Origin of the sequence: Paraburkholderia sp. J69-1 (assembly GCF_905220255.1) — a bacterium.
Taxonomy (GTDB): domain Bacteria; phylum Pseudomonadota; class Gammaproteobacteria; order Burkholderiales; family Burkholderiaceae; genus Paraburkholderia.
In genome coordinates, this window is the sequence record NZ_CAJMZG010000012.1 from 115344 (window position 1) to 230686 (window position 115343).

General features: G+C 65.1%; 101 protein-coding genes, 1 tRNA gene and 1 riboswitch (2 of these 103 cut by a window edge). Of the genes, 55 read left to right on the top strand and 47 right to left on the bottom strand.

Translation table 11 applies throughout. From position 1 onward, the window contains the following. The 4 genes from U5A67_RS22495 to rsmA all read left to right on the top strand — a co-directional run. On the top strand, positions 1-930 hold the 3' end of the coding sequence (locus tag U5A67_RS22495; protein ID WP_205983370.1) for an LPS-assembly protein LptD. It extends 1458 nt beyond the left edge of the window; 930 of the gene's 2388 nt are visible here — the last part of the coding sequence; its start codon lies off the left edge, out of view; it ends in the stop codon at positions 928-930. A gap of 110 nt (positions 931-1040) precedes the next feature. Beyond that, the gene (locus U5A67_RS22500; protein WP_321816223.1) at positions 1041-2411 is read left to right on the top strand and encodes a peptidylprolyl isomerase; all 1371 of its coding nucleotides are present in this window, start codon (positions 1041-1043) and stop codon (positions 2409-2411) included. A 22-nt stretch (positions 2412-2433) separates the two neighbouring features. Further along, positions 2434-3456 carry a 4-hydroxythreonine-4-phosphate dehydrogenase PdxA gene (gene pdxA, locus U5A67_RS22505; protein WP_205983368.1) on the top strand — a complete coding sequence of 341 codons (1023 nt, stop codon included), beginning with the start codon at positions 2434-2436 and terminating at the stop codon, positions 3454-3456. Between the two features lie 14 nt (positions 3457-3470). After that, positions 3471-4304: a 16S rRNA (adenine(1518)-N(6)/adenine(1519)-N(6))-dimethyltransferase RsmA gene (rsmA, locus tag U5A67_RS22510; RefSeq protein WP_321816224.1), complete on the top strand. Its 834-nt coding sequence runs from the start codon at positions 3471-3473 to the stop codon at positions 4302-4304. A gap of 22 nt (positions 4305-4326) precedes the next feature. Here the strand turns inward: rsmA and panE are convergent, their stop codons facing one another. After that, positions 4327-5271, bottom strand: a complete 945-nt coding sequence (gene panE, locus U5A67_RS22515) for a 2-dehydropantoate 2-reductase (RefSeq protein WP_321816225.1) — start codon at positions 5269-5271, stop codon at positions 4327-4329. 216 nt (positions 5272-5487) lie between these two features. Between panE and gloA the strand changes: the two genes are divergently transcribed. From gloA to U5A67_RS22535, 4 genes are all read left to right on the top strand, one after another. Beyond that, positions 5488-5871, top strand: coding sequence for a lactoylglutathione lyase (gloA, locus tag U5A67_RS22520; RefSeq protein ID WP_103707888.1), 384 nt, complete (start codon positions 5488-5490; stop codon positions 5869-5871). Between the two features lie 758 nt (positions 5872-6629). Further along, on the top strand, positions 6630-7988 hold the full coding sequence (locus tag U5A67_RS22525; RefSeq protein WP_321816226.1) for an undecaprenyl-phosphate glucose phosphotransferase: 1359 nt from the start codon (positions 6630-6632) through the stop codon (positions 7986-7988). A 157-nt stretch (positions 7989-8145) separates the two neighbouring features. Beyond that, positions 8146-8349: a hypothetical protein gene (locus tag U5A67_RS22530; protein WP_321959742.1), complete on the top strand. Its 204-nt coding sequence runs from the start codon at positions 8146-8148 to the stop codon at positions 8347-8349. Beyond that, complete coding sequence (locus U5A67_RS22535; protein WP_415767902.1) at positions 8346-8984, top strand: polysaccharide pyruvyl transferase family protein; 639 nt, start codon at positions 8346-8348, stop codon at positions 8982-8984. The genes U5A67_RS22530 and U5A67_RS22535 overlap by 4 nt, the downstream gene beginning before the upstream one ends. An 86-nt stretch (positions 8985-9070) precedes the next feature. On the opposite strand, the gene U5A67_RS22540 is transcribed toward U5A67_RS22535, so the two are convergent. From U5A67_RS22540 to U5A67_RS22595, 12 genes are all read right to left on the bottom strand, one after another. Next, positions 9071-10000 (bottom strand): SprT family zinc-dependent metalloprotease, encoded by a 930-nt coding sequence (locus U5A67_RS22540; protein WP_321816227.1) that lies wholly within the window; start codon positions 9998-10000, stop codon positions 9071-9073. 118 nt (positions 10001-10118) lie between these two features. Beyond that, positions 10119-10880, bottom strand: coding sequence for a lysophospholipid acyltransferase family protein (locus U5A67_RS22545; protein ID WP_205983357.1), 762 nt, complete (start codon positions 10878-10880; stop codon positions 10119-10121). 61 nt (positions 10881-10941) lie between these two features. Then, complete coding sequence (gmhB, locus tag U5A67_RS22550; RefSeq protein ID WP_205983356.1) at positions 10942-11505, bottom strand: D-glycero-beta-D-manno-heptose 1,7-bisphosphate 7-phosphatase; 564 nt, start codon at positions 11503-11505, stop codon at positions 10942-10944. A gap of 35 nt (positions 11506-11540) precedes the next feature. Beyond that, a complete protein-coding gene (gene glyS / locus U5A67_RS22555; protein WP_205983355.1) occupies positions 11541-13640 on the bottom strand; it encodes a glycine--tRNA ligase subunit beta in 2100 nt (699 codons plus the stop codon). 17 nt (positions 13641-13657) lie between these two features. Further along, entirely contained in the window at positions 13658-14665 is a 1008-nt protein-coding gene (gene glyQ / locus U5A67_RS22560) for a glycine--tRNA ligase subunit alpha (RefSeq protein WP_321816228.1), read from the bottom strand. A gap of 254 nt (positions 14666-14919) precedes the next feature. Next, a complete protein-coding gene (lnt, locus tag U5A67_RS22565; protein WP_321816229.1) occupies positions 14920-16560 on the bottom strand; it encodes an apolipoprotein N-acyltransferase in 1641 nt (546 codons plus the stop codon). 217 nt (positions 16561-16777) lie between these two features. Further along, the gene (locus U5A67_RS22570) at positions 16778-17671 is read right to left on the bottom strand and encodes an HlyC/CorC family transporter (protein ID WP_205983353.1); all 894 of its coding nucleotides are present in this window, start codon (positions 17669-17671) and stop codon (positions 16778-16780) included. 196 nt (positions 17672-17867) lie between these two features. Beyond that, positions 17868-18560 (bottom strand): gamma-glutamylcyclotransferase, encoded by a 693-nt coding sequence (locus U5A67_RS22575; protein ID WP_415767903.1) that lies wholly within the window; start codon positions 18558-18560, stop codon positions 17868-17870. A 68-nt stretch (positions 18561-18628) separates the two neighbouring features. Continuing rightward, complete coding sequence (ybeY, locus tag U5A67_RS22580; protein ID WP_205983351.1) at positions 18629-19090, bottom strand: rRNA maturation RNase YbeY; 462 nt, start codon at positions 19088-19090, stop codon at positions 18629-18631. 25 nt (positions 19091-19115) lie between these two features. Then, positions 19116-20213, bottom strand: a complete 1098-nt coding sequence (locus tag U5A67_RS22585) for a PhoH family protein (RefSeq protein WP_321816231.1) — start codon at positions 20211-20213, stop codon at positions 19116-19118. A 48-nt stretch (positions 20214-20261) separates the two neighbouring features. Continuing rightward, a complete protein-coding gene (gene miaB / locus U5A67_RS22590; RefSeq protein WP_321816232.1) occupies positions 20262-21635 on the bottom strand; it encodes a tRNA (N6-isopentenyl adenosine(37)-C2)-methylthiotransferase MiaB in 1374 nt (457 codons plus the stop codon). Between the two features lie 237 nt (positions 21636-21872). After that, positions 21873-22871 carry a LysR family transcriptional regulator gene (locus tag U5A67_RS22595; protein ID WP_321816233.1) on the bottom strand — a complete coding sequence of 333 codons (999 nt, stop codon included), beginning with the start codon at positions 22869-22871 and terminating at the stop codon, positions 21873-21875. Positions 22872-22993: 122 nt separating this feature from the next. Between U5A67_RS22595 and U5A67_RS22600 the strand changes: the two genes are divergently transcribed. From U5A67_RS22600 to ribB, 4 genes are all read left to right on the top strand, one after another. Beyond that, positions 22994-23371, top strand: coding sequence for a VOC family protein (locus U5A67_RS22600; RefSeq protein WP_321816234.1), 378 nt, complete (start codon positions 22994-22996; stop codon positions 23369-23371). Positions 23372-23415: 44 nt separating this feature from the next. Further along, a complete protein-coding gene (locus tag U5A67_RS22605; RefSeq protein ID WP_321816235.1) occupies positions 23416-24621 on the top strand; it encodes an MFS transporter in 1206 nt (401 codons plus the stop codon). A gap of 161 nt (positions 24622-24782) precedes the next feature. Next, complete coding sequence (locus U5A67_RS22610) at positions 24783-25619, top strand: XRE family transcriptional regulator (protein WP_321816236.1); 837 nt, start codon at positions 24783-24785, stop codon at positions 25617-25619. Positions 25620-25771: 152 nt separating this feature from the next. Continuing rightward, positions 25772-25936: riboswitch (FMN riboswitch) on the top strand. Positions 25937-26129: 193 nt separating this feature from the next. Then, the gene (gene ribB / locus U5A67_RS22615) at positions 26130-26849 is read left to right on the top strand and encodes a 3,4-dihydroxy-2-butanone-4-phosphate synthase (RefSeq protein ID WP_205983345.1); all 720 of its coding nucleotides are present in this window, start codon (positions 26130-26132) and stop codon (positions 26847-26849) included. 89 nt (positions 26850-26938) lie between these two features. On the opposite strand, the gene U5A67_RS22620 is transcribed toward ribB, so the two are convergent. Further along, entirely contained in the window at positions 26939-27625 is a 687-nt protein-coding gene (locus tag U5A67_RS22620; RefSeq protein WP_205983344.1) for an HAD family hydrolase, read from the bottom strand. 187 nt (positions 27626-27812) lie between these two features. Here U5A67_RS22620 and U5A67_RS22625 point away from each other — a divergent pair, with 187 nt between their 5' ends. Continuing rightward, on the top strand, positions 27813-28193 hold the full coding sequence (locus U5A67_RS22625; protein ID WP_321816237.1) for a hypothetical protein: 381 nt from the start codon (positions 27813-27815) through the stop codon (positions 28191-28193). Between the two features lie 295 nt (positions 28194-28488). Here the strand turns inward: U5A67_RS22625 and U5A67_RS22630 are convergent, their stop codons facing one another. Further along, positions 28489-28686: a hypothetical protein gene (locus U5A67_RS22630; protein ID WP_028217863.1), complete on the bottom strand. Its 198-nt coding sequence runs from the start codon at positions 28684-28686 to the stop codon at positions 28489-28491. An 887-nt stretch (positions 28687-29573) separates the two neighbouring features. Here U5A67_RS22630 and U5A67_RS22635 point away from each other — a divergent pair. Beyond that, a complete protein-coding gene (locus U5A67_RS22635) occupies positions 29574-30407 on the top strand; it encodes a ferritin-like domain-containing protein (RefSeq protein ID WP_205983342.1) in 834 nt (277 codons plus the stop codon). A gap of 68 nt (positions 30408-30475) precedes the next feature. Here the strand turns inward: U5A67_RS22635 and U5A67_RS22640 are convergent, their stop codons facing one another. The 5 genes from U5A67_RS22640 to U5A67_RS22660 all read right to left on the bottom strand — a co-directional run bounded on the left by U5A67_RS22640 (position 30476) and on the right by U5A67_RS22660 (position 35904). Further along, entirely contained in the window at positions 30476-32140 is a 1665-nt protein-coding gene (locus U5A67_RS22640) for a DEAD/DEAH box helicase (RefSeq protein WP_321816238.1), read from the bottom strand. A gap of 264 nt (positions 32141-32404) precedes the next feature. Beyond that, a complete protein-coding gene (trhA, locus tag U5A67_RS22645; RefSeq protein ID WP_205983340.1) occupies positions 32405-33025 on the bottom strand; it encodes a PAQR family membrane homeostasis protein TrhA in 621 nt (206 codons plus the stop codon). Positions 33026-33350: 325 nt separating this feature from the next. Then, positions 33351-34646 (bottom strand): c-type cytochrome, encoded by a 1296-nt coding sequence (locus U5A67_RS22650; protein ID WP_205983339.1) that lies wholly within the window; start codon positions 34644-34646, stop codon positions 33351-33353. 21 nt (positions 34647-34667) lie between these two features. Further along, complete coding sequence (locus U5A67_RS22655) at positions 34668-35423, bottom strand: c-type cytochrome (protein WP_205983338.1); 756 nt, start codon at positions 35421-35423, stop codon at positions 34668-34670. 229 nt (positions 35424-35652) lie between these two features. Continuing rightward, positions 35653-35904, bottom strand: coding sequence for a hypothetical protein (locus U5A67_RS22660; RefSeq protein WP_321816239.1), 252 nt, complete (start codon positions 35902-35904; stop codon positions 35653-35655). A 72-nt stretch (positions 35905-35976) separates the two neighbouring features. Between U5A67_RS22660 and U5A67_RS22665 the strand changes: the two genes are divergently transcribed. Then, positions 35977-36903 carry a CopD family protein gene (locus U5A67_RS22665; RefSeq protein ID WP_321816240.1) on the top strand — a complete coding sequence of 309 codons (927 nt, stop codon included), beginning with the start codon at positions 35977-35979 and terminating at the stop codon, positions 36901-36903. Positions 36904-36933: 30 nt separating this feature from the next. Here U5A67_RS22665 and U5A67_RS22670 read toward each other — a convergent pair whose 3' ends face one another. Both U5A67_RS22670 and dgoD read right to left on the bottom strand, forming a co-directional pair. Further along, entirely contained in the window at positions 36934-37233 is a 300-nt protein-coding gene (locus tag U5A67_RS22670) for a hypothetical protein (protein WP_205983335.1), read from the bottom strand. A 310-nt stretch (positions 37234-37543) separates the two neighbouring features. Continuing rightward, positions 37544-38692 carry a galactonate dehydratase gene (gene dgoD, locus U5A67_RS22675; protein ID WP_321816241.1) on the bottom strand — a complete coding sequence of 383 codons (1149 nt, stop codon included), beginning with the start codon at positions 38690-38692 and terminating at the stop codon, positions 37544-37546. 184 nt (positions 38693-38876) lie between these two features. On the opposite strand from dgoD, the gene U5A67_RS22680 reads away from it, so the two are divergent. Together U5A67_RS22680 and U5A67_RS22685 are read left to right on the top strand one after the other, a co-directional pair. After that, the gene (locus U5A67_RS22680) at positions 38877-39530 is read left to right on the top strand and encodes a FadR/GntR family transcriptional regulator (protein ID WP_321816242.1); all 654 of its coding nucleotides are present in this window, start codon (positions 38877-38879) and stop codon (positions 39528-39530) included. A gap of 135 nt (positions 39531-39665) precedes the next feature. Beyond that, positions 39666-40682, top strand: coding sequence for a sensor domain-containing diguanylate cyclase (locus U5A67_RS22685; protein ID WP_241023447.1), 1017 nt, complete (start codon positions 39666-39668; stop codon positions 40680-40682). 105 nt (positions 40683-40787) lie between these two features. Here U5A67_RS22685 and U5A67_RS22690 read toward each other — a convergent pair. The 4 genes from U5A67_RS22690 to U5A67_RS22705 all read right to left on the bottom strand — a co-directional run bounded on the left by U5A67_RS22690 (position 40788) and on the right by U5A67_RS22705 (position 45275). Further along, positions 40788-40864, bottom strand: a tRNA-Met gene (locus U5A67_RS22690). Positions 40865-40959: 95 nt separating this feature from the next. Then, the gene (locus U5A67_RS22695; RefSeq protein ID WP_205983330.1) at positions 40960-42618 is read right to left on the bottom strand and encodes an MFS transporter; all 1659 of its coding nucleotides are present in this window, start codon (positions 42616-42618) and stop codon (positions 40960-40962) included. A 293-nt stretch (positions 42619-42911) separates the two neighbouring features. Beyond that, positions 42912-44495, bottom strand: coding sequence for a sensor histidine kinase (locus tag U5A67_RS22700; protein WP_321816243.1), 1584 nt, complete (start codon positions 44493-44495; stop codon positions 42912-42914). A gap of 12 nt (positions 44496-44507) precedes the next feature. Beyond that, the gene (locus U5A67_RS22705; RefSeq protein ID WP_321816244.1) at positions 44508-45275 is read right to left on the bottom strand and encodes a response regulator transcription factor; all 768 of its coding nucleotides are present in this window, start codon (positions 45273-45275) and stop codon (positions 44508-44510) included. Positions 45276-45556: 281 nt separating this feature from the next. Here U5A67_RS22705 and recA point away from each other — a divergent pair, with 281 nt between their 5' ends. The 8 genes from recA (at position 45557) to U5A67_RS22745 (ending at position 54488) form a co-directional block, all read left to right on the top strand. Further along, entirely contained in the window at positions 45557-46633 is a 1077-nt protein-coding gene (recA, locus tag U5A67_RS22710) for a recombinase RecA (RefSeq protein ID WP_205983327.1), read from the top strand. Between the two features lie 310 nt (positions 46634-46943). Further along, the gene (gene recX / locus U5A67_RS22715) at positions 46944-47732 is read left to right on the top strand and encodes a recombination regulator RecX (RefSeq protein WP_415767908.1); all 789 of its coding nucleotides are present in this window, start codon (positions 46944-46946) and stop codon (positions 47730-47732) included. A gap of 129 nt (positions 47733-47861) precedes the next feature. Beyond that, positions 47862-48557, top strand: coding sequence for a DUF2889 domain-containing protein (locus U5A67_RS22720; protein WP_205983325.1), 696 nt, complete (start codon positions 47862-47864; stop codon positions 48555-48557). Positions 48558-48608: 51 nt separating this feature from the next. After that, positions 48609-49775 carry an ADP-forming succinate--CoA ligase subunit beta gene (gene sucC, locus U5A67_RS22725; RefSeq protein WP_205983324.1) on the top strand — a complete coding sequence of 389 codons (1167 nt, stop codon included), beginning with the start codon at positions 48609-48611 and terminating at the stop codon, positions 49773-49775. Between the two features lie 105 nt (positions 49776-49880). Then, positions 49881-50762 carry a succinate--CoA ligase subunit alpha gene (gene sucD, locus U5A67_RS22730; RefSeq protein ID WP_321816246.1) on the top strand — a complete coding sequence of 294 codons (882 nt, stop codon included), beginning with the start codon at positions 49881-49883 and terminating at the stop codon, positions 50760-50762. Positions 50763-50952: 190 nt separating this feature from the next. Continuing rightward, on the top strand, positions 50953-51663 hold the full coding sequence (locus U5A67_RS22735) for a TerC family protein (RefSeq protein WP_321816247.1): 711 nt from the start codon (positions 50953-50955) through the stop codon (positions 51661-51663). A 135-nt stretch (positions 51664-51798) separates the two neighbouring features. Beyond that, complete coding sequence (locus tag U5A67_RS22740) at positions 51799-52455, top strand: pilin (RefSeq protein WP_321959740.1); 657 nt, start codon at positions 51799-51801, stop codon at positions 52453-52455. A 215-nt stretch (positions 52456-52670) separates the two neighbouring features. After that, positions 52671-54488 (top strand): PglL family O-oligosaccharyltransferase, encoded by a 1818-nt coding sequence (locus tag U5A67_RS22745; RefSeq protein ID WP_321816249.1) that lies wholly within the window; start codon positions 52671-52673, stop codon positions 54486-54488. Positions 54489-54593: 105 nt separating this feature from the next. On the opposite strand, the gene moaC is transcribed toward U5A67_RS22745, so the two are convergent. Then, positions 54594-55070: a cyclic pyranopterin monophosphate synthase MoaC gene (gene moaC, locus U5A67_RS22750; RefSeq protein ID WP_205983321.1), complete on the bottom strand. Its 477-nt coding sequence runs from the start codon at positions 55068-55070 to the stop codon at positions 54594-54596. 161 nt (positions 55071-55231) lie between these two features. On the opposite strand from moaC, the gene U5A67_RS22755 reads away from it, so the two are divergent. Next, positions 55232-57013 (top strand): M48 family metalloprotease, encoded by a 1782-nt coding sequence (locus U5A67_RS22755; protein WP_321816250.1) that lies wholly within the window; start codon positions 55232-55234, stop codon positions 57011-57013. Positions 57014-57049: 36 nt separating this feature from the next. On the opposite strand, the gene U5A67_RS22760 is transcribed toward U5A67_RS22755, so the two are convergent. The 6 genes from U5A67_RS22760 to U5A67_RS22785 form a co-directional block, all read right to left on the bottom strand. Next, positions 57050-57631 carry a DUF2946 family protein gene (locus U5A67_RS22760; RefSeq protein WP_321816251.1) on the bottom strand — a complete coding sequence of 194 codons (582 nt, stop codon included), beginning with the start codon at positions 57629-57631 and terminating at the stop codon, positions 57050-57052. Continuing rightward, the gene (locus U5A67_RS22765) at positions 57624-58703 is read right to left on the bottom strand and encodes a hydrolase (protein WP_321816252.1); all 1080 of its coding nucleotides are present in this window, start codon (positions 58701-58703) and stop codon (positions 57624-57626) included. Before U5A67_RS22765 ends, U5A67_RS22760 begins: the two co-directional genes overlap by 8 nt. A 112-nt stretch (positions 58704-58815) precedes the next feature. Beyond that, on the bottom strand, positions 58816-59262 hold the full coding sequence (locus tag U5A67_RS22770; protein ID WP_205983317.1) for a nuclear transport factor 2 family protein: 447 nt from the start codon (positions 59260-59262) through the stop codon (positions 58816-58818). Between the two features lie 325 nt (positions 59263-59587). Beyond that, positions 59588-60613: a lipopolysaccharide heptosyltransferase II gene (gene waaF, locus U5A67_RS22775; RefSeq protein WP_205983316.1), complete on the bottom strand. Its 1026-nt coding sequence runs from the start codon at positions 60611-60613 to the stop codon at positions 59588-59590. Positions 60614-60904: 291 nt separating this feature from the next. Continuing rightward, complete coding sequence (locus tag U5A67_RS22780; protein ID WP_065059306.1) at positions 60905-61099, bottom strand: zinc-finger domain-containing protein; 195 nt, start codon at positions 61097-61099, stop codon at positions 60905-60907. Between the two features lie 48 nt (positions 61100-61147). Beyond that, positions 61148-62068 (bottom strand): branched-chain amino acid transaminase, encoded by a 921-nt coding sequence (locus U5A67_RS22785; protein ID WP_205983315.1) that lies wholly within the window; start codon positions 62066-62068, stop codon positions 61148-61150. A gap of 691 nt (positions 62069-62759) precedes the next feature. Here U5A67_RS22785 and U5A67_RS22790 point away from each other — a divergent pair. The 7 genes from U5A67_RS22790 to U5A67_RS22820 all read left to right on the top strand — a co-directional run bounded on the left by U5A67_RS22790 (position 62760) and on the right by U5A67_RS22820 (position 71457). Then, positions 62760-63959 carry a phosphoglycerate kinase gene (locus U5A67_RS22790; protein ID WP_321816253.1) on the top strand — a complete coding sequence of 400 codons (1200 nt, stop codon included), beginning with the start codon at positions 62760-62762 and terminating at the stop codon, positions 63957-63959. A 504-nt stretch (positions 63960-64463) separates the two neighbouring features. Further along, entirely contained in the window at positions 64464-65900 is a 1437-nt protein-coding gene (gene pyk, locus U5A67_RS22795; protein ID WP_205983313.1) for a pyruvate kinase, read from the top strand. Positions 65901-66300: 400 nt separating this feature from the next. Beyond that, the gene (gene fba, locus U5A67_RS22800; RefSeq protein WP_027817856.1) at positions 66301-67365 is read left to right on the top strand and encodes a class II fructose-bisphosphate aldolase; all 1065 of its coding nucleotides are present in this window, start codon (positions 66301-66303) and stop codon (positions 67363-67365) included. Between the two features lie 223 nt (positions 67366-67588). After that, complete coding sequence (locus U5A67_RS22805) at positions 67589-68479, top strand: phosphoribosylaminoimidazolesuccinocarboxamide synthase (protein WP_205983312.1); 891 nt, start codon at positions 67589-67591, stop codon at positions 68477-68479. A 27-nt stretch (positions 68480-68506) separates the two neighbouring features. Beyond that, positions 68507-69025 (top strand): 5-(carboxyamino)imidazole ribonucleotide mutase, encoded by a 519-nt coding sequence (purE, locus tag U5A67_RS22810; RefSeq protein ID WP_321816254.1) that lies wholly within the window; start codon positions 68507-68509, stop codon positions 69023-69025. Positions 69026-69185: 160 nt separating this feature from the next. Then, positions 69186-70403: a 5-(carboxyamino)imidazole ribonucleotide synthase gene (locus U5A67_RS22815; protein ID WP_205983311.1), complete on the top strand. Its 1218-nt coding sequence runs from the start codon at positions 69186-69188 to the stop codon at positions 70401-70403. A 13-nt stretch (positions 70404-70416) separates the two neighbouring features. Further along, positions 70417-71457, top strand: coding sequence for an L-threonylcarbamoyladenylate synthase (locus tag U5A67_RS22820; protein ID WP_321816255.1), 1041 nt, complete (start codon positions 70417-70419; stop codon positions 71455-71457). 99 nt (positions 71458-71556) lie between these two features. Here U5A67_RS22820 and U5A67_RS22825 read toward each other — a convergent pair whose 3' ends face one another. From U5A67_RS22825 to dacB, 3 genes are all read right to left on the bottom strand, one after another. Continuing rightward, positions 71557-72939, bottom strand: coding sequence for an SGNH/GDSL hydrolase family protein (locus U5A67_RS22825; RefSeq protein ID WP_205983309.1), 1383 nt, complete (start codon positions 72937-72939; stop codon positions 71557-71559). A gap of 193 nt (positions 72940-73132) precedes the next feature. After that, positions 73133-74101, bottom strand: a complete 969-nt coding sequence (locus U5A67_RS22830; protein WP_321816256.1) for a sterol desaturase family protein — start codon at positions 74099-74101, stop codon at positions 73133-73135. Positions 74102-74447: 346 nt separating this feature from the next. Beyond that, positions 74448-76178, bottom strand: coding sequence for a D-alanyl-D-alanine carboxypeptidase/D-alanyl-D-alanine-endopeptidase (dacB, locus tag U5A67_RS22835; RefSeq protein ID WP_321816257.1), 1731 nt, complete (start codon positions 76176-76178; stop codon positions 74448-74450). A 532-nt stretch (positions 76179-76710) separates the two neighbouring features. Here dacB and U5A67_RS22840 point away from each other — a divergent pair. The 6 genes from U5A67_RS22840 (at position 76711) to U5A67_RS22865 (ending at position 82779) form a co-directional block, all read left to right on the top strand. Further along, entirely contained in the window at positions 76711-77373 is a 663-nt protein-coding gene (locus tag U5A67_RS22840) for a response regulator (RefSeq protein WP_205983459.1), read from the top strand. A 27-nt stretch (positions 77374-77400) separates the two neighbouring features. After that, complete coding sequence (locus U5A67_RS22845) at positions 77401-78702, top strand: ATP-binding protein (RefSeq protein ID WP_321816258.1); 1302 nt, start codon at positions 77401-77403, stop codon at positions 78700-78702. Between the two features lie 251 nt (positions 78703-78953). After that, complete coding sequence (locus tag U5A67_RS22850; protein ID WP_205983305.1) at positions 78954-80462, top strand: DegQ family serine endoprotease; 1509 nt, start codon at positions 78954-78956, stop codon at positions 80460-80462. A 263-nt stretch (positions 80463-80725) separates the two neighbouring features. After that, positions 80726-81286, top strand: coding sequence for a carboxypeptidase regulatory-like domain-containing protein (locus U5A67_RS22855; protein WP_205983304.1), 561 nt, complete (start codon positions 80726-80728; stop codon positions 81284-81286). Between the two features lie 310 nt (positions 81287-81596). After that, the gene (locus tag U5A67_RS22860; protein WP_205983303.1) at positions 81597-81962 is read left to right on the top strand and encodes a DUF427 domain-containing protein; all 366 of its coding nucleotides are present in this window, start codon (positions 81597-81599) and stop codon (positions 81960-81962) included. 76 nt (positions 81963-82038) lie between these two features. Continuing rightward, positions 82039-82779, top strand: a complete 741-nt coding sequence (locus tag U5A67_RS22865) for a CoxG family protein (RefSeq protein WP_205983302.1) — start codon at positions 82039-82041, stop codon at positions 82777-82779. 14 nt (positions 82780-82793) lie between these two features. Here U5A67_RS22865 and U5A67_RS22870 read toward each other — a convergent pair whose 3' ends face one another. Then, a complete protein-coding gene (locus U5A67_RS22870) occupies positions 82794-83474 on the bottom strand; it encodes a TetR family transcriptional regulator (protein WP_205983301.1) in 681 nt (226 codons plus the stop codon). 441 nt (positions 83475-83915) lie between these two features. Here U5A67_RS22870 and U5A67_RS22875 point away from each other — a divergent pair, with 441 nt between their 5' ends. From U5A67_RS22875 to U5A67_RS22885, 3 genes are read left to right on the top strand one after another with little or no spacing between them, the layout of a single operon-like run. Then, on the top strand, positions 83916-85172 hold the full coding sequence (locus U5A67_RS22875) for an efflux RND transporter periplasmic adaptor subunit (protein WP_205983300.1): 1257 nt from the start codon (positions 83916-83918) through the stop codon (positions 85170-85172). A 15-nt stretch (positions 85173-85187) separates the two neighbouring features. Beyond that, the gene (locus tag U5A67_RS22880; protein WP_205983299.1) at positions 85188-88424 is read left to right on the top strand and encodes an efflux RND transporter permease subunit; all 3237 of its coding nucleotides are present in this window, start codon (positions 85188-85190) and stop codon (positions 88422-88424) included. Position 88425: 1 nt separating this feature from the next. Then, on the top strand, positions 88426-89958 hold the full coding sequence (locus tag U5A67_RS22885) for an efflux transporter outer membrane subunit (RefSeq protein ID WP_321816259.1): 1533 nt from the start codon (positions 88426-88428) through the stop codon (positions 89956-89958). Between the two features lie 212 nt (positions 89959-90170). Here U5A67_RS22885 and U5A67_RS22890 read toward each other — a convergent pair whose 3' ends face one another. After that, positions 90171-91628 carry a nucleobase:cation symporter-2 family protein gene (locus U5A67_RS22890; protein WP_205983296.1) on the bottom strand — a complete coding sequence of 486 codons (1458 nt, stop codon included), beginning with the start codon at positions 91626-91628 and terminating at the stop codon, positions 90171-90173. 129 nt (positions 91629-91757) lie between these two features. After that, positions 91758-91973 (bottom strand): hypothetical protein, encoded by a 216-nt coding sequence (locus U5A67_RS22895; RefSeq protein ID WP_321959741.1) that lies wholly within the window; start codon positions 91971-91973, stop codon positions 91758-91760. 286 nt (positions 91974-92259) lie between these two features. Between U5A67_RS22895 and U5A67_RS22900 the strand changes: the two genes are divergently transcribed. The 5 genes from U5A67_RS22900 (at position 92260) to U5A67_RS22920 (ending at position 96709) form a co-directional block, all read left to right on the top strand. Next, positions 92260-93786, top strand: a complete 1527-nt coding sequence (locus U5A67_RS22900; RefSeq protein WP_321816260.1) for a xylulokinase — start codon at positions 92260-92262, stop codon at positions 93784-93786. A 41-nt stretch (positions 93787-93827) separates the two neighbouring features. Beyond that, positions 93828-94673, top strand: coding sequence for an S-formylglutathione hydrolase (gene fghA, locus U5A67_RS22905; RefSeq protein WP_321816261.1), 846 nt, complete (start codon positions 93828-93830; stop codon positions 94671-94673). Positions 94674-94793: 120 nt separating this feature from the next. Then, complete coding sequence (locus U5A67_RS22910) at positions 94794-95177, top strand: hypothetical protein (RefSeq protein ID WP_205983293.1); 384 nt, start codon at positions 94794-94796, stop codon at positions 95175-95177. A 100-nt stretch (positions 95178-95277) separates the two neighbouring features. Then, positions 95278-95721: a hypothetical protein gene (locus U5A67_RS22915; RefSeq protein ID WP_321816262.1), complete on the top strand. Its 444-nt coding sequence runs from the start codon at positions 95278-95280 to the stop codon at positions 95719-95721. 4 nt (positions 95722-95725) lie between these two features. Beyond that, the gene (locus tag U5A67_RS22920; RefSeq protein ID WP_321816263.1) at positions 95726-96709 is read left to right on the top strand and encodes a CBASS cGAMP-activated phospholipase; all 984 of its coding nucleotides are present in this window, start codon (positions 95726-95728) and stop codon (positions 96707-96709) included. Between the two features lie 78 nt (positions 96710-96787). Here U5A67_RS22920 and U5A67_RS22925 read toward each other — a convergent pair whose 3' ends face one another. Genes U5A67_RS22925 through U5A67_RS22935 form a run of 3 tightly spaced genes read right to left on the bottom strand, consistent with a single transcriptional unit; the run spans position 96788 to position 99539 of the window. Further along, entirely contained in the window at positions 96788-97570 is a 783-nt protein-coding gene (locus U5A67_RS22925) for a metal ABC transporter permease (protein WP_205983290.1), read from the bottom strand. Beyond that, positions 97563-98525, bottom strand: a complete 963-nt coding sequence (locus U5A67_RS22930; protein WP_205983289.1) for an ABC transporter ATP-binding protein — start codon at positions 98523-98525, stop codon at positions 97563-97565. The genes U5A67_RS22925 and U5A67_RS22930 overlap by 8 nt, the downstream gene beginning before the upstream one ends. Positions 98526-98573: 48 nt before the next feature. Continuing rightward, positions 98574-99539 (bottom strand): metal ABC transporter solute-binding protein, encoded by a 966-nt coding sequence (locus U5A67_RS22935; RefSeq protein ID WP_415767905.1) that lies wholly within the window; start codon positions 99537-99539, stop codon positions 98574-98576. Between the two features lie 401 nt (positions 99540-99940). On the opposite strand from U5A67_RS22935, the gene U5A67_RS22940 reads away from it, so the two are divergent. The 7 genes from U5A67_RS22940 (at position 99941) to U5A67_RS22970 (ending at position 106862) form a co-directional block, all read left to right on the top strand. Continuing rightward, positions 99941-100744 (top strand): L-iditol 2-dehydrogenase, encoded by an 804-nt coding sequence (locus U5A67_RS22940; protein WP_321816264.1) that lies wholly within the window; start codon positions 99941-99943, stop codon positions 100742-100744. 108 nt (positions 100745-100852) lie between these two features. Further along, positions 100853-102175, top strand: coding sequence for a sugar ABC transporter substrate-binding protein (locus tag U5A67_RS22945; protein ID WP_321816265.1), 1323 nt, complete (start codon positions 100853-100855; stop codon positions 102173-102175). 146 nt (positions 102176-102321) lie between these two features. Then, positions 102322-103269, top strand: coding sequence for a sugar ABC transporter permease (locus U5A67_RS22950; RefSeq protein WP_321816266.1), 948 nt, complete (start codon positions 102322-102324; stop codon positions 103267-103269). Continuing rightward, positions 103266-104138, top strand: coding sequence for a carbohydrate ABC transporter permease (locus tag U5A67_RS22955; RefSeq protein ID WP_205983285.1), 873 nt, complete (start codon positions 103266-103268; stop codon positions 104136-104138). The genes U5A67_RS22950 and U5A67_RS22955 overlap by 4 nt, the downstream gene beginning before the upstream one ends. Then, positions 104138-104833: an HAD family phosphatase gene (locus U5A67_RS22960; protein WP_321816267.1), complete on the top strand. Its 696-nt coding sequence runs from the start codon at positions 104138-104140 to the stop codon at positions 104831-104833. Before U5A67_RS22955 ends, U5A67_RS22960 begins: the two co-directional genes overlap by 1 nt. 108 nt (positions 104834-104941) lie before the next feature. Further along, the gene (locus U5A67_RS22965; RefSeq protein ID WP_205983283.1) at positions 104942-106051 is read left to right on the top strand and encodes an ABC transporter ATP-binding protein; all 1110 of its coding nucleotides are present in this window, start codon (positions 104942-104944) and stop codon (positions 106049-106051) included. Positions 106052-106190: 139 nt separating this feature from the next. Continuing rightward, positions 106191-106862 (top strand): hypothetical protein, encoded by a 672-nt coding sequence (locus tag U5A67_RS22970; protein WP_321816268.1) that lies wholly within the window; start codon positions 106191-106193, stop codon positions 106860-106862. 6 nt (positions 106863-106868) lie between these two features. On the opposite strand, the gene U5A67_RS22975 is transcribed toward U5A67_RS22970, so the two are convergent. From U5A67_RS22975 to mutL, 5 genes are all read right to left on the bottom strand, one after another. Further along, entirely contained in the window at positions 106869-107822 is a 954-nt protein-coding gene (locus U5A67_RS22975; protein WP_205983281.1) for a sugar-binding transcriptional regulator, read from the bottom strand. A 60-nt stretch (positions 107823-107882) separates the two neighbouring features. Beyond that, positions 107883-109364 carry a xylulokinase gene (gene xylB, locus U5A67_RS22980; RefSeq protein ID WP_321816269.1) on the bottom strand — a complete coding sequence of 494 codons (1482 nt, stop codon included), beginning with the start codon at positions 109362-109364 and terminating at the stop codon, positions 107883-107885. A gap of 130 nt (positions 109365-109494) precedes the next feature. Then, positions 109495-110913 carry a D-arabinitol 4-dehydrogenase gene (gene dalD / locus U5A67_RS22985; RefSeq protein WP_321816270.1) on the bottom strand — a complete coding sequence of 473 codons (1419 nt, stop codon included), beginning with the start codon at positions 110911-110913 and terminating at the stop codon, positions 109495-109497. A 366-nt stretch (positions 110914-111279) separates the two neighbouring features. Next, positions 111280-112257, bottom strand: a complete 978-nt coding sequence (gene miaA, locus U5A67_RS22990; RefSeq protein WP_321816271.1) for a tRNA (adenosine(37)-N6)-dimethylallyltransferase MiaA — start codon at positions 112255-112257, stop codon at positions 111280-111282. Between the two features lie 10 nt (positions 112258-112267). Then, positions 112268-114424 carry a DNA mismatch repair endonuclease MutL gene (gene mutL, locus U5A67_RS22995; protein WP_321816280.1) on the bottom strand — a complete coding sequence of 719 codons (2157 nt, stop codon included), beginning with the start codon at positions 114422-114424 and terminating at the stop codon, positions 112268-112270. 374 nt (positions 114425-114798) lie between these two features. On the opposite strand from mutL, the gene U5A67_RS23000 reads away from it, so the two are divergent. Then, positions 114799-115343, top strand: the 5' portion of a protein-coding gene (locus tag U5A67_RS23000; RefSeq protein WP_205983276.1) for a DedA family protein. It continues 142 nt past the right edge of the window; 545 of the gene's 687 nt are visible here — the first part of the coding sequence; its start codon is at positions 114799-114801; its stop codon lies beyond the right edge, outside the window.

A 115343-nucleotide genomic window follows, 5' to 3' on the forward strand; every position in this document is an offset into this window, starting at 1 on the left:
CCGAAGAATTTCACCGAGTCGATTCCGACCTTCAGCTTCGACACGGGCCTCGTGTTCGACCGCTCGGTCCATATCTTCGGTACGGATTACATCCAGACGCTGGAGCCGCGCCTGTACTACGTGTACACGCCGTATCGCAACCAGACGGATGTGCCGCTGTTCGACACCGCGGAATCGGACTTCGGGCTCGCGGAGATCTTCACGCCGAACACCTTCGTGGGCGACGACCGCATCGCCGATGCGAACCGCCTGACGGCGGCGCTGACCACGCGCTTTATCGACGCAGCTTCCGGCGAAGAGCGCGCGCGTTTCGTGCTGGCGCAGCAGTACTACTTCACCGATCAGCGCGTCACGCTGACGGGCGATCCGTCGACCACAGGCGCCGCGCATTCGGACCTGATCGCCGGCATGTCGCTGAAGCTCGGGCGCGGTTTCGCGTCGGAAACTGCGTTCCAATATAATTCGGACGAGAATCGTCTGGAGAAGGCGAGCGTGGGTTTCGGTTACAGCCCGGGAACGAGCAAGGTGCTGAACATCGCGTACCGTTACACGCGCGAGAACAGCAGCACGCTCGACAACCAGCCGATCAACCAGATCCTGCTGTCGGCGCAATGGCCGTTCTCGCATCGGGTGTTCGCCGTGGGTCGTTTCAATTACGATCTGAACGGCCACCGGATCGTCGACGGTCTGCTCGGCATGCAGTACGACGCCGACTGCTGGGCGCTCGGGATCGGTATCCAGCGTTACGCAAACGGGATCACCTCGACGGGCGGCAACAATTCGTCCACGCGTTTCCTCGCTCAGCTCACCCTCAAGGGTCTGTCGAACGTGGATAACGGCCTGGTGGCGGCGTTCCGTGCCGGCGTACCGGGTTACACGCAACTGCCCGGCCAGCCGCCGGTGCCGTCGCGATTCACGGATTATCAATAACGCGTGATCCGGCAGGCGCGGCCTTCGAGCGTTTCGATTGGCCGTGCTCCGGTGCAGCGCGGGTCGGTGCTTAGAGACGGGCGACGCTGCCCGCCAACTTTGGAGTATCTGTGGGAATCATGAAAAAGCTTCGCCTGGCAGCGTACGCTGCGAGCCTCTTCGCCGTCGCAGGCCTGATGCCGGCAGCCCCGGCCTATGCGCAGCAGCTTTCGCCCGGCGGCAGCGGCAAGACGGTCGATCTGATCGCCGCGGTCGTCAATGACGGCGTGATCACGCAGCGCGAGCTCGACGACCGCGTCACGCTCATTTCGCGCCGCCTGACCCAGCAGAACGCGCCGATCCCGCCGACGGACCAGCTGCGCGCCCAGGTGCTCAACCAGATGGTGCTCGAACGCATCCAGCTGCAGAAGGCCAAGGAAGACGGCATTGCCGTCGACGACGCATCGGTGAACCGTACGCTCGAGCGCCTCGCGCAGGCAAACGGCATGGATCTGGCCACGTACCGCTCGCGCATCGAAGCGGCTGGCGTGCCCTGGGCGACCTTCACGAAGGACGCGCGCACGGAACTCACGCTTTCGAAGCTGCGCGAGAAGGAAGTCGACAGCAAGATTTCGGTGACGGACGCCGAAGTCGCGAACTACATCGCCAGCCAGCGCGGCCCGAACGCCGGCCAGCAAAGCGATCTGCACTTCGAGCACATCTTCATCAAGGCGCCGCTGAACGCGTCGGAAACCGACATCGAAGCCGCGCAGAAGAAGGCCAATGCGCTGCTCAAGGAAGCGCAGTCGGGCAGCAAGTTCTCGAGCCTCGCGAAGTCGAACTCGCAGGCCGCCGATGCCAGCAAGGGCGGCGACATGGGCTTCCTCGCACCGTCGAAGCTGCCGCCCGAATGGGTGACGGCGGCGTCCACGATGCGTCCGGGCGAAGTGAATCCTTCGGTGATCCGCACCAACGACGGCTTTGAAATCGTCCGTCTGGTCGAGCGCCGTCAGGGCCAGGGCACGAGCGCGGCCGCACCGCAACTGGTGCAGACGCACGTGCGCCACATCCTGCTGCGCGTGGGCGACGGCATGTCGGAACCGCAGGCGCGCCAGAAGCTGCTGGAAATCCGCCGTGAAGTGGCGGCGGGCGGCGATTTCGCCAAGTTCGCACGCACCTACTCGCAGGACGGTTCGGCGTCGCAGGGCGGCGATCTCGGCTGGATCAGCCCGGGTGAAACGGTGCCGGAATTCGAGCGTGCGATGAACACGCTGCAGGACGGCCAGCTGAGCGAGCCGGTGCGTACCGAATACGGCTACCACCTGATCCAGGTGCTGGGCCGCCGCGAAGCCGAAGGCTCGGTTGCGCAGCAGATGGATCTCGCGCGTCAGGCGATCGGCCAGCGCAAGGCCGAACAGGCATACGCCGACTGGCTGCGCCAGCTGCGCGACACGGCCTACGTCGACTACAAGATCAGCGGCATGACGCCGCCGCAGCACTAATCTGCCTGAAAGGAATCGCGCCGTGAACGTCCCCGCTTCTTCGTCTTCAGCGCCGCGGGGGCCGCGGCCGATCCGCATCGCCATCACCACCGGCGAGCCGGCCGGTGTCGGCCCCGAGCTGACGGCGGCGGCGCTCGCGGGCGCCTCGGCGCACTGGCCGGATGCCGAATTCGTCGTACTCGGCGACCAGGCGCTGCTCGAAGCGCGGGCGGCAGCCACCAGCGTCGACTGGACCGCGATGCTGGCGGGGCAGAAGGTGAGCGTCGAGCACATCCCGCTCGCCACGCCCGCCAAAGCCGGCAAGCTGGACGCCGCCAACGGCCCGTACGTGCTTGCGCTGCTCGATCGCGCGATCGACGGCGCGGTTGCGCAGGAATTCGACGCCATCGTCACCGCGCCGCTGCAAAAGAGCACGATCAACGACGCCGGCGTGCCGTTCACCGGCCACACCGAATACCTTGCCGAACGCACTCACACGCCGCGCGTGGTGATGATGCTCGCGGGCACCGGCGCGCGGCCGTTGCGCGTGGCGCTGGCGACCACGCATCTGCCGCTCAAGGACGTGCCGGCGGCACTGACCATCGAAGGCCTGCTGGAGACGCTGCGCATCGTCAATCATGACCTGCGCCGCCACTTCGGCGTGCCCACGCCGCGCATCCTCGTGACCGGCCTGAACCCGCATGCGGGTGAGAACGGCTATCTGGGCCGCGAGGAAATCGACACGATTTCGCCGGCGCTCGCGCAAGCAGCTGCCGAAGGCATCGACGCGCGCGGCCCGTATCCCGCCGACACGCTGTTCCAGCCGCGTTATCTCAACGAGGCCGACTGCGTGCTGGCAATGTTCCACGATCAGGGCCTGCCGGTCCTGAAATACGCGACGTTCGGCGCGGGCATCAACGTGACGTTGGGCCTGCCGATCGTGCGCACCTCGGTCGATCATGGCACCGCGCTCGACCTCGCCGGCACTGGCCGCGCGGAAGCGGGCAGCCTGATCGCCGCCATCGATACCGCCGTTTCGATGGCGCGCCATCGGCGCGTCGTCTGACAGAACTGACCAAGATGTCCAAGAGCAGCAGTAACAACAAGCACCAGGGCCACCTCGCGCGCAAGCGCTTCGGCCAGAACTTCCTCGTCGATACGGGCGTGATCGACTCGATCGTCGACATCATTCGCCCGCAGCGCGGCGAACGCATGGTCGAAATCGGGCCGGGCCTCGGCGCGCTCACCGGGCCGGTGATCGAGCGCCTCGCGACGCCCGAAGCGCCGCTGCATGCGGTCGAACTCGACCGCGACCTGATCGGCCGCCTCAACAAGAAGTTCGGGGCGCTGCTCGAACTGCACGCAGGCGACGCGCTGGCGTTCGACTTCGGCACGCTGGCCGTGCCGGGTGAGAAGCCGTCGCTGCGTATCATCGGCAATCTGCCGTACAACATTTCCAGCCCGCTGCTGTTCCATCTCGCGGATTTCGCGCATCAGGTCGTCGATCAGCACTTCATGCTGCAGAACGAAGTGGTCGAGCGCATGGTGGCCGAGCCGGGCACCAAGGCGTTCAGCCGCCTGACGGTGATGCTGCAGTACCGCTACGTGATGGATAAGGTGCTGGACGTGCCGCCGGAGTCGTTCCAGCCGCCGCCCAAGGTGGATTCGGCGATCGTGCGGATGATTCCGTATGCGCCGCACGAACTGCCGAAGGTCGACGCGAAGCTGATGGGCGAACTGGTGACGGCGGCGTTCTCGCAGCGTCGCAAGATGCTGCGAAATACGCTGGCCGATTACCGCGAGCGCGTGGATTTCGAAGCGCTCGGCTTCGATCTGCAGCGCCGCGCGGAAGACGTGCCGGTGGACGAGTACGTGCGCGTGGCGCAGGCGCTGGGCGAAGCGGCGCCGCAATAAGCGCCGCTGCCCCGCAGCCGGCTCAGGCGCGCTGCGCCTCGTAGGCCTTGAGCTGGCTGTAGACGATGCGCAGCACCGACAACTCGCTCGACGCGCGCTGCGCGGCGCCGCCACGGCGGATCAGATCGCCGAGGATGTGATCGGCTTCGATACGCGAGCCGTTCTGCACATCGCGCAGCATCGATGCGGTGAGGGACGAACCCGTCGCGAACAGCATCGAGCGCGAACGTTCGAGGAAACTGTCGCGCACCGCATGGCCGTGTTCCGCGGCCACGGCGCGGCATTCCGCGAACAGACGCTCGACGGTCGCCGCGCCATCCGGCGTCGCGACGATCACGCCCACCGGCGCGCGGAACAGGCACGTGCTGCCCGCGAGCGACGCAAGAAACACCCACTTTTCCCACATTTCCTGCAGGATGCGCTCGCTCGCCTTCAGGTTGAAACCGGCATTGCTGAACGCTGCCGCGATGGCGTCCACACGCGCCGACGCGCCGCCGCCGAGTTCGCCGAAGGTGATCGCATGGGCGTCGTTCAGATGGACGATCTCGCGCTGCTCATTGAGCGTGGAAGCGATCAGGCACACGCCGCCGAGCACCGCTTGGGTGCCGAAGCGCGCCTGCAGCACTTCGAGATGGCGCATACCGTTGAGCAGCGGCAGGATCACCGTTTCGGGGCCGACGGCACCCGCGAACGAGTCGATCGCGTCGTCCAGATCGTAGGCCTTGCAGCTTAGCAGCACGAGATCGTAAGGCCTGGCGCCAGGCGCGCAGAGCGCTTCGCGCGTGGCCGTCTGCGGATCGCGCAGCGTCAGATCGCCGCCATGCGGACTGCGGATCACGAGTCCATCCGCACGCAATTGCGCCGCTCGCGCTTCGCGCACCAGAAACGTCACATCGCGCCCGGCGGCGGCGAGCCGTCCACCGAAATAGCCGCCCGTCGCGCCTGCACCCACCACCAGAATCCGCATGTCTGCTCCTCGCTTGTCTGTTGTTGCTCGCAAAACCGGCCGCCCGCGCTGCCTTGGCTTTTACGCACGGACGGTCATTTCAGGATGGCGATCATCCTAGTGCAAATCGAGATGGTTTGCCGGGCGAGGCTCAGACGGGGACGTATCCCGCCGTCGGCAGGGCGCGCAGGATTTTGGTAGAGTCCCGGTTTTGACGATGGCAAAACGGAGTACACGATGCGCCTGCTGCACACGATGATCCGGGTCGGCGACCTGGACCGCTCGATCAAGTTCTACACCGAATTGCTCGGCATGAAGCTGCTGCGCCGCGAAGACTATCCCGACGGCAAGTTCACGCTGGCCTTCGTCGGTTACACCGACGAGCGCGATGGCACCGTGATCGAACTCACGCACAACTGGGATACGCCGTCGTACGACCTCGGCACGGGCTTCGGTCACCTGGCGGTTGAAGTGGCCGACGCCTACGCGGCCTGCGCGAAGATCAAGGAGCAGGGCGGCACGGTGGTGCGCGAAGCCGGCCCGATGAAGCACGGCACGACCGTGATCGCGTTTGTGACCGACCCGGACGGGTACAAGATCGAGTTTATTCAGAAGAAGTAAGCGGGTTTTGTGCGGGCGACATGGGAGGATTCCTGTGTCGCTCGCAAGAATCGTCATCGAGACGACGAATGAACGTAGATCGCCCGCCAATAGAATAAGAATATCGGCGCGTTTTATCGAAATTTAATGCTTACATTAAGAAGTTTAAATTTCGATTTGTATATCTCGTTACTTATATTGCGATTGATGCGTGAATTCAGGGCGATCGTTTCCTGATTCTGCGCGGTAATTTTTTCATCTTCGAAAAATAATTCGTCATCCTTATTTTTTGACGATGGAGCGGGTCACTGTTGACGCTGGATATGACTCGCCGCATAAATCGAGATAGAAATGGCGAAATTTAATGGGCATTCAGGCGGCAATTCGGAGTCGTCCTATATACGCTAAATAGACGCTCGATCAGAATTCGTCGCTCAGCATGTGAGTGGCGAGGCATCAAAGGGATGCCATCGCAGCTTCTGCCGTCGTGCTGATAACGGGCGCCTACTGCGCGCCTTTATGAGCTGTCGTCTGATCCGCGTTCGCCGCATTTGCGGTCGGACGCCAAGAACAGAGACTTCGCCTTCCCTGGCTGGCTATATGTCCACGCACCATGAGAAGCATGGTGCTGGAGCTTGAGGTTATGCATCGGACTGCATGATCGCTCGTGCCCGGGTGTGCGATATCGATGGATATGCCGCGACATTATCTCTCAGCGAAAAAAGCGTATGCATTTGGCAACCCCCAGTAATGCTTCGGTTTTCCTCCGGAACGGCGGCATGCTTGCGCGCCTGTCGGACGTCATGGCGATTGCGGGCGGCGCATTCATTGCGACGCATACGCACAGTTTCGACGGCGGCGCCGGATACGACAGCGCGCTGGTTGCGTTCGCCATGTTGCTGGCACTCATGATCTGCCCTTCGCTGGGCATGTATGAAATCAATCGCCGCCAACTCTTCTGGCGCTGCGTGTGTCTGCCGATACTGGTATGGCTGTCTGTGCTGGCTGGGGCTTGCGCACTGGTCGTCGTGCTTCACCGTTCGTATCAACTCGACTGGAAGTGGATTGGCGAGTGGGCGTGCCTGTCTGCTGCGGGTGTAGTCGGGGGCAGGCTCGCGGCGCATGCGTTTTGTCTGCGCATTGCGGGCCTGGATGTGGAAACGCGTGCTGTCGCTATGGTTGGGACTGCAGATTATTGTAAAGGTCTGATTCGCAAGGTCGATGCGACGTCGGAATCGGTCTACAGAGTGTCGGCTGTTTTCGATACAGGGCCTGATGCCGACGCGCCGGGCATCGGCGTGCCGACGTTTCGCGACCGCATCGCATTTGCTTCGTATATCCGCAATCTTCATATCGCCGAGCTTTGGTTGGCGCTGCCGCTTTCCGAAGAACAAACGATGCTCGATTTCATCGAGCTGTTTCGCAACGACCTGATCAATATCCGCTTCATTCCAGACGTCAGTGCGCTGGTGCCATTTGATTCCAGCATGGCGGATCTCGACGGGACATCGGCGATCAATCTGGTGGCGTCGCCTATCGCTGCGCATTCCTTGCTGGGCAAGGAAATATTCGACCGGCTTTTTGCGCTGTGTGCGGTGTGTGCACTTTCTCCTGTTTTGATGCTGATTGCGCTGGTTGTGAAGCTGACTTCGCGCGGTCCGGTGTTCTTCAAGCAGCGGCGTAAAGGCGCGAACGGGAAGATCTTTCATATCTACAAATTTCGGAGCATGCGCGTGCATGCCGAGGCCGCTGGCGTCGTCAAACAGGCAACGCGCAATGACCCACGCGTGACACGCGTGGGGGCATTCTTGCGCCGCACGAGCCTGGATGAGCTGCCGCAGTTTCTGAATGTGCTGCGTGGCGAGATGTCGGTGGTCGGGCCGCGTCCGCATGCCATCGAGCACGACAAGTTGTATCAGGACATCGTCGATGGGTATATCCATCGTTATCGCATCAAGCCTGGCATTACCGGCTGGGCGCAGGTGAATGGCTTTCGCGGTGAGACCGATCGCATCGAGAAGATGCAAGGGCGTGTTGCGCACGATTTGTATTACCTCAGTAACTGGTCGTTCTGGCTTGATATGCGCATTGTTGTGGCGACGATATTCAAGGGACTCAGGCATAGCAATGCGTATTGATCGCTGAAATGTGGAAGTGGTGAAACGAATGAAATGGCTGTTTTCTCAGACGATAAGCGACACAAAACGAACTGGTGTGCCACGAATCTTTGATCGAGGTATATCTATCGTGCTGTGCTCGATGTTAGGCGCGTGCTCTGTCGCACCAGGGATGCGCATGTCAACCTCTGCCCGAGCGGATTTCGCGACTGTTGCTTCCGCGGATGTCGTCGGCGCACCGGTCACGACGCATGTGGTCGACGCAACCGAATCCACACCCGAAGTGCCTATCACCGAACTGGACATCGAACTGGTGCGACAGATGTCATCAGGCGGCTTTCCTGTATTGCCGTTCGTGATGATTCATCCGTCGAAGCGGTGAGTGAACTCGGCGGCCAACTGACATCGAATCTCGGTGACCTTGCATTTTCTCTGCCTGGGCTTTACGCACCAGAGTTGAAACGAGAAAGCGCGCGCACGTTACTGGTATCCATTCATTTGGAGGAATATGCCGACGCTGTGTTGGAAATGCTGGGCGCGATTGATCGTCTGGGGCTTGTCGATGAGGTGTTGTTCATCTCTCTCGATGAGGAAAGCGTGGCAATAACAGGAGACATCGCGAGGCTCTTCAAACCGGAGCAAGTGCGTGTCAGTCGCTACCGGTACGACGGGTCAATTACGGAAGTTATCGATCTTCTTGCTAACGCCTCGTGTGTGGTGACGTCGAAACTACACGGGGCAATTACGAGCTATGTCTACAACGTTCCGGCACTGCTCTTTTGTTACCAACGCAAGTGCGTCGAATTTTTGAACGATCGTGGTTTGCCGGGGCCGAGGGAGCCATTGCCCAGTGCGACCGCTTGTGTGGCGACAGTGACAAACATGCTGACAGGACAATGCGAGATGCCTCGATTCACGAGCGCAGCGGATCATATCGAGGCATTCGGGCGCTTCCTCGATGCCTTGAAAAGCGGTTCAGTTGGTGATGGCGAGCGAGTCGGGACGGTCTTTCGGTGAAATACCACTGGATCAGACAGGAAATCCATCGATTGCAGTTTTTCAGCACGGTCCTGACGCAGTAGGGCATTGTCGCTCTACTGTGATCACATCCCCGGCACCATCTCCGGCGGATGCTGTTTCAACTGCTTCCTGGCCTCGCGGAATTCCGGAAAGATCGACTCCACGGTCTGCCAGAACCGCGGGCTGTGATTCATCTCCCGCAGATGGGCAAGCTCATGCGCGACCACATAATCCAAAATCGAAAGTGGAAAATGGATCAGCCGCCAGTTCAACCGGATCCGTCCTTCGCTTGAACAGCTTCCCCAGCGCGTCATCGCCGAAGAAAGCGCATACGACCGAAACGTCACCCCAAGCCGGGCGGCATAAACCGTCAGCCGTTCGCCGAAGATCCGCGTCGCTTCACCCTGCAACCACCCGGTAACCCGATCCTTGATCTGCTGCGCATCCGCATGCGGTGGCAGCGGCAACGAAAGCACCCGCGTCGCCTCATCAAAAACCAGCGAGCCCGTCCCCAGCGTCACCCGCATCGGCTTGCCGAGATAAGGCAGTTCCGCCCCATCGCGCCATTCCACCTTCGGCAGCGCACGTTGCTCGACTCGCGTTTGCCATTCGATCAGCTTGGAAAAAATCCACCTTTGCTTCTCGGCGATAGCGTTCTCGATATCCGCAATCGTCACCCAGCGTGGCGCTGTAATCGTGAGCCCAGTCGAATCGATCGCGAACCCAATCGACTTGCGCGACGACCGCTTAAGCCGATACTGCAGCGTCCGCGCGCCGAGTTCGAGCGTACGCAGCCGCGAGCCGTCAGGCGCAAGCGGCGACCTGCCGGTTTTTCCCGGCGATAGCGGAGCAACAGGAGACCCAGCATGGGACACGACAGGTGCGGAACCCGGCGAGCCCGACGAAACCGGCAAAGGAGCGGGAGTGGCGCTAGCCGGCTCAGCAAAGAGCGGCAAATCGAGTTGCTGATGATCGAGCGCCGCGGCATGGCGCGGCGTGGGGGACTTCTGCATCGTCAGGCCTGGAGCGGGGTGGGCGTGTGCGGCCCGCGCGGCGGATGAATGACCAGTCCGGCGACCAGACCGGCGGCAAAACCCGCCGTTAAAGCCAGCTCATCGAGCCCGGCAGTCGTCAGATTTTCGCGGTATTGGCCGACGTGCCATCCGTTTTGCGGTACGCGTCCGGATCGATACGGCGCATTTCGGTCTCGATCCAGTTTTCCACGCGCGTATTCACTTCGTCGGGCGTAAGCCCCTTGGTATCGATGGGCTTGCCGATCGACACCGTGACTATACCCGCATATTTCATAAACGAGTTACGGGGCCAGACGTGGCCCGCATTGTGGGCGATCGGCACCACGGGCGCGCCCGTTTCGATGGCGAAGCGCGGACCGCCGGTCTTGTACTTGCCCGTCTTGCCCACCGGAATGCGCGTGCCTTCCGGGAACATGATCACCCATGCGCCTTCGGCCATGCGCAGCTTGCCCTGGCGGATCACCGAAGCGAACGCGTTCTTGCCTTCCTTGCGGTTGATGTGAACCATCTTCAGCATGCCCAGCGCCCAGCCGAAGAACGGCACGAACATCAGTTCGCGCTTGAAGACGTAGCACAGCGGGCGCGGCATCAACGCGGGAAACGCCAGCGTTTCCCATGCCGACTGGTGCTTGGACAGCAGCACGGCCGGGCCGTTGGGCAGGTTCTCCATGCCCTCGATGCGGTACTTGATGCCCACCAGCCAGCGCGACACGAACAGTGTCGAGCGGCACCAGCCCACCGCCATCCAGTAGCGCCGCGTGGCGTTCAAGAACGGGAACGCGATGAAGCACGCCGTGGCGTACGGCATCGTGTAGACGATCAGGTAAATGAACAGCAGCAGGGAGCGGATAAAGCGCATTGGGTAGACCGGTGGACCGTTCGGGAAAGCAGGGCAGCGAAAGCGCGCTACAGCGCGCGCTTCAGGCCGGTTCGTTGGAGAGGAAGTCCAGCGCGAAGGCGCGCAGGTCGTCGTGGATCTGCGTGCCTTCGGGCAGGCCGCCCGCGGCGAGCGTTTTCTGGCCCTTGCCGGTCAGTACCAGATGCGTGCGGAAGCCGAGCGCGGCGCCCGCTTCCAGATCGCGCAGCGAATCGCCCACCACGGGCGTGTCGGCGGGCTCGATCTCGAAGCGGTCGGCGATCATCTTCAGCATGCCGGGCTTGGGCTTGCGACAGTCGCAGTGATCCTGCGAGGTGTGTGGGCAGAAAAACACCGCGTCGATGCGCGCGCCCACGGCCGCAGCCTGGCGGTGCATCTTCGCGTGCATCTCATTGAGCGCCGTCGTGTCGAACAGGCCACGGCCGATGCCGGACTGGTTCGTCGCGATGGCGACGCGATAACCCGCCTGGTTCAGGCGGGCGATCGCTTCGAGGCTGCCCGGCAGTGCGACCCATTCGTCCGGCGACTTGATGAAGGCGTCGGAATCGACGTTGATCACGCCGTCGCGGTCGAGGATCACGATTTTGCGGCTGGAGCTGGTCGGCATGGTGTCGCGTCAGTGTTGGAGTGTCACGACGGCCGTTACGCCGCGAGTCGCGAAATGTCGGCCACGCTGTTCATCTGGCGATGCAGTGCCTTGAGCAGCGCGAGGCGGTTGGCCCGCAGCGCCGGATCTTCGGCATTGACCATCACGTCGTTGAAGAACGTGTCGACGGTTTCGCGCAGTGCCGCGAGCGCCGTCAGCGCGCCCGTGTACTCGCGCGCCGCCAGTTGCGATTCCACGCGCGGGGCGACCTGTTCGAGCTGTGCGTAGAGCGCCTTTTCGGCGTTTTCCACGAGCAGCGCGATCTGCACGCCGGCGTCTTCCGTACCCTCGGACTTCTTGAGGATGTTCGAAATACGCTTGTTGGCCGCAGCGAGCGCCGCCGCTTCGTTGAGCGCCGCGAATTCGCGCACGGCGTCCAGACGCGCGATCACGTCGTCGAAGCGCGTGGGGTTCAGCGCCAGCACGGCGTCCACTTCCTGCGCCGCGTAGCCGCGTTCGCGCAGCTGGCCGCGCAGACGGTCCATACAGAATTCGTAGATCGCCTGCGTCGATTCGGCCACGGCCGCGTTGCCCGCGAATTGCGCGTAGGTCGTGCGCAGCAGTTCGACGAGGTCGAGCGGCAACTGCTTTTCGACGAGGATACGCAGCACGCCCAGCGAATGGCGGCGCAGCGCGAACGGGTCTTTCTCGCCGGTGGGCGCAAGGCCGATGCCCCAGATGCCGACCAGCGTTTCGAGCTTGTCCGCGAGCGCGACGATGGTGCCCGTGGGCGTGCCCGGCAGTTCGTCGCCGGAGAAGCGCGGCTGGTAGTGCTCGGAGCAGGCGATCGCCACTTCTTCCGCTTCGCCGTCGTGGCGCGCGTAGTAGGTGCCCATCGTGCCTTGCAGCTCGGGGAATTCGCCGACCATGTCGGTCAACAGATCGGCCTTCGCCAGACGGGCGCCGCGCTTGGCGAGCGTGACGTCCGCGCCGCACATGGCGGCGATCGCGCCGGCCAGCGCTTCGAGGCGTTCCACGCGTTGCAGCGTCGAGCCGAGCTTGTTGTGATAGACGACGTTCGCGAGCAGCGGCACGCGGTCGGCCAGCGTCTTCTTCTTGTCCTGCTCGAAGAAGAACTTGGCGTCGGCCAGACGCGGGCGCACGACGCGCTCGTTGCCTTCGACGATCTCGACCGGCGTCGCCGTTTCGATGTTCGAGACGATCAGGAAGCGCGAGCGCAGGCGGCCTTGATCGTCGGTCAGCGCGAAGTACTTCTGGTTCGTCTGCATCGTGAGGATCAGGCATTCCTGCGGCACTTGCAGGAATTCGTCCTCGAACTTGCAGGCGTAGACGACCGGCCATTCGACCAGCGAATTCACTTCGTCGAGCAGCGATTCGGGCATCACGACCTTGTCGTCGCCCGCCTGTTCGGTCAGCTGTGCCTGGATGGCGTCGCGGCGTTCGCTGTAGCTCGCGATCACGCGGCCCTTGTGCTGCAGCGTGTGCGCGTAGTCATCGGCGTGCTGGATGGCGATCAGGCCTTCCGAGAGGAAGCGATGGCCGCGCGTGGTGTCGCCGGCATCGACGCCGAATGCGCTCACCGGCACGATCTGTTCGCCGTGCAGCACCGTCAGGCGATGCACCGGGCGCACGAACTGCACGTCGCTGCCGTCCGGGCGCTGGTACTTCATGACCTTGGGGATAGGCAGCTTGGCGAGCGCTTCGTCGAGCACCGCCTGCAGGCCGTCGGCGAGCGTCGCGCCCGGCGCCGAGTAGCGCAGGAAGAACGCTTCGTTCTTGCCGTCCACGGCGCGTTCGAGATCGGCCACCGGGAAGTCGGGGAAGCCGAGCGCCGCGAGCTTCTTCGCGAGCGGGGCGGTGGGCTGGCCGTTGGCGTCGAGCGCGACCGAAACCGGCAGCACCTTTTCGCGCACCTGCTTTTCAGGCGCGACGTTGCGCACGTTCTTGATCGTCACCGCCAGGCGGCGCGGCGTGGCGAAGCGTTCGAACGACAGATCGCCTTCGATCAGGTCGCGCGCGGCGAGGCGCTGCGCAATGCCTTCGGCGAAAGCGTCGCCCAGGCGCGCGAGGGCCTTCGGCGGCAGTTCCTCGGTCAGCAGTTCGACGAGGAGAGTGGCTTGATGAGCTTGGGTCATTGTTGTCGGAGATCCGGTCATTCCTCGCCGAACTTGCGTTCGACCTTCAGCGGCGGCGCCCAGGCGGGCATCGCGGCGTCCTGTTCGTCGGTGGTCAGGCCCGGCACGCCATGCACCGGGTTGCCGAGCATCGGGAAGCCGAGCTTCTCGCGCGATTCGTAGTACGACTGCGCCACGCTGCGCGAGAGCGTACGGATGCGGCCGATGTAGGCTGCGCGCTCCGTCACGGAGATCGCGCCGCGTGCGTCGAGCAGGTTGAAGGTGTGGCCGGCCTTGAGCACGAGTTCGTAGGCGGGCAGCGCGAGCTGTTGCTCCATCATGCGCTTCGCTTCGCTTTCGTACGCGTTGAAGAACGTGAACAGCAGGTCGACGTTCGCGTGCTCGAAGTTGTAGGTCGATTGCTCGACTTCGTTCTGGTGGTAGACGTCGCCGTAAGTCAGGCGGCGGATCTCGGGTCCGTTCGAGCCTTGCTCTTCCCACTCGGTCCAGACGAGGTCATAGACGTTCTCGACCTTCTGCAGATACATCGCGAGACGTTCGAGACCGTAGGTGATTTCGCCGAGCACCGGCTTGCAGTCGATGCCGCCCACTTGCTGGAAGTAGGTGAACTGCGTCACTTCCATGCCGTTGAGCCATACTTCCCAGCCGAGACCCCAGGCGCCGAGCGTCGGGTTTTCCCAGTCGTCTTCCACGAAGCGCACGTCGTTCTGCTTCAGGTCGAAGCCGAGCGCCTCGAGCGAGCCGAGGTACAGATCGAGGATGTTTTCCGGCGCCGGCTTGAGCACGACCTGGTACTGGTAGTAGTGCTGGAGGCGGTTCGGGTTTTCGCCGTAGCGGCCGTCTTTCGGGCGGCGCGACGGCTGGACGTAGGCGGCGCGCCACGGCTCCGGGCCGATTGCGCGCAGGAAGGTGTGGACGTGCGAAGTGCCCGCGCCGACTTCCATGTCGATCGGCTGGAGCAGCGCGCAGCCCTGCTTGTCCCAGTAGGACTGGAGCGTCAGGATGATTTGCTGAAACGTGAGCATGTGTGCCTGCAGTGTCTGCGGTGTCTTTGGGGCGGGAGACGCGGGTTGCGGCGGCAGGCGCGGCCCGCGCGGCGACCGGTGCGTGGCGGCCAGGTGCTAAAACGCTGAATTTTACCGGATTGGCGCGGCCTTGAGACCGCGGCGGGTTGGGCGCGTCGCGTCAGGCGCTTTGTGGCGGACTTTGTGACGTCTTTCTGGCGACGATGCCGCGCACGATCAGCCGCTGCGCGCCATCGTCGAAACGTCTTGATGTATCAGGCTTTCTTGCGCCCGATGCGGCCCGGCCCGAACGCAAAACCCACCGCGAGCAGCAGCAGGGAAATGGCGATCACCGTGTTGTTGCCGCTCGTCACGTAGGGCGTAAAGCCTTGCGTGCCGGCGATCTGCACGTCGAGCGAGCCCGCCGTGAACGTGGGCAGGCGCGCGATCACGTTGCCGTGCGCGTCGATGGCGGCGGTGGCGCCCGTGTTGGTCGCGCGCAGCATCGGCCGGCCGGTTTCGAGCGAGCGCATGCGCGCGATCTGCAGATGCTGGTCGAGCGCGATGGTGTCGCCGAACCAGGCCAGATTGGTCGAATTCACCAGAATGCCCGGCGAAACCGGGTTCTCGCGCACCGTGCGGGCGATTTCCTCGCCGAAGATGTCCTCGTAGCAGATATCGACGGCCACCGGCTGGTTGTGCACGAGGAACGGCGGCTGCACCGGCGCGCCGCGCGCGAAATCGCCGAGCGGAATGTTCATCAGGTTCACGAACCAGCGGAAGCCCCAGGGCACGAACTCGCCGAACGGCACGAGATGGTGCTTGTCGTAGCGATACAGGCCGTTTTGCCCCGGCGTCACGCCAAACAGGCTGTTGGTGTAATCGACGACGCGGCCTTCCGGCGTGATCGTGCCGCCCACCGCGCCGAACAGGATGGCGGTGTGCGTGGTGTCGGCGAAATCGCGGATATCGCGGCCGAACTTCTCCGGGATCTGCTGCACTAGCACCGGCACGGCGGTTTCCGGCGTGACGACGAGATCGGCGGGCTTTTCGGTGATGAGCTTCTGGAACTCGTTGAGCGCGTCCTGCGTGCCGGACTCGGAGAATTTCATGTCCTGCTTCACGTTGCCTTGCAGCAGGCGCACGTTAAGCGTGGCGTTTTCCGGGTGGGTCCAGTTCACGCGCGGCAGCAGTAGGCCCGCGCCGATCGTGCCCAGCGCGATGACGGCCGCGGTGATCGCTCCACCGCGCGCAAGCCGCACGCTGATGACGGTCTGCACGAGCAGCGCCGCGACCAGCGCCAGCACCCAGCCCACGCCATACACGCCGACGATCGGCGCGAAGCCGGCGAGCGGCCCGTCCACCTGCGCGTAGCCGCTCGAGAGCCACGGAAAGCCGGTGAAGATATAGCCGCGCGCCCATTCGCCGAGCGCCCACGCGCTGGCGAATGCGAAAGCGCCGTGCCAGGTGGGCGCGAAGGGCCGCGCATCGGCGCCCAGGCGGCTATTGCGCGCGTGACCGGCGCAGAACGACCAGACCAGCGCGGCCAGCGCCGGGTAGATGCCGAGATAAAGCGAAAACAGCCCGAGCGCCGCGCCCGCGAGCGGCGCGGGCATGCCGCCATAGAAGTGCATGCTCACATACAGCCACCAGACGCCCGTGACGAAATTGCCGAAGCCGAACGCCCAGCCCGTGAAGAGCGCGCTTTTCCAGCCCGTGGTGCGCGTGAGCCAGAAATAAAATGCCGCGAAGAGGGCAATTTCGAGCCAGCCGCCATGCGGCGTGGGCGCGAACGCGAGCGTGTTGAGCGCGCCCAGCGCGAGCGCGGCGAGGTAATGCCACGCCGGCACGCTGCGGCTGGCGGGGAGTGCGGCGCGCGCGCCGTCGCGCGTGCGGGAATCGATCGGTTCGGCCATGGAGCGCGGATTGCGGAGTGATTCGTGAGTGCGAGGTCAGTGCTTCGTCGCCGCGAGCCATGCACGCAGCGAGCGCAACGATAGCATTTTCGCGCGACAGGAATTCGTGGCGACGGGCGGCGTCGGGTGAATCGTCGTGGCAATCGATCGCTGGAATAAAAAACGCCGGCGCGAAAGCCGGCGTTTCTTCAGGTCGAGCAGGTCAAGCTCGAAAGCCTCAGGTGCCCGGCGGCGCCAGCACGGCCTCGCGCTGACCGGCCAGCGGATCGCGGCGCACCAGCAGCATATGCACCTGGCGGGCATCGGCGCGCAGCACTTCGAAGATCAGATCGTCGATACGCACTTTCTCGCCGCGATGCGGCACGTGCCCGAAGTGATTCGTGACGAAGCCGCCGATCGTATCGACTTCCTCATCGGGATAATGGGTGCCGAACGCCTCGTTGAACTGTTCGAGCTCGGTGAGCGCGCGCACGCGGAAGCGCCCATCCGGCGAAGCGATGATATTGCCGCTTTCCTCGTCGAAGTCGTATTCGTCTTCGATATCGCCGACGATCTGCTCCAGCACGTCCTCGATCGTGATCAGGCCCGCCACGCCGCCGTATTCGTCCACGACGATGGCGATGTGATTGCGGTTCTGGCGGAAGTCGTGCAGCAGCACGTTCAGACGCTTCGATTCGGGGATGAAAACGGCGGGGCGCAGCATGCCGCGCACGTCGAATTCCTCTTCGGCGTAATAACGCAGCAGGTCTTTCGCGAGCAGCACGCCGATCACGTTGTCGCGATTGCCCTCGTAGACCGGATAGCGCGAGTGCGCCTTTTCCAGCACGAAGGGGATGAAATCGTCGGGATTCTCGGCGATGTTGATCGCATCCATCTGGGCGCGCGGCACCATGATGTCGCGCGCGCACAGCTCGGAGACCTGGAACACGCCTTCGATCATCGACAGCGAATCCGCGTCGATCAGATTGCGCGCGTGGGCGTCCTGGAGGATTTCGAGAAGCTCGCTACGCGAGTCGGGCTCGGGCGAGATGAAGTCGGTCAGCCGCTCGAGAAGGGAGCGCTTTTCCTGCGGTTTGTCGGTCTGTCGTCGACTGGGATAGGAGTCGTTCATGGTGGTGCGCCCTTGGCCTCTTCGTGGCCTGGCGCGCTGTTGCGGAAGGGAAAGGATACATCATGCGTGTGGCGCGGCCATGTATGTCACGTCACATGAGATCAATCCTATCGCAGATGGGTGTGCGTCGCGTCGCGGATCAAAATTGCGCGGTCTGGGGCGGGATCGCCTCGGGCCGGCGCTGGCGGACGGTCATTCAGCGCGATTCGCCCGCGCAGCGGGCCAGCAGCCGCTCCAGCGCGCGGTCGGGCATGCCGCTTTCGCGCAGCGCTTCCACGGTGCGGCGCACGTAGTCGAGCGTCGTGCCGTAGCGGCCGCTCGCGCAGCCGAATACGGTGCGCACGGTGTCTTCGGCGAGTTTGCCGGTGTAGGTGGACGCCTCGCGGCGCATGACGAAGGCGAGCGCGGCGACGCGCCGGCCGTCGGCGAGCACGCAGGGCAGCCACGCGGGCCGGTACGAGCCCATCGGCATTTCGCGGCGCCAGAGCGCTTCCATATGCGGCATGACGCCTTCGGCGGCGAGGCGAAATGCCACGCCCGCGCACGAGCCGCCGCGATCGAGCGCGAGCACGAGGCCCGGCTGCTCGGGCGTGCCGCGGTTCACGCGCGACCACAGATACAGCCCGCGATGGTAGCCATGCACGCGCGAGCGCACGCTTTCGACGGTCGGCAGGCCGGGGTTCCAGATCAGCGAGCCATAGCCGAACAGCCAGATATCGCTCTTGCCGTCCCATTGCTGGAGCGTGCAGTCGAGCGACACGCGCAGTTCGTCTTCGGTGAGCAGGCGCGATTCGCCCAGCGACGGCGGATAGCCGGGGCAGGGCGTGTCGCCCGTTGAAGCGGCGATCAACCGCGCATCCTTCTGCGTCTGCCTGTCGGAGTCGTTCACTTCACCAGAAACGTTCGCGCGCTTGTCGTTCATATCGGGCAGAGCAGAGGGAGGCTGGGTGGAGAGCCTTATTTATACGGATCGGGAAAGCCGAGCGAGGCGAGCACTTCGGTTTCGATGCCTTCCATCTCTTCCGCTTCGGCATCGTCTTCGTGGTCGTAACCCTGCGCGTGCAGCGTGCCGTGCACGAGCAGATGCGCGTAGTGCGCCGACAGCGGCTTGCCCTGCTCGGCGGCTTCCTTCGCCACCACCGGACAGCAGAGGATCAGATCGCCGGTGACGGGATCGTCCTCGCTTTCCGCGTAGGCGAAGGTGAGCACGTTGGTCGCGTAGTCCTTGCCGCGATAGGTGCGGTTGAGCGTGCGGCCTTCTTCGGCGTCGACGAAGCGCACGGTCAGTTCCGCGTCCGCGAACAGCGATGCCTTGATCCACGCAGCCACGGTTGCGCGGGGCAGCGCGGCCTTGTGCTCGGGGAACGCCTTCGCGGCGGGGAACTGCACGTTCAGTTTGAGTTTCGGTGCGCGTGCCATGGTGGTGGTGTCGATGACGTTCGCCTTAGCGCGCGTCGCTGTTGCTCTCGTCCTTTTTCGCGTGCGCGTCGTAGGCTTCGACGATACGCGCGACCAGCGGGTGACGCACCACATCCGCGCTGGTGAAATGCGTGACGGCGATGCCGCGCACGTTATTCAGCACGTGTTGCGCCTCGATCAGGCCGCTCTTGTGGCCGCGCGGCAGGTCGATCTGCGTGGTGTCGCCGGTCACGACCGCCTTCGAACCGAAGCCGATACGCGTGAGGAACATCTTCATCTGCTCGGGCGTGGTGTTCTGCGCCTCGTCGAGAATGATGAACGCGTGATTGAGCGTGCGCCCGCGCATATAGGCGAGCGGCGCGATTTCGATCATCTGGCGCTCGAACATCTTCGCCGTCTTGTCGAAACCGAGCAGGTCGTACAGCGCGTCATAAAGCGGACGCAGATACGGATCGACCTTCTGCGAGAGATCGCCGGGCAGGAAGCCCAGACGCTCGCCCGCTTCCACGGCCGGACGCGTGAGCACGATGCGCTTGACCTGATCGCGTTCGAGCGCATCCACCGCGCAGGCCACCGCGAGATAGGTCTTGCCCGTGCCCGCCGGCCCGATGCCGAAGGTCACGTCGTGCGAAATGATCTGCTTGAGGTACTCGCGCTGCGCGGGCGTGCGGCCGCGCAGGTCGGCGCGACGCGTGTAGAGCTTCGGGCCCTGTTCCTCGATATCGATGTCGAGACCGGCCGGCTCGTCGAACGGATGATCGGGATCGCCGCGAAAACGCGGGTCGATGGCGTCGTCACCGTTGGTGCCGCCGTTGCCGTTGCCGTTGCCGTTGCCGCTTTTCAGGCCCATCGCCGCCGGATGACGCGCTTCGACCAGCGCAAGCTGGATATCGTCCATGGACAGCGGATCGCGTGCCTTGTTGTAGAAGTTTTCGAGCGCGGCGAGGGCGAGTTTCGCGCCACGGCCGCGGATCGAGATGCGATGACCGCGGCGCGCGAGCGTGACGTCGAGGGCTTGCTCGATCTGTCGCAGGTTCTCGTCGAGCGGACCGCAGAGGTTCGCGAGCCGCGCGTTGTCTTCGCGCGGCGCGGTGAATTCCAGATGCTGCTGATTCGGCTTCAAGGTGTCTCTGAACTCCCGTGTTCCGTGGATAGCGTGACAGTGCGCAGCTTAGTGCGAAACCGCCGCATTGCCCTCGTGCGCGAGCACGAGCTCGCCGCGCAGCGAGTGCGGGTAGGCGTGATTGATTTTCACGTCGATCATCTGGCCGATCAGACGTGCGTGCGAAGCGAGCGGCGCCGGGAAATTCACCACACGGTTGTTTTCCGTGCGGCCCGACAGTTCGCTCGGGTCCTTGCGCGACGGGCCTTCGACCAGAATGCGCTCGACCTTGCCGACCATCGACTGGCTGATGCGCTGCACGTTCTCTTCGATCGTGGCCTGCAGATGCTGCAGACGCTTGAGCTTGATTTCGCGCGGCGTTTCGTCTTCCAGATTCGCGGCGGGCGTACCCGGACGCGGGCTGTAGATGAACGAAAAGCTCGTGTCGTAGCTCATCTCTTCGACGAGCTTCATGGTCTTTTCGAAGTCTTCTTCCGTCTCGCCCGGGAAGCCGACGATGATGTCCGTCGACAGCGACAGGTCCGGGCGGATCGCGCGCAGCTTGCGGATCACCGACTTGTATTCGAGCACCGTGTAGCCGCGCTTCATCGCCATCAGCACGCGGTCCGAACCGTGCTGCACCGGCAGATGCAGATGGCTCACGAGCTTGGGCACCTTGGCGTAGGTGTCGATCAGACGCTGCGTGAATTCCTTCGGGTGCGAAGTCGTGTAGCGGATACGTTCGATGCCGGGGATTTCGGCGACGTATTCGATCAGCGTGGCGAAGTCGGCCACGTCGGTCGCGCCTTGCGCGAGCGCGCCCAGATAGGCGTTGACGTTCTGGCCGAGCAGCGTGACTTCACGCACGCCCTGGTCGGCGAGACCGGCGATTTCGGTCAGCACGTCGTCGAGCGGACGCGAGACTTCTTCGCCGCGCGTGTAGGGCACGACGCAGTAGCTGCAGTACTTCGAGCAGCCTTCCATGATCGAGACGAACGCGCTCGGGCCTTCCACGCGCGCGGGCGGCAGATGGTCGAACTTTTCGATTTCGGGGAAGCTGATGTCGACCTGCGCGCGGCCCGAGGCGCGGCGCGCGTCGATCATCTGCGGCAGGCGGTGCAGCGTCTGCGGACCGAACACCAGATCGACGTACGGCGCGCGCTGGACGATGGACGCGCCTTCCTGGCTCGCCACGCAGCCGCCCACGCCGATCAGCAGGTTCGGGTTCGCTTCCTTCAGCTCGCGCACGCGGCCGAGTTCGGAGAAGACTTTTTCCTGCGCCTTTTCGCGCACCGAGCAGGTGTTGAACAGAATCACGTCCGCATCCTCGGGCGTGTCGGTCTTCACGAGTCCTTCAGCGGCGCCGAGTACGTCGACCATCTTGTCGGAGTCGTACTCGTTCATCTGGCAGCCATAGGTCTTTACATAAACTTTCTTGGTCATCGGGGTTCGCCGTTCGCAGTGGTTCACCTGGGGGCGTCGTCCGGTTGATGCACGTCATGCACGTCGGGACTTCGGTGAAAAGTGGGGCTGAATCGAGTGGCCGGCCTGCGAGAGCCGTGGCGCACGGTGGGGCGGTTCGCTTGCGGGGTTTTACGGCGGCTTTTGAGGCCGCTTTCGCGTTTTTTTCCGCAGTTTGACGACGCGAACCGTCGTTCAGCTTAATCCGACATTATAGCCTTATGCCTCGACGGCTTTGCGTCGGCGCGAACGTGCGCCGGTCTTGCCGGCTGGCGTGTCGGCGCGGTCTTGCGCGCACGGCGCGAGCGCGCTCAATTCGCCCGAAGTCTGCGCGAAGCGCTCGGTCAGAAACTCCAGCAGCACACGCACGCGCGGTGCCAGATAGCGGTTGCGATGGTACAGCGCGTGCACCGGCTGTTCGGGGTAGCGCCAGTCCGGCATGACGATTTGCAGACGCCCGGCGCGCAGGTCGTCGGCGACGTCCCAGATCGATTTCACCGATAACCCGTAACCGCACAGCGTCCACTGGCGCACGGCCTCGCCGTCCGAGCTTTCCAGCGCGTCGTGCAGCGGCACCACGTAGGTCTGGGTTTGGTCGCCGCGCGTGAAACGCCACTCGTTGACCGGCCCGGCCGGCGAGCCGATCACGATGCAGTCGAAGCGGGCCAGATCGGCCGGTTCCTGCGGTTCGCCGTGCTGCGCGATGTATTTGGGCGCGGCGCACAGCACGCGCGGGTTCGGCGCGAGGCGTCGCGCGATCAGCGAACTGTCGGCGGGCGTGCCGAAGCGGATCGCCAGATCGATATCTTCCTGCACGAGATTCGAGATCGAATCGGTCAGCGTGAGCGCGAAGCGCACGTCGGGATAGCGCGTGCGGAATTCGTCGAGCCAGCTCATCAGCAGATTGCGGCCGAAGTCCGATGTCGCCGAAATACGCACCTTGCCGCGCACCGCGTTCTGGCCCTCCTGCAGCGCGGCCTTGGCGTCGTCGAGCGAGCGCAGCGCGTGTTCGCTACAGGTGAGATAGCTGCGGCCTTCGTCGGTGAGGCGCAGCTGGCGGGTGGTGCGATCGAACAGGCGCGCGTGCAGTTCGGCTTCGAGCCGCGCGAGGCGGGCGCTGGCCGCAGCGGGCGTGAGGCCGAGCTTGCGCCCGGCCGCCGACAGACTGCCGAGCTGCGCGGCCTCCACGAAAAGGCGCACGTCGCCGAGATTGTCCATACGCGATTATTAGATGGCGATTGAAAATGCTTCAAATGCTACGCCAATTATCAAAATCGCGTGGAGCACCGACAATGCGCGTGTTTTCAGGTTTTGCCCGCCACGCCGCCCCAGGACCCGCCATGCAACTCGATCACGTCACCCTCGTCACGCCCGATCTGGAAGGCGCGCGCCGTTTCTTTTGCGACATCGCCGGACTGGAGAACGGGCCGCGTCCGCCGTTTTCGGTGGGCGGCTACTGGCTTTACGCGAACGGGCGTCCCGTCGTCCATCTGGTCGATTCGACGATGCCCGGCGCGCGGCCCGCGCGCGTGGCGCCGCGCTTCGATCACGTGGCGTTTCGCGTCGCGCCCGGCGACGAATGGCAGGCGCTGCTCGCGCGCATCGAATCGCATGACGTGCCGTATCAACTCGCGGACGTGCCCTTGAGCGGAGAGCGGCAATTGTTCGTCGCGCTCGCGCCGGGCGTGGTCGTCGAGTTCGTGACGGCGGCGGGCTGAACCGCAGCACTCATCACACACATTCAGGCCATCAGGAGATTGCGATGCCTATTCCCTTGCTTGCGCTGGCAATCAGCGCTTTTGCCATCGGCACCACCGAGTTCCTCATCATGGGCCTGCTGCCCGACGTCGCGCGCGATTTGGGCGTGACGATTCCCGCCGCCGGCCTGCTGGTGAGCGGCTACGCGCTGGGCGTGGCCGTGGGCGCGCCGGTGCTCGCCGTGCTCACCAGCCGCATGCCGCGCAAGCTCGCGCTGCAATTGCTGATGGGCGTGTTTATCGTCGGCAACGTGATGTGCGCGATGGCCGATAACTACGCGCTGCTGATGGTCGCGCGCGTCGTCGCTTCGTTCGCGCACGGTTCGTTCTTTGGCATCGGCGCGGTGGTGGCGGCCTCGCTCGTGCCGCAGGAAAAGCGCGCCAGCGCCATCGCGCTGATGTTCACGGGGCTCACGCTCGCGACGGTGCTGGGCGTGCCGTTCGGCACGGCGATCGGCCAGCAGTTCGGCTGGCGCGTGGCGTTCTGGATCGTGAGTGCACTCGGCGTGATTTCGCTGATCGGCGTGACGGCGCTGGTGCCGAACCGGCACGACAGCGGCCCGGTCAGCCTCGGTCAGGAAGTGCGCGTGCTGCGCGATCCGCAGGTGTGGATGGCGCTGGGCATGACGGTGCTGGGCTTTGGCGGCGTGTTCGTCGTGTTCACCTACATCGCGCCGATTCTCGAACAGGTGAGCGGTTTCACGCCGCGCGGCGTGACGCTGATGCTCGTGCTGTTCGGCGTCGGGCTGACGCTGGGCAACACGCTCGGCGGCAAGCTGGCGGATCGCGCGCTGATGCCTTCACTGATGGGCATTCTCGTCGCGCTCGCCGTGGTCATGGCGATCTTCACGAAGACGAGCCACGCAGGTGTGCCCGCCGCGATCACGCTGTTCGTCTGGGGTATCGCCGCGTTCGCGACCGTGCCGCCGCTGCAGATGCGCGTGGTGGCGAAGGCCGCCGCCGCGCCGAACCTTGCCTCGACGCTCAACATCGGCGCCTTCAACATGGGCAATGCGCTGGGCGCGTGGCTCGGCGGGATGGCGATTGCACGTGGCGTGGCGCTCGATGCGCTGCCGTGGGTGGCGGCGGTGGTGGCCATCGCGGCGCTGGTGCTGACGTGGTTTGCGGCGCGGCACGACAAGCGTGCAGCGACACCCGGCGCGCCGCTGAAAACGGCCGCGCAAGTCGCGATTCGGCAGGACGCCTGCTGAGCCTGGGAACATATGATCAGGATGCGAAAGCATTCCCGAAATCGCGCTCTGCAATGCTGATATCAGTGTGAAGATAACTTCGTTGGGCGCGGCGGGACGCGATGCTAGTCTTGCCTCCATTCAAGCTCTAGCGCCAATATCGGCGCGCCTGGGAGGCAGCCATGCATTCACCGCTCGCGCTCGTGAGGGACGCACATCGCACTACTACGCATCGGTCGGCGGATTCGCTCGATGCGCCGCATGTATCGCCGCATAACTCGCCACATGAATCGCCGCACGATCAAGCCGATGAACACGCGGCGCTGTCTGCGTCGCTCTCTGCGGATGCGCTCGCGGCATCGCATACCGCACGCGGCGAAGGTCCGTTCGATGCGCTCGAATATCTGGTTGGCGTGAATCTCGCGCGACTGCGTGCCGAACGGCAGCTTTCGCTCGACGCCCTGGCGCGCGCTTCGGGCGTCTCGCGGGCCATGCTCGCGCAGGTCGAATCGGCGCGCAGCGTGCCGTCGATCAAGGTGCTCTGCAAGGTGGCGGCGGCGCTCAAGGTGTCGGTGTCGGCATTCCTGCGCCGCCATGCGGTAAGCGGCTTCGAACATTTGCCCGCCGATCGCGCCGCCCGCCGCGTCAGCGCCGACGGCCGCTACTCGGCACGCGCGCTTTATCCCGAAGACAGCCCGGCCACCGCCGAATTCCACGAACTGCGCATCGCGCCGCTGCACACGGAGGCGGGCTCGCGCCGCGCGCCGGGCACGACCGTCAATCTGGTGGTCAGCGAAGGCACGCTGGAAGTGAGCGTGCACGACCGCCGCCAGTTGCTCGCGACCGGCGACGCCATCGTGTTCGACGCCGATCAACCGCACAGCCTGCGCAATCCCGGCGACACCGAAGCGCGCGTGTTCCGCGTGACGCTCAACGCTGAAACGCCGCCGCGCTGGGACGTCCCGCACGGTGCGGGCGCGCTGGGCGGCGAAGCGCTGGCCGCGCATCAATCGGCATGAGCGTCGCGCCAGACCGGGCAGGCAGCGCTTTGCCGCACTGCACAAGACGCGCCGCGCGCTATTTGTCTACTGGTTTTTTACCGCGCTGCACGATTGCGCGGCCTGTTGTATCCTTTGCCCGCCGGTTTGATGAGGTCATCATCCGGTAATCAGTGCGTCTTCAGGGCGGGGTGAAATTCCCCACCGGCGGTATGCCGGCCCGGCCGAAAGGTCAGGTCAGCGAGCCCGCGAGCGCCCGCGTGTGGTTTTTTGCGGGGTCAGCAGATCTGGTGCGAAGCCAGAGCCGACGGTCATAGTCCGGATGGAAGAAGATGTGCAGATGGTCATGTTTGCCCATCCGCCGCGGCTTTCCGGCCTGCGTGCGTGTCTTTGTCGATTGGATTTTGCGGATGAATACCGCGAGCTGATTTTCAAGATGCGTCGTGTGCCGGACGACGTGCGACGGGGATTCCTGTCTGTTTGCAATGCCCTGAAACGTTTTTCGCCCAACTCTTGCGAGGAGCGTTTCACATGTCCTTTACCCGCAATGCTGTGTCCGCCGATGTGCCGTTCGACGCCATCGACGATCTTTCCCTGCTCGAAACCGAAGTGGTGCCGCCGCGCATCGCCGCCGCGCTGCAAGCCATGCGCGAAGGCCGCCCGGTCGTGCTGCAGGACGACCACGACCGCGAAGACGAAGCCGATCTCGTCTGCGCCGCCCAGAACCTGACCAACGAGACGATGGCGCTGTTCATCCGCGAATGCAGCGGGATCGTCTGCCTGTGTCTGTCCGACGAGAAAGTGCGCGCACTCGAACTGCCGCCGATGGTCTCGCACAACGAAAGCCGCAACCGCACCGCCTTCACGGTCTCGATCGAAGCGCGTGACGGCGTGAGCACGGGCGTGTCGGCTGCCGACCGCGTGACTACGATTCGCGCAGCCATCGCCGCCGATGCGAAGCCCGAGCATATCGTGCGCCCCGGCCACGTGTTCCCGCTGCGCGCGCAGCCGGGCGGCGTGCTGACGCGCCGCGGCCACACCGAAGGCACCGTCGATCTGGCGGCGCTCGCGGGCCTCGAACCGGCCGGCGTGCTGTGCGAACTGATGAACCCGGACGGCACGATGGCGCGCGGCCAGCAGGTCGACGACTTCGCCAAACTGCACAACCTGCCGATGCTCACGATCGCCGAACTGGTCGAGTTCCGCGAATCGCTGGCACTGGCGCGCGAGCGTAACGCCGAACTGGTTTGATCGGCGCGTATCGACGCAAATAGAAACGGCGCGTGTGGCCTGCTGGCCCACGCGCCGTTTTTCATTTCTGGCTGGACGGCGATCGGGCCTTACGACTGCACGTCGCCGAACTCGCCGCGCACGCCCGCTTCCACGAGCGCGGGCAGTTCGTCCATGTGCTCCATGATGCGCGTGATGCCCATCTCGCGCAGCACATCGGCATAGCCCGACGGGATATGGCTCGCGCCCACGAAGGCAATCGTCTTCATGCCCGCCGCGCGCGCCGCGTTCAGCCCGGAAATGCTGTCCTCCACCACGAGGCAGCGCGAGGGCTCCACGCCGAGCGTCTTCGCCGCGAAGAGATAGACATCGGGATAAGGCTTGGGTCGCGCAACCTGCTCGGCGCTGAAGATGCGCTCGCCGAAGATCGTGTCGAGCCCGGCGCGTCGCACCGAAGCGTGCACGCGCGTCATGCGGCTGTTCGAAACCACGGCGGCGGGCAGCGTCACGCGACGCAGCGCATCGCGCACGCCGTTGATCGGGCTCACCGATTCGGCGATCGCGACTTCGCAGTTGTGGTCTATGGTGTCGAGAAAATTCTCGGGCATCGTGAGATTGAAGCGCGCGGCGACGTCGGCGAGAAAACGCGAGGTCTGCTGCCCGAACGCGCCCGCCACGGTGGAGCGGAAATCGACGCCGGGAAACGTGCGGCTAAGGGTATCGAAGATGACGTGGTCGGCAATGACTTCGCTGTCGACGAGCACGCCGTCGCAGTCGCAGATGAGATGGTCGATCATGCGCAAGACGAAAAAAAGCGGAGCAACTCACGGCCGGGCAAGGCGGCGAGCCCGCGTGGGCCGGCAAGGCGGGACGATGGAAAGCCTTCATGATACGTGCTTTTGCGGCACCCTGGCCGTGCGCGCTGGCTGTCGCCCGCGCCGCGCGATGCGACAATGCCGCATCAACCAGACAGCGGGGAATGCGATGCGAGGACTTGCGATGATCGGTGCGGCGGCGCTCGTAGCGGGCTGCGTGGCCGGATGCACGAGTGCGTCGGGGCTCGCGGGCGGCTGGCGCGCGCCGCCATTTGCCGATCTGCAGCAGATGTGCGGCGCCCAGCAGCACGATTACGGCGCGGATACCCCGGCTGTCTATGCGGCGGTGTACGACGCGTACGTCGCGAACCGTCACGGCAAGCTGCCGCAGGCGCAGTTCTGCGGCTTCCAGGCGGGCCTCGCGCAGCACTACGCGGCGAGCGGCGCCGGTGCCGCGGCGCGCAATGCCTGGATCGACTATCTGAATGCGCAGCGTGCGCAGGCGGTGACGTGGCGCGCATCGGCGGACCCGACTTTGCGCGGCGGGTGAACACCGATGAAGTGCGGCCGCACATGACGATGCACCACGCGTTGCGGCGCGGTCATCGGCGAAAGGCGGGCGGTTGCGGTGGCAAAAAAATGGTCACGCGGGCATGAAGCGCGCGGGTCCGCGTGACCATGCACTGCAGACGTAAGCATGAACTGCCGTACGCCTGCATCGGGGATGGGCTCGACGTAACGTGCTGGCGGACGATCCCGGCATCCGCGCAGGTCGAGACAATAGGGTGAAACTGGAGCGGTTGTGAGTGGCGGGCGTACAGCGCATCAACGTGCGCGCCCGTGGTTTATGAAAACCGTTTAATCGCGCGTAATGCAGAGTCGCCGATTTCGGTCAGTCGCCATTGCTGGAGGCCGGAAGCCAGGCGTTCCAGCTGTACGAGCTGTCGTTCGAGGAGGGCGTCGAGTTCTTCGCGTTCCATGTCGATCTGGTTGGGCGCGTCCTTGACTAGCAGCAGGGTGGCGAATTCATGCGGACTCAGCATCTTTCTCTCCGTGTGGCCGCATCAGAGGTCACGTTGCGCGGCCGGGCTGGGCGGCGAGTGACAGAGGATGCGGTGGGCGTGCGCGAAAGCCTGCGACGGCGCGATGCGTGTGCTGGATCAGCGTTCGTTTGCTGTCATGCGTCATTGATCGGGGCGGCGATCGACGTACGTCGCAAATGAAGCCAAACGGCCATCCAGCCTGGATTGGCGCCGGGGAACTGCAGTGTAGGCAAACCTGCAGCGTTGTACAAACCACACCCCAAAAATATTCCGTTTGACAATCGATGCCCGCAGCGGCGGTCGAGGGTCGCGCGCAAATCCTTGAATTCACTTGAAGTTCGTGCGGCAGCGCAAGAATGCGCAATGGTTCGCAGCGCTGATTAGCCGCGCTGCGTCATGCGTTGCGGCATGCATCATGAACGCTCGCGAAGCCTGATGCGAGATGCGTTGGACGGGGCGCGCAGACGTCGTCAAGGCGGCAGTATGGAACCTTTCCTCGGTTATGCGCTTTAGCTTTTTTTCACCTTGTGTTCACCTTTCAGGCGCGCCGTTTGCTTCGGAATTTGCAGAGGATTGCAAACCGATGTGCGCTCGCTGCGAGAAGGTGTCGAGCGGGGTGCAAGGCAAAGCCAGGCTGCGTCTCGCCGGCGCAAGGCGCGCCAATGCGCTGCTTGCAGAAGTCTGTTGGCACGCTCACGCGCGCCTTACAAGTTAACTCTTCCTGGAACTGCGGGGATCGGGATCGGTCTGTGCTCTCAGACTGCAGCTTCGCGAAACAGCAGCTAAGATAAAGTAAAAAGGGCTGGTACCTTTCGCTACGCGGCCTGGGCGCAAGACCGGGTAGCGAGGTGCAGCAGGAGCCGATACCGCTTTGGGAGCAAGACGCAATGCGCAATGACAATGAGCCGGGTCATGTAATGCCCTGGCGCATCGAAGATATCGACCTCACGCGGATCGACCGGCAGCGTGCCGCAGCGAACGAAGACTTGCTGCTGCTGCTGTGCGCGTCATCGTTTATCGAAAGCGGCTCGGACCTTTACACGAGCAACCTGAGCGTGTTCTTTAACGGCGATCCGGAAGTGTCCGACTGGCTCAACAACGAGTGGGAACACGAGGAGATGCAGCACGGCCGCGCGCTGAAGACGTACATCAACTACGTCTGGCCGGAATTCGACTGGGATACCGCGTTCAAGAACTTCTTTGAGGAATACTCAAAGACCTGCTCGTTCGAAGAATTCGAGAAGACGCGCGCGCTGGAGATGGTCGCGCGCTGCGTGGTGGAGACGGGCACGGCCACGCTTTATCGCGCTATCGGCGAATGCTCGAACGAGCCGGTGCTCAAGGAAATCACCGACAACATCCGCAGCGACGAAGTGCGCCACTACAAGCACTTTTTCAAGTACTTCAAGAAGTACAACCAGGTCGAGGGGCAAGGGCGCCTTGCCGTGCTCGGCGCGCTGATGCGCCGCGTGATGGAGATCAAGAACGAGGACTCGGAGATTGCGCTGCGTCACGTGTTTGCGATTCGCTATCCGGAGCGCGTGAAGGACGCCGCCTATAACCGCGAACTCACCGCGCGCGTGAACAAGCTGGTGCGCCACAATCTTTCCGCCGATATGTGCGTGAAGATGCTGCTCAAGCCGCTCAATCTGCCCGCGCGCATTCAGCCGAGCGTGCATTACCCGCTCACGAAGATCACGCAGCACGTGTTTTTCCGCTGATTTTCTGGCGCTGAAATGAAAAAGGCCCGCTGCGTAGCGGGCCTTTGTGCATCTGGCGTGCGGGCTTGTTAGCGGTCGCGCTGACCGTTGCCGTCGCGGCGCGAACCGCCCGGACGACCGCCGAGCAGGGCGCCCGGGTTCGACTGCGGCTTGCGTTGCTGCGTACGGCCCAGCGCGCTTTCGTGCGAGACGCCGCGCTGGCTTTCGCGGCGCGTATGTTCGCCGCGGCCGCCTTGCGAGCCGTGGTTGGCGCCATGATTCGCACCCTGGTTGCCGCCTTGATTCGCCGAGCCTTGCTGCTTCACCGGCTTGGCGGTGCGGATGCCGCTGGACGCCGGCTTGGCTGCGCGCTGGCCGCCGTTGCCACCATTGCCACCATTACCCGCGTGCGCGCGGTTGCTATCACGGCCACCTTCACGGCCACCTTCGCGATTCCCGCCACGCGGTTCGCCACGACCTTGCGCCGGCTTCGCGCCGCCGCCATTGCCGCCCTGCGACGCGCCACGGCCCTGACCTTGCTGGCCACGACCTTGTTGCTGCTGACCGCGGCCTTGCGGCTGGCTGCGGCGCTGGATCGGCTCGGGCTTGGCGTTCGGGTCCGGCTCGAAGCCCGGAATCACTTCCTGCGGCACCGCGCGCTTGATCAGGCGCTCGATGTCCTTGAGCAGCTGATGTTCGTCGACGCAAACCAGCGACACCGCTTCGCCCGTCGCACCCGCGCGGCCCGTGCGGCCGATACGGTGCACGTAGTCTTCGGGCACGTTCGGCAAATCGAAGTTGACCACGTGCGGCAGTTGATCGATGTCGATGCCGCGCGCGGCGATATCGGTCGCCACCAGCACCTGCAGCGTGCCGTCCTTGAATTCGGACAGCGCGCGCGTACGCGCCGACTGGCTCTTGTTGCCGTGAATCGCCAGCGCGCTGATGCCGTCCTTCGTGAGCTGTTCGGCCAGACGGTTCGCGCCGTGCTTGGTGCGCGTGAACACCAGCACCTGGAACCAGTTGTGCTGGCGGATCAGATGCGTGAGCAGTTCGCGCTTGCGGTCGCGATCGACCGGATACACCTTCTGCGCGACGGTTTCCGCGGTGGTGTTGCGGCGCGCGACTTCGATCAGTGCGGGCGAGTCGAGCAGGCTGTCGGCGAGCGCCTTGATTTCATCGGCGAAGGTGGCCGAGAAAAGCAGGTTCTGGCGCTTGGGCGGCAGCTTGGCGAGCACGCGCTTGATGTCGTGGATGAAGCCCATGTCGAGCATGCGGTCGGCTTCATCGAGCACGAGAATTTCGAGCTGCGAGAGGTCGATGGTCTTCTGCTGCATGTGATCGAGCAGACGGCCGGGCGTGGCCACCACGATATCCACGCCGCGGCGCAGGGCGTCGATCTGCGGATTGATGCCGACGCCGCCGAACATGACCGTCGACTTGATCTTCAGGTACTTGCCGTAGGCGCGCACGCTTTCTTCGACCTGCGCGGCCAGCTCGCGCGTGGGCGTGAGGATCAGCGCGCGCACGACGCGCTTGCCGCTCGCGTGCGGTTCCATTTCGCTCAGGCGTTGCAGGATCGGCAGCGTGAAGCCAGCGGTCTTGCCGGTACCGGTCTGCGCGCCGGCGAGCAGGTCGCCGCCGCCGAGCACGGCCGGAATAGCTTGCGTCTGGATGGGCGTGGGCGTGGTGTAGCCCAGTTCGTTGACAGCGCGGACCAGCGGTTCGGACAAGCCGAGAGAATCAAAAGACATAAACACCTGTTGTATTGCAGTATCGCGGACGGCAGGCGCAGCCGATATCCGGCGCGCTGCGCGGCGTGGTTTTGCACGCATGCAAACCCGGCACGCGCATCCATCCGCGTTTATTCGGACGGCGCGCCAGTGCGCGCGCCGCTTGTCGACGCTCTCGCGGAGCGTCGGCTGGCATAGGGTTGCATCGCACAGCCGCGGACACTGCGGCCGCCGCGCGATGGGCTTCGTGTGGATTCCCCGGGGGACGATTCCCGGGGCGACGCGTCAGGCGACGTAGCCCGCGACGCTCACGAATTGACAGACGCTCCCGGCGAGCACGAACAGATGCCAGATTCCATGTCCGTGCCGGATGCGCTCGTCATTGACGAAAAAATAAATACCGACGCTATAGATGATGCCGCCGGCCAGCAGCCATGCGGTGCCGGCAGCGGGCAGCGTGCTGATGAGCGGCTTGACCGCGACCAGCGCGAGCCAGCCCATCACCACGTACAGCACCATCGACAGCACGCGTGTGCGGCGTCCGAGCGTGAGTTCCTGGGCGATGCCGAGCACGGCAAGACCCCAGCTCACGCCAAACAGCGACCAGCCCCACGGCCCGCGTAGCGTCACAAGCGAGAACGGAGTATAGCTGCCCGCGATCAGCAGATAGATCGCGGCGTGGTCGCACTTCTGCAGCACGGCCTTGATGCGCGGTCCGCGTACGCCGTGATAGAGCGTGGAAATCGTGTACAGCGCGCACAGCATCGCGCCATAGACGGCGAAGCTCACGACCTTGTACGCGTCGTGATCGAGCGCACCGAGCGTCACGAGCGACACCAGCCCCGCGACCGACAACATGGCGCCCACGAGGTGAGTAATGCTGTTCAGACGCTCACCGGCGTGCATGACGACAACTCCTTGTTCTTCTTGCCCCGTGACGTCGGCATGTCGATCCCGGTCGTCATGCCGATCCGGCACCTCAAACGCGGCAAACCCGCTTTGCCGCCGTTTTCGTGCGCCGCTCGCGCCGTGCTTAAAAAACGGTTCGTTCAACTGTTCTGGGCAGCGCAGTGGTCCGCAAACGGTCCGGCGACTGCCCGATTCAATGCCCGAAAACTTCGCAAGAACTGCTCAAATCCCTGTCCGGACCGCCAAATAGCGAAGGGCGCAGCCGACGGCGTTTTGCCGGCTGCGCCCTGATCAGGCAAGCGTCACTATAGCAGGGGATACCCTAGTCGAGCGGCGCGGAGCGCAGATCGGCCACCTGCTGCGGGGACACCGGCGTGCCCTTGTTGCCCCACGACATGCGAATAAAGGTCACGACCGCTGCCACTTCCTGATTCGACAGCGCCTGCGCGAACGGCGGCATGCCATACGGGCGTGGATTGCCCTGCGTGCTGGGCGGATAGCCGCCATTGAGCACCATGCGGATCGGATTCACAGCCGAGTGCATCTGGATCGACTGATTGTTCGCGAGCGGCGGGAAATTCGGCGGCATGCCGAGGCCGTTCTCCGCGTGACACTTTGCACACTGGTCATGGTAGATCTTCTGACCTTGCTGTAAGAGTTCGCCGCCGAACGTATCCGAGGTTTCCATCTGCATGTTCTCGGGCGCTTCTTTCTTCTGCGGAATCGTCTTCAGATAGGTCGCCATCGCGTGGATGTCGTCGTCGGAAACATATTGCAGACTGTTATGGATCACGTCCGCCATCGGGCCGAACACCGCGCCGCGCTCCGACACGCCGGTCTTGAGCAGGCTGGCGATGTCCTTCATGTCCCAGTCGCCGAGACCGCCTTCACTCGACGTGAGCGACGGCGCGTACCAGTTCTGCAGCGGAATCAGCCCGCCCGCGAACGCCGATGAATTGACCGGCGCGCCCATCATGTTGATCGACGTGTGGCACATGCCGCAGTGGCCAAGGCCTTCGACCAGATACGCGCCCCGATTCCACTCGACCGATTTGGTGGGATCGGGCTTGTACTCGCCTTCGCGGAAGAACAGCGTGCGCCAGCCGATCAGCAGATTGCGGTTGTTGAACGGGAATTTCAGCTCGTGCGGGCGGCTCGGCACGCCCACTGGCGGCACGGAGCGCAGGTAGGCGTAGATCGCGTCCGAATCCGCGCGCGAGACCTTGGTGTAGCTCGTGAACGGGAAGGCCGGATAGAGCAGGCTGCCGTCCTTCGAGCGGCCCGTGTGCATGGCGCGGTAGAAGTCGTCGGCGCTCCATTTGCCGATGCCGTCCTTGTCGTCGGGCGTGATGTTCGGCGTGTAGAGCGTGCCGAAGGGCGTCGCCATCGGCAGGCCGCCCGCGAAGATCTTGCCGCCGCGTACCGTGTGGCAGGCGATACAGTCGCCGGCGCGGGCGAGATATTCGCCCTTCTTGATGAGATCGGCCTGATCGGCGGGCGTGGCCGCCTGCGCCGCGTTGTTGTGCAGATAGGTGTTGCCGGTCCACAGCACGGGCACGAGCGCCGCGGCGGCGGCAAGCACGACTGTGGACAGGGCGAACAGGGACTTGCGGTTCATATGGCTGTCTCCCCCGGCGCGTTATTGCGGTTCGCTGCCGCACGCGAGCGGCGTCTTCAACGAGCCCGCCGCAGCCGGCACGGGATTTTGCGGCGCATTTTGCGTCGACAGCCAGGCCGCGACGGCATTCACGTCTTCGTCCGTGAGGCGCGTGGCGATCTCATGCATGCAGTCGGGCGCCTTGGCGTGACGCGAACCCGAGCGCCATGCGCCGATCTGCGCGCTGATGTAGTCCGAATGCAGCCCGACCAGACCAGGAATCGCCGGCTCCATGCCGGTGAGCTTCGCGCCGTGGCAGGCCGCGCACGCGGGCACCTGTTTGGCCGGATCGCCGCGCAGCACGATTGCCTGGCCGCGCGCGAGCGTGCTGTCGTTCACCGAAGGCTTCGCGGGCGGCGGATAGGGCGGACGCTGCTGCGAGAAGTACGTGGCGATCTCGTGCAGGTACTCGTCCGAGAGATAGGTCACCAGGTAATTCATCGGCGGGTACTTGCGGCGCCCGTCGCGAAAATTCATCAGCTGGTTGTAGAGATACTCGGCGGGCTTGCCTGCGAGGCGCGGGAAGTAGTCGTTGTCGGTTCCCTGGCCGTGCGAGCCGTGACACGCCGTACAGCCCTGCACGCGCGATTCGATCGTGTCGGGGGCTTTCGGTTGCGGGGTCTGTGCGGAAGCAGCGCTGAACATTCCGGTCGTGCCGAACAGCAATGCGGCTCCCAGCGGCGCGACGAGCGGAATGAGCGGTCGGAGGATACGTCTTGGGGACACGCGTGACTCCATTCTTTATCGTGGACCTGACCAGGCTTCGTGCGGCCCGGCTTGAGGCTGCGCGCGATGAAAGCGAAAGAGACCGTGCGCGCTGCGGCTACGCAGCCAGTTCTGGCATCGCGACCTCATCGCGACCAATGGAGACTTTTTGCCACAACTGCCAGCGGGCCGCCAACGCGGGCTTGCCCGAACTCGCACGTGGCGGATGGTCGCAACGACGCCGGTTATGATTCTGCACCTGTTAGCCGATCCGTGACTCGGGATTGTCCCTGCCTTCGGTCATCATTTTTGGCGTGTCGCCGCCAGATCGATGCCATCGATGCGCGCCCATGACGATGCCGTTGAACCGATCCACGCCTCGGCTATCGAAGCAGGCGCGTCCTGAAAAGGCGCCCGCAGTTGCCATCGGCCCGCTCGCCACGTTTCCTGTTGTTTCCTTGCCACTTGTCTCGATGACTCCAATTGCACTTTTCGCACTTTTAGCCTTCCCCACGCTATCCGATTCGATCCAGCAGGCGCGCCCCGATGAGTGCGCACGCCGCGCACCCGCGGAGGGCGCCTTCCGATGAAAGCTGACTGGCTCTGGATCGGGCAGGTCGCCATGGCGGCCCTCGTGAACCTCGCTTATGCCTTCGCGCTCGGCTCCGCGCTTTATGGCGCGTGGCTCGAAAAGGACGCGCGCAGCGCGGTCGCGCCCGCGCGTCTCGCGTGGCTGCGCGCGCAACGCTCGCTGCGCGCCGCCTCGCTCGTGCTCGTGGTCGCGCTGGCGATCTGGCTGCTGTACGAAAGCGCGTCGATCAGCGGTGAAACATTGCCGAACGCGTTCGGCGTGATCTCGACGGTGCTCGGGCAGACGCACGTGGGCCACGCGTGGAGCGTCGCGTTCGTGGGTGCGCTGGTGCTGCTGGCGACGGCGCTCGCATCGAACGGCCCGCTGCGCGACGGCGTGATGTGGCTGGCGATCATCGTGGTGGCGGCGGGCCGCGCGGGTCTCGGTCATGCAGCCGATGCCGGCTTCGCCTCGGCGGCGCTCGGCCTGAACACGCTGCATGTGCTGAGCGCGAGCGCGTGGAGCGGCATCGTCATGGCGGGCGGGCTGGCGGTGTTGCCGGCGCTGGGCGCATCGACGGCGCGCGGCGTGCTGATCCGCACGGCGGGGCAGGTGTCGAACGTAGCGGTGTTCGCCGTCGGCCTCGTGCTGGCGACGGGCGTGTTCAACGGCATTCGCGGCACGGGCGGCTCGATCGAAGCGCTGCAGGCGAGCACGTGGGGCCACGTGCTGCTCGCCAAGCTCGCGCTGGTCGTGCTGGCGCTGCTGCTAGGCGGCTTCAACCGCGTGGTGGCGATGCCCGAACTGCGTCGTGCGGCGTCGACGGGCGCGGCCCGGCGCTTCGTCAACGTGCTGCATCTGGAAGCGCTCGTGATGATGGCCGTGCTGGTGATTGCGGCCGTGCTTGCGCATAGCGTGCCGGGCTACGTGTTGCAAGGCTGAAACGTCGCTCATTGAAGCGGCGTCGCATGCTCACTCGTAGCCAAGCCGATGGCTGAGAATCGGCGAGAAGAACAGGGCCATCGCGCAGCCGATGGCCTTGCCTTCGAGTTCCGCGAGCGCGACCACGGAAGACGGATGCGCAATCAGCTCGATCAGTTGCGGCGCGCACCAGAGCACCGCGACGCCGATAAAGCTCTGCTCGAGTACCGCGATGCGCCAGCCGCGCGTGCAGGCGAGCGCCGCGGCAATGATGCGCGTCAGGCCGAAAACGACGAGCGCAAGAACGGCGGCCTGTTCGCGGATCAGATAGTCCGGGAGCATGGTGTCCATGTTGTTATCCCCTGTAGCTTTTTGTGTTGGTCTCACAGGAGATTCAGCAAGGACCAGGCCAGCGGCGTGCAAGCCGCGCCGGCTCTGCTGTACAGCGCTTTCGCGCACGCCTGCCGGGCCTTGTGCGGCGCGGCTTTGCGGGCGACAAACCTTATGTGCGAAAACGACGAAGGCCGCGCGTGCCCAGGGGCACTACGCGGCCTTCATGCCGAAAAGCGGCCTCAAACGTTACGGCGTTGAAACGTGGTCCAGATGGGCCGTCACGTAACGCCGTAACATTCTCGGCTCATTCGCGATTCATTCGCAGCGATCACCACTCGGCGACGCTGCCGTCCTCGTGGCGCCACACCGGATTGCGCCAGCGGTGGCCGGTCTTCGCCATCTCGCGCACCTTCTCCTCGTTCACTTCGATGCCCAGACCCGGACCCTGCGGAATCGATACGAAGCCGTTTTCATACTTGAACACTTCCGGGTTGCGGATGTAGTCGAGCAGATCGTTGCCCTTGTTGTAGTGAATGCCCAGGCTCTGCTCCTGGATGAACGCGTTGTAGCTCACCGCGTCGAGCTGCAGACAGGTTGCGAGCGCAATCGGCCCGAGCGGGCAGTGCAGCGCGAGCGCCACGTCGTAGGCCTCCGCCATCGCGGCGATCTTGCGGCATTCGGTGATACCGCCCGCATGCGACGCGTCCGGCTGGATGATGTCGACGAAACCGTTCGCGAGGATGTGCTTGAAGTCCCAGCGCGAGTACAGACGCTCGCCCAGCGCGATCGGCGTGCTGGTCTGGTTGACGATGTCGCGCAGCGCCTCGACGTTTTCCGAGAGCACCGGCTCTTCGATAAACATCAGCTTGTACGGATCGAGCTCCTTCGCGAGCACCTTGGCCATCGGCTTGTGCACGCGGCCATGGAAGTCCACGCCGATCCCCACGTTCGGGCCCACGGCCTCGCGCACGGCCGCGACGTTGTCGATCACGCCCTGCACCTTGTCCCAGGTATCGATGATCTGCAGTTCTTCCGAACCGTTCATCTTGACGGCCTTGAAGCCGCGCTCGACCACGGCGCGCGCATTGTTCGCGACATCGCTCGGACGGTCGCCGCCGATCCACGAATACACCTTGATCTTGTCGCGCACCTGGCCGCCGAGCAGCGCGTGCACGGGCACGCCATGATGCTTGCCCTTGATGTCCCAGAGCGCCTGATCGACGCCGGCGATCGCGCTCATCGTGATCGGGCCGCCGCGATAGAAACCCGCGCGATACATCACCTGCCAGTGGTCCTCGATCAGCAGCGGGTCTTTGCCGATCAGGTAATCGGCCAGTTCCTGCACGGCGGCTTCGACCGTGTGCGCGCGACCCTCGACGATCGGCTCGCCCCAGCCGACGATGCCTTCGTCCGTTTCGATCTTGAGAAACAGCCAGCGCGGCGGCACGACGAAGGTTTCGAGCTTGGTGATTTTCATGCGGTGTCTCCAATCCAATCCAGTTACTGGGCGGTTGCGCGCAGGCGAGGTGCCCGGCGCGTCTCGACGCACATGCTACTGCAAAATCCGCCGAAACTCGCCTTAAAGTGCTATTAATAGTATTATTTCGCGTCGATTCCCAATATCCAGGAGAACAGCCATTCAGCGCGATCTGCACGGCACGGTGGCCTACGAACTCGGCAGCGCGATCCTGCGCGGCGACCACGCGCCCGGCGAAGTCCTGCCGCGCGAAGCCGAACTCATGGAGCGCTTCGACGTCAGCCGCACGGTGCTGCGCGAGGCGCTGCGCACGCTCACGTCCAAAGGCCTCGTGGAGTCGCGGCCGAAGGTGGGCACGCGCGTGCGCGAACGCGCCGCCTGGAACCTGCTCGACGCCGATCTGCTCGACTGGTACGCGCGCGTTGCGCCGCCGCTGGCGTTCGCGCTCAAGCTGCAGGAAATGCGCGAGATGATCGAGCCGTACGCGGCGGGTCTCGCGGCGAGCGCACACGACGCCGCCGCGCTTTCGCTGATCGAAGACGCGCATGCGGCGATGGCGGCTGCGCGCAACGTCGACGAATGGGTGCGCGCCGACCTGCGCTTTCACCTGGCCGTGCTCTCGGCCTGCCGCAACGAACTGCTGGTGCCGCTGGGCGTGCTGATCGGGCGCACGCTCGAAGGTCAGTTGCGCGTGAACGCCAAACGCGCCGATGTCTTCAACGCCGCGCTGCCCGATCACACGGCGGTGGCCGCCGCGATCGCCCGACGCGACGCCGCCGCCGCGCGCGAAGCGATGGCCGCGCTGCTGCGCGTGACGCGGGAGCGCATCGAAGGATAGGTTCGGCGCTGTGGTGGGCGAATTTGCTATGCTTCAGCGCGGTCATTCGCGCGGCGCGGCTTACGGCGCCGTCAGGCCGCACGATTTCCACGCTGACTTTTTTCCGCATGCAGTCTCACTCCGCAAACGTTTGACATGATGATGAACGCACCCGGCGGCCCGCAACTGGACAACGCCACGCTCCTCGAAATCATCCGCGCGCAGTCGGATATCGCGCGCCTCGGGCTCGACCTCGGCGGCGTGATGGCCTTCGTCGCAGAACGGGCCGAAATGCTGACTGGCGCGCAGGGCGCGGCGGTCGAACTCGCCGAAGGCGACGATATGGTCTACCGCGCGGCCTCGGGCAGCGTGGCGAGCATGCTGGGCCTGCGCCTCGCGCGCGGTTCGAGCCTGTCGGGACTGTGCGTGAGCACGGGTGAGATCCTGCGTTGCGACGATTCGGAAAACGATCCGCGCGTGGATCGCGAAGCCTGCCGACGCGCGGGCCTGCGCTCGATGATCGTGACGCCGCTCAAGCATCTGGAAACGACCGTGGGCGTGCTGAAGGTGGTGGCGCCCGAAGTGAGCGCTTTCAGCGACGACGATATCGCCGCGCTCTCGCTCATTTCCGGCTTGATCGCCGCGGCGATGTTCCATGCCGCGCGTCATGAAACCAGCGAGCTTTATCTGCGCGCGACGCACGATGCGCTGACCGGTTTGCCGAACCGCGCGCTGTTCTACGACCGGCTGCGCCAGTCGGTGGATCTGGCGGTGCGCTCGGCCGGCGGCCTGGGCGTGCTCAATCTCGACATGGACGGCCTCAAGCCGATCAACGACCGCTACGGCCATCGCGCCGGCGATGCGGCGATCAAGGAGACGGCGTCGCGCATCGCGCGCAATAGCCGTCGCGTCGATACGGCCGCGCGCGTGGGCGGCGACGAATTCGCGATGATCCTGCCGGGTATCCACGGTCGCCATGATGCCGAGGTGTACTCGCAACGGATCACCGAAAAAGTGGGCGAGCCATTCGAGTTCGAAGGGCAGTCGATCGACCTGGGCGTGAGCGTGGGTGTGGCGGTGCTGCCGGAAGACGGGATGGAGATGACCGCGCTGATCGATCTGGCCGATAAGGCGATGTATCAGGCGAAGCGGGGGAGACGGGTGGCGGGGTGAGGTGGGCGCGCGGTGTGAGGTTGCAGTCACGCCGCGCAGCGTGTCGACTCCAGACGCGCAAATAGAAAAAGCCGCTGTTTCTTTCGAAACAGCGGCTTTCGCATTTGGTGGCGAATCAGGGATTCGAACCCCGGACCTGCGGATTATGATTCCGTCGCTCTAACCGGCTGAGCTAATTCGCCTTGAGAAGAGAGATTATGTAGGGTGCCCGGCACCCTGTCAAGCACTTTCTCAAAACTTTTTCAGGGCGCCGGGGCCGCCATCGGAATACGCCCGCTCAATCCTGCGAGTAGATATCCGAATCCTTGGTCTCCTTCACGAACAGCATGCCGATCACGAAGGTCGCCAGCGCGATGATGATCGGATACCAGAGCCCCGAGTAGATATCGCCGCGCGCCGCCACGATCGCAAACGCCGTCGCAGGCAGGAAGCCGCCGAACCAGCCATTGCCGATGTGATAGGGCAGCGACATCGACGTATAGCGAATCCGCGTCGGGAACATTTCCACCAGCATCGCCGCGATCGGCCCGTACACCATCGTCACGAAGATCACGAGGATCGTCAGGATCACCACGGTCATCGGCCAGTTGATCTGCGCGGGATCGGCCTTGAGCGGATAGCCCGCGCTCTTCAATGCGCCCGAAAGCGTCTTGTCGAACGCCGCGCCCGCCTCCTTGGCGCCTGGCGCCTTGCCGTCGAAGGTGTCGACGGTCGTGTCGCCCACCTTGATCTGCGCCATCGTGCCCGCCGGCGCCGCCACGTTCGAGTAGTTCAGGCCGGCCTTCGACAGTGCGCTCTTGGCCACGTCGCACGAGCTCGTGAACTTCGACGTGCCCACCGGGTTGAACTGGAACGAGCATTCGTCCGGGTTCGCGATCACGACGATCGGTGCGCGCGCGGTCGCGGCTTCGAGCGCCGGGTTCGCGTAGTGCGTGAGCGCCTTGAAGAGCGGGAAGTAGGCGAGCGCCGCGATCAGGCAGCCGGCCATGATGATCGGCTTGCGACCGATCTTGTCCGACAGCGAGCCGAAGAACAGGAAGAACGGCGTGCCGATCAGCAGCGCCACCGCGATCAGGATATTGGCGCTCGCACCATCGACCTTGAGCGTCTGCGTGAGGAAGAACAGCGCGTAGAACTGGCCCGTGTACCAGACCACGGCCTGGCCGGCCGTCACGCCGATCAGCGCGAGGATCACGATCTTGAGGTTCTTCCACTGACCGAACGCTTCGGTGAGCGGCGCCTTCGACACTTTGCCTTCGGCCTTGATGCGCTTGAAGGCCGGCGATTCGTCGAGTTGCAGGCGAATCCACACCGACACCGCGAGCAGCAGGATCGACGCGACGAACGGCACGCGCCACGCCCATGCGCCGAACGCTTCTTCGCCCACCGTGGTGCGCACGCCGAGGATCACGAGCAGCGAGAGGAACAGGCCGAGCGTGGCGGTCGTCTGAATCCAGGCGGTGTAGAAACCGCGGCGTCCGGGCGGTGCGTGTTCCGCGACATAGGTGGCCGCGCCGCCGTACTCGCCGCCGAGCGCGAGACCTTGCAGCAGCCGCATGAGGATGAAGATCACCGGCGCGGCGATGCCGATCGACGCATAGCCGGGCAAAAAGCCGACCACGAAGGTCGACAGACCCATGATGACGATGGTGACGAGGAAGGTGTGTTTGCGGCCGACCAGATCGCCCAGGCGCCCGAACACGATCGCGCCGAACGGACGCACGGCGAAGCCCGCGGCAAAGCCGAGCAGCGTGAAGATGAAGCCCGCCGTGGGATTGACGCCGGAGAAAAAGCTCTTGCTGATAAAGGCCGCGAGCGAGCCGGCCAGATAGAAGTCGTACCACTCGAACACGGTGCCGAGCGACGACGCGAAGATCACGCGTTTTTCGTCGCGGGTCATCGGCGAGTGCGAGACTTGTCCGCCAACGGTTGCCATATGTGTCTCCAATTTTGATGTGCGTGTGGGCCCGCGGTCGAGGCGGTCCTGCGCTGCATTATTGGAATGGAAACTTACGGGGTTCTGACGGACTAGGGATGATTTCAGGCGCGCGACTGGGATGTGGATTTGTTTTTATCGTCGCTTATTGTTGTTTAAATTGATGGCAACGATGTGCCATTTGGCTATATCGATCAAGTGTTGTGGCGGCGCGTGCGAGCCGCATCAGGGAAAGTCCCATCCCCGTTTTCGCGGCTTTTGACGCTTTCGCTGTCAGTTTCGGCTGGGTCGTGTCAGGAAACAGCGCGTAGCCGCAGCGTCACGCGCACGAGCGTTCCGGCCAGTCGCGGCGCTTCCTGGTAGACGTTGTCGTCGATGGCGAGCGTGCCGCCGTGCATCGTCGCGATTTCGCGCACGATCGCGAGCCCCAGGCCGCTGCCGTCGCCGTCGCGGCCGAGAATGCGATAGAAGCGCTCCTGCACGCGCTCGCGCTCGCCCACGGGAATGCCGATGCCCGTGTCTTCCACCTCCAGATGCACGGCGCGCGCGGCGGGCTCGGGCCGCACGCGCACGGTGATGCGCCCGCCCGTGGGCGTGTAGCGGATCGCGTTGTCGATCAGATTCGACAGCATTTCGCGCAGCATCACCGGGTTGCCGTCGACCAGAACAGCGGTCGCTTGATCGGCGTCTTCCGGGCCTTCGTAGCCCAGATCCATCTGCCGCGCGAGCGCCGGCTGAACCCAGTCGCGCACCGCATGACGCGCGACTTCGGTCACGTCGACGGGCGTGAAAATCTGCCCCGACATGCGGTTTTCGGCACGCGCCAGCGCCAGCAGTTGCGTGACGAGCCGCGCCGCCTGCTCGGAACTCGTCGCGATCTGTTCGAGCGAGCGATGCACCTCGGGCGAGGCGTGCTGGCGCAGCGCGAGTTCGGCCTGGGTGCGCAGGCCCGCGAGCGGCGTCTTCATCTGATGCGCGGCATCGGCGATAAAACGCTTTTGCAGTTCCATGTTCTGTTCGAGCCGCGTGAGCAGGTCGTTGAACGAGGTGACGAGCGGCTCGATTTCGGGCGGCGCGCGGCGCGCTTCGAGCGGCGAGAGATCGTCGGGGCGGCGCATGCGCATGTTCGATTGCAGCGCGTGCAGCGGCGCGAGGCCGCGCGACAGGCCGAACCACACCAGCAGGATCGCGAGCGGCAGGATCACGAACTGCGGCAGGATCACGCCCTTGATGATGTCGTTGGCGAGCGCGCGGCGCTTGTCGAGCGTTTCGGCCACCTGCACGAGCACGGGTTGCGAGCCGGACAGATGCTGCGGTTCGACCGTCGTATAGGCCACGCGGATGTCGATGCCGTGCAGCGTGTCGTCGCGGAATTCCACGAGGCCGGGCGAAGGGCGGTCGTCGTCGCGCGGCAGCGGCATATCGCGGTCGCCGCCCACCAGTTCGCCACGGCTGCCGAGCACCTGGTAGTAGACGCTGTCGACGTTATCGGCGCGCAGGAAGTCGCGCGTGGAATCGGGCAGCGTCAGTTCGGCCACGCCGTTGACCGGATGGATCTGGCGCGCGAGCACGTAGGCATCGGTTTCGAGCGCGCGGTCGAACGGCCCGTTGGCGATGGATTTGGCGACCAGATAGGTAACCGCGATGCTCATCGGCCAGAGCAGCAGCAACGGCGCGAGCATCCAGTCGAGGATTTCGCCGAACAGCGAGCGCGGGCGCGCCTCGGCGGCGGCTTCGGCTTCGTCGGGCGGGGCGAAGGGGTTGGCGTAGCGGGCGTCGCGCGCTTCGTCGTCGAGCGCGCCGGATAGCGCCGATGCGGCGTTCAGGCTGGCGGACGAAGCCGGCTGGCTGCGCGCGGCGGGAGCGGGCTCGGCCATCGTCGCGCCTGGCTATTTGAAGTAGTGGCTGGCCGGCATGGCGGGCGGCGAATCGGCCTGTGAATCGGCCTGCGTGGCGGCGCTCGATGGCGCAGCCGGTTGCGCGGTTTCCTTGGCTTCCTTCTCCAGACAGTAACCCAGCCCGCGCACGGTCACGATGCGCACGCCGCCGGTTTCCAGTTTTTTGCGCAGCCGGTGGACATAGACCTCGATCGCGTTGTTGCTGACTTCCTCGCCCCATTCGCAGAGGTGATCGACCAGTTGTTCCTTCGACACCAGCCGCCCGAGCCGCTGCAGCAGCACTTCGAGCACACCCAGTTCGCGCGCCGACAGATCGAGCACCTGCTCGTGGATGTGCGCCACGCGCCCCACCTGATCGAACGACAGCGCGCCGTGCCGCACGACGGTCGGCCCGCCGCCCGCGCCGCGCCGCGTGAGCGCCCGCACGCGCGCTTCCAGTTCGTTGAGCGCGAAGGGTTTGGCCATGTAATCGTCGGCGCCCAGATCGAGCCCTTTGACGCGCTCGTCGACGCTATCGGCGGCGGTGAGGATCAGAACGGGCAGGTTGGAATTGCGCGCGCGCAAACGTCGCAGCACTTCCAGGCCGGGCATTTTCGGCAGGCCCAGATCGAGGATCAGCAGGTCGAAAGACTGCATCGACAAGGCAGTATCGGCGTCCACGCCGGTACGCACGTGATCAACGGCATAGCCCGCCTGGCGGAGTGATCGGACGAGGCCGTCCGCGAGTATGCTGTCGTCTTCGGCAATGAGGATTCGCATGGTGCGCAAGCGTTGCCTTCGAAGCGCGACGTGGCTGCCGCGCGCGCTTCGCAGCACCGGCGCCGTGTTCGCAGGCTTGGGGCCTGAACGGTCGGCGCACGGCGGTCTCCGGAAATTCGCGGTTTCGGCGTGCGCGTTAGTTGAAAACGTGCTTGCCAAAACTACTGTTTTTTTATACAGTGTCTGGGTTCGTGCGCACCGCTCGTCATGTGTCAAAAACATGTCTCAAGCGAGCGCGTGCATCGTCATCAGACGCCGTTCATCATAGCAAAGGACGATTCATGGAAGATAGCAAGAAAGGCTCGGCTGGGCTGACTGCTGAGAAGGGCAAGGCACTGGCTGCCGCGCTCGCGCAGATCGAAAAGCAGTTCGGCAAAGGGTCGATCATGCGACTCGGCGACGGCGACGCGGTCGAGGACATCCAGGTGGTCTCCACGGGTTCGCTCGGCCTCGACATCGCTCTCGGCGTTGGCGGTCTGCCGCGTGGCCGCGTGGTTGAAATCTATGGTCCGGAATCGTCGGGCAAGACCACGCTCACGCTGCAGGTGATCGCAGAACTGCAAAAGATCGGCGGCACGGCAGCGTTTATCGACGCGGAACACGCGCTCGACGTGCAGTACGCCTCGAAGCTTGGCGTGAACGTGCCGGAACTGCTGATTTCGCAGCCGGACACGGGCGAACAGGCACTCGAAATCACGGACGCACTGGTGCGCTCGGGCTCGATCGACATGATCGTGATCGACTCGGTCGCGGCACTCGTGCCGAAGGCTGAAATCGAAGGCGAAATGGGCGACTCGCTGCCGGGTCTGCAGGCTCGTCTGATGTCGCAGGCGCTGCGCAAGCTCACCGGCACGATCAAGAAGACGAACTGCATGGTGATCTTCATCAACCAGATCCGTATGAAGATCGGTGTGATGTTCGGCAACCCGGAAACCACCACGGGCGGTAACGCGCTGAAGTTCTACTCGTCGGTGCGTCTGGACATTCGCCGTATCGGTTCGATCAAGAAGAACGACGAAGTCATCGGCAGCGAAACGCGTGTGAAGGTCGTCAAGAACAAGGTCTCGCCGCCGTTCCGCGAAGCCGTGTTCGACATCCTCTACGGTGAAGGCATCTCGCGTCAGGGCGAAATCATCGACCTGGGCGTGCAGGCCAAGATCGTCGACAAGGCCGGTGCGTGGTACAGCTATAACGGCGAGCGCATTGGCCAGGGCAAGGACAACGCCCGCGAATTCCTGCGCGAAAACACGGACATCGCTCGCGAGATCGAAAACCGCATCCGCGAATCGCTCGGCGTCAGCACGATGCCGGATGGCGTCAAGGATTCCGGCGAAGTCGAAATCGCAGACGAAGAATAAGTCCTGAATCGGGCCCTTAAGGGGGAGCACGACTGTGATGCGCAAGCGCGGATTGACCTCGGCGCCGCCGCAGGCCGCGAAGGCTTCGTCTGCGGACGAAGCCGGGCGTTTGCGTGATGCAGGCAGTGGTGAACGGAGCGCCGCCCGGCGCTCCTTCGCTTCCCTTGACCGGTCCCACGATTCATCCTGTATTACCTCGCAAAGCCGCGACGCCCATTCGGGCGATCGCGGCTTTGTGCATTCCGAGCCTCAACTTTTGTCCCATTCCTCCACGCCCGAACTCGACGACGAAGGCGGCGCGGTATTCGAAGTGCCGTTCGAGGCGTTCTTCGATACGCCTGCCGATCTCGCCGGCATTGTCGATGCATCGCCATCGCCTGTATCGAATGCTGCGAGTGGTGAACCCGCACGCGCATCGCGCCGCACGCCGCTTGCGGCTTCCGGGTCAACCGCTCAGCGAACCGCGCAGTCATTCACACGCAGTTCCCGCCGCAGCAACGATTTCGACGATTCCGAATCGTTCGATGCGCACGACATTGCGCGCGCGGCCGAAAAAATCCGCGAAGAAACCGGCGACAGTTACGAGCGCAGTTCCACGATGCGCGCCGCGCGCAAGGCCAACGCGGCTGCTGCGAACAGGCAGCGCCCCGAGCGTTCGCTCAAGGGCCGCGCGCTAGGCTATCTGTCGCGCCGCGAGTACAGCCGCGCGGAACTCTCGCGCAAGCTGATGACCTATACCGAAGACGCCGACGAACTCGAAGCGCTGCTCGACGCGCTCGAACGCGAAGGCTGGCTTTCCGATGCGCGTTTCGCCGAAAGCGTCGTCTACCGCCGTGCGTCGCGCGTGGGCGCGGGGCGCATCGTCAGCGAACTCAAGCGGCATGCTGTCGGTGAGGAACTGATCCAGGAAGTGAATTCGCAGTTGCGCGAGACGGAACTCACGCGTGCGCGTGCAGTCTGGCAGAAGAAGTATGGTCAATTACCGCAGACGCCGGCCGAGCGCGCACGTCAGGCGCGTTTTCTCGCCGCCCGCGGTTTTTCGATGTCGATCATCGGCAAGATCCTCAAAGGCATCGAGGAGGACTTTTCGGGCGATTGATCGAAAAAATGATCCGCCAGGATCAAAAAACGTCTCGAAACAAGCTTCTAGAGGGGGTGCGAGATCGTGGCTGTCTCAAATACCCGGTATGTTAAACTCGAGAAGTTTTCTAATCCGGTCTTACCTAGTATGCCGCTCTCTCCGCCCGCGCCTCGCCAGTTGCGTCATCAGCGCGCTATCCGGGCGGTCGCCTATGAGCGCGAAGACGGCCTCTGGGATATCGACGCGTGCCTGACGGATCACAAGCCTCGCGACGTGCCGCTTGCATCCGGTATCCGGCCCAATGGTTTGCCGATCCATGAACTCTGGCTTCGAATCACGATCGATCGCAAGCTCAATGTCGTCGACGCTGAAGCGTCGTCCGACTGGGTGCCTTACGACGGTCAGTGCCAGAACGCCAATCCCGCCTATCGGGCCCTTATCGGGCTCAATCTCCTCCAGAATTTCCGCCGCGAAGCGGGCCGGCTGCTCGCCGGCACGGCTGGCTGCACGCATCTCACAGAAATGTTGGGCGTGTTGCCGACTGTCGCCGTTCAGGCATTCGTGGGAGCCGTGTGGGATGTTTCGAACGGCAATCCAGGCGACGACGCAGGACCGGACCACGGCAAGACCGCCGGCGACGACACCGCCACCGGTGAAAAACCGCCTTTCCAGCTCGGCCGCTGCCACGCGCTGCGGTTCGACGGCGAGGCGGTCAAGCAGTTTTATCCGCGCTGGTATGGCCACGCGCCGCGTTCGCAAGAGCGTAGCGGGGCAGGTACCAGCGTGCGCGAAGACACTGGGCCGCGCCAGGATGGCAAGGCCGACGCCGTCGCGCATGAATAACAACAGCGGAAACGAAGTTCACTCCAACTCTCAGACTGAAGGGAATCACGCATGAAGATTCACGAGTACCAGGGTAAGGAAATCCTGCGGAAATTCGGCGTCGCGGTACCGCGCGGCACGCCCGTGTTTTCGGTGGATGACGCGGTCAAGGCCGCTGAAGAGCTGGGCGGTCCGGTGTGGGTCGTGAAGGCCCAGATTCACGCGGGCGGCCGCGGCAAGGGTGGCGGCGTGAAGGTGGCGAAGACGCTGGAACAGGTCCGCGAATACGCGAACCAGATTCTCGGCATGCAGCTCGTCACGCACCAGACCGGTCCGGAAGGCCAGAAGGTGAACCGTCTGCTGATCGAAGAAGGCGCCGACATCAAGCAGGAACTGTATGTCAGCCTCGTCGTGGATCGCGTGACCCAGAAGATCGTGCTGATGGGTTCGAGCGAAGGCGGCATGGACATCGAAGAAGTCGCCGAAAAGCATCCGGAACTGATCCACCACATCGTCGTCGATCCGAACACCGGTCTGCTCGACGCGCAGGCCGACGACCTCGCCGCGAAGATCGGCGTGCCGGCCGCTTCGATTCCGCAAGCACGCGCGATCCTGCAAGGCCTGTACAAGGCATTCTGGGAAACCGACGCTTCGCTGGCCGAAATCAACCCGCTGAACGTGTCGGGCGACGGCAAGGTCATCGCCCTCGACGCCAAGTTCAACTTTGACGCGAACGCGCTGTTCCGCCATCCGGAAATCGTCGCTTACCGCGATCTGGACGAAGAAGATCCGGCTGAAGTCGAAGCCTCGAAGTTCGACCTCGCGTACATCTCGCTCGACGGCAATATCGGCTGTCTGGTGAACGGCGCAGGTCTGGCGATGGCGACGATGGACACCATCAAGCTGTTCGGCGGCGAACCGGCGAACTTCCTGGACGTCGGCGGTGGCGCGACGACCGAGAAGGTCACCGAAGCGTTCAAGCTGATGCTGAAGAACCCGGAGCTGAAGGCGATTCTCGTCAACATCTTCGGCGGCATCATGCGCTGCGACGTGATCGCGGAAGGCGTGATCGCGGCTTCGAAGGCCGTTGACCTGAAGGTGCCGCTCGTCGTGCGCATGAAGGGCACGAACGAGGACCTCGGCAAGAAGATGCTGGCCGACTCGGGCCTGCCGATCATCTCGGCGGACAGCATGGAAGAGGCTGCGCAGAAGGTTGTCGCGGCTGCCGAAGGCAAGTAATTTTCAGCGGATACGAATGACGCTGTGCCGGCGCGAAGACCGCTCTACTTGGCAACACGTAGCGGGCGGCGCGACGCGCGGCGTCAAGCGAACAGAGGTCAATACATGTCGATTCTGATCAACAAAGACACCAAGGTCATCACGCAGGGCATCACCGGCAAGACCGGTCAGTTCCACACGCGTGCCTGCCGTGAATACGCGAACGGCCGCGAAGCGTTCGTCGCGGGCGTGAACCCGAAGAAGGCCGGCGAAGACTTCGAAGGCATCCCCATTTACGCCAACGTGCGTGAAGCCAAGGACGCCACCGGCGCGACCGTTTCGGTCATCTACGTGCCGCCCGCAGGCGCTGCTGCTGCGATCTGGGAAGCCGTCGAGGCCGACCTCGATCTGGCGATCTGTATCACGGAAGGCATTCCCGTGCGCGACATGATCGAAGTCAAGGACCGTATGCGCCGCGAAGGCCGCAAGACGCTGCTCCTCGGCCCGAACTGCCCCGGCACGATCACGCCGGACGAGCTGAAGATCGGCATCATGCCGGGTCACATTCACCGCAAGGGCCGCATCGGCGTCGTGTCGCGTTCGGGCACGCTGACGTATGAAGCGGTTGCGCAGCTGACGGCACTCGGCCTTGGCCAGTCGTCGGCAGTCGGTATCGGCGGCGACCCGATCAACGGTCTGAAGCACATCGACGTCATGCAGATGTTCAACGACGATCCGGATACGGACGCCGTGATCATGATCGGCGAAATCGGCGGCCCGGACGAAGCCACGGCGGCAGAGTGGATCAAGGGCAACATGAAGAAGCCGGTCGTCGGCTTTATCGCTGGCGTCACGGCGCCTCCGGGCAAGCGCATGGGCCACGCCGGCGCGCTGATCTCGGGCGGTGCGGATACTGCCGAAGCGAAGCTGGAAATCATGGACGCGTGCGGCATCAAGGTCACGCGCAACCCGTCGGAAATGGGCCGTCTGCTGAAGTCGGTGCTGTAATGTCGAAATACGCCGCCGTTCGCCGCATCACGGATGCGCGGGCGGCGGGCGTTTTTTGATATGCTTGCGGAATCCTTTCACGAGGTTTCCGAACAAAAGCGAGGGAGCCAGTCATGGCTGCCTCGCTTTTTATTTGGCGCGCGGTTTTCCGCACGCGCGCAGCGCAACTTTCCCTTCAGTTCCCGTATTCATGCTCGAGTTCTTCACGACGCTCCACTGGGGCGCGGTCATCCAGATCATCGTCATCGACATTCTGCTCGGCGGCGATAACGCCGTGGTGATCGCGCTCGCCTGCCGCGATCTGCCCGCGCAGCAGCGCCTGCGCGGCATCCTGTGGGGAACCGTGGGCGCGATCGTGTTGCGCGTAGTGCTGATTGCCTTCGCGGTGGTGCTGCTCAACGTGCCGCTGCTCAAGTTCGCGGGCGGCCTGATGCTGCTGTGGATCGGCGTGCGGCTGCTGGCCCCGGCGCACGGCGACCATGCCGATGTGAAGCCTTCCGACAAGCTGCTGGGCGCGATCAAGACCATCATCGTCGCCGATGCGGTGATGAGTCTGGACAACGTCGTGGCCATCGCGGGCGCGGCGGAATCCGCCGATCCGCAGCACCGCATCGCGCTGGTGATTTTCGGGCTGATGGTGAGCATTCCGCTGATCGTCTGGGGCAGCCAGCTTGTGCTCAAACTGCTCGACCGTTATCCGGTCATCGTGACGCTGGGCGCCGCGCTGCTCGGCTGGATCGCGGGCGGACTGATCGTCAATGATCCGGCTGGCGACCGCTGGCCGATGCTCGATACGCCGGTGGCCGAATACGGCATGTGCGTGGCGGGCGCGCTTTTCGTGGTGCTGGTGGGGCATCTGCTCAAGCGCCGTAACGCGGCGCGCGCGCAAGGCTCGCACTGACCGCGAACTGACAGCGTGAGCCGACAGCGCCACGCCTAAGCCATCTGGCCGACTGCCCGGCAAACCGGGGCGTCGATACGATCGAAACGCCTGTTCACCTCCCGGTGGGCAGGCGTTTTCCGTTTCAGGAGCCAGATGATGACCGTATCCGTACTTGTTGCAGACCGTACTTCAGATGTACCCGCGGCAGATGTACCCGCGCCCGGACGCGCCAGATCGCGCGCCGCATCGTTCGTGCAATCGTGGCGCGCGCTGTTGCGCCGGGCCGGGCGCTGGGCCGCGCCCGGCTTCACGCTGATCGAGTTGATGATCGTGCTGGCGATCGTCGGTGTGATTGCCGCTTATGCGATTCCCGCCTATCAGGACTACCTGGCGCGCAGCCGGGTAGGCGAGGGGCTGTCGCTCGCTTCGGCGGCGCGGCTTTCGGTGGCCGAAAACGCCGCGAGCGGCAATGCCTTCGGCGCGGGCTACACCAAGCCGCCGGCCACGCGCAATGTCTCGTCGGTGAAGATCGACGACACGACCGGTCAGATCACCGTGGCCTTCACCACGCGCATCGCGCCCGAAGGCAGCAACACCATCGTGCTCGTGCCTTCCGTGCCCGATAACGCTGATGACCCCACGGCGCGCGTCGCGCTCGCGCAGGGTTCGGTGCAGGCCGGCACGCTCACGTGGGAGTGCTTCGCGGGCGGCAAGGCGGCTTCGTCGCTTGGCGCGCCGGGCGCGGGACCGTCACCGGCGGATGCGGCCACGCTGCCGGCCAATCTGGCGCCGCCGGAATGCCGCGCATAAGCGTGTGCTGACAACCCGGCGCCGGACGTAGCGCCCGGGACGTGCGGGCGGTGACGTTCGCTTGCAGAGGATTGCGCAAGCACCGCCCGCGCAGACTCAAAATCAGGAGCCCAGAGCGAAAGTACGGCGCATACGAGCGGATTTCGTCCGAAAGCGGCCGCACAGGGAGGGAAAAGTTTTGTATAGTGCGCCGGTTGCCGACGCCCCCAATTCCCATGCCTTCACCTTTTGCGCGTTACCTTACGTTCGTCCTGCTGGCCATTGCGTTGATCCTGCCGTACGCGGTCGTCAACCACACGTATCCGATTCCGACGTTCTATGCCGAATTCACGGCGCTCGCGCTCTACCTGCTGGTGGGCGCGGGCGTGTGGATGCTGACGCAGACCGAGCGTCCGTCAGCGGGATTTGCCTTGCCTGCGGTGGCGCTCGTGCCGCTGGCTTTCGGCTTGTTGCTCGTCGTGCAGACGATCGCGCTGCCGGTTGCGCAGCCGTCGATGAACTGGCTCGGCGCGGGCTATCTGCTAGCGGCCTTCATGGCCGTGCAGGCGGGTTACGGCATCGCGCGCGTGAATCTCGTGCGCGCGGCGATGGTGTGGGGCGCGTGGGCGCTCGTGATCGGCGGGCTGTTCGCGGTGTTCTGCCAGGTGATCCAGTTGCTGCATCTGGAGGTGAAGGTCACGCCGCTGGTCGTCGCCTACAACGTGCAGTTCGATCGCCGGCCGTTCGGCAATATGGCGCAGGCCAACCACCTCGCCACCTACATCGCCTTCGCCGTGGCGGCAGCGCTGTATCTGGTGCAGACGCGCCGTCTGAATCCAGTGCTGTGGTTCGTGCTGTCGGCGGTCTATTCGGGCGGCCTGGCGCTGACGGTGTCGCGCGGTCCGTGGCTGCAGATGGGCGTGATCGTCGTGGCGGGTTTGTGGATGGCGCTGTCGGCGGCGCGTGGCGTGCGCGGCGACCGTGAAGAAGGCATCGGCGCTGTGGCGGCGAAGGGCGGCGTGCGCGACTGGATCGTGCCGGTCGTGCTGTTCGCGATCTTCGTGGCCGTGAATGCCTTCGTGCGTTGGGCCAACGTGCACTATCAGCTGCAACTCGACCAGTCGGCGGCCGATCGCTTCAAGGATGCTGGCCAGATCGCGCCGCGTCTGGCCCTGTGGCGTTACGGCTGGACGATGTTCAAGGAGCATCCGCTGCTGGGCGTGGGCTGGGGCGATTTCCCGATTCACCAGTTCGAACTCGCGCGCACGCTGGGCGGCGTCGAGATCGCCAACAACTCGCACGATATTTTCCTCGACCTGCTCGCCAAGACCGGCGTAGTGGGTTGCGGCATCGTTCTACTGGGGCTGCTCGCGTGGTTCGTGCGCATGCTGCGCGCGCCGCACACGGCCGAGCGCATTTTCGGCTTCGCGCTGATTGGCGCGCTGGTTATGCATGCGCTCGTCGAGTATCCGCAGCAGTACATGTTCTTCCTGCTGCCCGCGATGTTCGTGTTCGGTCTGCTGGAGACGAAGCCGCTGCGCTTCGTGTCGCCGCGTGCGGCGTTCGCGGTCTACACGGTGATCGTGTTTGGCGGTATCGCCTCGCTGTGGCCGGTGATGCGCGACTACAACCGTGCCGAAGTCCTTTACTACGGCTCGCACCCGGCGCAGCAATACGCCGAGGCGCCGTCGTTCCTGTTCCGCGCGTGGGGCGATTACGGCATGGCGACGCTCATGCCGATGAACGCGGCGAGCCTGTCGACCAAGCTGGCGGCCCACGAGCGCGCGATCGCGCTGCTGCCGGGCGAGACCGTGCTGCGCCGCTATGCGGTGCTGCAGGCGCTGGCGGGCAATACGGATGGCGCGTCCGACACGGTCGAACGCCTGAAGATTTTCGCGCAGGAACTGCACGACTGGCCGACGCAACTGGCGGCGCTCTACGGCCTGCTCGACGACGAGCCGACCCTCAAGGGTTTCAAGGCCGATCTGGTGAAGAAGTACGGCAATCCGCCGGCTTCGGCCAGCGACGATGAGGACGACGATTCGGACGATTGACCTTCGCGGTCATCGCTGAGACAAGGCGGCGTAGCGTTTCGACGCACGCCGCCTTTTTCATGGCCGATCAGCGCGTGAAGCGAAATCGCGTCGCATCAAGCCACATCAAGCCGCCACCCAATCCCCCGACTTCCCGCCGTGCTTTTCCAGCACGCGCACATCGGTGATCGTCATGCCTCGATCGACGGCCTTGCACATGTCGTAGACCGTCAGCAGACCGACCTGCACGGCGGTCAGCGCTTCCATCTCCACGCCGGTACGCCCGAACGTTTCCACCTGCGCCGAGCAATGCACGCCGGGCAGCGCTTCGTCGAGCACGAAATCCACTTTCACGCGCGTGATCGCCAGCGGATGGCACAGCGGAATCAGATCCGACGTGCGTTTCGCGCCCTGGATCGCGGCGATGCGCGCCACGCCGATCACATCGCCTTTTTTCGCATTGCCATCGCGGATCAGCGCGAAGGTGGCGGGCAGCATGCGGATCGTGCCGCTCGCGACGGCGATGCGTTTGGTCTCGGCCTTGTCGCCGACGTCGACCATGTGTGCGTCGCCGGCGGCGTCGAAATGGGTGAGTTGGGACATGGGAATTCTCCGCTGCTTCATTGAACCTGAGGGGCGCTTATCTTAACAGCGCCGTGCGCGCCCCGATTCCAGGGCGCAATGACGGGCGACGTTCTACAATCGGCCGGTGGCTGGCCGCCGCGCCGGCATCCTCGCGCTGTCTGCTTTCCGATCTGACCACGATGCTTCAGAAACGGCTGCTGGCTGTCTGTTTGAGCATGTCGCTTGCCGCTCCGGTGCAAACGTGGGCGCAGGCGTCGGCGCCGCGCGCGGTGCTCGATCTCGGCTCGGCTGCGGTCACTGCGTCTGCCGCGCCACCTTCCAGGGCGCCCGCCGCGCTTTCTCGCACCGCGCCAGCCCTGGTCAGCGGCCCGCTCGACGATTCCGCCGATCCGGTCATGCCCGCCTCGATCGCGCAGGGCGTGTTCGGCACTTACGGCGGCGCGCAGAGCCGTTTCGGCCAGACTTTATCGGGATCGGCGAGCGGCAATCCCAGTGTGCACGCGCCCGCCTGGGTGCCGCAACTGCCCGATCTGGGCGACGGCTCGGGTGGCGCGCTCACGCCCCAGGCCGAGCGCCGCATCGGCGAGCGCGTAATGCGCGAAATTCGCCGCGACCCCGACTACATCGGCGATTGGCTCGTGCTCGATTATCTCGATTCGGTGGCGCAGCGGCTTTCGGCATCGGCGGCGGCGCAGTTCATCGGCGGCTATCGGCCCGACTTCGATCTCTTCGCCATGCGTGACGGCCAGATCAACGCGTTCTCGCTGCCCGGCGGTTTTATCGGCGTGAACTCGGGGCTGATCGTGACGACGCAGACGGAATCCGAACTCGCTTCCGTGCTCGGCCACGAGATGGGGCACGTCCTGCAGCGGCACATCGCGCGCATGCTCTCGCAGAGCGAGCGCACCGGCTATACGGCGCTCGCGGGCATTCTGTTCGGCATTCTCGCGGGCGTGCTCGCGCGCAGCGGCGATCTGGGCAGCGCGATTGCGATCGGCAGTCAGGCGTATATGGTCGATAGCCAGTTGCGCTTTTCGCGCGCCGCCGAGCACGAGGCGGACCGCGTCGGCTTCCAGTTGCTGGCGGGCGCGGGCTACGACCCGTGGGGCATGGTGGCGTTTTTCGAGCGGCTCGAACGTGCGTCGATGGGTGACGCCGGCGTGCCCGCCTATGCGCGCACGCACCCGCTCACGGGCGAGCGCATCGCCGACATGCAGGACCGCGCGCGCCGCGCGCCTTACCGGCAGCCGCGCCAGGCGCCGGAATACGGCTTCGTGCGCGCGCGCGTGCGGGTGTTGCAAGACCGCACGCGCGGCGAATATATCGATGAAATTTCGCGTCTGCGCGCGGAAATCGACGACCGGGTGGCGCTCAACGTGGCCGCGAACTGGTACGGCATCGCCTTCGCGCAGATGCTGCTGGAGCGCTACGACGATGCGCGGGCGTCGCTCGCGACTTCGCGCACGGCGTTCGCGCAGTTCGAAGCCGGCGACGGCAGCAGGCAGCGCAGCTCGCCGAGTCTCGATGTGCTGGCCGCCGATATCGCCCGTCGCGCGGGCCACAGCGACGACGCCGTGCGGCTCGCGCAGGCCGCGCACGCGGCGTGGCCCGCTTCGCATGCGGCCACCGACATCCTGCTGCAATCGCTGATCGCCGCGCGCCGCTTCAAGGAGGCGCAGACGCTGGCGCGCCAGCAGACCGAAGCCGAGCCGAAAGAGGGCGCCTGGTGGCAGTATCTGGCGCAGTCGAGCGCGGGGATCGGCGATCTGCTGATGCAGCGCCGGGCGCTGGCGGAGAAGTTCGCGATCGACGGCGCGTGGCCATCGGCGATCCGCCAGTTGAAGGAGGCGCGCGATATGAAAGCGGTGGGCTTCTACGATCTGTCGACCATCGACGCGCGCCTGCATGATTTCGAGGCGCGCTACAAGGAGGAGCGGGCGGAGGAAAAGGATCGGGGCTGATCGGTGTGACCGGTGCGATCGGTGTGATCGGCGCGATCAAACTTTCGCGGCTTTTTCTTTTTCTTCGGGACTCTGAACGAAAGCGAAGCGCGCGGGCACCTCGGCGCGCGCGATCGCCTGCAACGGCAAGTCGATGCCCGCGCGCCAATGGAAGGTGCCGCTCTGGCCATCGTCGGCGAGCGTGGCGTGTTCCGCGAATGCATCCAGATCGTGATCGTGCAGCAGCGCCACGTGGCTCTGCGCGTTCGCGAACAGCACGCTGCCGTGTTCGTCGAGATAAACCGCCATCGGCTCGAAGGCCTTGCCGGTCTGATCGCCCAGCGCCAGCACGCCATCCGCCGCGCGCACGAGACGCACGACCGCGGGCGTGTACTCCAGCTCGACATAGACACGCTGCGGCCCGTTCTGGAAGTACCACTGGCCGTCGTCGCCGCGTTCGTAATTGCGGCTGATGAAGGCGTTCAGCGCTTCATGGCGGATCGGCGTGCCGGGCGCGCCTTGCGCCTGATCGGCTTCGTCGCGCAGACGCCAGTGGCCGCGCGCATCGAGGCGCAGCCAGCCGGTGCAGTGAGGAACGTTGGGCCAGCGCGCGAGCGCCTGCTTGACGATGTCATCCATGAGCGGGGAGGTTGGGCGAAAGATAGTCTGTGACGCGCTGCGCCAGCCACTCGCAGCGGCCCGGGAACGGTCCGGTCATGAAGCCGACGTGGCCGCCGTTTTCGGGCTGATCCAGTTCCACGGCGGCGCTCACTTCGTGGCGCGCGGGCAGGACTTCGCCGGGCAGGAACGGGTCGTTGCGGGCGTTGAGCAGCAAGGTAGGCACGACGATCTCGCCGAGTTTCGGGCGCACGGTGGCCTGGGTCCAGTAGTCGTGCGCGCTCTGGAAGCCGTGCAGCGGCGCGGTCACCACGTTGTCGAATTCGTACATGTTGCGCGTGGCCAGCACGGCCTGGGCGTCGAACAGGCCGGGGAACTGGTCGAGCTTCTGCAGCGCCTTGACCTTGAGCGTCTTGAGAAAGCTGCGCGTGTAGATCATGCCGAGGCCGCTTGCGAGCATCTTGCCGCCCGCATGCACGTCGAGCGGCGCGGAGATTGCGGCCGCCGCGCTGACGATCTGCGCGTCTTCGCGTTGCTGCGCGAGCCAGTGCAGCAGCACATTGCCGCCCAGCGACACGCCCGCCGCCACGATCGGCCCCGCGTGTTGCGCGGCGAGGCGGCGCAGCACCCAGTCGACTTCAGCGGAATCGGCGAGATGATAGAAGCGCGGCAGCAGGTTCATCGGCCCGCTGCAGCTGCGAAAGTGCGGAATCACGGCGCGCCAGCCGCGCGCGGTGGCGGCAGCGGCCAGCGCACGCGCGTAGTGCGAGCCGGAACTGCCTTCCAGGCCGTGGAACAGCACGAACAGCGGGGCGTTGGCGGGCGTGGCGGCGGGGCTGTCGACCCAGTCGAGTTCGATGAAATCGCCGTCGGGCGTGTCCCAGCGCTCGCGCCGGTAGGCCGGCAGCGGCAGACGCGAGAACAGCGCGGGGATGATGGTCTGGATGTGGGCGCCGGGCAGCCAGAACGGCGCTCGATAGCCAGGGGCGGAATCGTTGGGATCGAGGCCCAGGTTCAGGCCTGAAGGCGCGGCATGCGGTAACGCATGGATTGCCGCGTCGAAATTGGCTGCTTCGTCGCCTGTCGTGCTCATGGCCGTCCCCTTCTTGCAACTGCGTGACTTCTTGTTCCGTCGGCGCTTCGTGGCATTGCCGCTTACTTCGTGACGCCTTGCGCTGGGCGTCACGCGCGCCTGTACTGCGACTTCAGTGCAGCGCGCCCTGGCCGTGGCGCAGCTTCGCCGCGAACTGGCTGGCCGCGTCGTCCGGCATCTTGCTGGCGTGAATGTGCGCGATGCGCCATTCGCCGCGTTCATGAACCATCACGTAGGTCGTGAAGACCATCGCCGGGATCGCACTCGGATCGACCGGGCGGTGTGCTTCGACGATCGCGTAGACCACGGTGCCGAGGCTGTCGTACACGCGGATGTCGAGCGGTTCGATCGACACCGGCGCGGCGACGAGCTGCGCTGCAAGGCCCGAGCGGATATCGGACAGGCCGTGCAGATGCGCGCCTTCGGCGCTGATGCAACTGACGAACTCCTCATCGATCCACAGGCCCATCAGCGCGTCGATATTGACCTCCGCGACGGCCTGGTAGTACGCATTGAGAGTGTCCGCGGCAGCTTCGAAGATGTGGGCAAAACGTGGCATGGCTCGTTGATCTGATGCGCTTGGCGCGGGTTGGCGTTAGCTTCGGTTGGCGATGCCGCGACTGGCTGGCGACCGGACGGTTTGCGCCTTGTGGCAAGACACAAGCCGGCAGCCGCGAGCTTGCCGCGATCGCGAGACAGGCCTGTGACGCAAGACTTCGTGCTGCACGCCGATGCGGTTTTTGCCTGACCTTGCTACGCGTTCCCCGTGGAGCGCCCTTTACTGCATTGGGCGCGTGCCACGGGTACGGCGTCGGTGGCGTGCCGCACATCCACGTTACGGGGCGTGCCTGAACGTGGCGGCCGCGCAACGCGTTGCGTGTGCTTCAGCGTTGGGCGACCAGCATGCCGCGCAAGTCGTCGAAAACCTGTTCGGCGCTCAGTTCGCGCAGGCATTTCTGATGCCCGAGCGGACACTCGCGCGCAAAGCAGGGACTGCACTCGAGATGCAGCCATTGTACCTTTGCGAGGTCCGACAGGGGCGGGGTGTGGCGCGGATCTGTCGATCCGTAAAGCGCCACCAGCGGGCGGCGCAGCGCGGCCGCCACGTGCATCAGACCCGAATCGTTGGTCACCACGGCGCTGGCGCGCGAGATCAGCGCGCAGGCTTCGCCGAGCGCGGTCTGGCCGCACAGGTTGCGCACGTTGGGCGCCTGGTCGGCGATCGCCTGGGCGAGCGGAGCGTCCTTGGGCGAGCCGAGCGCGATGATCTGCGTGTACGGGAACGACTGGCCGACCATGCGCGCGAGCGCCGCGAAATGCTCGGGCGGCCAGCGCTTGGCCGGGCCGTATTCCGCGCCGGGGCAGAACACCAGCAGCGGCACGCGCGTGTCCAGATTGAAGCGCGCCGAAACGCGCGAGGCTTCGTTCGGGTCGGCTTCGAGACGCGGCAGCGGCAGATCGTCGGGCACTTTCGCGCCGGGCGCCCAGGCGAGCGCGGCGTAGTGCTTGACCATCGGCGGACGCTCGTCCTTGGGCGGATTCGCGTGGCGCACGTTGAGCAGGCCGTAGCGGCTTTCGCCCGTGTAGCCGATGCGCAGCGGAATGTTCGCGAGCCACGGGATCAGCGCGGATTTCAGCGAATTCGGCAGCACGTAGGCGGCGTCGTATTTTTCGGCGCGCAGGTCGCCGGCGAGTTGCCAGCGGCGCAGCAACTGCAGCTTGCCGTGGGCGAGGTCGGTGGCGTAGACGTCGCGAATCTCGGGCATGCGCTCGAGAACGGGCGCAACCCAGGTGGGCGCAATCGCGTCGATTTCGATACGCGGATGCAGTTTTACGAGCCGCGAAAATAGCGGCTGCGCCATCAGTGCGTCACCGATCCAGTTCGGTGCAATAACCAGCGCGCGGCGCATCGGGATTCAAAGTCCGGAAAAAGGCAAAGGTTTCGGGCACGGGCGGCTCCCAGGCAATGGGGGCCATCGGCGTCGCGCGCGAAACGCGGTTAGGAAAAGACGCGCCGGAGCGCGTCGGGGGAGGCTGCGAGTCCGTGGCGCTCCGGGCGTTCAGCGGGCGCGAGGCCGGCGCTAAGCTCGGGAATGCCAAATTTTACGGGTACTCGAAAGCGCGGTTCGAAAGCGGTCAGGCGCGGCCTCGGCATCGACATCATCGACGTGGAGGCCGCGCCTGCGGATACGCCCCGGCCATCAATGGCCGTGCACGACCTCGCCTTCTTTCAGCTTGTAGCGCGTGCTGCAGTACGGGCACTTCGCTTCGCCGTGCGTCACGTCGATAAAGACGCGCGGATGGTTGCTCCAGCGCGGCATCGACGGGTTCGGGCAGTACGCCGGCAGGTCCTTGGCCTTCAACTCGACCAGCGGCATTTCCTTGAGTTCGCTCATGGGGATGTTTCTCTGTGTAGCAGTGGGGCGCACGGTGCGCGGCGGTCCTCAGACCTTCGCGAGCCAGTGTGCGTATTTCTCGTTTTTGCCCGAAACCACGTCGAAGAATGCCGATTGCAGCTTCTCGGTGATCGGGCCGCGCGAGCCGGAACCGATGGTGCGGTTGTCCAGTTCGCGGATCGGCGTGACTTCGGCGGCGGTGCCGGTGAAGAACGCTTCGTCGCAGGTGTAGACCTCGTCGCGCGTGATGCGCTTTTCGATCACGGGGATACCCATGTCGCGCGCCAGCGTGATGACCGTGTCGCGCGTGATGCCGTCGAGGCAGGACGCGAGATCCGGCGTGTAGATCTTGCCGTTGTTGACGAGGAAGAAGTTTTCGCCCGAGCCTTCCGAGACATAACCGTCGACGTCGAGCAGCAGCGCTTCGTCGTAGCCGTCGGCGGTGGCTTCCTGGTTGGCGAGAATCGAGTTCACGTACCAGCCCGACGCCTTCGCGCGCACCATCGACACGTTCACGTGATGGCGCGTGAACGACGACGTCTTCACGCGGATGCCCTTGGCCAGACCGTCTTCGCCCAGATAAGCGCCCCACGGCCACGCGGCGATCGCCACATGAATCGTGTTGCCTTTGGCCGAAACGCCGAGCTTTTCCGAGCCGACCCAGATGATCGGGCGGATGTAGCAGGATTCGAGCTTGTTCTCGCGCACGACTTCGAGCTGCGCGTCGGCGAGGGTTTTCGCGTCGAACGGCACGTCCATCTGGAAGATCTTCGCCGAGTTGAGCAGACGCTTGGTGTGCTCGGCCAGGCGGAAAATGGCGGTCCCGTCGGTGGTCTTGTAAGCGCGTACGCCTTCGAAGACGCCCATGCCGTAGTGCAGCGTGTGGGTCAGCACGTGGATGTTGGCGTCGCGCCAGTCCACCAGCTTGCCGTCCATCCAGATCTTGCCGTCGCGGTCGGCCATTGACATACGATTCTCCAGGCGAGTGCAGTGAAACGGTGATTAAACGAGCAAAAACGCGCAAAAAAGCGGGCAAAAACGACTGAAAACCGGTGCTAAACGTTGTTATATGCGCTGGGCATATAAGTCGGGCATCGCAACGTGCCGCGATTCCTCACGCATTGCGCGCCGGTGTTCGGGCACGCTGCGCCAGCGTTTGGCAAAGAGGATCATTCTAACGTCATTTACGCGGCCTTAGCGCGCCCACGGGCGCGCGCGGCGGGCCTTCCGGGCCGATCCGGCGCCGCGTGCGGCCAGTTTCTGTCTGGCTTGTGCGCGGCTTGTGCATCTTTTATGTCTGAATTGGAAGCTGTCTTCGGTCTCTTCCACCGCTGACAAGCGTGCGCTGAACGAAGATTGTCATGTTGCGTTGCACAATCGTAAGTATGACACTCAGCGTTCTCCCAAATACGGGACATTCGCCGATGCACGCCTCAGATCATCCTGGCTATCGGCTAAAATACCGATCTCGCAATTCGATGCCGGCTCGTGCCGAGCGCCGAGCAAGCGACCCGCGGCGGCGCCTGGAGACGGCAGCCGCGCGGATCCCGCGCCGCGCCCGTCGCGCCTTAGCCGCCCCGGCTGCTCGAAGCAACGCTTCAGCGGCCCGCGGACCTGCATCGTCTTGTCACCGCCTTCCCACCATCAAGATGACATGTCCATGAACAAGGTTCTGCGTCTTTCCGATCTGATCTCCGAAGGCAAGCTCAAGGGCAAGCGGGTGTTCATCCGCGCCGACCTGAACGTGCCGCAGGACGACCACGGCAACATCACCGAAGACACCCGCGTGCGCGCTTCCGTGCCGGCCATCAAGGCCGCGCTGGATGCGGGCGCCGCGGTGATGGTCACGTCCCACCTGGGCCGCCCGACCGAAGGTGAATTCAAACCCGAAGACTCGCTCGCCCCGGTTGCGCAGCGTCTGGCCGAACTGCTCGGCCGCGACGTGCCGCTGGTCGCGAACTGGGTGGAAAACGGCGTGAACGTCGAGCCGGGCAATGTCGTGCTGCTCGAAAACTGCCGCGTCAACAAGGGCGAGAAGAAGAATTCGGACGAACTGGCCCAGAAAATGGCCCAGCTCTGCGATATCTACGTGAACGACGCGTTCGGCACCGCGCACCGCGCCGAAGCCACCACGCACGGCATCGCGAAGTACGCGCCCATCGCCTGCGCAGGCCCGCTGCTGGCGGCTGAGCTGGACGCGCTCGGCAAGGCGCTCGGCGCACCGAAGCGCCCGCTGGTGGCGATCGTCGCCGGTTCGAAGGTTTCGACCAAGCTCACCATTCTCAAGTCGCTGGCCGAAAAGGTCGATCAGCTGATCGTCGGCGGCGGCATCGCCAACACGTTCATGCTGGCTGCCGGCCTGAAGATCGGCAAGTCGCTGGCCGAAGTCGATCTGATCGACGACGCCAAGGCGATCATCGACGCGGCCCGCGCACGCGGCGCCTCGGTGCCGATCCCGACGGACGTGGTCACGGCCAAGGAATTCTCGGCGATGGCCAAGGCCGAAACCAAGAACGTCGCCGACGTCGCCGACGACGACATGATCCTCGACATCGGCCCGGTCACGGCCAATGCGCTCGCCGCGCAGCTCGCGCAGGCCGGCACGATCGTGTGGAACGGCCCGGTCGGCGTGTTCGAGTTCGACCAGTTCGGCAACGGCACGAAGACGCTGGCGGACGCCATCGCGAATTCGGGTGCGTTCTCGATCGCAGGCGGCGGCGACACGCTCGCGGCCATCGCGAAGTACAACATCGCCGATAAGGTCAGCTATATCTCCACCGGCGGCGGCGCTTTCCTCGAGTTCCTCGAAGGCAAGAAGCTGCCCGCCGTGGAAGTGCTCGAAACCCGGGCGGCAGGCTAAGTGGCGCCGCGCGCCCCGGCCGGGAAGGCCACCAACAAGCTTCCTCGTGCGAGCGCGCAAAAGCGCGTCGCAGCCGGGGCCGCGCAATCCGCCGCAAAGCAGGGGCCAACGCCCCTGCAAGCCGCGACAGAAGAGGCACGGGCGGACGCGACGTCCGTTGCCGTTCTCGAAGCGGTGATGGAATCTGATTCGACCCCGTCGGGCGCAGCGACCGCTGAATCGCTCGCGACGACGGTGACGCCGCAAGCCGGTCATGACGCAGGGCGCACAGCCACGCCCGCCGCCGAAGCTTCGCAGGCACAGCACGCACAAACGCATCAAAGTAACGCCACCGAGGCCGCGCCAGTCGTATCGGCCAAGGAAGCGCCCTCCAAGAAAGCGACGCCGGGCATCACCGGTGCGCGTCACGGCAGTGCTACGCAAGTTGGAACCGCGTCAGCGCAGCCGGCCAGCACTTCTCGCAGTAACGGTTTTCCCAGCGATCCTATCCAGACGAGGAGACTCATGCATCGCGCCACCAAGATTGTCGCCACCATCGGTCCGGCTTCCAGCACGCCGGACATCCTGCTGAAAATGATCCACGCAGGATTGGACGTGGTGCGCCTCAACTTCTCGCACGGCACCGCCGACGATCACCGTCAGCGTGCCGAGAACGTGCGGGCGTGCGCCCGTCAGGCCGGCCGCGAAGTCGCGATCATGGCTGACCTGCAAGGCCCCAAGATCCGCGTCGGCAAGTTCGAGAACGGCAAGACGCTGCTCGAACCGGGCCAGCCTTTTATCCTCGACGCCGAATGCGAACTCGGTAACGACGAGCGCGTCGGTCTCGACTACAAAGACCTGCCGCGCGACCTGAAGCCGGGCGACGTGCTGCTGCTCAACGACGGCCTGATCGTGCTCGACGTGTCGCGCGTGATCGGCACCGAAATTCACACGGTCGTGAAGATCGGCGGCGAGCTGTCCAACAACAAGGGCATCAACCGTCAGGGCGGCGGCCTCACGGCGCCGGCGCTGACCGCGAAGGACATGGAAGACATCCGCACGGCGATGTCGATCGGCGTGGACTTCGTGGCGGTCTCGTTCCCCAAGAACGCCACCGACATGGAAATGGCGCGTCAGCTCGCCAACATCGCGGGTGCGCCGTACGGCATCAAGCCGAAGATGATCGCGAAGATCGAGCGCGCCGAAGCGATTCCGGCGCTGCAGGAAATTCTCGATTCGTCGGACGGCATCATGGTCGCCCGCGGCGATCTGGCCGTGGAAGTCGGCAACGCGGCGGTTCCGGCGCTGCAAAAGCGCATGATCCGCATGGCGCGCGAGTCGAACAAGCTCGTCATCACGGCCACGCAGATGATGGAGTCGATGATCCACGCGCCGGTGCCTACGCGCGCCGAAGTCTCGGACGTCGCCAACGCCGTGCTCGACGGCACCGACGCCGTGATGCTGTCGGCCGAATCGGCAGCGGGCAAGTACCCGGTGCAGACCATCGAAACGATGGCTGCCATCTGCCTGGAAGCCGAAAAGTCGGAACAATCCGAGCTGGACAAGGATTTCCTCGACCGCACCTTCACGCGCATCGACCAGTCGATCGCGATGGGCGCGCTGTTCACGGCCTACCATCTGGGCGCCAAGGCCATCGTCGCGCTGACGGAATCGGGCTCGACCGCGCTGTGGATGTCGCGTCACTGGACCCACGTGCCGATCTTCGCGCTGACGCCGCGCGAGGGTAGCGAGCGCGCCATGTCGCTGTACCGCAATGTCACGCCGCTGCATCTGGACACCAGCAGCGACCGCGACACGGCGCTGCAGCAGGCGATCGAAGTGGTGGTGAGCAAGGGCTACGCGTCGCGCGGCGACATGGTCGTGTTGACCGTCGGCGAGCCGATGGGTCAGCCTGGCGGCACCAACACGCTGAAGATCGTGCGTGTCGGCGATGTGCTGTAACGCAGTGCTGTAAAGCGGTGCTGTAACGCGGTTTTGAAAAAAACAGCGAGTTAACACCATTGGCGCCGACTGGTATCACATTGGTATCAGATCGGCGCTAATTGACTGCAAGATCGTAGCAAAATCGACGTAAATCCCCGCAATTCCGGCTCTCGCGCAGTTGAGGCAACGCGCGGGCTGTCAATCCTTTTTGCATCTTCTCGCGCTTCTGACGTTCGGATACGCCAATTTCATGCCAGTTACGCGTTTCGGCGCGGGAATTGCAGTCGCTTCGCGATAAAATCACGTCATTGAGCCCGCGACGAGCACGCGGGAGGCGGCTGCCAGGCCGCCCTCGACCGGCTGCGCAAGACGGCCGGCGGCACGAAGCAATTCGTTTCAAATCAAAGGAGTAGCAACAATGCCTCTCGTTTCAATGCGTCAACTGCTCGACCATGCGGCCGAAAACGGCTACGGTCTGCCCGCGTTCAACGTGAACAACCTCGAACAGGTTCAGGCGATCATGGAAGCGGCCAGCCAGGTCGGCTCGCCCGTGATCATGCAGGCCTCGGCCGGCGCGCGTAAGTACGCGGGCGAGCCGTTCCTGCGCCACCTGATCGAAGCGGCGGTCGAGTCGTATCCGCATATTCCCGTCGTGATGCACCAGGACCACGGCCAGTCGCCGGCGGTCTGCATGGCTGCGATCCGCAGCGGCTTCACCAGCGTGATGATGGACGGTTCGCTCGAAGCCGACGGCAAGACGGTCGCTTCCTACGAGTACAACGTCGATGTCTCGCGCAAGGTCGTCGAAATGGCGCACTCGATCGGCGTTACGGTCGAAGCGGAACTGGGCGTGCTCGGTTCGCTGGAAACCCTGATGGGCGACAAGGAAGACGGTCACGGCGCGGAAGGCACCATGACGCGCGAACAGCTCCTGACGGACCCGGAGCAGGCCGCCGACTTCGTGAAGCTGACCCAGTGCGACGCACTGGCGATCGCAATCGGCACCTCGCACGGCGCCTACAAGTTCTCCAAGAAGCCCACGGGCGACATCCTGTCGATCCAGCGCATCAAGGAAATCCACGCACGCATCCCGAACACGCACCTGGTCATGCACGGTTCGTCGTCGGTGCCGCAGGAACTGCTGGCTGAAATCCGCGAATTCGGCGGCGACATGAAGGAAACGTACGGCGTGCCGGTGGAGGAGATCCAGGAAGGCATTCGTCATGGCGTGCGCAAAATCAATATCGACACCGACCTGCGTCTGGCCATCACGGGCGCGATCCGTCGCTATATGTTCGAAAACCCGTCGAAGTTCGACCCGCGCGACTACCTGAAGCCGGCTCGCGAAGCCGCGAAGAAGGTCTGCGTGGACCGCTTCCTCGCGTTCGGTTGCGAAGGCCAGGCTGGCAAGATCAAGCCGGTCTCGCTCGACAAGATCGCCGAGAAGTACAAGTCGGGCGAACTCGCACAGATCGTGCGCTAAGTTCGGATAAAACCGCCTTGATCTGCGAGCGTGCGGGTTAAAACCCGTGCGCTCGCGGCGAGACAAAAACGTCGCCGTTTCCGCCTGTTTTGGGGGACGGCGACGTGCTTTTTGGTTTAACCTCGCAATACCCTCAGAATTCCGCCTTCAGCTTGCATCGCAGGCCGGGGTTCCGCCTTCTGTTTCGATAGTCCTCGAACTGTCTTTTTAGCGAATCACGACGATGTCTACCCTCTACGAATCCACGCTCAGCTCGCTGCCGCTCCTCGGCCGCGGCAAGGTCCGCGACAACTACGCCGTGGGCACCGACAAGCTGCTGATCGTCACGACCGACCGCCTGTCGGCGTTCGACGTCATCATGGGCGAGCCGATTCCGCGCAAGGGCGAGGTGCTCAACCAGATGGCTGACTTCTGGTTCGAGAAGCTCAAGCATGTCGTGCCGAACCACCTCACGGGCGTGGCGCCGGAAACCGTCGTGTCCGCCGACGAAGTCGAGCAGGTCAAGGGCCGCGCCGTCGTGGTCAAGCGCCTCGAGCCGATCCTCGTCGAAGCCGTGGTGCGCGGCTATCTGGCCGGTAGCGGCTGGAAGGATTACCAGGCAACCGGCGCGGTGTGCGGCGTGCAACTGCCGGAAGGCCTGCAGAACGCGCAAAAGCTGCCCGAGCCGATCTTCACGCCGGCCGCCAAGGCCGAAATGGGTCATCACGACGAGAACATCACGTACGACGAGATGGAGCGCCGCATCGGCACCGAACTCTCGCGCACGATCAAGGAAATCTCGATCAAGCTGTACAAGGAAGCCGCCGATTACGCTGCCACGCGCGGCATCATCATCGCCGACACCAAGTTCGAGTTTGGTCTGGACAACAACGGCCAGCTGTTCCTGATGGACGAGGCGCTCACGGCCGACTCGTCGCGTTTCTGGCCGGCTGACCAGTATCAGGTGGGCTCGAACCCGCCGTCGTTCGACAAGCAGTTCGTGCGCGACTGGCTCGAAACCCAGGACTGGGCGAAAGAGCCGCCGGCACCGAAGCTGCCCGAAGATGTGATCGAAAAGACCTCGGCCAAGTATCAGGAAGCGCTCGAGCGCCTGACCGGCCAGAAGCTCGCCTAAAGTCATTTGAGGGAAGAAGGAAGCACAATGAGCGAAGTTCAGACGGCTCACCAGCATGCGGCGCCGCTCGTCGGCGTGTTGATGGGCTCCAGCTCCGACTGGGATGTGATGAAGCACGCGGTCGCGATCCTGCAGGAGTTCGGCGTGGCGTACGAGGCCAAGGTCGTTTCGGCGCACCGCATGCCGGACGAGATGTTCGAGTACGCGGAGAAAGCGCGCGAGCGCGGCCTGCGCGCGATCATCGCGGGCGCGGGCGGCGCGGCGCATCTGCCGGGCATGCTGGCGGCCAAGACCACGGTGCCGGTGCTCGGCGTGCCGGCGGTCAGCAAGTATCTGAAGGGCGTGGATTCGCTCCATTCGATCGTGCAGATGCCCAAGGGCGTGCCGGTTGCGACCTTCGCCATCGGCGAGGCGGGCGCGGCCAATGCGGCGCTCTTCGCCGTTTCGATGCTGAGCGGGACCGATCCCGATTACGCGAACAAGCTCGCGGCTTTCCGTGTGCGCCAGAACGAAGCGGCGCATGCGATGGTGTTGCCGGCGCTGTAAGCGCCCCCGTCGGCGCGGGCGCTGCGTGCATATCGGCGCTATATCGTTGATATATCGTCGATTTGTTGTCGATATCAGGCACGTCCCGCCGACGTTAAACCCCGGTCTGGTCCGCGCGTCGCACCCCACGCGCCGCGGCCAGCCGTGACCGACCACGAAGATGACTCCTGACAATTCTCCGGTTTCACCGATCCTGCCCGGCGCATGGCTGGGTATGGTGGGTGGCGGCCAGCTTGGCCGCATGTTCTGTTTTGCCGCCCAGGCGATGGGCTATCGCGTCGCCGTGCTCGATCCCGACGCGACGAGCCCCGCAGGCGCCGTGGCCGACCGCCATATCTGCGCGGCCTACGACGACGAAGCCGCGCTCACCGAACTCGCGCGCCTGTGCGCCGCGATCTCGACCGAATTCGAGAACGTGCCCGCCGCAAGTCTCGACGCGCTCGCCAAATCGACTTTCGTGAGTCCCGCCGGCCGCTGCGTGGCCGTCGCCCAGGACCGCATCGCCGAAAAGCGCTTTATCGCTGCCTCGGGCGTGCCGGTCGCGCCGCATGTGGTGATCGAATCGTCGCAGGCGCTGGCCGCCATCGACGACGCGACGCTCACGGCCGTGCTCCCCGGTATTCTCAAGACCGCGCGCATGGGTTACGACGGCAAAGGCCAGATTCGCGTGACCAACGCCGACGAAGTGCGCGAAGCGCATGCGTCGCTCGCCGGCGTGCCTTGCGTGCTGGAAAAGCGTCTGCCGCTCAAGTTCGAAGTGAGCGCGCTGATTGCGCGCGGCGCGAACGGCGCGGCGGTGGTGTATCCGCTCGCGCAGAACACGCACCGTAACGGCGTGCTGTCGCACACCATCGTGCCCGCGCCCGACGCAAGCGACGTGCTCGTGCAGCAGGCCCAGCAGGCCGCGCTGCAGATCGCCGCGAAGCTCGGTTATGTCGGCGTGCTGTGCGTGGAGTTCTTTATCCTCGAAGACGGGTCGATGGTCGCCAACGAAATGGCGCCGCGTCCGCACAACTCGGGTCACTACACAACCGATGCGTGCGCCACGAGCCAGTTCGAGCAGCAAGTGCGCGCGATGACGGGCATGCCGCTGGGCGACACGCGCCAGCACTCGCCGGCCGTGATGCTCAACATCCTCGGCGATGTGTGGTTCCCGGCCGGTGCGGGCGAAGCGAAGGCCCAGAAGGGCGCCGCGCCCATCACGCCGCCGTGGGATCAGGTCGCGGCGATGCCGGCTGCGCGCCTGCATCTGTATGGCAAGGAAGACGCACGCCCGGGCCGCAAGATGGGCCACGTGAACTTCACCGCGCCCACGCTCGACGAAGCGCGCACGGCCGCACGCGATTGCGCGCGCCTGCTGCACATCGTCACGAGCTGAGTTGGACCGCGACATGTCCGATCAGCAGATCCGCACCGCCGCGCATCCGACCGACGCCGAAATCGAGCAGGCCGCCGTCTTGCTCGACGCGGGCGAGCTGGTCGCGTTTCCGACCGAGACCGTCTACGGTCTGGGCGGCGATGCGGCTTCGCCCGCTGCCGTCGCGGGCATTTATGCCGCGAAGGGGCGTCCGGCCAATCATCCGGTCATCGTCCATTTGCCGCCTGGCGGCGATCCCACGTACTGGGCGGCCGAGTGGCCGGAAGCGGCGCAAAAGCTCGTCGATGCCTTCTGGCCCGGCCCGCTCACGCTGATCGTGAAGCGCCACGCGCGCATTCCCGATGCGGTGAGCGGCGGTCAGGATTCGGTCGGCCTGCGTTGCCCGTCGCATCCGGTCGCGCAGCGTCTGCTGGCGGCGTTCTCGCAGCGGCGCGGCGGTCATGGCGGCGTGGCGGCGCCGTCGGCGAACCGCTTCGGTCATGTGAGCCCGACCACCGCGCAGCACGTGCGCGACGAGTTTGGCGCGGATGTGCATGTGCTCGATGGCGGCGCATGCGACGTCGGCATCGAATCGACGATTCTCGATCTCTCGCGCGGCTTTCCGGCCTTGCTGCGCCCCGGCCACGTGAGTCCGCAGGACATCGCGCGCGTGCTGGGCGAAGCGCCGCGTCTGCCCGATGGTTCGGACGCCACCGCGCCGCGCGCTTCGGGCACGCTCAAGGCGCATTACGCGCCGCGCACGCCGCTCGCGCTGCTGCCGTTCGATGCGCTGGAGCCGATGCTGGCGGCCGCACGCGAGGCGGGCGAAACCGTGGCGCTGGTCGCGCGGGCTTCGCGCGCGCAGGCGTGGGCCACGGCGGCCAATGTGCATTTCGTCGGCGCGCCGGAAGAACCGCAGATCTACGCTCGCGAGCTGTACAGCCTGTTGCGCGCGCTCGATCGTGCGAACGTTTCGCGCATTCTCATCGAGAAGCTGCCGGAGACGATCGAATGGATCGCCGTGAACGACCGGCTTGGCCGCGCGGCGGCGGCGTTCGAGCAACAGCAGGACTGACGTCGCGCGCATCTTGCGCATCGCCATGAAAAAACACCCCACGGCCGCAAGGCGCGTGGGGTGTTTTGCTTTGCGCAGGACGAACCTGCGCGTGCGCCTTTACTGCGGTGCCTTGCCGATACCTGCTGCAGCGAGCTGCGTCTCGACATAGGCGGCGAACTGCGCGTGCAGCGCCGTGCTCGGGTGCACCTGATCCGCGAACATATAGGTCGTGGGCGCGTCGGCGGTCGTCAGCGTCTGCGGCGAGCAGAACAGCGACGAGGCGAAGTTCGCACCGTACACGGCCGCTGCCGCGTCGATCACCGACTGCGACGTGCCGGCCGGCAGACCCAGCACCGAAGGATGCGCCAGCGCGTAGTTGGTCGCGTTCTGCTGCATCAGCGTCAGGTTGCAGGCCGTACCGGTGTTCGTCACCTTGAAGCCGAGGCTCGTCGCGTTCGTGATCGACTGGTCGAGCCACGAGAACGTGTCGACGAGCACCACCTTTTTCGCGGTGATCGACGTCGCGAGACCCTGGATCAGCGTGAGGTTGTAGGCCGCCGAGATCAGCGACAGTGCCTGGTCGGGCGCGCCCGAGGAGCCCGGCGTGGCGCTCACGGCCGCGTCCACAGCGAGCGCGGCCGGCGTCTTGCCGATGTCGGGCACGGTCACGACGGCGACCTTCGGCGTACCGGCGATCTGCGTGTTGACGAGGCTGGCGAGTTCGCCCGCGGCGTTGAGGATCGGCATGATCGACGCGAAGTCGGTGCTCGCGTTCGCATCGGCCTTGATCACCTGCAGCAGCACGGCGGCCGGCACGAGCGCGGTCGCCTGCGCGGTGGTGAAGCCTTGCTGGACCAGTGCCGCGACGGTTTGCTGCTGCACCGTGGTGTTGCTCACCAGCGTTGCGTACGTGCTCGATGCGAGCGCCGTGCCGAAGGCGGTCAGGCCGGCGGCGTTGTCGGTCTCGATGAGATTCAGGATTTCGTTCGCGCCGCCTTCGACGAGCACGAGCTGGTTCGCATTGAAGCTGCCGTGCTGCGCCAGGTATTGCTGGAGCTGCCACGTGATCGGCTGCTGGCTGGCGGTCGGGATGGCGACGCTGGTGTCGCTCACGCCGCCGGTGTAGACGTAGGCGCCGCCCTGGGCGTAGTCGAGGCCGCCGGTGGCCGTCAGCGGCAGGCCGAAGCCGCCTTCGAAGGCCGGATCGAGGCTGTAGCCGAAGTATTCGGAGACCTTTTGCGCCCAGACTTCGCCCGGATTGGTCGTGAAGCGGCCGCCGCCGAAGCCCGGCGTGATCTGCTCGGAATAGGTGCCGGCGTCCGTCAGGCTGGTGCCGAAGGCCACGACCTGCAGCTTGGTGCCCGACGCGGGCGTGGCATTGGAATTGTTGTCGCCGCCGCTGCTGCCGCCGCAGGCGGCGAGGAGCGCGAAAACCGCGCTCGCGAGGGCGATCTGGGTGGTGCGCAGCACGGTACGGTGTCTCGGTGCTTGGTGCTTCATATTCACTTCATCTCCTCTAATTGGGCCTGTTCGTGGCCAGTCTTGCCACTGCCTGGTGCAAGCTTCTGATGCCAGTTTCTGCTGCGTTTTTTCCAGCCGATGCGGCCTGGCTAGCCGCGCTTCGTGTTTTGCGTAGTTCCCCGGGCTGTGGCCAACAGCCTACGCAATCTCTCAGGTCTTACGCGACCCGAGGTCACCCTCGGTGTTGTTTTCCGTCACCGCTGAGTTCGTTGAGTTCGTTCGTCGAATTCATTGCCCGATGCCGATCGGGTGATCCATCCTGATGGGCCGCCACCGCGCTTTCGGCCTGCATCGCATCCCGGCGCGCGCACCAGTCGGGCGGCGCGAACAGCGCAGCAAGCCGCGTGCGCGTATCGGGCATGCGTGCGCAGTCGCGCGCCATCGCGATCCATTCGTGAAAACTGGCCTTGAGCGGGTTGTCGCTGTCGAGCGGCTTGACGATGCCGTAGACGGGCGGCTCGTGCGCGTCTTCCTCGACATAACTGCCGAACAGCCGGTCCCAGATCGCCAGCACACCGGCGTAATTGCGATCGATATAACAGTCGTTGCGCGCGTGATGCACACGATGCATCGACGGCGTGTTGAAGACGTATTCGAGCCAGCCCAGTTTGCCGATCGCCTGGGTATGCACGAAGAACTGGAACCCCAGATTGACCAGCACGATGCCGACGATCTGCATCGGCGGAAAACCGAGCACGGCGAGCGGAATCCAGAACATCCACATGCCCGCGACCGGATACATCAGGCTCTGGCGAAACGCGGTGGAAAGATTGAGACGTCCCGACGAATGATGGACGACGTGCGCGGCCCAGAGCCAGCGCACGCGATGGCTCGCGCGATGAAACACGTAATAGAGCAGGTCCTGCGCGATGAAAAGCGCGAACCACGCAAGCAGCCCCGGCTGCCAGTCGACGAGGCGCCAGTGCCGATAGACCCACGCATAAACCGGAATCGCAACGAGCCACGCGAGCTTGTCGGTGCCCTGATGCATGAGCGCGAGCGTGGCGTTGCAGAGCGTATCGGGCCAGTTGTAGAGCGCGGCGCCGGGCCGCGTGCGGGCGAGATGCCAGGCTTCCCAGCCGATGCAGGCGAGAAACACGGGCGCGAGGGCGAGCAGCAGCCATTCAGCGTCGAACTGCACGAACGTCGTCCTCCTGTCCCGTGGGCGGCGCTGGTCGGCCAGCGCGGCGGTGTTGTCTCTTGTGTGTTGTCCGTCTGATGCGGACGCCGGCGCGCGTAGTGTTCTGTGTCTGTCGCGTTGTCGGACTTTGCCCGTCAGGGTACACGCCCCGCGCGCGTGACGCTCGGGGCTTTGCTAGAGGAAAACTTCGAAGGGAGACGCCGCTGGCCGATTGATCAGGGCGATTTTGCGTGGCTTTTGAGCGCCTTTAAAGGACTTTTAAAGGCGTCTCGAGCGGCGTCTCAAGCAGGCGGGCAGCGAGAGGATGGAACGACAGGCGGGCTATCGTGCGATAGCCCGCTCGCCTTTAATGCGCAGCGTGTTTCTTCTTTTTGGCCGTGGCCGATTTGGCGGCGGGCTTGTCGGTCGACTTGTCTGCCGACTTCGCGGTCGATCTCGCGGCCGATTTCGTCGACTTCGTAGCCGATTTCACCGGCGCCGTGTATTCGACGCGCTCGACATGCGCGCCGTGTCCCACGGGCTTCGAAGCGTGTCCCGCACGCGACGCCCGGGTCGAACGCTTCGGATGCGGATCGACATAAACCGGCGCTTCTTCAGGCATGCCCTTGTAGACCCATTCGAGCAGCGAATCGTGCGCGGCGCGCGCGGACTCCGCACGCGGATCGTTGATCAGGCTCACGACGATCCAGCTCGAACCGTTCTCGGCGGCCACATAGCCCGCGATCGCGCGCACATCGCGCAACGTGCCGGTCTTGATGTGCGCGTTGCCGCCCACGCCCGCGTTGGTCAGGCGGTTACGCATGGTGCCGTCCACGCCGACGATCGGCAGCGAATCGATGAACACCTGCGCGACCGGGCTCGCATTGGCCGTCTGCAGCAGATTCGCGAGCGACAGCGCGCTGATGTGCTCCTCGCGCGACAGACCGCAGCCGTTGTCGAGCACGAGTTCGGGCATGGCAAGGCCATTGCGATGCAGGAAGGTGGTGACGGCCGTGGCGGCTTTCTGCGTGGTCGCAGGCGGCTTGCCCTCGACGGCGCCCAGCGTGAGGAACAGATTGCGCGCCATCACGTTGTTGCTGAACTTGTTGATGTCGTGCACGACATCGCCGAGCGGCGGGCTTTGGTGCACGCCCAGCAGACGCGCGCGCGGCGGCACGACGCCTTCGTGCGTGGTGCCTGCAAAGGTGCCGCCGGCCTGTTGCCAGAGCGCGAGGAAACCATCGGCGAAGAACGTCGAATGATCGACGGGCGCGGCCATGTTGAGCGTGCGCTCGCCGCAGCGCATCGCGTAGTTGCCCGCGAAGCTGGCCGTGACGACACCGTTCGCGCCCGGCGTGACCTGCGGGCTCGGCAGCATGCCGCCGCAGGCGCCGCCGCGCGTGTGGATCTGGTTGTCGATCTGCCATTGCGCGACCGGCGGCACGATGTCGACCGACACGCCTTCGCGCGACGGCGAGAACGTGAACGACAGCGCCTTGAACGCGTACATCAGCGGATCGGGGCCGACGTTGTAGGGCGCGCTGTTGTCGCCGTCGAACGAGGGCAGATCGCGCGTGGACGGATCGAACTCGCTCTTGTCGAGCACGAGCGCGCCTTCGATGCGCGTCACGCCGGCCTGACGGATCTTCTGCACGAGATCGATCAGTTCTTCGGGCACGAGCTTCGGATCGCCCGTGCCCTTGATATAGAGATTGCCGTGCAGCGTGCCGCTCGCGTCGATTTCACCGTCGGTGTAGGCGCTGGTTTTCCAGCGGTAATCGGCGCCCAGCATCGCGAGGCCGCTCCAGGTGGTGACGAGCTTCATCGTCGAGGCGGGCATCATCGGCTGGCCCGCGTTGACGGCGACGCTCGGCTGGCGGTCGCCGACTTTCTCGATCACCACGCTCACCGACGAAAGCGGTACGTGCGCGCGTTCGAGGCCGGCCATGACGCTCGGCGGCAGCGTGGTGCTGACGTTGACGGCCGGAATGCGCGGCGCGTTGTCGGGCTGCTGCGCCTGGGCGACGGGGACGCCGGCGAACGCCGAGGCGAGCGCGGCACAGGCGAGGGCCAGCGCGAGCGGGCGCGGAGCGCTCAACGTGCGGATCGTGCGCAGCGGACGGATGAAAGTACGTAGTCGGGACAGCGAAACGGGCAGCATGAAATGCGTTGGAATTGGGCGGGCAGTGCAGGGGCCGGGCGCGGCGCGAGACCCGGGCGGGGGCTTCGCGACGTCGCGCGCGGACGCGGAATCAAGCAAAAACGCGATAAAAGTACGCGATAAAAATCGCGCGCACATCGCGATAAAAAAGCGCAGTCGCGCTGCTGCCGCGAGGCCTGCGCAGCCGCCGCACGACGCAGCAGCATGAAAGGGCGCAATCGGCTTCGCGACGCCGCGCGCCGCAAAAGCGCCCATTGTAAAGACCTCGCGCGGCCTGCGTGCGTCGTTGGCGATAAATCGAAGAAACGACGGGAAAAAGTGAGCGAAGGTTACGCAGGCGCAGGGTCGCTGCAAGCTTCGCGTGCGCGCGCGGTCTGCGCAATGAAAGGAACGACCGCGGCAAGGCGCTAGAATGCAGCATCGTCATCAACGAAGTGCGGCGCTGGGCGCCGCCTGCCATTTCACTACGATGCGCATACTGCTAGTCGAAGATGACCGCATGATCGCCGAGGGCGTGCGCAAGGCGCTGCGCGGCGAAGGCTTTGCGGTCGATTGGGTCGAGGACGGCGAAGCCGCGCTGTCGGCCGCGAGCGGCGAAAGCTACGATCTGATGCTGCTCGATCTCGGGCTGCCCAAACGCGACGGCCTCGACGTGCTGCGTACGCTGCGCGCGCGCGGCAACGCGCTGCCGGTGCTGATCCTCACCGCGCGCGACGCCGTCGCCGACCGCGTGAAGGGTCTCGACGCGGGCGCTGACGATTACCTCATCAAGCCTTTCGATCTCGACGAACTCGGCGCCCGCATGCGCGCGCTGATCCGCCGCCAGTCGGGCCGCAGCGATTCGACCATCCGCCATGGTTCGATCACGCTCGATCCCGCTTCGCACCAGGTCACCCAGGACGGCGCACCCGTCGCGCTGTCGGCACGCGAATTCGCGCTGCTCGAAGCACTGCTCGCGCGTCCGGGCGCGGTGCTCTCCAAAACCCAGCTCGAAGAAAAAATGTACGGCTGGGGCGAGGAGATCGGCAGCAATACCGTCGAGGTCTATATCCACGCGCTGCGCAAAAAGCTCGGCGCCGATCTGATCCGCAACGTGCGCGGCCTCGGTTACATGATTGCGAAGGACGCCTGAGGACCTGCGCCTGCGGATGAGTTCTGGATGAGTTCAATACGACGACAACTGCTGTTCTGGCTGCTCGCGATCGTGGTCGCGGGCGTGAGTCTCGCGGGCTGGCTGATCTATCGCCAGGCGCTCGCGGAAGCCAACGAGCTGTTCGATTACCAGCTACGCGAAATCGCCGAGGCGCTGCCCTCCGAGCCGTTCAACGAGATCCTCAGTTCGCGCGATACCGGCGCCGAGGGCATCGTGCTGCAGATCTGGAATCGCAACGGCGTGCTGATGTACTACTCGCATCCGCGTGCGCCGCTCGCGCCGCGCGCGGAACTGGGCTTTTCGACCGAGAAGACCGATCGCGGCGACTGGCGCGTGTATGGCGCGATCGTCGGCGATAACGTCGTGCAGCTGGCGCAGCCGGTGTCGGTGCGTAACCGGCTGGCGGCGAACGTCGCGCTGCGCACGCTCTGGCCGCTGATCGTGCTGCTTCCGTTTCTCGGCCTGGCCGTGTGGATGGTGGTGGGGCGCGGTCTCAAGCCGCTTTCGCGGGTGGCGCGCGCGCTCGACACGCGTCATCCCGAAGCACTCGATCCGCTGCCCGAAGAGCGTTTGCCGCGCGAAGTGATGCCGCTCGTGCATGCGTTGAACGCGCTGCTCGAACGCCTCGCGCAGGCGCTCGATACGCAAAAAGCCTTTGTCGCCGATGCCGCGCACGAACTGCGCACGCCGCTGGCGGCCGTGCAGATTCAGGCGCAACTGGTTGCGCGCGCAAAGGATGACGAAACGCGCCGCGAAGCGCTCGGCGATCTGCAGGCGGGCGTGACGCGCGCGACGCGTCTGGCCGAACAACTGCTCGCGCTCGCGCGCTCCGAACCCGATGGTCACGCCCGCGCGCAAAGCGTTGATCTGCATGCGCTGCTCGATGATTGCGTGCTCAACTATGCGCCGCTCGCGCAGCAACGCGGCGTCGATCTCGGCATCGAGGAAAGCGTGGCCGCGCAGGTGCACGGCGACGCGCACGCCTTGCGCGTGATGTTCAACAATCTGCTCGATAACGCGACCAAGTACACGCCTGCGGGTGGCCGCGTGGATGTGAGCCTGCTGGTGCAGGACGGCCATCCGCTCGTGCGTATCGCGGATAGCGGGCCGGGCATTCCCGTGGAAGAGCGCGCGCGCGTGTTCGACCGTTTCTATCGTGTGGGGGCGGGCGCGAATCGCGCGCGCACGGATGTGGCCGGCACGGGGCTCGGGCTCGCGATCGTGCGCCGTATCGCCGATCAGCACGACGCGACGATCAGGCTCGACGATTCGCCTGCGGGCGGTTTGCAGATCGACGTGCGGTTTTAACCGCGGCGTTTAATAGAGGCGTTTCATCGCGGCATCTGAAAGCTCACCGTAAAAATTCCGGATTGCTTTCAATCTGTAGGTCGAGATCGATGCGCGCGCATCGATCTTTTCATCGCTCCCCATTCACCCAAACGCCCGCCACGCGGGCGCTTGCGGCGCCTTCGCGGAATAGTTCCTGAATTAAGACTCCTTTAAGTGACGCGGCTTAACCTTCGTTACGTCGTGACAGCATCCCGCGCAAGGAGTCCACTATGAATACCAAAGTCATTACCCGCAGTGCCGTGGCCATCGCTGTAGCCGTCGCGTTGTCGGCGGGTTACGTGGCCGGGCGCCGCGATGTGCCGCCGCCCCAGGTCATCACGCCCGCGCAGGCCGCGATGATGCCTGCCGAAGCCGCGGCCAAGACCGGCATTCCTGACTTCTCGGGCCTCGTGGAAACCTACGGCCCCGCGGTCGTCAACATCAGTGCGAAGCATGTGGTGAAGCAGACCGCCCTGCGCGGCGGCGGCGGTGGCGGCGGTGCGCAGCAATTGCCGATCGATCCGAGCGACCCGTTCTATCAGTTCTTCAAGCACTTCTATGGCGGCATGCCCGGCATGGGCGGCGACGGCGGCGGTGCGCAACCGGATACGCCGAGCGCGAGCCTGGGCTCCGGTTTCATCATCAGCCCGGACGGCTACATTCTGACCAACGCGCACGTCGTCGATGGCGCGAACGTCGTGACGGTCAAGCTCACCGACAAGCGCGAATTCAAGGCCAAGGTGGTGGGCGCGGACAAGCAGTCGGACGTCGCCGTGCTCAAGATCGACGCGAAGGATCTGCCGACCGTGAAGATCGGCGATCCGCGCCAGAGCAAGGTCGGCCAGTGGGTGGTGGCGATCGGCTCGCCGTATGGCTTCGACAACACCGTGACCTCGGGCATCATCAGCGCGAAATCGCGCTCGCTGCCCGATGAAAACTACACGCCGTTCATCCAGACCGATGTGCCGGTGAACCCGGGCAATTCGGGCGGCCCGCTCTTCAATCTGCAAGGCGAAGTGATCGGCATCAACTCGATGATCTACTCGCAGACGGGCGGTTTCCAGGGCCTGTCGTTCGCGATCCCGATCACCGAAGCCATGAAGGTCAAGGACGATCTCGTCAAGACCGGTCACGTGAGCCGCGGGCGCCTGGGCGTTGCGGTGCAATCGATGAACCAGACGCTGGCGAACTCGTTCGGCATGGACAAGCCGCACGGCGCGCTGGTGAGTTCGGTGGACGCCAGCGGCCCGGCCGCCAAGGCGGGTCTGAAGCCGGGCGACGTGATCGTGTCGGTGAACGGCGAGCAGGTGGGCGATTCGTCCGATCTGCCGTCGCTGATCGCGGGCATGAAGCCGGGCACCAAGGCCGATATCCAGATCTGGCGCGACAAGGGCACCAAGGATCTGACGGCGACGATCGGCTCGCTCTCCGACAGCAAGGTCGCGTCGAACGACACGCCGCAGTCGCAGATGCAGGGTCGCCTGGGTGTCGCGGTGCGTCCGCTCACGCCGGAAGAGAAGAGCAACAGCTCGCTCGATCACGGTCTGCTCGTCGAGCAGGCGGGCGGCGCGGCGGAAAGCGCGGGCATCCAGCAGGGCGATGTGATTCTCGCCGTGAACGGCCGCCCGGTGAGCAGCGCCGACCAGCTCAAGCAGATGATCGCGCAGGCCGGCAACAGCATCGCTTTGCTGATCCAGCGCGACGACGCGCAGATCTTCGTGCCGGTCGATCTCGGCTAACGTCCGCAACGGTTCGCTCTGGCGGCCCGCTGCGTTGTACTACCGGGATTGTCGGGTCGCTTTTCACTGCCGCCGGGGCTTCGTGCCCGGCGGCAGTTTTCTTTTGGGCGCGCGGTTTTGTGCGCGGCTTTGTGCGCTGCAGGAGCGACCGGCGCGAATTGCCGATATCGTCGCTATCGATATGAGTGCGGATGAAAGTGCGGCGGGGCGGGCACACGCCTTGCGCTTGAGTCGAGCCGCAAACCTGTTGAGGAGCAGCCACGATGAAGATGTTTCGTAATACGCGTCCCGTCCTTTCGGCCGCTGCACTGGCGGCCACCCTGGGCATCGGTGCAATCGGCTTCGCGGGCAGTATCGGCGTTGCGCAGGCGCAGCAGGCCATGCCTCCCGGCGGCAATGCCGGCACCGACAACATGAACGGCACGATGGGCAATGCGACCGTCGGCGGTTCGAGCAGCGACAACACCAGCGCGGGCAACGTCAACGGCGAAGGCATGCCGCAAGTGCAGCAACAGGGCGATGTCTCGTTCGTCTCCGGCGGCGTCGGCCAGGACGAATCGAAGGCGCTGCAGGCCGCGCAACATTCTTGGCCGCTCGCGCTGCGCTTCACCGGCCGCAAGGCCGAGTTCCTCGCCGATGTCCACGTGCAGATCACCGACGCCCACGGCGCCAGCGTGCTCGACGCGACTTCGCGCGGACCGTACATGCTCGTGCGCGTGCGTCCGGGCCGCTACACGGTGCACGTGAGCCACGCGGGCGTCGACAAGACCAGCGCGGTGACGGTGGGTTCGAACGGCAGCGCGCGCGCCTCGTTCGTCTGGTAATCGTCACGGGACGTCACGGCGGGCGAGGGCCGTCTGTGCGCTAGCGCACATGGCTGTCGCCTGCCCGCATCATGTTGCGCAAGCCGGCGAAGTTTGGCCGATAATGAAGCCACGGGTTCGCCGTGGCTTTTTTCTGGCGCGTGCTATGTCGATGTTTTATTTCGTCGTCATGCGCAGGGAAGACAATGTCCGGCTACGCGAGCGTCAGGGAGCAGGATAAATCGGCCATGACCGGCAGCGTGCCGGCAAGCCGGCCAACCAGCGGCGTTGCGCCAGCCTGTTGCGGCGCACCTCGATCAGGGAGCAGATCATGGCGGTCGAACCGGACGCCGGCCATCGCATCGATATCGTCGTGAACCGCCATCGCGTGCGCGTGATCCATGGCGGCATCACGATCGCCGACACGCTCGCGGCCCTCACGGTCAGCGAAACAGGCCTTCCCGACGTCTTCTATTTCCCGCGCGCCGACGTGAACATGGCGCGGCTCGAACGCTCCGAACGCATCACGCCATGTCCGCACAAGGGCAGCGCGGCGTATTTCCATCTGCGTACCGAAGACGGCCGTATCGAAGACGCCGCGTGGAGCTACGAGGCGCCGCACGAGACGGTGAGCGGTATCGGCGGTTATCTGGCCTTCGACGCCGAACGCGTCGATCGCATCGACCAGACCTCCTGAGCCGCGCGTTTGCGGGCCGTCCCATCCACCTTTCGACAACGATCCGACCTTCTCGCACCATCATCGGGGAGCCGCCATGGAACTGAACGACGCGTTGAGGATTCCGCTCGAGCCGTCCGCCGTCTGGCAGGCGCTGCAGGACGCCGCGCTCGTGCGCGCGAGCCTGGAGCATTGCGAGTCGTTCCGCCGGCTCGGCCCCGGCGAGTACGCGATCACGCTGACCGTGCCGCTCGGGCCGCTGCGTGCGCGTTACGAAGTGCGCGCTCACATCGCCAGCGATGTCGCCGAAGTGCCGCTCAAGCCGCGCCGCGTGCTGAGCTTTCGCGCGCGTGCGGATGGCATCGGCTCGCTGCGCGGGCAGATCGATGTGGCGTTACGGGAAGAGGAGCGGGCGGCGACGGCTGCGGTGGAGCGCGGCGTGAGCACACGTATCGATTATTCGGTGTGGGCCACGCTGACCGGGCCGCTGGGCGAGTTGCCGCCGCGCCAGATCGAAAACGCGCTGCACGAACTCGCCGACGAGTTTTTCACCGAATTCTGCGCCGTGGTGGCGGCCAAGCATGGCCAGGCGCCCAATCGCGTGCGCGGGAAAGAACCGCGGCGTCAGCATGTGTTTCTGCGGCCGATCAATCTCGCCGCCGTGGCGCGCCGCGCGCATCTGCTGCCGCAGCATGCGGACGGGACCTTGTCGGGGCGCGCGGCCAGCACGCTGCGCCACGAACCCACGCCGCACGCGATGCCCGGCTGGGCCTGGGCCGCGATGATCTTCTTCGTGGCGATCCTGTTCTACGTGGCGCGCCACTTCACGGCGAGTTGAACCGCGCGGGCGGCTCAGTCGTCAGTGGCCGGATCGGTGGCCGAGTCAGTGGCCAGGTCGGTGCCGGTACGCAGCGCCGGGCTGCTGGTCAGCGCGTCGAGCATCGCCTCGACGTGACGCTGGGCGTTCTTCGCCACGTCGAACATATCCGGCAGGATCGCCATGTCGTGCAGCGTGCCCGTGATGAACGAATGCAGCACGCGCGCCGCGCGAGCGGCGTCCAGATCGGTGGGCAACTGGCCCTTCGACATCGCGTTGCGCAGGCCTTCCTCGATACGCATCAGCCCTTCGCGCATATTGTCCTGATGACGCGCCATCACCGGTCCCATCTCTTCGACGAACTCGCACTTCAGGAACAGGATCTCGAACACGCGCCGGCGGCGGGCGTCGGTGGCGGTGTCGCGCAGGCACAGCACGCACAGATCCTTGATGCGGCCGAGCGGATCGGGCTCGCCCGGATCGACCGAAGCTGCCTTGAGTTCGTCGAGCGGCAGGATCACGCGATCGAACATCGCCGTGAACAGGTCGCCCTTGTTTTCGAAATGCCAGTAGATCGCGCCGCGCGTCACGCCCGCCGCATTGGCGATATCGGCGAGCGAACTGCGCGAGACGCCTTTCTCGAAAAAGACGTGTTCGGCGGCGTCGAGAATGCGGTTGCGCGTCTCCAGCGCTTCCTCTTTCGTACGTCGGACCATGTTTGGGTCAGCGCCTCGCGGCGGGGTGAGTGGAGTGGCCAGGCATTACAGGGTCAGGCGGGCAAAGTATTGATTTGTAATATGGATGTCATGCGCGGAATCTGCCCGAACGACGCTTCATGGGGCTGAAGTGTTCTTAAACATTCATTCGCGAATGTATCTATAATACCACCCCACCACCTGGATACCTTGAGTAGAGATGTCCGGTTAATATCCGTCACTGGCCAAGCGGTCGTAGAAACCCCAATGCGCGACGCCCCTGTGGTGGCGCGCGAATGAAGCCCGGATGGATGTTGCAGACCGGTATCGCGCCTTTCCTGAAGTACCGGGTTATCCGTCAGGTATTGCCAGATGCTGGCGTGTGTCGTCGTCCTTCTGCTTGCTCCCGCTCGCGAGGACGCTGCACGCTTTTAATTGTCAGATATAGACAGAGGTCGCTCCATGCGCGTCGAACGGGTTCCATTCCGCCTAATCAGCTTCGCGACGGCTGCCGTTGTGCTCGCAGCCTGCGGGCAAAAGCAGTCGGCGCCGCCGCCGCAAACGCCCGAAGTGGGCGTCGTTACCGTCCAGTCCACCACTGTGCCGGTCGTCTCCGAACTCCCCGGCCGTACCAACGCCTTCCTCGTCGCGCAGGTTCGCGCGCGGGTCGACGGCATCGTGCTGCGCCGCGAGTTCACCGAAGGCTCGGTCGTGAAGGCCGGTCAGCGCCTGTACAAGATCGATCCGGCGCCGTACATCGCCACGCTCAATAACGCCAAGGCCACGCTCGCGAAGGCCAAGGCCAATCTCGTTACGCAGAACGCCCTCGTCGCGCGCTACAAGGTGCTCGTCTCGGCCAATGCGGTGAGCAAGCAGGACTACGACAACGCCGTGTCCGCGCAAGGCCAGGCACAGGCCGATGTCGATGCCGGCAAGGCCGCCGTCGACACCGCCCAGATCAACCTGGGCTACACCGACGTGCTCTCGCCGATCACCGGCAAGGTGGGCATTTCGCAGGTCACGCCGGGCGCGTATGTGCAGGCGAGCGCAGCCACGCTGCTGTCGACCGTGCAGCAGATGGACCCGATGTACGTCGACCTGACGCAATCGAGCCTCGACGGCCTGAAGCTGCGCCGCGAGATCGAAGACGGGCGCCTGAAGACCAATGGCCCGGACGCGGCCAAGGTCTCGCTCGTGCTCGAAGACGGCCGCACGTACTCGCAGCAGGGCAAGCTCCAGTTCACTGACGTCACGGTTGACCAGACCACCGGCTCGGTGACGATCCGCGCCCTGTTCCCGAACCCGGACCACGTGCTGCTGCCGGGCATGTTCGTGCGCGCGCGCATCGACGAAGGCAACAACGACCACGCGATCCTCGTGCCGCAAATCGGCGTCCAGCACGACCAGAAGGGCCAGGCGACGGTGATGGTCGTCAACGCCAGCAACAAGGTCGAGCTGCATCCGGTCGTCACGTCGGCTTCGATCGGCCAGGACTGGGTGGTCGATAGCGGTCTGAATCCGGGCGATCGCGTGATCGTGCAGGGCACCGAAAAGGTCAAGCCGGGCGCTCAGGTCAAGGTCGTGGACGCCAAGCTGCCGCCGCCGCCCGCACCGGGCGCGCCTTCGGCAGACCAGGCGACGGCATCGGGCTACGCAAGCGCAGGCGCCGCATCCGGCGCGTCGGCTGCTTCCGCACCCGCTGCCTCCGCCGCGCAATAACAGGGAGCCTGCTTCATGGCAAAGTTCTTTATCGATCGCCCGATTTTCGCGTGGGTGATCGCCATCATTCTGATGCTGGCGGGTGTGGCGTCGGTGTTCACGCTGCCGGTCGCGCAGTATCCGACCATCGCGCCGCCGTCGATCCAGATCAGCGCGACCTACCCGGGCGCGTCGGCCAAGACGGTGGAAGACACGGTCACCCAGGTGATCGAGCAGCAGATGAGCGGTCTCGACCACTTGCTGTATCTGTCGTCCACGTCCGATGACTCGGGCACGGCTACCATCACGCTGACGTTCGCGGCGGGTACCAACCCGGACATCGCGCAGGTGCAGGTGCAGAACAAGCTGCAGCTCGCCACGCCGATTCTTCCGCAGGTGGTCCAGCAGCTCGGCATCAAGGTGACGAAGTCGAGCAGCAGCTTCCTGCTGGTGATGGCGTTCGTCTCCGAAGACGGCAGCATGACCAAGTACGACCTCGCGAACTACGTGGCGTCGAACATCGAAGATCCGGTCAGCCGTATCGACGGTGTGGGTACGGTCACGCTGTTCGGCTCGCAGTACGCGATGCGCGTCTGGCTCGATCCGAACAAGCTGAACAACTTCAGCCTCACGCCAAGCGACGTGACGGCCGCGATCACCGCACAGAACGTGCAGATCGCGGGCGGTCAGCTGGGCGGCACGCCGTCGGTGGCGGGTCAGTCGTTCCAGGCGACCATCACCGAATCGACGCTGCTGCACACGCCTGAAGAGTTCGGCAACATCCTGCTGAAGGTGAATCAGGACGGCTCGCAGGTGCGTCTGAAGGACGTGGCGCGTATCGGTCTGGGCGGCGAAAACTACAACTTCGACACGAAGTACAACGGTGCGCCGACCGCCGGTCTGGGTATTCAGCTCGCCACGGGCGCGAACGCGCTGCAAACCGCGAAGCTGGTTCGCCAGAAGATCGACGACCTCTCGAAGTACTTCCCGCACGGTCTGGTCGTGAAGTACCCGTACGACACCACGCCGTTCGTGCGCCTGTCGATCGAGGAAGTGATCAAGACGCTGCTGGAAGGCATCGTGCTGGTGTTCCTCGTGATGTACCTGTTCCTGCAGAACCTGCGCGCCACGCTGATCCCTACGATCGCGGTGCCGGTGGTGCTGCTGGGTACGTTCGCGATCATGGCGGCGGTGGGCTTCTCGATCAACACGCTGTCGATGTTCGGCCTCGTGCTCGCAATCGGTCTGCTGGTGGACGATGCGATCGTGGTGGTGGAAAACGTCGAACGGGTGATGGTGGAGGAGGGCCTGGGGCCGAAGGAAGCCACACGTAAGGCAATGGGCCAGATCACCGGCGCACTGGTAGGCGTGGCGCTGGTGCTGTCGGCGGTGTTCGTGCCGGTGGCGTTCTCGGGCGGTTCGGTCGGCGCCATCTATCGTCAGTTCTCGCTGACGATCGTGGCGGCGATGGTGCTGTCCGTGCTCGTCGCGCTGATTCTGACGCCGGCGCTGTGCGCGACCATCCTCAAGCCGATCCCGCAAGGCCATCACGAAGAGAAGAAGGGCTTCTTCGGCTGGTTCAACCGCACGTTCGACAAGAGCCGCGACAAGTATCACAGCGGCGTGCACCACGTCATCAAGCGTTCGGGCCGCTGGCTCATCATCTATCTGGCCGTGATCGTCGCGGTGGGCTTCCTGTTCGTGCGCCTGCCCAAGTCGTTCCTGCCCGATGAAGACCAGGGCACGATGTTCGTGATCGTGCAGACGCCTTCCGGCTCGACCCAGGAAACCACGGCGCGCACGCTGGCCAACATCCAGAACTATCTGCTCAACGACGAAAAATCGATCGTCGAGTCGACGTTCACGGTGAACGGCTTCAGCTTCGCGGGCCGCGGCCAGAACTCGGGTCTCGTGTTCGTGCGGATGCGCGACTACAAGGAACGTCAGCACGCGGACCAGAAGGTCCAGGCGCTGGTGGGACGAGTGTTCCAGCACTACGCGGGCTACAAGGACGCGATGGTGATTCCGGTGAATCCGCCGTCGATTCCTGAACTCGGCACCGCTTCGGGCTTCGACTTCGAACTCCAGGATCGCGGTGGCGTGGGCCACGAAAAGCTGATCGAAGCGCGCAACATGCTGCTCGGTATGGCCGCGAAGGACCCGTCGCTGGCGCTCGTGCGTCCGAACGGCCTGAACGATACGCCGCAGTACAAGATCAACATCGACCGCCAGAAGGCTGAAGCGCTCGGTGTGACGGCGGCATCGGTCGACCAGACGTTCTCGATCGGCTGGGCTTCGTCGTACGTCAACAACTTCCTGGACGTCGATGGGCGGATCAAGAAGGTGTACGTGATGTCCGACGCGCCGTTCCGCATGACGCCGAACGACCTGAACACCTGGTACGTGCGCAACAGCGCGGGCGGGATGGTGCCGTTCAGCTCGTTCGCGAGCGGCCAGTGGACCTACGGTTCGCCCAAGCTCGAGCGCTACAACGGTATCTCGGCGGTGGAAATCCAGGGTCAGGCGGGCGCGGGCAAGTCCACGGGTCAGGCAATGACGGCCATGGAGCAGATCGCGGCGAAGCTGCCGGCGGGTATCGGCTACGAGTGGACCGGTCTGTCGTTCCAGGAACGTCAGTCGGGTTCGCAGGCGCCTATCCTGTACGGCATCTCGATCCTCGTCGTGTTCCTGTGTCTCGCGGCACTGTACGAAAGCTGGTCGATTCCGTTCGCGGTCATCATGGTGGTGCCGCTCGGCGTGCTCGGCGCGCTGCTGGCGGTGACGCTGCGCGGTCTGGAAAACGATGTGTTCTTCCAGGTCGGTCTGCTGACCACCGTGGGTCTGTCGGCGAAGAACGCGATTCTGATCGTGGAATTCGCCCGCGACCTGCAGGCGGAAGGCACCATGGGCCCGGTCGAAGCGGCGCTCGAAGCCGCCCGACTGCGTCTGCGACCGATTCTGATGACCTCGCTCGCGTTCATTCTGGGCGTGCTGCCGCTCGCGATCAGTAACGGCGCGGGTTCGGCTTCGCAGCACGCGATCGGTACCGGCGTGATCGGCGGGATGCTGACCGCGACGTTCCTCGCGATCTTCATGATCCCGATGTTCTTCGTGGTGATCCGCGCGAAGTTCGCCGGCGAGAAGGAAGACCCGGATGCGGCGCTCAGGCATTACGAAGAGCACCACGCGCACGACCATGACGCCGATAACAACGGCGGCAACGGTGGCGCAGGCGGCAACGGCGCTGACGGCCCGGGCAAGGAAGGACATTGAGATGCATAAACTATCCGTAATTGCAGGGGCGGCAGCGCTCCTGGCGGGCTGCACGATGGCGCCGTGGTACCACCGGCCGGAAGCACCGGTTTCGCAGACCTTCCCGCAAGGCGGCGTCTACGCGACGCAGCCGGGCGCGACGGACGGCAACGGTCAGGCTGGCCACAGCGCCAACGGCGCGAACGCCACCGAAATCGGCTGGCGCGACTTCTTCGTCGATCAGCGTCTGCAGCAACTGGTCACGATCGCGCTGAAGAACAACCGCGACCTGCGCGTCTCGGTGCTCAACGTCGAGGCGGCGCGCGCGCAGTATCAGATCACGCGCGCCGATCTGTTCCCCGCCATCGACGGTGTGGGCACGGATACGCGCACGCGGGTGCCGAAGAGTCTGCAGACCGCGGCGAACAATCCGTACAGCGTCTACAACGTGGGCCTGCAGGCGTCCTGGGAAATCGACTTCTGGGGGCGCGTGCGCAGCCTGAAGGACCAGGCGTTGGCGCAGTACCTGTCGACGGCCCAGGCGCGCAAGGCGGCGGAAATCTCGCTCGTCTCGCAGGTCGCGGACCAGTACCTGACGATGCTCTCCGACGACGACCTCGTGAAGGTCACGCAGGAGACGCTCAAGACGGCGCAGGACTCGTACAACATCACGAAGGCGCAGTTCGACACCGGCACGGGCACCGAACTCGATCTGCGTCAGGCGCAGACCGTGGTCGAGAACGCCCAGGCCAACCTGCAGGCGCAGATGCGCGCCCGCGCGCAGGCCGAAAACGCACTCGTGCTGCTGATCGGCGAGCCGCTGCCGGCGGATCTGCCGCAGGGTCTGCCGCTCGACGGCCAGAACCTGCTCGCCGATATCCCGGCGGGCCTGCCGTCCGACCTGCTCACGCGGCGCCCGGACATCATGGAAGCCGAAGAAACGCTGCTCGCCGCCAACGCCAACATCGGCGCGGCGCGTGCGGCCTTCTTCCCGAAGATCTCGCTGACGGCGGCGTTCGGCACCGAAAGCCTGTCGCTCGGCGGGTTGTTCAAGGCGGGCACGGCGGCATGGAGTTTCGTGCCGCAGGTCACGCTGCCGATCTTCGAAGGCGGTTCGAACATCGCGAACCTGCAACTCGCGAACGTGCAGAAGCGCATCGAAATCGCCAACTACGAGAAGGCCATTCAGTCGGCGTTCCGTGAAGTGGCCGATGGCCTCGCCGCGCGCGGCACCTACGATCAGCAGATCGGGGCGCTCGAGCGCAGCACCTTCGCGAGCCAGCGCAGCCTGGACCTGTCGGAGCTGCGCTACAAGAACGGCGTGGACAGCTATCTGCCGGTCCTGACCGCGCAGACGACGCTGTACACGTCGCAGACGTCGCTGATCACGGCACGCCTCGCGCGCCTGACCAACCTCGTCGATCTGTATCGCGCACTCGGCGGCGGCTGGATCGAGCACGCGGGCGAGACGCCGCGTCCGGCCGACGAGCCGGTCGATTACGGCGCGGCCAGCGCACCGGCGGCTGCGTCGGCGCCGGCAGCATCGGCAGGCTGAGCGCGCTGTTCGCTGCGCTTTAGCCAGGCCTCAAAGTCAAAACGCCACGGGTGACCGTGGCGTTTTTTTATTTGCGCGCTGCGGGCGAACGTGACGTCCACGCGGCCCAATAAAAAAGGCGTCACGGTTTCCCGTGACGCCAAACCAGCAAAAGGCCCCAGCTCGCACCCTATGTGCGGTGGGGCACCTCTCGCGTCGACTCGGTACGTCGTTCAGTGCGCAGCGGTGCGCTGCATTTCGTGGCCGGCTTCCGGCGCGCCCGGCGCGTGGCTGCCGTCGAGATCGTGGCCGGCGCGGCGGATGTCGCGCTCGGCGGCGCGTTCGCTCTTCACGCCGTTGAAGATGATGTTGAGGATCACCGCCGACACCGAAGCCAGCAGGATGCCGCTATGCAGGATCGGCGACAGCGCCGGCGGCAGTTGCGCGAAGAAGTGCGGCGAGACCACCGGCACGAGGCCGAAACCCACGCTCACGGCGACGATGAACAGGTTGTGCTGGTTCTTCACGAAGTCGACCTTCGAGAGCACCTTGATGCCGTTCGCTGCCACCATGCCGAACATCACGAGACCCGCGCCGCCGAGCACGAAGGGCGGCACCGAGGCCACCATCTGCGCCATCTTCGGGAACAGGCCGAGCACCACCAGGATCACGCCGCCCATCGCGCAGACATAACGGCTTTTCACGCCCGTCACGCCGATCAGGCCGACGTTCTGCGAGAACGAGGTATGCGGGAACGAGTTGAAGATACCGCCGATCATCGTGCCCAGACCGTCCACGCGTAGACCGCGCACGAGCGTCTGCTGATCGACCGGACGCTCGACCATATCGCCCACGGCGAGGAACATGCCGGTCGATTCGATGAAGGTCACGAACATCACGATCACCATGGTGGCGATCGGCAGCACGTGGAACTTCGGCAGACCGAAGTGGAACGGCATGACGAAGCCGACCCACGGCGCGTGCGTGACGCCGTCGAGGCTCACACGGCCCAGCGCCAGCGCAATCGCGAAACCCGCGACGATGCCCAGCAGCACGGAAATATTCGCAACGAAACCGCGGCCGAACTTGTTGATCAGCAGGATCAGCATTAGCACCAGCAGCGAGAGGCCGAGATAGACCGGGTCGCCGTAATGCGGATTACCCACGCCGCCCGCGGCCCAGTTGATGCCCACTTCCATCAGCGAGAGGCCGATCACGGCGATCACCGTGCCCACCACGACGGGCGGAAAGAAGCGCAACAGCTTGCCGATCATCGGCGAAATGACGATGCCGATCGCTCCGGCCGCGATGGTCGAGCCGAAGATGTCGAGAATGCCGAGCTGCGGATTGGTGCCGATGGCGATCATCGGGCCGACCGAGGCGAACGTGCAGCCCATGATGACCGGCAGGCGGATGCCGAAAATCCACAGGCCAAGCGTCTGGATCAGCGTGGCGATGCCGCAGGCGAACAGGTCGGCGCTGATGAGGAAGGCCACCTGATCCTTGGGCAGACCAATGGCGCCGCCGATGATGAGCGGCACGGCGACCGCGCCCGCATACATCACGAGCACGTGCTGGATGCCGAGCGTGAGGAGCTGGGCGAACGGCAGGCGTTCGTCGCAAGGATGAACCTGGTTTGCGCTGCTCTGTCGGGACTGGGCCTGCTCCCTTTCGATACCCTGGGGATGCATGTCGTCTCTCTCCGTCTTCGTTTGGGAATATGGCCTCCAAGGTATGCGGGACGAAAATATGCAACAAGACCGCTGGGGACTATTCCGTGCTTTCCGGGGGCGATATGCGCGCGGGCGCCGCGACGCCGTTTATTGGGGGGAGATCGTGCGTCGATGCGGGCGCGCGGCGATGCTGCGGCGCATCGTGCCGATACGCGCGAGTGCCGGTGTGGCGGCGTTCAGGCCGCTTTTCAGGCGCTGGAATGACGTTTGTTGCTGGCGCGGGCGAGGCGTTGCGATGACATCGGCGTGACGTTTGGCGCCGTGTTGCCGCGATTCAAGTGGATGGCGGGGCGTGTCGCGCATGCGGGCGTGGTTATGATCTATATTTCGTCCGCCGCATGTGAGGCATTTTGCATCGCGAGACAGGCGCACGGGTTAACCCGCGAACAGGCGGCGAACGCGTGCGAACCGGGTCGAATCCGCCTCGATTCATGCGCGCTCGAATTCGCCTGCGCAGGTCGATGGCGACCCGGCTCGCGACCGACCTCGCGACTGACAAATGGTATCGCTATCATGGCTGTTCCGGCCGCCGCGATCCCGCCTTCGACGCGCCGCGCGCGTGCTCTTAATCCTCACTTTTTCGCCTCGCATGAACGCAACGCTCACGCGCTTTCTCGGCATCGATCTTGGCACCGGTTCGCTCAAAGTGGCACTCGTCGATGAGGCGGGCGTCGAGCGCGCCGTCGCGAGCGTCGCTTATACGCTCGATACCCCTGAGCCCGGTTGGGCGGAAATCGACGTCGAGCGCTGGTGGCGCGCGCTAATCGAGGCGTGTGCGCGCCTGCCCGCAAACGAGCGCGCGGCCGTGCGTGCGATCGGCTTCTCCGGGCAGATGCACGGCGTGGTGCTCACCGATGCAGCCGGGCGCGCGTTGCGTCCCGCGATGCTCTGGCCGGATACGCGCGCGCATGGCTTGCTCGACGCGTGGCTCAGCGATACCGAAGCCGATACCGAAGCCGATATCGAAGCCGATATCGAAGCCGATACCGATGGCGTAGCGTCGAACCCGGTCGCGCCCGGCATGGCCGGCCCGTTGCTGCGCTGGGTTGTGCAAAACGAACGCGCAATCGCCGATGCCGCGCGCTGGGCGCTGCAACCGAAGGACTGGCTGCGCGTGCGCCTCGCGGGTGCGGCGCAATCGGCTTTCGTCGCCGATCCCTCGGACGCCTGCGCGACCGCGCTCGCCGCGCCCGACGGCGAGTGGGATGTCGCCCTGATCGAGCGGCTGGGTTTGCCCGCGCGCTGGTTTGCGCCGCTGGCGGCCTCGGGCGCGGCAAGCGGCACGCTGGCCGCCGATGCCGCCGACGCGCTCGGCTTGCCGCCAGGCGTCGTGCTCGCGACCGGCGCGGGCGACACGCCCTGCGCGGCGCTCGGCAGCGGTCTGGCCGAGCACGGCGACGCGCTGCTCACCACCGGCACCGGCGGCCAGATTCTGGTCACCTCGCGCACGATGCCGCCCGCGCGGCGCGGTCTGCATCGCTACCGGTCGGCGAGCGGCGGCTGGTACGCGATGGCGGCGATGCAGAACGTGGGCGTCGCGCTCGAAGCGGCGCGCGGCTGGCTCGCCTACGATTGGGCGCAGGCGTACGACGAGGCGTTCGCCGTATCGGCATCGTCGACGCTGGCGTTCCTGCCTTATCTGAGCGGCGAGCGCTCGCCGTGGCTCGATCCCGCTGCGCGCGGCGGCTGGATGGGCGCAGGACTCGGCGACACGCGCGGCGTGCTGATGCGCGCCGCCTTCGAAGGCGTGGCCTTCGCCTTGCGCGCGGGGCTCGACGCCTTGCGCGAAGCGAACGCCGATGGCCCCGCGTCCATCGCCACGCTCAAGCTCGCGGGCGGCGGTTCCGTCGATGCGCGCTGGCGGCAACTGCTGGCCGATACGCTCGGCGCGCAACTCGATGCCATCGACTGTCCGAACGCGGCCACGCGCGGCGCGGCGCTGCTTGGCGGCGTGGCGTACGGGCATTGGCATATCGACGAACTCGCCGCGCTTGCGCCCGCCGCCACGCGCGTCGCGCAGCCGCGTCATGACGATGCGCTCGCACCGCAACTCGCCCAGCGCTACGCGCGCTTCATCGATCTCTACGGCCGCGTGCGGAGCTGGTTTGCCGCATGAGCGCCCCGAACTTCACTGAACACGGTATCCACGGAGAAACCATGCTGATCCTGATTGAAGAACACGCCTGCTACGACGGCGTGCAGCGCATCTACAAGCACGACTCGGAAACCATCGGCCTGCCGATGCGCTTTTCCGTCTTCCTGCCGCAGCAGGCGCGCACGCAGAAAGTGCCCGGTCTGTTCTATCTCGCGGGCCTGACCTGCACGGAAGAAACCTTCCCGATCAAGGCGGGCGCGCAGCGCTTCGCCGCGCAGCACGGCATCGCGCTGATTTCGCCGGACACCAGCCCGCGCGGCGCCAATGTGCCGGGCGAAGCGGATGCCTGGGACTTCGGCGTGGGCGCGGGTTTTTATCTCGACGCCACGCGCGAACCGTGGTCGACGCACTGGCGCATGGGCAGCTACGTGCGCGACGAACTGCGCGAAGCGGTGACCTCGACGCTGCCGGTCGACGGCGACCGTCTGGGCATCTTCGGCCATTCGATGGGCGGTCATGGCGCGCTGACGCTCGCGCTGCGCAATCCGCAGATTTATCGCTCGGTGTCGGCGTTTGCGCCGATCGCCGCGCCCACGCGCTGCCCGTGGGGCGAGAAGGCGTTCTCGGGCTATCTGGGCGAGGACCGCGAAGCGTGGAAGCAGTACGACGCCAGCGAACTCGTGGCGCACGCGGCGCGCAAGTTCGAGGAAGGCATCCTCGTCGATCAGGGTCTCGCCGATCAGTTTCTCGCCAACCAGCTGAACCCGGATGTGTTCGAAGCCGCCTGCGCGGTCGCGGGCCAGCCGCTCACGCTGCGTCGCCATGAAGGCTACGATCACGGCTATTTCTTCATCCAGAGCTTTATCGAAGATCACATTGCGCATCATGCGCGCGTGCTGCTGAAGTAAGCCGGAGCGGGCGTTGCAGGCACGGAGTCTGATGGAATCCGACCCCGTGCGAAACTTTGAAATCTGGTCAGGTTGGTACTATTATCTGGTCAGATTGATCTTTTTCTGGAGTCCACGGCCATGCCCGCATCTCTTCTCGATCCGAAAGCCAGCAAGGAAACCGCCGAGCGACGCAAGGTCGATTTCCAGGCGGCCGTGAAGGCGATCGCCGCGCGCGTGGGCGCGACCAGCGTGGACACCGCCGGCACGCCCATCTCGGCGTTCAAGACGAATTATTCGAGCGTGCTCAAGCGCGTGAAGTCGGGCTCGGTCGAGATCGTCAACCAGGGCCAGGAGCCGTTCATCATCCTCGGTCTCGATCAGGCTGTCGCGCTCATGTCCAACACGGTCAGCGACCGCACCGTGGCGGAAGTGTTCGCCGGGCTGCCTTCGGTGCCGGCTTCGGGCAAGCTGCCGCGCGACGTGTCCATCGACGCCGAAGATCACTACCGCGTGCCGCGCTAAAGACACGCTCGCGTGCGTGTCCAGCGCGGCATCCGGCACGCCACTCCAAAGACAACTGCAGCGACAACAACAACCCGGGCCGTTCATGCCGAGATTCCTGTTGAGCACCAATACGCTCATCGACATGTGTATCGAAGACACCGCCTCGCGCAAATGGATCGAAGGCGGCGTGAAGGCGCGTGACATCAATCTGAGCGTGATCAGCGTGGCGGCCGCGCGCCAGGTGATCGCCCAGCACAAGACCAGCGAACCGCGCCGCGCGGCCTTTCGCAAGGCGCTCGAAGCGCGGCTGGCGGCGCTCGTCGACGATGGTTCGGTGCTGCTGCCGTTCGGCGTCAACGAGGCCGTCGAGTGGGAGCAGTGGCGCGGCCATCAGCCGCTCGAAATCGAGAAGGGCGGCAAGCGCTATCCGGTTGGCCAGGACACGCGCATGGTGATCGCCACGGCGGTCGCCAACGGCTGCACGCTGGTCGAGCCCGAAGAAACGTACCACCGCGAGCTGCGCAAGCTGCAGGTGGAAGTCGTTTCCTTGCTGGAGGAATAGGGCGTTGGACGACCAGTTCCGGGTGCCCGACGGCCGGCTCACCCCGGCGCCCGTCTGCACGCGCGTGCTGAGCCTGTCGGGCGGCGGCTATCGCGGCCTGTACACGGCGCGGCTGCTCGCGCGCATCGAGGAAAGCGACAAGCTCGGGCGTGGGCCGATCGGCTCGCGCTTCGATCTGATCGCCGGGACGTCGGTGGGCGGCATTCTGGCGACGGGTCTCGCCGTCGGCGTGAGCGCGCGGGATCTCTACGTGATGCTCGCCCAGTGGGGCCCGACGATTTTCCCGAAGCTCTCGCTGCGCACCTTGCGCAAGCTTTTCAGCGAGAAGGTCTATGCGGCCGAGCCGCTCGAACGGGCGATCGTCGCGTGTCTGGACGGCTATGCGAACCAGCGTCTCGCCGATATCGACAAGCCCTTGATGCTCACGACCGTGAGCTGGTCGCTCGGCGAATTGCGCCTGCTGCGCAGCCGCGGGCTCGCGGGCGATGACGCCGATACCTGCACCTTGCTCGACGCCACGCGCGCCACTTCCGCCGCGCCCGCGCATTTTCCGGCGCTGCTGCTCGACGACGACTGGCACGTGGACGGCGGCCTCGCCGCGAATTGCCCCGATGCGCACGCGCTGAATCAGGCGCAGCGGCGCGGCGTGCCGGTGCGCATGTTGAGCGTCGGCACGACCGGCGTGCGTCATCGCAGCGTGCCGAGCCGTCTGCCGCTGCGCGGTCTCGCGTGGGCGCAGCCCGCGCTCGCGCTGAGCATGGAGGCGCAGGCGCGCATGGCGCAGGCGACCTGCGCGCGCGAGCTACAGGAGCGCTATCTGCATCTGGACAGCGATGCAGGCGCCGATCAGGAAGTGCTGCGCGGCCTCGACATCGCCACGCCCGACGCCACGGCGGCGCTCACGCGGCTGGCGGATCAGCGTTTCGATGATCTGCTCGCGAACGCGGATGAGTTGCGGCGTCTGCGTCTGATCATGGGCGACGGCTGAAGCAGCGCGATTCACGTCAAAACGGCGTTGCGCCTTGCGGTGCAACGCCGTTTGCGTGGGTGCTTCAGCGCGACGCGCTTAACGTCGGCGCAGCAGGCTCGCGCCGTAGACCAGCGCGGCGAGGGCGGTGATCCAGAAGCTCGTCGGCCAGTCGGTGTAGAAGGCGAGCGTGACGCCGATCCACGCCTGCGCGAGCGCCAGCAGCGCCGCAAGCACGAGACCGGCGGACAGCCGCGTCGTGAGGTTCTGCGCGGCGGCGGCGGGGCCGACCATCAGCGTGAACACCAGCAGCACGCCGACGATCTGCGTGCAGGCCGCCACGGCCAGCGCCGCGATGGCGAGAAACAGCACGGAAACCAGCCGCAGCGAAACGCCCTTGGCTTCGGCCAGTTCCGGTTGCAGCGAAGCGAACAGCAGCGGTCGCATGATGGCCGCGAGCGCCACGAGGCTTGCCACGGCCAGCGCCGCGAGCGCGCCGAGCGTATCGCGGTTCACGCCCAGCACGTTGCCGAACAGCAGCGCCGTGACCTGGGTGGCGTAAGCCGTGAAGAAGTGCAGAAACAGCAGGCCGAAGCCCAACGCCAGCGAAAGAATCACGCCGATCGCCACATCGCGGCCCGCGAGCTTTTCGCCGAGCGCGCCCATCGAAATCCCCGCGGCGAGCGTAAAGCCGACCATGCCCCACATCGGCGAAATACCGAGCAGGACGGCGCCGGTGGCGCCCGTGAAGCCGACGTGCGAGAGCGCGTGACCCGCGAAGGTCTGCCCGCGCATCACCAGGAAGTAGCCGACGATGCCCGCGAGCACCGCAACGATGCCCGACGCCGCGAAGGCGTTCACCATGAAATCGTAATCAAGCATCGTGCGAATGGCCGTGGGCGTTGTTGTTATGGTCGTGCGAGTGGCCGTGATCGTGGCCGTGCGAACCGTGCGAATGGCCGTGGTCATGATCGTGCTCGTGTTCGTGGTCGTGCTTTTCGACCTCGACATCGCCGGACATCACGAAAATGCGGCCCTTCATGCGCATCACCTCGATGGGCGAGCCGTAGAGGCGCGAGAGCACCGGCGCGGTGATGACTTCATCGACGCTGCCGAGCGCCGCCACGCCATTGCCCAGATACAGCACGCGATCGAGCGCGTTGAGCAGCGGATTGAGTTCGTGCGCCGAGAACAGCACCGCGATGCCGAGTTCGCGCTGCACGCGGCGCACGAGTTCGACCACGCCGCGTTGATGATGCGGATCGAGGCTGATGAGCGGTTCGTCGAGCAGCAGCAGCTTCGGGTCGCCGAGCAGACATTGCGCGAGCAGCAGACGCTGGCGCTCGCCGCCGGAGAGTTCGGACAGCGGCCGATCGGCCAGCTTCGTCGCGCCGACGAGATCGAGCACGCGCGAGACATCGGCGCGCGTGGCGGCGTCGGAGCGGGGCAGGCCCCAGCGATGACCGTCGGCGGCCATCGCCACGAAGTCGCGGCCACGAATGCGGCGGCTGGCCAGCGCCGTGCGCGTTTGCGGCATATAGCCGATCTTCGCGTTGCCGCGCGCCACCGGTTCGCCGAGCACGCGGATCGCGCCGCGCGAGGCGGGCACGAGGCCGAGGATCGAGCGCATCAGCGTGGTCTTGCCCGCGCCGTTCGGCCCGAGCACGCCGATGAACTCGCCCTGGTTCACCGCGAAATTGGCGTCGCGCAGGATCGTGCGATCGCCGAGCGTGAGCGTCACGCCCGCGACCGTGAGCACCGGCTGCGGCGCGCGGTGGCCGGACGGTGTGGACGCCTGATGAGACGCGTGGGGTGAAGCGGGCGCGGCTTCGGTCATTGCTTCGGTTCCCTGCTGACTGCTTGCTGTTGAGTGTGTATCGAGTACTTATGGCGTGGCGAGCGCTTTGCCCAGCGCATCGAGCTGCGCCAGCATCCATGGCTGGAAGTTCACGCCCGCGGGCTGCGTTTCCGTCACGCTGACCGTCGGCACCTTCGACTGCTGCGCGAGGCCGAGCATGCGGCGCGTGAGCGCTTCGGTCGCCTGGCTGTTGTAGATCAGCACGCGCACGCGGCGCTCGCGCAGATCGCGCTCGAAGGCGGCGATATCGGAGGCGCTCGCCTCGGTATCGTTCATCGCCGCCAACTGGAAACGCAGGTTGCGCATATCGAGGCCGATCGCATCCGACATATAGCCGAACACCGGTTCCGTCGCCGTCACCGGCTGGCCTTTGTACTGCGCGCGCAGTGCCGCGACCTTCGCGTCGATCGGCTTGAGCGAGGCGAGAAACGCCGCAAGGTTGGCATCGTACACGCTCTTGTGCGCCGGGTCTGCGGCGTCGAGCGCTGCGCCCACGGCGCGCGCCACGGCGGGCATGGTCTGCGGGTCGTACCAGAGGTGCGGATTGTCGCCGGCCTTCTTGCCGACCAGATCCGCCGCGACGATGGTGGCGCGCTGGCGGCTCTGCGCGGCGGTCGCGCCGAGCAGTTTGGTCATCCACGGATCGTAGTCCGCGCCGTTGTAGACCACCACGCGGGCATGCTGGAGCGCGCGCGCGGTCTTCGGGCTGGCCTCGAAGAGGTGCGGGTCCTGGTCGGGATTGCTCAGGATGCTCGTCACGTTCACGTAGGCGCCGCCGATCTGCTTGACCACGTCGCCGTAGAAGTTCTCCGCGGCGACCACGGGAATCGCGCTATCCGTGGCGAGCGCAGCGTGCGCGGCGCTCATCGAACCGAACAGCGCACCGAGCGTTGCGACAACCGCCATGGCCGAGCGGAAGGCGGGCTTGAGCAAAGCCGCAGCAGCGGCCGGCCGGCGGCGCGTGCGCAGCGTCGCGCGGGGAAATGCGAGCATGGTTCTATCCTTGACGTGAGCGAGGCGTGAGAACAAGGTCCGGATGGCGTCGGGGCAGGACGCGCAGCGACCCGGAGAAGGCAAAAATCCGTGAAGGCGCGATGATATAACGTAACGCGAAAGTTGGCGAGCGAGCCCGGCAGAGGTGCGAGTGCCAATCTGTGCGAAAAGCGCCTGCCGGGCGCGGGAAATGCTGCACATCCGACGCTCTATCGAGGCTGGACAGGCCGCTTGCGCGCCGCACCATCGAAATCCGCATCGATGGCGTTTGTCCGCCTTGACATGTGTGCGTGCGTATCCGATCATTCGACCACCAAGAGAGCAAATGTTCATGCGATGAGCGAGTGTTCAGGCTGAAGGCCTGGTGGCGTCCATCCGCAGAACGACATCGGAGACAACCTGTGGCACATCCCGCGTACCCGGCGGCAGGACGTTTGCAGGACAAGGTGGCCGTGCTGACCGGCGCGGCAAGCGGTATTGGCGAAGCGGTTGCGCGTCGCTATCTGGACGAGGGCGCGCGCTGCGTGCTCGTCGACGTGAAGCCGGCCGATGGCATCGCGCCCGCGCTCAGCGAACAATTCCCCGAACGCGTGCTCGCGCTCACCGCCGACGTCACGCGGCGCGACGACATCGCGCGCATCGTTTCATCGACGCACGAACACTTTGGCCAGATCGACATTCTTTTCAATAACGCGGCGCTGTTCGACATGCGCCCGCTGCTCGACGAATCCTGGGATATCTACGACCGTCTCTTCGCCGTCAACGTGAAGGGCATGTTCTTCCTGATGCAGGCCGTCGCGCAGCGCATGGTCGAGCAGGGCCACGGCGGCAAGATCATCAATATGTCTTCGCAGGCCGGACGGCGCGGGGAAGCACTCGTTTCGCATTACTGCGCAACCAAGGCGGCGGTGCTCAGCTATACGCAATCGGCGGCGCTGGCGCTGGCGCCGCATCGCATCAACGTGAATGGCATCGCGCCGGGCGTGGTGGATACGCCGATGTGGGAGCAGGTGGACGCGCTGTTCGCGCGCTACGAAGGGCGGCCGCTGGGCGAGAAGAAGCGTCTGGTGGGCGAAGCGGTGCCGCTGGGCCGCATGGGTCTGCCCGCCGATCTCACGGGCGCCGCGCTCTTTCTCGCTTCCGCTGACGCCGATTACATCACCGCGCAGACGCTCAACGTGGACGGCGGCAACTGGATGAGCTGAACCGGCGGAGCGTTCCGGCGGCATCGACTCGAGCGGTACCTCAGGCACTAGAACCCTGCAATCGGGCAGGCAGCACGACATAACGTAACAAACAAAGGAGACAACGCCATGAAACCCGCTTTCAAAACCGTGCTGCGTTCGATCAGTGCGGGCGCGCTGATCGCTGCGGCCGGTGCCGCGCACGCGCAGACCGTCACGGTCGCCATGTTGAACAACCCGGACATGATCGAGCTGAAGAAGCTCTCGCCGGCCTTCGAGAAGGCCAATCCGGGCATCAAGCTGAACTGGGTGATCCTCGAAGAAAACGTGCTGCGCCAGCGCGCCACGACCGACATCACGACCAATAGCGGCCAGTTCGACGTGATGATGATCGGCACCTATGAAGCACCGCAATGGGGCAAGCGCGGCTGGCTCGCGCCGATGACCGGCCTGCCCGCCGACTACGATCTCAACGACGTCGTGAAGACGGCGCGTGACGGTCTCTCGTACAACGGCACGCTCTACGCGCTGCCGTTCTACGTCGAAAGCTCGATGACGTATTACCGCAAGGATCTGTTCGCGGCCAAGGGCCTGAAGATGCCCGACCAGCCGACCTACGACCAGATCAAGGACTTCGCCGACAAGCTCACCGACAAATCGGCGGGCACCTACGGCATCTGTCTGCGCGGCAAGGCGGGCTGGGGCGAGAACATGGCCTACGTGACGACGGTGGTGAACACCTTCGGCGGGCGCTGGTTCGACGAGAAGTGGCACGCGCAACTGACCACGCCGGAATGGAAGAAGGCAGTGGGCTTCTATGTCGATCTGCTCAAGAAGGACGGCCCTCCGGGAGCCAGCTCGAACGGCTTCAACGAAAACCTCACGCTGATGTCCTCGGGCAAGTGCGCGATGTGGATCGACGCCACGGTGGCGGCCGGCATTCTCTACAACAAGTCGCAGTCGCAGGTCGCCGACAAGATCGGCTTCGCGGCCGCGCCGACTGCCGTGACGCCGAACGGCGCGCACTGGCTGTGGTCGTGGGCGCTGGCAGTGCCGAAGTCGTCGAAGTCGCCGGACGCGGCGAAGAAGTTCATCGAATGGGCGACCTCGAAGCAGTACATCGAAATGGTCGCGAAGGATGAGGGCTGGGCTTCGGTGCCGTCGGGCACGCGTATTTCGACCTATCAGCGCCCCGAGTACAAGCAGGCCGCGCCGTTCTCGGACTTCGTGCTGAAGGCGATCCAGACCGCCGATCCGAACCATCCGACTGCCAAGCCGGTGCCGTACACGGGCGTGCAGTTCGTCGGGATTCCTGAATTCCAGTCGTTCGGCACAGTGGTCGGGCAGAGCATCGCGGGCGCGGTAGCCGGGCAGATGAGCGTCGATCAGGCGCTCGCGGCGGGCAATGCCGCCGCCGATCGCGCGGTGGCGCAGGCTGGGTATCAGAAGTAAGCGCAAAAAAGTAAGCGCAGAAATAAGCGCAGAAGCAAGCCTCAAGCTTGGACACGCACGAGCCGCAACCGGCGCCGTGCGTGTCCAGCGCAGCAAGATGCGGCGCCTTGCCCCCGCTCGGCGCGCAACAGAGAAGGGTGGTCCTCATGCGTCATCTCCATCTCCACATGCCTCTATTCAATCGAACCCGAGCGCCCAAGCCGAACGCGAAACAGGTGGAAACCCGCCGCTCGGCGTCGCGCTGGCTCGTCTCGCCTTCGGTCGCCGTCCTGCTGTTGTGGATGACGATTCCGCTTGCGATGACGATCTGGTATTCGTTCACGCGCTACAACCTGCTCAATCCCGATCTCAAGGGTTTCGCGGGCCTCGACAACTACAAGTTCCTCGCGACCGACCCCTCGTTCGTGCCGTCGATCGTGCACACCATCGTGCTGATCGTGGCCGTGCTGGCGATCACCGTGATCGGCGGCGTGCTGATGGCGGTGCTGTTCGACCGCAAGTTCGTCGGCATGGGCATCGCGCGTCTGTTCGCGATTGCGCCGTTCTTCGTGATGCCCACGGTGAGCGCGCTGATCTGGAAGAACATGATCCTGCATCCGGTCTATGGGCTGGTTGCCATCGCGATGCGCTCGATGGGCATGACGCCGATCGACTGGTTCGCCGAATATCCGCTCTTCGCGGTCATCCTGATCGTGGCGTGGCAGTGGCTGCCGTTCGCGTTCCTGATTCTCTTCACGGCGATTCAGTCGCTCGACCAGGAGCAGAAGGAAGCCGCGAAGATCGACGGCGCCGGCGCGATCTCGCTGTTCTTCTACATCACGCTGCCGCACCTGCGCCGCGCGATTGCGGTGGTGGTGATGATGGAGTCGATTTTCCTGCTGTCGATCTTCGCCGAAATCTACACGACCACCGGCGGCGGCCCCGGCAACGCCACCACCAACCTCACTTACCTGATCTACTCGATGGGCCTGCAGCAGTTCGACGTGGGCATCGCATCGGCGGGCGGCATTCTGGCTGTCGTGCTGGCGAACATCGTGTCGTTCTTCCTCGTGCGCATGCTCGCGCGCAACCTCAAAGGGGAGTACGAAAAATGAGTCAAGTTACCGCTACGCATGCACCGCAGTCGCCGCACGCGGTCAATCGCGCCTCGCCGCTGCAGTTCATCGGCCGCGTGGTGCCGGGGCTGCTCGCGTGGATCATCGCCATCGCCTTGTTCTTCCCGATCTTCTGGATGACGATCACGGCGTTCAAGACCGAGCAGCAGGCGTATATCCCGACGATCTTCTTCATGCCGACGCTCGACAGCTTCCGCGAGGTGTTCGCGCGTAGCAATTACTTTGCGTTCGCGTGGAATTCGGTGCTGATCTCGGCGGGCGTGACGATCGTCTGCCTGCTGCTCGCCGTGCCGGCCGCCTATGCGATGGCGTTCTTCCCGAACCATCGCACGCAGAAGATCCTGCTGTGGATGCTGTCGACCAAGATGATGCCGTCGGTTGGCGTGCTGGTGCCGATCTATCTGCTGTGGAAGAACACCGGGCTGCTGGATTCGGTGAGCGGGCTGATCATCGTTTATACGCTGATCAATCTGCCGATTGCCGTGTGGATGTCGTACACCTACTTCAACGAAATTCCGCGCGACATTCTCGAAGCCGGGCGCATGGACGGCGCGGCCACGTGGCAGGAAATCGTCTATCTGCTCATGCCGATGGCGGTGCCGGGGCTCGCATCCACCGCGCTGCTTTTGATCATTCTTTCGTGGAACGAAGCATTCTGGAGCATCAATCTGTCGAGTTCGAACGCGGCGCCGCTCACCGTGTTCATCGCTTCGTATTCGAGCCCTGAAGGGCTGTTCTGGGCCAAGCTCTCTGCCGCTTCGCTGCTGGCGGTGGCGCCGGTGCTGATCGTCGGCTGGCTTTCGCAGAAGCAACTCGTGCGCGGTCTTACCTTCGGAGCGGTCAAGTAATGGCGAATGTCGCAATAGAAGCGCTGATCTGCGACTGCGACGGCGTGCTGATCGACAGCGAAGCCGTGGCGGCCAGCGTGCTGGTGCGCGAGCTGGAAGCGCGCTGGCCCGGTGCTGCGGTCGCGCCGGTGCTGATGCCGCTGCTCGGCCAGCGCATCGAGCGCGTGCTGGGCGGCACGAGCGAAGCGCTCGGCCGGCAGTTGAGCGAGGCCGATGTCGCGGCGATCCGCGCCGTGGCCGAACGCGAAGCCGCCGAAGCGCCGCTCTTTCCCGGCGTGGCGGCGGCGCTGGAAGCCATTTCGCTCACAAAGGCCTGCGCGAGCAACAGCTACACCGCCGTGGTGCGCGGCGTGCTGGCGCGCAACGATCTCACGCGCTTTTTCGGCGAACGCATTTACTGCGCCGATATCGTCGCGAAGCCCAAGCCCGCGCCCGATGTGTATCTGGCCGCCGCGCACGGACTGAACGTCGCGCCGCAGGCCTGCATCGTGGTGGAGGACAGCGTGACGGGGGTGAGCGCCGCGCGCGCGGCGGGCATGACGGTGCTGGGTTTCGTCGGCGGCGCGCACGTGGGTGGCGACGCGCACGCGCTCGAACTGCGCGAAGTGGGCGCGCAGGCCATCTTCGACGATATGCGCATGCTGCCCGCGCTGGTGGCGGAGTGGATCGACAGGACGCAGGCGCGCACGGCGTGATGCGCTGTGCGCGTTGCCGCGCCCCGAACTGAACGTGCTGAAAAACGCGGTGCAAGGTGCCACACGGTCGAGAACCGGCACCTGCCGCAATGAACGGAGACACACATCATGGCAAGCGTGATCCTGAGAAACGTGCTCAAGCGCTACGACGAAACCGAAGTCCTGCGCGACGTGAACCTCGATATCGGCGACGGCGAATTCGTCGTCTTTGTCGGCCCGAGCGGCTGCGGCAAGACCACGCTGATGCGGATGATCGCCGGTCTGGAAGACATCAGCGCCGGCGATCTGATGATCGACGGCACGCGCATGAACGACGTGCCGCCCGCCAAGCGCGGCATTGCGATGGTGTTCCAGTCGTACGCGCTGTATCCGCATATGACGCTGTACGACAACATGGCGTTCGGCCTCAAGCTCGCGGGCGCGAAGAAGCCCGAGATCGACGCGGCCGTGAAGAATGCCGCGAAGATCCTGCACATCGACCATCTGCTCGATCGCAAGCCCAAGCAGCTTTCGGGCGGCCAGCGTCAGCGCGTGGCGATCGGCCGTGCGATCACGCGCAAGCCCAAGGTGTTCCTGTTCGACGAGCCGCTCTCGAACCTCGACGCCGCGCTGCGCGTGAAGATGCGCCTGGAATTCGCGCGCCTGCACGACGAACTCAAGACCACGATGATCTACGTGACGCACGATCAGGTCGAAGCGATGACGCTCGCGGACAAGATCGTCGTGCTGTCGGCGGGCAATGTCGAACAGGTCGGGAGTCCGAACCGTCTTTATCATGCGCCGGCCAATCGTTTTGTCGCGGGCTTTATCGGCTCGCCGAAGATGAACTTCTTCGAAGGCCAGATCCAGCAGGTCGATAGCGACGGCATCGTGGTGCGCTATCCAACCGGCGAAACGCAGAAGGTCTCGGTCGAACCGCGCGGTGCGCGCGAAGGCGACAAGGTCACGGTGGGCATCCGCCCCGAGCATCTGCATGTCAATGCGGGCGAATACGGTGCGAGCGCGAAGGCGATGACGGTGGAGTCGCTGGGCGACGCCGCCTATCTCTACGCCGAATCGCCGGTCGCGCCCGATGGCCTGATCGCGCGCATTCCGCCGCTGGAAAAGCACGAACGCGGCGAGACCATGAAGCTGGGCGCGACGCCCGATCACTGCCATCTGTTCGATGCGCAAGGGCTGGCGTTCGAGCGCCGCTTCGCGCAGGAACTCGCGGCGTGAAGTTTTGAAGTGGTCGTTAGTCGTTGTCCGAGGTTGCCTTGCCCCAACCAAGGGACGCCCGCTTTCGAGCGGGCTTTTTTTGCGCGCTTTTTTGCTCGCATTCTGTGCACATGCAAGCGGCGAAAGGTGGACGGGCGCTATGATCCTGCGTCCGGGTCTTTATAGCCATGCCATCATGATTCGCAAGATCGCGTCGATCGCGAGTGTCCTGGCGATATCGCCGTTTCTCGCCGCCATGTCCGCACACGCAGCCGATGTGCCGACCGTTGTCGTGCAGCAGGTCGAAGCGCGCCTCGACAATCAGCACGAACTGCAACCGCCGATCATCGACGCAAATCCGGTCATGCCTGGCGCGTGGGTCTATTTCACCGATAACCTGACGAAGCGTCCGGGCCAGCGCGGCGAGAATCGCCCCTACACGCTGGACGCGCATCTGATCTACCAGGACGCCGATCAGGCCTGGCACGATCAGCTATTCGACCGCTACGAAGAGGACGGCGGCATTCCGAAGATCGCGTCGGTGTTCTTCGCGCACGCGGATCAGACGCCGCGCAGCAAGAGCCTGATCGTGCTCGTGCAGACGCCGCAGCAGCACGACGACTACGGCGGCGATTCTTACGACGGCTATGTGTACAGGCTGACGGGGTCCGCCGCGCAGGGCGCGGTGTTCGTGGGCCTGCAGAACGACGCCAGCGCGCCGTTCATCGGCCAGTGTCAATGCGGCTTTCGCGACGGCCACACGGAGCACGCGCGCTATCCGAACGCGGACGCGATCCGCCGGGCGCTGGCGCAGACGTATCCGCTCAAATAAAGCGCCTCAGACTTTCTCGCCCAAGGCCGCGCGCGCGCTGGCTTCGTCGGTCACGAGACCCGAAAGCCAGCCGCCCTTGAGCGCGGCGATCAGCGCTTCGCGCTTGCGCGCGCCGCCCGCGAAACCAATCGTCGGGCGCTTCGGCGGCGAATCCAGATGCAGGCTCGTCACGCGCCGCCCGGTCGGCGAATCGACGCGGCGGCCGCTGGCGTCGATCGGCAGCCCGAGCATTTCGGCGATGGCGCCCAGGCGCATCAACTCGTGCACTTCGTCGGTGGTCAGGAAGCCGTCTTCGTGCAGCGGACAATGCTCGCCGATATTGCCGATGCCGACGAAGGCCACATCGGCCTCGCCCGACAGCGACTCGACGATGCGATAAAGGCGGTGATTGCACCACTGCGCGCGCTCGGCTTCGTTATCGGCGATCAGCGGCGCGGGCAGCAGGAAGTGCTTGCCGCCGGTTTTCTCGGAGATATGCAGCGCGACATCGTAGCGATTGGACGAACCGTCCTGCGCGATTGCGCCCACCATCGACACCAGCCGGTGCTGCGGCCGCTCGATCTGCGCGATCTGATCGACGGCGGCCTTGAGCGTGCGCCCGCTGCTCACGGCCACGACCATCGGCCGTTCTTCGTTCAGATAGCGCTCCATCACCTGCGCGCCGGCCACGGCCAGCTTGCGGTCGATGGCTTCCTGAGTGTCGCCGTCGACGGGCACGACTTCGCACATCGCGAGGCCGTAGCGCTTCGAAAGCTGGTCCGCGAGCGCGAGGCAATCGGCCAGTTGATGATCGACGCGCACGCGGATCAGGTTCTTCTCGACCGCGAAGGCAACCAGGCGCTGCGCAACCGGGCGCGAAACCTGCAGCTTTTCGGCGATCTCGTTCTGGGTGTTGCCGGCCACGTAGTAGAGCCACGCGGCGCGGGTGGCGAGATCGAGTTTTTCGGTGGACTTGGGCACGGTGAGATCGGCGCGAATGTTGTGGGATGGCGGGCGGAGTTTACGCGAAACTGGCCGCGCTTACGCCAGCCTTTCGCGCGCGGGATCGAACAGCGGCCGCACGTGCCGGTAAAGCGCGCGATAAGACGCCAGCCGTTCGCGCAACGCCGCGTGACGCGCGGCATCGGGCGTGTATTCGGCCGTCACGGGCGCCTTGGCGAGCACCGCGTCGAAATTGCCGCCCGCCGCGAGCCAGCCCAGACGCGCCGCGCCCAGCGCCGCGCCGGTTTCGCCGCCGCCGTGCTGGCGCGTGGGCGTGTCGAACGCATCGGCGACCAGCTGCGCCCAGTAGGCGCTGCGCGCGCCGCCGCCGAGCATCGACAGCGGACCGACTTCGGTGCCGGCGGCGCGCAGGGCGTCGAGGCCGTCGGTGAGCGCGAGCGTCACGCCCTCGAGCACCGCGTAGCCCAGCAGCGCACGATCGCTCGCGTGCGTCATGCCGAAGAACACGCCTTGCGCGTACGGGTCGTTGTGCGGCGTGCGCTCGCCCGAAAGGTACGGCAGGAACAGCGGCGCCTGTGCGAGCGTGCGCGCGTCGATGCGCTCGACTTCGGCGAGCAGGGTGGGTTCGTCGGTGCCGGTGAGCTTGCAGACCCAGCGCAGGCAACTGGCCGCCGAAAGCACCACGCTCATCTGATGCCAGCGGTTGGGGATCGCGTGGCAGAACGCGTGCACGGCCGAAGCGGGATTCGGCGCGAAACGGTCGCCGATCACGCACAGCACGCCCGAAGTGCCGAGCGAGACAAAACCGTCGCCCGGCTGCACCGCGCCGATGCCGATCGCGCTGGTGGCGTTGTCGCCGCCGCCGGCCGCCACTACCACGTCGTCGCGCAGACCGAATTCGCGCGCGACAGCGGGCAGCAGCGTGCCGGACGGCGCGCTGCCTTCGGCGAGCGCGGGCATCTGCTCGCGCGTCATGTTGCAGGCGTCGAGCAGGGCGTCGGACCAGTCGCGCTTTGCCACATCGAGCCAGAGCGTGCCGGCCGCATCGGATGGATCGGAGACCTTGCCGCCCGTGAGCTTCAGACGCAGCCAGTCTTTGGGCAGCAGCACGCAGGCGGTCTTGCGGAACAGTTCGGGCTCGTGACGCGCGACCCACAGCAGTTTGGGCGCGGTGAAACCCGGCATCGCCAGATTGCCCGCCACGCGATGCAGTTGCGGCGCGCGCGCAGTGAGTTCTGCGCATTCGTCCACGGCGCGCATGTCGTTCCAGAGGATCGCGGGGCGCAGCACGGCATCGTCACGATCGAGCAGCACCGCGCCGTGCATCTGGCCGGACAGGCCGATGCCGCGCACTTCGGCGAATTCGCGCGGATGTTTTTCGCGCAGCGCGGCGAGCGCGTGGCGCGTGCCGTCCCACCAGTCGGCGGGATTCTGCTCGGCCCAGCGCGGATGCTCACGTGAAACCGTGAACGGCGAGCCCGCCGTGCCGATCACGCGGCCGTCGGACGCGAGCAGCAGAACTTTCACTTCGGAGGTGCCGAGGTCGATGCCGAGATACATGGGCGCGCGCGGAAGTCCGCGGTAGTCGTGGGGTGGAGGGGCTACTGTAGCCGCGCGCGCAGGCCGACGCCATGCGCGCCGACCCGGGGGCGCGGCGCGCGCCAGATGGCGAGGAAAGAACGGTGCGTCGTCAAACGGTGGGGCCGCGGCTTGCGCCACGCTTCGCGAGCCAGGCATCGACGCGTGCGAGCGCATCGCGCAGCGCGGCGGCGAGCGGCGCGCTGCCCGCGAGGCTGCCCCAGAGCAGCTTATCGGCGCAAAAGACGTCGAGCGGATCGTCCGCTTCGAACATCTTCGCCACGCTCGGGCCATCCATCACGCCGTCCTGATACGGATACGGCAGCGTGCCCGCGTTCCAGCGCTGCAGGAATCGCAGGAACAGCGCGGGCAGGATGGCCGTGGCGGCCGGCGTCGCGCCTGCTGCGATCCGTTGCGCGATGGTCGGCGCGATAAAGCCGGGGATCTTCGAAAAGCCGTCGGCGGCCACGCGCTGGTTGGTGTCCTGGATATACGGATTGCTGAAACGCTCGATCACCACATCGCGATACTTCGCGAGATCGAGCGGGCTGGGCGTGAGGCAGGGGATCACGTCTTCGCTCACGTAGGCGTGCGCGAAGGCCTGAATATCGCTGTCCCGGGTGCCTTCGTGGATGTAGTCGAGACCGACCAGCGTGCCCGCCCACGCAATGCAGCTGTGCGTGGCGTTGAGAATGCGGATCTTCGCTTCCTCGTAGGGCATCACCGATTCCACCATCTCCGCGCCCGCGCGCTCCCAGGCCGGGCGTCCCGCGCAGAAGTGATCTTCGATCACCCACTGGATAAACGCTTCGCCCATCACCGGGCAGGCATCGTCGACGCCGGTGGCGGCCTTGACGCGCTCGCGCACATCGGGCGTGGGGCGCGGCGTGATGCGATCGACCATCGAATCGGGGCAGGCCGTGTTGGCGTCGAACCATTCGCGCAGCGCGAGCGCGCCGCGCAGGCTGAGGAATTCGCGCATGCCCGCGTGAAAGCGCTTGCCGTTGCTGCGCAGGTTGTCGCAGGTTTGCAGCGTGACGGGAGCGCCGCCGCGCGTCATGCGCGCTTCGAGGATCGCGGCGAGCGCGCCGTAGATGGTGGCGCGCGCACCGTTCAGATCGGCGGCCAGATCGGGATTCGAGGTGTCGAGACGGTCGTGTTCGTCGAGGTAATAGCCGCCTTCGGTGACCGTGAAGGCGATGATTTTGCAGGCCGGATCGGCGCCCGCTTCGATCAGGCTCGCAAGATCCGCCGACCACGGCAGCACGCGCGTGATCGAGTGGATCGACTCGTAGGCGCGCTCGCCTTGCGGCGTGACGGTTTCGAGCGTGTAGACGCCGTTCTGCGCGGCAAGGGCGTCCATGACCGGGTTCATATCGGCGCGGATATTGCCCACGGAGAGCGACCACGCCGGCTCGTCCGGCTGCCGCGCGAGGTTCACGCGATGCAGATACCACGCCTGATGCGCCCGGTGAAACGATCCCGCGCCGATGTGCAGGATCACGTTCGCGTCGCTGCGCGCGCTGTCCATAGTTGTCTCCTGTTTTTCGCCCTGAATTTTTTGCCTGGCTTTGATCTGCAGGTGCTGCGCGCATTTTGCGTGCGCCATCTGGCGTGCGCCGTTCTTGGGCGCGCTGCGCTCTGGGTGTGAGCATTTGCTCGATCGATGAACGAATGATCGTATTCGGTCGATCGAAAGTCAAGACGGGGAAAAGCGGATTTTGGTGGTGCGCTGCGGGGTATCGCCGCTGGACACGCCATGAGGACGTGCATCGACGCGCGTGTGATGCGCTTGTTGTGACGCACAACAACGCGGAGGAGGGAGGTTCAGATGCGCGCGGCGCGCGATGCGCCGCGCCTGAAGAACGCGCCAGATGACTTTGGCGCGTGCTGGCTGTCAGTCGGCGCTGTTGACCACGGCGGCGACCGCCGCCACCGCCTGCGCCGTCACATCGGCCGCGCAGCAATCCACGACGATACGTTCCGGCATCGCGCGCAGCCACGTCAGTTGGCGCTTACAAAGCTGGCGCGTGGCGAATACGCCTTTGTCGCGCATGGTGGCGTAATCGATCTCGCCGTCCAGGTACTCCCACGCCTGCCGATACCCCACGCAGCGCATCGAAGGCAGATCCGCGTTCAGATCGCCGCGCGCGCGCAGTGCGGTCACCTCGTCGATGAGACCGCCCGCGAGCATCGCGTCGAAACGCTGTTCGATGCGCTTGTGCAGCACGGCGCGGTCCGACGGCTCCAGCGCGATCGGCACGAAGCGGTAACGCGCGGCTTCGTCGTCGGCGGCGGGCTGGCGCGGCGCGGCCAGCAGCGTCGACATCGGCTGGCCGGTCAGCAGGAAGATTTCGAGCGCACGCTGGATGCGCTGCGAGTCATTGGGCGCGAGGCGCGCGGCCGTGGGCGCATCGACTTCGGCCAGACGCGCGTGCAGCGCGGGCCAGCCGTCGCGTTCGGCGTCGGCGTCGAGTTGCGCGCGCACGGCGGCATCGGCGGTCGGCAGATCGCTCAGGCCCTGCGTGAGCGCCTTGTAGTAGAGCATCGTGCCGCCCACCAGCAAGGGCAGGTTGCCGCGCGCGACGATCTCGCCGGTCACGCGCAGCGCGTCGGCGCGAAAGTTGGCGGCGGAATAGGCATCGGCCGGATCGACGATGTCGATCAGATGATGCACGGCCGCCGCGCGCTCGGCGGCGCTGGGTTTGGCCGTGCCGATATCCATCTCGCGATAGACCAGCGCCGAATCGACGCTGACGATTTCGACCTCGCGCCCGCGCGCTTTCGACTGCGCGGCGAATTCGAGTGCGGCGGCCGTCTTGCCCGATGCGGTCGGGCCGAGCAGGCACGCGACCGGAAGTACGTGATTCACCATCTCTGCCCTCTCACTGACCGCGCATGAAAAGACGATCGAGATCGGCGAGCGTGAGCTGATACCACGTGGGCCGGCCGTGATTGCACTGGTCGGCGCGCTCGGTGGCTTCCATCTGGCGCAGTAGCGCGTTCATTTCGTCGAGCGTCAGGCGGCGGTTGGCGCGTACCGCGTGATGGCAGGCGAGCGTGCCGAGCATTTCGTGCTGGCGCTCGGTGAGCACGCGCGAGCCGCCGTAAGCGTGCAGATCGGTCAGCACAGCGCGCGCAAGCGCCTGGAGATCGGCGTCCTTGAGCAGGGCGGGCACGGCGCGGATCGCGATCGACGTCGGCGAAAGCACCGCGAGATCGAAGCCGAGCGCTTCGAGCGTGGCCTTTTCTTCTTCGACGGTGCCGGTTTCGATCGGATCGGCGGTCATCGAAATGGGGATCAGCAGCGGCTGCACGGCGAGCGAGCGTTCGGCCAGCGCGTGCTTGAACTGCTCGTAGAGAATGCGTTCGTGCGCCGCGTGCATATCGACGATCACGAGGCCGCGCGTGTTTTGCGCGAGCACGTAGATGCCGTGCACCTGGCCGAGCGCGAAGCCGAGCGGATGATCGTCGCGCGCGTCGAAACGGGCGGCCTGCTGGGCTTGCGTGTCGAAGGCGTCGGTTTGTGCGCCATCGGCGGCGTGCGGGACGGTCGAGGCGTCGGCCGTGCCGGCGCCCACGTCCTTGCGGCCGAACAGTGCGTCGTAGAGCGCGAGCGGCTGCGCGACCGGCAGGCTGCCCTGGGTCATGCGCGACTGGCGCATCCAGGTGTTGCCGCTGCTGGCGCTACTGCCACCACCTCCGAACCCGCCTGACCCACCCGAGCCGCCGAAGCCCGAAGAGCGCGAGCCTGAACCACCCAAACCGCCTGAACCGAAGCCGCTGCCCGAACCACCGAAACTGCTCGCGACGCTCGCCGTGCCGAAGCGGCCCGATGCCGCGTCGAACCCGGAAGCCGCGCCGCCGCCGACCGAACCGCTTCCAGCCGACGCACCCGCAGTCGCACCCGAAGTCAGCCCGACCGATCCGCCAAGCACGCCCGCGCCCGGCATCGCACGCGGCTCGATCATCGCCGAATGGCCGCCCGAAGTCGTTTCCGGCGACGCGCCCGCGTGCCGCGCCAGCGCGCGCTGCACGGCATGGAACACGAACTGGTGAATCGAGCGCGAATCGCGGAAACGCACTTCGATCTTCGACGGATGCACGTTCACATCGACGGCCTCGGGCGGCAGGTCGAGGAACAGCACGTAGGACGGGTAACGGTCGCCGTGCAGCACATCTTCATACGCGGCGCGCACCGCATGCGTGAGCAGCTTGTCGCGCACGAAGCGGCCGTTGACGAAGAAATACTGCTGATCGGCGCGATTGCGGCTGGCCGTGGGCAGACCCGCGCAGCCGTAGACGGCGAGCGGTCCCGCGCGCTCGTCGAGCGGCAGATGCGCGGTTGCAAAGGTCTCGCCGAGAATCTTCGACACGCGCGTGGACGGATCGCTCGCGTTCCAGTGCTCGACCGCGCGGCCGTTGTGCAGCACCGAAATCGCCACGTCGGGCCGCGCGAGCGCGCTGCGGCGGATCATCTCCAGGCAGTGGCCGAGTTCCGTCTGCTCGCTCTTGAGGAATTTGCGGCGCGCGGGCGTATTGAAATACAGCTCGCGCACTTCGATGGTCGTGCCCTGGCCGCCCGCAGCAGGCGAGAGCGCGCCGGTATTGGCGTCGATCTTGACCGCGTGCGCGGCGCTGGCGGGGCGGCTTGTGATCGACATCTCGGCGACCGAGGCGATCGAGGCGAGCGCTTCGCCGCGAAACCCGAGCGTCGCGACGCTTTCGAGTTCGGCGAGCGAGCGGATCTTGCTGGTGGCGTGGCGCATCAGCGCGAGCGGCAATTCGGCTTCGGGGATGCCGCAGCCGTCGTCGGCGATCGAAATGCGCTTCACGCCGCCTTCGTCGAGCAGGATGCGCAGCGTGCCCGCACCCGCGTCGAGCGCGTTTTCGAGCAGTTCCTTCACCACCGATGCGGGACGCTCGACCACTTCGCCCGCGGCGATCTGGCTGATGAGCTGATCGGGCAGCGCCTGGATCGCGCGCGCGGGCTGGGCGGCGCGCGATCCATGCGCCGATTCATGCGCCGATTCGGGCGTCATGTGCGCTGCGGACGCTTCAGTGTCGATGGCGGGCGCGGCGTGATCGGCCGCTTCGGGCGCGGCGTCGCCGCTGGGATCGAGATTCTCAGACATGCGGGCAATTATAACGAGTCGGGGATGGCGCCTTGCGGCCCTGGTTTCGGCCGTGGCGCGCGCTTCAGGCTCCCTTAAGGCTTGATTCGGTGCCTGGCCGGGTTTGCTGCGCTTTGGCCGTAGATTCGACGAACTTTTGCAGATTTTCGTGGGAATTTTTCGTGACGACGGGCACTTTCGGTATGATGGCGCGGTCAATTTTCCTTCTCGCGCAACACAGGTTCCAGGCGGCCGCATCACGACGATTCGTCGACCGGAACCATGACCAATAAGGGACACTTTTGGATACGCTGCTGCAGTTCGTCAACCTTGTCTTGCACATCGACAAGTTTCTCGGAGTCTTCATCCACCAGTACGGTGCCTGGGTCTATGCGGTCCTGTTCCTGATCGTGTTCTGCGAGACCGGCCTTGTCGTGCTGCCGTTCCTGCCGGGCGACTCGCTGCTGTTTATCGGCGGCGCGTTCGCGGCCACGCACGAAATGAATCTGGGCGCGCTGCTCACGCTGCTGATCGTCGCGGCGGTTACGGGCAACACGCTGAACTACATGATTGGCCGCGCCATCGGTCCGAAAGTGTTCAACACCCGTATTCCTGGGCTCGAACGCTTCCTCGACCGCGCCGCGCTGCAAAAGACCCACGACTTCTACGAGCGCCACGGCGGCAAGACCATCGTGCTCGCGCGTTTCATTCCGGTCGTGCGCACCTTCGCGCCGTTCGTCGCGGGTGTCTCGCAGATGAGCATGCAGCGCTTCCAGCTGTTCAATATCGCGGGCGCGCTGTTCTGGGTGCTGCTGCTCGTGCTGCTGGGCTTCTTCTTCGGCAATAT

Excerpts from the sequence above, each read along its gene's own strand:
- rsmA (WP_321816224.1), top strand. The coding sequence starts at position 3,471 with ATGTCCAAGAGCAGCAGTAACAACAAGCACCAGGGCCACCTCGCGCGC.
- panE (WP_321816225.1), bottom strand. The coding sequence starts at position 5,271 with ATGCGGATTCTGGTGGTGGGTGCAGGCGCGACGGGCGGCTATTTCGGT.
- gloA (WP_103707888.1), top strand. The coding sequence starts at position 5,488 with ATGCGCCTGCTGCACACGATGATCCGGGTCGGCGACCTGGACCGCTCG.
- U5A67_RS22525 (WP_321816226.1), top strand. The coding sequence starts at position 6,630 with ATGCTTGCGCGCCTGTCGGACGTCATGGCGATTGCGGGCGGCGCATTC.
- U5A67_RS22530 (WP_321959742.1), top strand. The coding sequence starts at position 8,146 with ATGTCAACCTCTGCCCGAGCGGATTTCGCGACTGTTGCTTCCGCGGAT.
- U5A67_RS22540 (WP_321816227.1), bottom strand. The coding sequence starts at position 10,000 with ATGCAGAAGTCCCCCACGCCGCGCCATGCCGCGGCGCTCGATCATCAG.
- U5A67_RS22545 (WP_205983357.1), bottom strand. The coding sequence starts at position 10,880 with ATGCGCTTTATCCGCTCCCTGCTGCTGTTCATTTACCTGATCGTCTAC.
- gmhB (WP_205983356.1), bottom strand. The coding sequence starts at position 11,505 with ATGCCGACCAGCTCCAGCCGCAAAATCGTGATCCTCGACCGCGACGGC.
- glyS (WP_205983355.1), bottom strand. The coding sequence starts at position 13,640 with ATGACCCAAGCTCATCAAGCCACTCTCCTCGTCGAACTGCTGACCGAG.
- glyQ (WP_321816228.1), bottom strand. The coding sequence starts at position 14,665 with ATGCTCACGTTTCAGCAAATCATCCTGACGCTCCAGTCCTACTGGGAC.
- lnt (WP_321816229.1), bottom strand. The coding sequence starts at position 16,560 with ATGGCCGAACCGATCGATTCCCGCACGCGCGACGGCGCGCGCGCCGCA.
- U5A67_RS22570 (WP_205983353.1), bottom strand. The coding sequence starts at position 17,671 with ATGAACGACTCCTATCCCAGTCGACGACAGACCGACAAACCGCAGGAA.
- ybeY (WP_205983351.1), bottom strand. The coding sequence starts at position 19,090 with ATGGCACGCGCACCGAAACTCAAACTGAACGTGCAGTTCCCCGCCGCG.
- miaB (WP_321816232.1), bottom strand. The coding sequence starts at position 21,635 with ATGACCAAGAAAGTTTATGTAAAGACCTATGGCTGCCAGATGAACGAG.
- U5A67_RS22595 (WP_321816233.1), bottom strand. The coding sequence starts at position 22,871 with ATGGACAATCTCGGCGACGTGCGCCTTTTCGTGGAGGCCGCGCAGCTC.
- U5A67_RS22600 (WP_321816234.1), top strand. The coding sequence starts at position 22,994 with ATGCAACTCGATCACGTCACCCTCGTCACGCCCGATCTGGAAGGCGCG.
- U5A67_RS22605 (WP_321816235.1), top strand. The coding sequence starts at position 23,416 with ATGCCTATTCCCTTGCTTGCGCTGGCAATCAGCGCTTTTGCCATCGGC.
- U5A67_RS22610 (WP_321816236.1), top strand. The coding sequence starts at position 24,783 with ATGCATTCACCGCTCGCGCTCGTGAGGGACGCACATCGCACTACTACG.
- ribB (WP_205983345.1), top strand. The coding sequence starts at position 26,130 with ATGTCCTTTACCCGCAATGCTGTGTCCGCCGATGTGCCGTTCGACGCC.
- U5A67_RS22620 (WP_205983344.1), bottom strand. The coding sequence starts at position 27,625 with ATGATCGACCATCTCATCTGCGACTGCGACGGCGTGCTCGTCGACAGC.
- U5A67_RS22625 (WP_321816237.1), top strand. The coding sequence starts at position 27,813 with ATGCGAGGACTTGCGATGATCGGTGCGGCGGCGCTCGTAGCGGGCTGC.
- U5A67_RS22630 (WP_028217863.1), bottom strand. The coding sequence starts at position 28,686 with ATGCTGAGTCCGCATGAATTCGCCACCCTGCTGCTAGTCAAGGACGCG.
- U5A67_RS22635 (WP_205983342.1), top strand. The coding sequence starts at position 29,574 with ATGCGCAATGACAATGAGCCGGGTCATGTAATGCCCTGGCGCATCGAA.
- U5A67_RS22640 (WP_321816238.1), bottom strand. The coding sequence starts at position 32,140 with ATGTCTTTTGATTCTCTCGGCTTGTCCGAACCGCTGGTCCGCGCTGTC.
- trhA (WP_205983340.1), bottom strand. The coding sequence starts at position 33,025 with ATGCACGCCGGTGAGCGTCTGAACAGCATTACTCACCTCGTGGGCGCC.
- U5A67_RS22650 (WP_205983339.1), bottom strand. The coding sequence starts at position 34,646 with ATGAACCGCAAGTCCCTGTTCGCCCTGTCCACAGTCGTGCTTGCCGCC.
- U5A67_RS22655 (WP_205983338.1), bottom strand. The coding sequence starts at position 35,423 with ATGGAGTCACGCGTGTCCCCAAGACGTATCCTCCGACCGCTCATTCCG.
- U5A67_RS22665 (WP_321816240.1), top strand. The coding sequence starts at position 35,977 with ATGAAAGCTGACTGGCTCTGGATCGGGCAGGTCGCCATGGCGGCCCTC.
- U5A67_RS22670 (WP_205983335.1), bottom strand. The coding sequence starts at position 37,233 with ATGGACACCATGCTCCCGGACTATCTGATCCGCGAACAGGCCGCCGTT.
- dgoD (WP_321816241.1), bottom strand. The coding sequence starts at position 38,692 with ATGAAAATCACCAAGCTCGAAACCTTCGTCGTGCCGCCGCGCTGGCTG.
- U5A67_RS22685 (WP_241023447.1), top strand. The coding sequence starts at position 39,666 with ATGATGATGAACGCACCCGGCGGCCCGCAACTGGACAACGCCACGCTC.
- U5A67_RS22695 (WP_205983330.1), bottom strand. The coding sequence starts at position 42,618 with ATGGCAACCGTTGGCGGACAAGTCTCGCACTCGCCGATGACCCGCGAC.
- U5A67_RS22700 (WP_321816243.1), bottom strand. The coding sequence starts at position 44,495 with ATGGCCGAGCCCGCTCCCGCCGCGCGCAGCCAGCCGGCTTCGTCCGCC.
- U5A67_RS22705 (WP_321816244.1), bottom strand. The coding sequence starts at position 45,275 with ATGCGAATCCTCATTGCCGAAGACGACAGCATACTCGCGGACGGCCTC.
- recA (WP_205983327.1), top strand. The coding sequence starts at position 45,557 with ATGGAAGATAGCAAGAAAGGCTCGGCTGGGCTGACTGCTGAGAAGGGC.
- U5A67_RS22720 (WP_205983325.1), top strand. The coding sequence starts at position 47,862 with ATGCCGCTCTCTCCGCCCGCGCCTCGCCAGTTGCGTCATCAGCGCGCT.
- sucC (WP_205983324.1), top strand. The coding sequence starts at position 48,609 with ATGAAGATTCACGAGTACCAGGGTAAGGAAATCCTGCGGAAATTCGGC.
- sucD (WP_321816246.1), top strand. The coding sequence starts at position 49,881 with ATGTCGATTCTGATCAACAAAGACACCAAGGTCATCACGCAGGGCATC.
- U5A67_RS22735 (WP_321816247.1), top strand. The coding sequence starts at position 50,953 with ATGCTCGAGTTCTTCACGACGCTCCACTGGGGCGCGGTCATCCAGATC.
- U5A67_RS22740 (WP_321959740.1), top strand. The coding sequence starts at position 51,799 with ATGATGACCGTATCCGTACTTGTTGCAGACCGTACTTCAGATGTACCC.
- U5A67_RS22745 (WP_321816249.1), top strand. The coding sequence starts at position 52,671 with ATGCCTTCACCTTTTGCGCGTTACCTTACGTTCGTCCTGCTGGCCATT.
- moaC (WP_205983321.1), bottom strand. The coding sequence starts at position 55,070 with ATGTCCCAACTCACCCATTTCGACGCCGCCGGCGACGCACACATGGTC.
- U5A67_RS22755 (WP_321816250.1), top strand. The coding sequence starts at position 55,232 with ATGCTTCAGAAACGGCTGCTGGCTGTCTGTTTGAGCATGTCGCTTGCC.
- U5A67_RS22760 (WP_321816251.1), bottom strand. The coding sequence starts at position 57,631 with ATGGATGACATCGTCAAGCAGGCGCTCGCGCGCTGGCCCAACGTTCCT.
- U5A67_RS22765 (WP_321816252.1), bottom strand. The coding sequence starts at position 58,703 with ATGAGCACGACAGGCGACGAAGCAGCCAATTTCGACGCGGCAATCCAT.
- U5A67_RS22770 (WP_205983317.1), bottom strand. The coding sequence starts at position 59,262 with ATGCCACGTTTTGCCCACATCTTCGAAGCTGCCGCGGACACTCTCAAT.
- waaF (WP_205983316.1), bottom strand. The coding sequence starts at position 60,613 with ATGCGCCGCGCGCTGGTTATTGCACCGAACTGGATCGGTGACGCACTG.
- U5A67_RS22780 (WP_065059306.1), bottom strand. The coding sequence starts at position 61,099 with ATGAGCGAACTCAAGGAAATGCCGCTGGTCGAGTTGAAGGCCAAGGAC.
- U5A67_RS22785 (WP_205983315.1), bottom strand. The coding sequence starts at position 62,068 with ATGTCAATGGCCGACCGCGACGGCAAGATCTGGATGGACGGCAAGCTG.
- U5A67_RS22790 (WP_321816253.1), top strand. The coding sequence starts at position 62,760 with ATGAACAAGGTTCTGCGTCTTTCCGATCTGATCTCCGAAGGCAAGCTC.
- pyk (WP_205983313.1), top strand. The coding sequence starts at position 64,464 with ATGCATCGCGCCACCAAGATTGTCGCCACCATCGGTCCGGCTTCCAGC.
- fba (WP_027817856.1), top strand. The coding sequence starts at position 66,301 with ATGCCTCTCGTTTCAATGCGTCAACTGCTCGACCATGCGGCCGAAAAC.
- U5A67_RS22805 (WP_205983312.1), top strand. The coding sequence starts at position 67,589 with ATGTCTACCCTCTACGAATCCACGCTCAGCTCGCTGCCGCTCCTCGGC.
- purE (WP_321816254.1), top strand. The coding sequence starts at position 68,507 with ATGAGCGAAGTTCAGACGGCTCACCAGCATGCGGCGCCGCTCGTCGGC.
- U5A67_RS22815 (WP_205983311.1), top strand. The coding sequence starts at position 69,186 with ATGACTCCTGACAATTCTCCGGTTTCACCGATCCTGCCCGGCGCATGG.
- U5A67_RS22820 (WP_321816255.1), top strand. The coding sequence starts at position 70,417 with ATGTCCGATCAGCAGATCCGCACCGCCGCGCATCCGACCGACGCCGAA.
- U5A67_RS22825 (WP_205983309.1), bottom strand. The coding sequence starts at position 72,939 with ATGAAGCACCAAGCACCGAGACACCGTACCGTGCTGCGCACCACCCAG.
- U5A67_RS22840 (WP_205983459.1), top strand. The coding sequence starts at position 76,711 with ATGCGCATACTGCTAGTCGAAGATGACCGCATGATCGCCGAGGGCGTG.
- U5A67_RS22845 (WP_321816258.1), top strand. The coding sequence starts at position 77,401 with ATGAGTTCAATACGACGACAACTGCTGTTCTGGCTGCTCGCGATCGTG.
- U5A67_RS22850 (WP_205983305.1), top strand. The coding sequence starts at position 78,954 with ATGAATACCAAAGTCATTACCCGCAGTGCCGTGGCCATCGCTGTAGCC.
- U5A67_RS22855 (WP_205983304.1), top strand. The coding sequence starts at position 80,726 with ATGAAGATGTTTCGTAATACGCGTCCCGTCCTTTCGGCCGCTGCACTG.
- U5A67_RS22860 (WP_205983303.1), top strand. The coding sequence starts at position 81,597 with ATGGCGGTCGAACCGGACGCCGGCCATCGCATCGATATCGTCGTGAAC.
- U5A67_RS22865 (WP_205983302.1), top strand. The coding sequence starts at position 82,039 with ATGGAACTGAACGACGCGTTGAGGATTCCGCTCGAGCCGTCCGCCGTC.
- U5A67_RS22870 (WP_205983301.1), bottom strand. The coding sequence starts at position 83,474 with ATGGTCCGACGTACGAAAGAGGAAGCGCTGGAGACGCGCAACCGCATT.
- U5A67_RS22875 (WP_205983300.1), top strand. The coding sequence starts at position 83,916 with ATGCGCGTCGAACGGGTTCCATTCCGCCTAATCAGCTTCGCGACGGCT.
- U5A67_RS22880 (WP_205983299.1), top strand. The coding sequence starts at position 85,188 with ATGGCAAAGTTCTTTATCGATCGCCCGATTTTCGCGTGGGTGATCGCC.
- U5A67_RS22885 (WP_321816259.1), top strand. The coding sequence starts at position 88,426 with ATGCATAAACTATCCGTAATTGCAGGGGCGGCAGCGCTCCTGGCGGGC.
- U5A67_RS22890 (WP_205983296.1), bottom strand. The coding sequence starts at position 91,628 with ATGCATCCCCAGGGTATCGAAAGGGAGCAGGCCCAGTCCCGACAGAGC.
- U5A67_RS22895 (WP_321959741.1), bottom strand. The coding sequence starts at position 91,973 with ATGCGCGACACGCCCCGCCATCCACTTGAATCGCGGCAACACGGCGCC.
- U5A67_RS22900 (WP_321816260.1), top strand. The coding sequence starts at position 92,260 with ATGAACGCAACGCTCACGCGCTTTCTCGGCATCGATCTTGGCACCGGT.
- fghA (WP_321816261.1), top strand. The coding sequence starts at position 93,828 with ATGCTGATCCTGATTGAAGAACACGCCTGCTACGACGGCGTGCAGCGC.
- U5A67_RS22910 (WP_205983293.1), top strand. The coding sequence starts at position 94,794 with ATGCCCGCATCTCTTCTCGATCCGAAAGCCAGCAAGGAAACCGCCGAG.
- U5A67_RS22925 (WP_205983290.1), bottom strand. The coding sequence starts at position 97,570 with ATGCTTGATTACGATTTCATGGTGAACGCCTTCGCGGCGTCGGGCATC.
- U5A67_RS22930 (WP_205983289.1), bottom strand. The coding sequence starts at position 98,525 with ATGACCGAAGCCGCGCCCGCTTCACCCCACGCGTCTCATCAGGCGTCC.
- U5A67_RS22935 (WP_415767905.1), bottom strand. The coding sequence starts at position 99,539 with ATGCTCGCATTTCCCCGCGCGACGCTGCGCACGCGCCGCCGGCCGGCC.
- U5A67_RS22945 (WP_321816265.1), top strand. The coding sequence starts at position 100,853 with ATGAAACCCGCTTTCAAAACCGTGCTGCGTTCGATCAGTGCGGGCGCG.
- U5A67_RS22950 (WP_321816266.1), top strand. The coding sequence starts at position 102,322 with ATGCGTCATCTCCATCTCCACATGCCTCTATTCAATCGAACCCGAGCG.
- U5A67_RS22955 (WP_205983285.1), top strand. The coding sequence starts at position 103,266 with ATGAGTCAAGTTACCGCTACGCATGCACCGCAGTCGCCGCACGCGGTC.
- U5A67_RS22960 (WP_321816267.1), top strand. The coding sequence starts at position 104,138 with ATGGCGAATGTCGCAATAGAAGCGCTGATCTGCGACTGCGACGGCGTG.
- U5A67_RS22965 (WP_205983283.1), top strand. The coding sequence starts at position 104,942 with ATGGCAAGCGTGATCCTGAGAAACGTGCTCAAGCGCTACGACGAAACC.
- U5A67_RS22970 (WP_321816268.1), top strand. The coding sequence starts at position 106,191 with ATGATCCTGCGTCCGGGTCTTTATAGCCATGCCATCATGATTCGCAAG.
- xylB (WP_321816269.1), bottom strand. The coding sequence starts at position 109,364 with ATGTATCTCGGCATCGACCTCGGCACCTCCGAAGTGAAAGTTCTGCTG.
- dalD (WP_321816270.1), bottom strand. The coding sequence starts at position 110,913 with ATGGACAGCGCGCGCAGCGACGCGAACGTGATCCTGCACATCGGCGCG.
- miaA (WP_321816271.1), bottom strand. The coding sequence starts at position 112,257 with ATGGTGAATCACGTACTTCCGGTCGCGTGCCTGCTCGGCCCGACCGCA.
- mutL (WP_321816280.1), bottom strand. The coding sequence starts at position 114,424 with ATGACGCCCGAATCGGCGCATGAATCGGCGCATGGATCGCGCGCCGCC.